The 112,067-nt window shown below is 70.5% G+C and carries 102 protein-coding genes and 15 pseudogenes (2 of these 117 running past the window's edge); 63 read left to right on the top strand and 54 right to left on the bottom strand.

Translation table 11 applies throughout. The features are described from left to right. From OHA11_RS06220 to OHA11_RS06235, 4 genes are all read right to left on the bottom strand, one after another. On the bottom strand, window positions 1-820 hold the 5' portion of the coding sequence (locus tag OHA11_RS06220; protein WP_266492787.1) for an ABC transporter ATP-binding protein. Its footprint begins 23 nt before the window's first position; the window shows 820 of its 843 coding nt (coding positions 1-820); the start codon lies at window positions 818-820; the stop codon falls past the left edge of the window. Further along, window positions 817-2,013 (bottom strand): peptidoglycan-binding domain-containing protein, encoded by a 1,197-nt coding sequence (locus OHA11_RS06225; RefSeq protein ID WP_266492790.1) that lies wholly within the window; start codon window positions 2,011-2,013, stop codon window positions 817-819. Before OHA11_RS06225 ends, OHA11_RS06220 begins: the two co-directional genes overlap by 4 nt. Further along, a complete protein-coding gene (locus OHA11_RS06230; RefSeq protein ID WP_266492792.1) occupies window positions 2,010-2,552 on the bottom strand; it encodes a hypothetical protein in 543 nt (180 codons plus the stop codon). Before OHA11_RS06230 ends, OHA11_RS06225 begins: the two co-directional genes overlap by 4 nt. A gap of 218 nt (window positions 2,553-2,770) precedes the next feature. Further along, entirely contained in the window at window positions 2,771-3,733 is a 963-nt protein-coding gene (locus OHA11_RS06235; RefSeq protein WP_266492794.1) for a helix-turn-helix transcriptional regulator, read from the bottom strand. A gap of 233 nt (window positions 3,734-3,966) precedes the next feature. Here OHA11_RS06235 and OHA11_RS06240 point away from each other — a divergent pair, with 233 nt between their 5' ends. Beyond that, on the top strand, window positions 3,967-4,890 hold the full coding sequence (locus OHA11_RS06240; RefSeq protein WP_266492796.1) for an alpha/beta hydrolase: 924 nt from the start codon (window positions 3,967-3,969) through the stop codon (window positions 4,888-4,890). Window positions 4,891-5,015: 125 nt separating this feature from the next. Here OHA11_RS06240 and OHA11_RS06245 read toward each other — a convergent pair whose 3' ends face one another. Further along, the gene (locus OHA11_RS06245; RefSeq protein WP_353962947.1) at window positions 5,016-5,642 is read right to left on the bottom strand and encodes a helix-turn-helix domain-containing protein; all 627 of its coding nucleotides are present in this window, start codon (window positions 5,640-5,642) and stop codon (window positions 5,016-5,018) included. On the opposite strand from OHA11_RS06245, the gene OHA11_RS48490 reads away from it, so the two are divergent. Together OHA11_RS48490 and OHA11_RS06250 are read left to right on the top strand one after the other, a co-directional pair. Next, the gene (locus OHA11_RS48490) at window positions 5,569-5,733 is read left to right on the top strand and encodes an alpha/beta hydrolase domain-containing protein (protein ID WP_353962948.1); all 165 of its coding nucleotides are present in this window, start codon (window positions 5,569-5,571) and stop codon (window positions 5,731-5,733) included. The two genes, OHA11_RS06245 and OHA11_RS48490, sit on opposite strands and share 74 nt — an antisense overlap. Next, window positions 5,730-6,101, top strand: coding sequence for an alpha/beta hydrolase domain-containing protein (locus OHA11_RS06250; RefSeq protein ID WP_323186757.1), 372 nt, complete (start codon window positions 5,730-5,732; stop codon window positions 6,099-6,101). The genes OHA11_RS48490 and OHA11_RS06250 overlap by 4 nt, the downstream gene beginning before the upstream one ends. A gap of 33 nt (window positions 6,102-6,134) precedes the next feature. On the opposite strand, the gene OHA11_RS06255 is transcribed toward OHA11_RS06250, so the two are convergent. The 6 genes from OHA11_RS06255 to benA all read right to left on the bottom strand — a co-directional run bounded on the left by OHA11_RS06255 (window position 6,135) and on the right by benA (window position 14,260). Beyond that, complete coding sequence (locus OHA11_RS06255) at window positions 6,135-8,951, bottom strand: LuxR family transcriptional regulator (RefSeq protein ID WP_266492798.1); 2,817 nt, start codon at window positions 8,949-8,951, stop codon at window positions 6,135-6,137. Beyond that, on the bottom strand, window positions 8,944-10,314 hold the full coding sequence (locus OHA11_RS06260) for an MFS transporter (RefSeq protein WP_266492799.1): 1,371 nt from the start codon (window positions 10,312-10,314) through the stop codon (window positions 8,944-8,946). Before OHA11_RS06260 ends, OHA11_RS06255 begins: the two co-directional genes overlap by 8 nt. A gap of 87 nt (window positions 10,315-10,401) precedes the next feature. Then, window positions 10,402-11,223 carry a 1,6-dihydroxycyclohexa-2,4-diene-1-carboxylate dehydrogenase gene (locus OHA11_RS06265; protein WP_266492801.1) on the bottom strand — a complete coding sequence of 274 codons (822 nt, stop codon included), beginning with the start codon at window positions 11,221-11,223 and terminating at the stop codon, window positions 10,402-10,404. After that, window positions 11,220-12,281, bottom strand: coding sequence for a benzoate 1,2-dioxygenase electron transfer component BenC (gene benC / locus OHA11_RS06270; RefSeq protein ID WP_266492803.1), 1,062 nt, complete (start codon window positions 12,279-12,281; stop codon window positions 11,220-11,222). The genes OHA11_RS06265 and benC overlap by 4 nt, the downstream gene beginning before the upstream one ends. Window positions 12,282-12,371: 90 nt before the next feature. After that, on the bottom strand, window positions 12,372-12,896 hold the full coding sequence (benB, locus tag OHA11_RS06275; protein WP_266492805.1) for a benzoate 1,2-dioxygenase small subunit: 525 nt from the start codon (window positions 12,894-12,896) through the stop codon (window positions 12,372-12,374). After that, on the bottom strand, window positions 12,893-14,260 hold the full coding sequence (gene benA, locus OHA11_RS06280) for a benzoate 1,2-dioxygenase large subunit (RefSeq protein WP_266492807.1): 1,368 nt from the start codon (window positions 14,258-14,260) through the stop codon (window positions 12,893-12,895). The genes benB and benA overlap by 4 nt, the downstream gene beginning before the upstream one ends. Window positions 14,261-14,499: 239 nt before the next feature. Between benA and OHA11_RS06285 the strand changes: the two genes are divergently transcribed. From OHA11_RS06285 to catC, 4 genes are read left to right on the top strand one after another with little or no spacing between them, the layout of a single operon-like run. After that, window positions 14,500-15,462 (top strand): LysR substrate-binding domain-containing protein, encoded by a 963-nt coding sequence (locus OHA11_RS06285; protein ID WP_266492809.1) that lies wholly within the window; start codon window positions 14,500-14,502, stop codon window positions 15,460-15,462. Then, a complete protein-coding gene (locus OHA11_RS06290; RefSeq protein WP_266492811.1) occupies window positions 15,459-16,562 on the top strand; it encodes a mandelate racemase/muconate lactonizing enzyme family protein in 1,104 nt (367 codons plus the stop codon). The genes OHA11_RS06285 and OHA11_RS06290 overlap by 4 nt, the downstream gene beginning before the upstream one ends. Before the next feature lie 24 nt (window positions 16,563-16,586). Further along, window positions 16,587-17,483: a catechol 1,2-dioxygenase gene (gene catA / locus OHA11_RS06295; RefSeq protein ID WP_266492813.1), complete on the top strand. Its 897-nt coding sequence runs from the start codon at window positions 16,587-16,589 to the stop codon at window positions 17,481-17,483. A gap of 6 nt (window positions 17,484-17,489) precedes the next feature. Beyond that, window positions 17,490-17,786 (top strand): muconolactone Delta-isomerase, encoded by a 297-nt coding sequence (catC, locus tag OHA11_RS06300; RefSeq protein ID WP_266492815.1) that lies wholly within the window; start codon window positions 17,490-17,492, stop codon window positions 17,784-17,786. 98 nt (window positions 17,787-17,884) lie between these two features. Here catC and OHA11_RS06305 read toward each other — a convergent pair whose 3' ends face one another. Further along, window positions 17,885-18,034, bottom strand: coding sequence for a hypothetical protein (locus OHA11_RS06305; protein ID WP_266492817.1), 150 nt, complete (start codon window positions 18,032-18,034; stop codon window positions 17,885-17,887). Here OHA11_RS06305 and OHA11_RS06310 point away from each other — a divergent pair. Beyond that, window positions 18,024-18,371, top strand: a complete 348-nt coding sequence (locus tag OHA11_RS06310; RefSeq protein WP_266492819.1) for a HEAT repeat domain-containing protein — start codon at window positions 18,024-18,026, stop codon at window positions 18,369-18,371. The two genes, OHA11_RS06305 and OHA11_RS06310, sit on opposite strands and share 11 nt — an antisense overlap. Window positions 18,372-18,490: 119 nt before the next feature. Here the strand turns inward: OHA11_RS06310 and OHA11_RS06315 are convergent, their stop codons facing one another. The 4 genes from OHA11_RS06315 to OHA11_RS06330 form a co-directional block, all read right to left on the bottom strand. Next, window positions 18,491-19,792, bottom strand: coding sequence for an MFS transporter (locus tag OHA11_RS06315; protein WP_266492820.1), 1,302 nt, complete (start codon window positions 19,790-19,792; stop codon window positions 18,491-18,493). Between the two features lie 122 nt (window positions 19,793-19,914). Beyond that, complete coding sequence (locus OHA11_RS06320) at window positions 19,915-20,751, bottom strand: SGNH/GDSL hydrolase family protein (protein ID WP_266492823.1); 837 nt, start codon at window positions 20,749-20,751, stop codon at window positions 19,915-19,917. Window positions 20,752-20,881: 130 nt separating this feature from the next. Beyond that, complete coding sequence (locus tag OHA11_RS06325) at window positions 20,882-22,276, bottom strand: FAD-binding oxidoreductase (RefSeq protein ID WP_266492825.1); 1,395 nt, start codon at window positions 22,274-22,276, stop codon at window positions 20,882-20,884. A gap of 675 nt (window positions 22,277-22,951) precedes the next feature. Next, window positions 22,952-23,620, bottom strand: coding sequence for a hemerythrin domain-containing protein (locus OHA11_RS06330; RefSeq protein ID WP_266492827.1), 669 nt, complete (start codon window positions 23,618-23,620; stop codon window positions 22,952-22,954). A gap of 453 nt (window positions 23,621-24,073) precedes the next feature. Between OHA11_RS06330 and OHA11_RS48495 the strand changes: the two genes are divergently transcribed. Then, window positions 24,074-24,430: a recombinase family protein gene (locus OHA11_RS48495; RefSeq protein WP_353962971.1), complete on the top strand. Its 357-nt coding sequence runs from the start codon at window positions 24,074-24,076 to the stop codon at window positions 24,428-24,430. A 130-nt stretch (window positions 24,431-24,560) separates the two neighbouring features. Then, a pseudogene (locus OHA11_RS06335) lies at window positions 24,561-25,267 on the top strand (IS256 family transposase); the annotation flags it as partial. Between the two features lie 79 nt (window positions 25,268-25,346). Here OHA11_RS06335 and OHA11_RS06340 read toward each other — a convergent pair. Further along, window positions 25,347-25,724 (bottom strand): VOC family protein, encoded by a 378-nt coding sequence (locus tag OHA11_RS06340; protein ID WP_266492829.1) that lies wholly within the window; start codon window positions 25,722-25,724, stop codon window positions 25,347-25,349. Then, window positions 25,721-26,500 (bottom strand): ArsR family transcriptional regulator, encoded by a 780-nt coding sequence (locus tag OHA11_RS06345; protein WP_266492832.1) that lies wholly within the window; start codon window positions 26,498-26,500, stop codon window positions 25,721-25,723. Before OHA11_RS06345 ends, OHA11_RS06340 begins: the two co-directional genes overlap by 4 nt. Window positions 26,501-26,582: 82 nt before the next feature. Between OHA11_RS06345 and OHA11_RS06350 the strand changes: the two genes are divergently transcribed. Further along, the gene (locus tag OHA11_RS06350) at window positions 26,583-27,854 is read left to right on the top strand and encodes an APC family permease (protein ID WP_266492834.1); all 1,272 of its coding nucleotides are present in this window, start codon (window positions 26,583-26,585) and stop codon (window positions 27,852-27,854) included. Window positions 27,855-27,929: 75 nt separating this feature from the next. On the opposite strand, the gene OHA11_RS06355 is transcribed toward OHA11_RS06350, so the two are convergent. Continuing rightward, window positions 27,930-28,328, bottom strand: a complete 399-nt coding sequence (locus OHA11_RS06355) for a DUF6223 family protein (protein ID WP_266492836.1) — start codon at window positions 28,326-28,328, stop codon at window positions 27,930-27,932. Between the two features lie 232 nt (window positions 28,329-28,560). Between OHA11_RS06355 and OHA11_RS06360 the strand changes: the two genes are divergently transcribed. The 4 genes and pseudogenes from OHA11_RS06360 (at window position 28,561) to OHA11_RS06375 (ending at window position 33,124) form a co-directional block, all read left to right on the top strand. Continuing rightward, a complete protein-coding gene (locus OHA11_RS06360) occupies window positions 28,561-29,688 on the top strand; it encodes a sensor histidine kinase (RefSeq protein WP_266492839.1) in 1,128 nt (375 codons plus the stop codon). Further along, complete coding sequence (locus OHA11_RS06365) at window positions 29,685-30,344, top strand: response regulator transcription factor (RefSeq protein WP_266492841.1); 660 nt, start codon at window positions 29,685-29,687, stop codon at window positions 30,342-30,344. Before OHA11_RS06360 ends, OHA11_RS06365 begins: the two co-directional genes overlap by 4 nt. 257 nt (window positions 30,345-30,601) lie before the next feature. Further along, a pseudogene (locus OHA11_RS06370) lies at window positions 30,602-30,787 on the top strand (integrase core domain-containing protein); the annotation flags it as partial. A gap of 111 nt (window positions 30,788-30,898) precedes the next feature. Next, window positions 30,899-33,124 (top strand): haloacid dehalogenase-like hydrolase, encoded by a 2,226-nt coding sequence (locus OHA11_RS06375; protein ID WP_266492843.1) that lies wholly within the window; start codon window positions 30,899-30,901, stop codon window positions 33,122-33,124. A gap of 107 nt (window positions 33,125-33,231) precedes the next feature. Here the strand turns inward: OHA11_RS06375 and OHA11_RS06380 are convergent, their stop codons facing one another. Together OHA11_RS06380 and OHA11_RS06385 are read right to left on the bottom strand one after the other, a co-directional pair. Next, a complete protein-coding gene (locus OHA11_RS06380; protein WP_266492846.1) occupies window positions 33,232-34,311 on the bottom strand; it encodes a Rieske 2Fe-2S domain-containing protein in 1,080 nt (359 codons plus the stop codon). Next, window positions 34,308-35,834, bottom strand: a complete 1,527-nt coding sequence (locus tag OHA11_RS06385) for an NAD(P)/FAD-dependent oxidoreductase (protein WP_266492848.1) — start codon at window positions 35,832-35,834, stop codon at window positions 34,308-34,310. Before OHA11_RS06385 ends, OHA11_RS06380 begins: the two co-directional genes overlap by 4 nt. 482 nt (window positions 35,835-36,316) lie before the next feature. On the opposite strand from OHA11_RS06385, the pseudogene OHA11_RS48290 reads away from it, so the two are divergent. The 6 genes and pseudogenes from OHA11_RS48290 to OHA11_RS06410 form a co-directional block, all read left to right on the top strand. Continuing rightward, window positions 36,317-36,613: pseudogene (locus tag OHA11_RS48290) on the top strand (urease subunit gamma); the annotation flags it as partial. 219 nt (window positions 36,614-36,832) lie between these two features. After that, window positions 36,833-37,093, top strand: a complete 261-nt coding sequence (locus OHA11_RS48295) for an urease subunit beta (RefSeq protein WP_323186758.1) — start codon at window positions 36,833-36,835, stop codon at window positions 37,091-37,093. Beyond that, window positions 37,090-39,078 carry an urease subunit alpha gene (ureC, locus tag OHA11_RS06395; protein ID WP_266492853.1) on the top strand — a complete coding sequence of 663 codons (1,989 nt, stop codon included), beginning with the start codon at window positions 37,090-37,092 and terminating at the stop codon, window positions 39,076-39,078. The genes OHA11_RS48295 and ureC overlap by 4 nt, the downstream gene beginning before the upstream one ends. Window positions 39,079-39,194: 116 nt before the next feature. After that, entirely contained in the window at window positions 39,195-39,869 is a 675-nt protein-coding gene (locus OHA11_RS06400) for an urease accessory protein UreF (protein ID WP_266492855.1), read from the top strand. A gap of 37 nt (window positions 39,870-39,906) precedes the next feature. Further along, window positions 39,907-40,596 carry an urease accessory protein UreG gene (ureG, locus tag OHA11_RS06405; protein ID WP_266492858.1) on the top strand — a complete coding sequence of 230 codons (690 nt, stop codon included), beginning with the start codon at window positions 39,907-39,909 and terminating at the stop codon, window positions 40,594-40,596. After that, window positions 40,593-41,447, top strand: a complete 855-nt coding sequence (locus tag OHA11_RS06410; RefSeq protein ID WP_266492860.1) for an urease accessory protein UreD — start codon at window positions 40,593-40,595, stop codon at window positions 41,445-41,447. Before ureG ends, OHA11_RS06410 begins: the two co-directional genes overlap by 4 nt. A gap of 529 nt (window positions 41,448-41,976) precedes the next feature. On the opposite strand, the pseudogene OHA11_RS06415 reads toward OHA11_RS06410, so the two are convergent. Together OHA11_RS06415 and OHA11_RS06420 are read right to left on the bottom strand one after the other, a co-directional pair. Further along, window positions 41,977-42,225, bottom strand: a pseudogene (locus OHA11_RS06415) (peptidoglycan-binding protein); the annotation flags it as partial. A gap of 334 nt (window positions 42,226-42,559) precedes the next feature. Then, window positions 42,560-42,898: a helix-turn-helix domain-containing protein gene (locus OHA11_RS06420; protein WP_266492862.1), complete on the bottom strand. Its 339-nt coding sequence runs from the start codon at window positions 42,896-42,898 to the stop codon at window positions 42,560-42,562. Between the two features lie 64 nt (window positions 42,899-42,962). Between OHA11_RS06420 and OHA11_RS06425 the strand changes: the two genes are divergently transcribed. Beyond that, complete coding sequence (locus OHA11_RS06425; protein WP_266492864.1) at window positions 42,963-43,805, top strand: SDR family oxidoreductase; 843 nt, start codon at window positions 42,963-42,965, stop codon at window positions 43,803-43,805. 198 nt (window positions 43,806-44,003) lie between these two features. On the opposite strand, the pseudogene OHA11_RS06430 reads toward OHA11_RS06425, so the two are convergent. Further along, window positions 44,004-44,252, bottom strand: a pseudogene (locus tag OHA11_RS06430) (transposase); the annotation flags it as partial. 440 nt (window positions 44,253-44,692) lie between these two features. Between OHA11_RS06430 and OHA11_RS06435 the strand changes: the two are divergent. The 7 genes and pseudogenes from OHA11_RS06435 to OHA11_RS48300 form a co-directional block, all read left to right on the top strand. Continuing rightward, complete coding sequence (locus tag OHA11_RS06435) at window positions 44,693-46,192, top strand: GMC family oxidoreductase (RefSeq protein WP_266492867.1); 1,500 nt, start codon at window positions 44,693-44,695, stop codon at window positions 46,190-46,192. Window positions 46,193-46,616: 424 nt separating this feature from the next. Beyond that, window positions 46,617-47,221 (top strand): annotated as a pseudogene (locus OHA11_RS06440) (transposase); the annotation flags it as partial. Window positions 47,222-47,592: 371 nt separating this feature from the next. After that, window positions 47,593-49,038 (top strand): aldehyde dehydrogenase, encoded by a 1,446-nt coding sequence (locus OHA11_RS06445; protein ID WP_266492869.1) that lies wholly within the window; start codon window positions 47,593-47,595, stop codon window positions 49,036-49,038. 905 nt (window positions 49,039-49,943) lie between these two features. After that, a complete protein-coding gene (locus tag OHA11_RS06450; RefSeq protein ID WP_266492871.1) occupies window positions 49,944-50,897 on the top strand; it encodes a helix-turn-helix domain-containing protein in 954 nt (317 codons plus the stop codon). 233 nt (window positions 50,898-51,130) lie between these two features. Continuing rightward, a pseudogene (locus tag OHA11_RS06455) lies at window positions 51,131-51,310 on the top strand (transposase); the annotation flags it as partial. An 80-nt stretch (window positions 51,311-51,390) separates the two neighbouring features. Beyond that, a pseudogene (locus OHA11_RS06460) lies at window positions 51,391-52,168 on the top strand (transposase family protein). Between the two features lie 70 nt (window positions 52,169-52,238). Then, a pseudogene (locus OHA11_RS48300) lies at window positions 52,239-52,496 on the top strand (IS5/IS1182 family transposase); the annotation flags it as partial. 336 nt (window positions 52,497-52,832) lie between these two features. Here OHA11_RS48300 and OHA11_RS06470 read toward each other — a convergent pair. The 4 genes from OHA11_RS06470 to OHA11_RS06485 form a co-directional block, all read right to left on the bottom strand. Then, window positions 52,833-53,048, bottom strand: a complete 216-nt coding sequence (locus tag OHA11_RS06470; RefSeq protein ID WP_266492875.1) for a hypothetical protein — start codon at window positions 53,046-53,048, stop codon at window positions 52,833-52,835. 189 nt (window positions 53,049-53,237) lie between these two features. Next, on the bottom strand, window positions 53,238-53,711 hold the full coding sequence (locus OHA11_RS06475) for a DsrE/DsrF/DrsH-like family protein (protein ID WP_266492876.1): 474 nt from the start codon (window positions 53,709-53,711) through the stop codon (window positions 53,238-53,240). Between the two features lie 51 nt (window positions 53,712-53,762). Further along, window positions 53,763-54,080 carry a TusE/DsrC/DsvC family sulfur relay protein gene (locus tag OHA11_RS06480; protein ID WP_266492879.1) on the bottom strand — a complete coding sequence of 106 codons (318 nt, stop codon included), beginning with the start codon at window positions 54,078-54,080 and terminating at the stop codon, window positions 53,763-53,765. Window positions 54,081-54,096: 16 nt separating this feature from the next. After that, window positions 54,097-55,338 carry an NAD(P)/FAD-dependent oxidoreductase gene (locus OHA11_RS06485; RefSeq protein WP_266492882.1) on the bottom strand — a complete coding sequence of 414 codons (1,242 nt, stop codon included), beginning with the start codon at window positions 55,336-55,338 and terminating at the stop codon, window positions 54,097-54,099. 383 nt (window positions 55,339-55,721) lie between these two features. Here OHA11_RS06485 and OHA11_RS06490 point away from each other — a divergent pair, with 383 nt between their 5' ends. The 5 genes from OHA11_RS06490 (at window position 55,722) to OHA11_RS06515 (ending at window position 60,753) form a co-directional block, all read left to right on the top strand. Next, entirely contained in the window at window positions 55,722-56,171 is a 450-nt protein-coding gene (locus tag OHA11_RS06490) for an OsmC family protein (RefSeq protein WP_266492883.1), read from the top strand. A gap of 258 nt (window positions 56,172-56,429) precedes the next feature. Then, window positions 56,430-57,095 (top strand): DUF4389 domain-containing protein, encoded by a 666-nt coding sequence (locus OHA11_RS06495; RefSeq protein WP_266492885.1) that lies wholly within the window; start codon window positions 56,430-56,432, stop codon window positions 57,093-57,095. 175 nt (window positions 57,096-57,270) lie between these two features. After that, on the top strand, window positions 57,271-58,197 hold the full coding sequence (locus tag OHA11_RS06500) for an ABC transporter ATP-binding protein (RefSeq protein WP_266492887.1): 927 nt from the start codon (window positions 57,271-57,273) through the stop codon (window positions 58,195-58,197). Beyond that, window positions 58,194-59,816 carry an ABC transporter permease gene (locus tag OHA11_RS06505; RefSeq protein ID WP_266492889.1) on the top strand — a complete coding sequence of 541 codons (1,623 nt, stop codon included), beginning with the start codon at window positions 58,194-58,196 and terminating at the stop codon, window positions 59,814-59,816. The genes OHA11_RS06500 and OHA11_RS06505 overlap by 4 nt, the downstream gene beginning before the upstream one ends. A gap of 529 nt (window positions 59,817-60,345) precedes the next feature. After that, entirely contained in the window at window positions 60,346-60,753 is a 408-nt protein-coding gene (locus tag OHA11_RS06515) for a hypothetical protein (RefSeq protein ID WP_266507003.1), read from the top strand. Between the two features lie 27 nt (window positions 60,754-60,780). Here OHA11_RS06515 and OHA11_RS06520 read toward each other — a convergent pair whose 3' ends face one another. Next, the gene (locus OHA11_RS06520; RefSeq protein WP_266492891.1) at window positions 60,781-61,992 is read right to left on the bottom strand and encodes an IS110 family transposase; all 1,212 of its coding nucleotides are present in this window, start codon (window positions 61,990-61,992) and stop codon (window positions 60,781-60,783) included. 622 nt (window positions 61,993-62,614) lie between these two features. Here OHA11_RS06520 and OHA11_RS06525 point away from each other — a divergent pair. From OHA11_RS06525 to OHA11_RS06550, 6 genes are all read left to right on the top strand, one after another. Continuing rightward, window positions 62,615-63,004, top strand: coding sequence for a zinc ribbon domain-containing protein YjdM (locus OHA11_RS06525; RefSeq protein ID WP_323186529.1), 390 nt, complete (start codon window positions 62,615-62,617; stop codon window positions 63,002-63,004). A gap of 183 nt (window positions 63,005-63,187) precedes the next feature. Then, a complete protein-coding gene (locus OHA11_RS06530) occupies window positions 63,188-63,529 on the top strand; it encodes a helix-turn-helix transcriptional regulator (protein ID WP_266492893.1) in 342 nt (113 codons plus the stop codon). Beyond that, entirely contained in the window at window positions 63,526-65,259 is a 1,734-nt protein-coding gene (locus OHA11_RS06535) for a SulP family inorganic anion transporter (protein ID WP_266492895.1), read from the top strand. The genes OHA11_RS06530 and OHA11_RS06535 overlap by 4 nt, the downstream gene beginning before the upstream one ends. Continuing rightward, window positions 65,256-65,696: a pyridoxamine 5'-phosphate oxidase family protein gene (locus OHA11_RS06540; protein WP_266492897.1), complete on the top strand. Its 441-nt coding sequence runs from the start codon at window positions 65,256-65,258 to the stop codon at window positions 65,694-65,696. The genes OHA11_RS06535 and OHA11_RS06540 overlap by 4 nt, the downstream gene beginning before the upstream one ends. Next, window positions 65,693-66,118, top strand: coding sequence for an ATP-binding protein (locus tag OHA11_RS06545; protein WP_266492899.1), 426 nt, complete (start codon window positions 65,693-65,695; stop codon window positions 66,116-66,118). Before OHA11_RS06540 ends, OHA11_RS06545 begins: the two co-directional genes overlap by 4 nt. Before the next feature lie 35 nt (window positions 66,119-66,153). Beyond that, window positions 66,154-66,570, top strand: coding sequence for an anti-sigma factor antagonist (locus OHA11_RS06550; protein ID WP_266492902.1), 417 nt, complete (start codon window positions 66,154-66,156; stop codon window positions 66,568-66,570). A 128-nt stretch (window positions 66,571-66,698) separates the two neighbouring features. Here the strand turns inward: OHA11_RS06550 and OHA11_RS06555 are convergent, their stop codons facing one another. Continuing rightward, window positions 66,699-66,884 (bottom strand): hypothetical protein, encoded by a 186-nt coding sequence (locus tag OHA11_RS06555; protein ID WP_266492904.1) that lies wholly within the window; start codon window positions 66,882-66,884, stop codon window positions 66,699-66,701. A gap of 215 nt (window positions 66,885-67,099) precedes the next feature. On the opposite strand from OHA11_RS06555, the gene OHA11_RS06560 reads away from it, so the two are divergent. Continuing rightward, on the top strand, window positions 67,100-67,450 hold the full coding sequence (locus OHA11_RS06560; protein ID WP_266492906.1) for a metalloregulator ArsR/SmtB family transcription factor: 351 nt from the start codon (window positions 67,100-67,102) through the stop codon (window positions 67,448-67,450). Window positions 67,451-68,043: 593 nt separating this feature from the next. On the opposite strand, the gene OHA11_RS06565 is transcribed toward OHA11_RS06560, so the two are convergent. The 7 genes and pseudogenes from OHA11_RS06565 to OHA11_RS06595 all read right to left on the bottom strand — a co-directional run bounded on the left by OHA11_RS06565 (window position 68,044) and on the right by OHA11_RS06595 (window position 75,326). Next, window positions 68,044-69,462 (bottom strand): NAD(P)(+) transhydrogenase (Re/Si-specific) subunit beta, encoded by a 1,419-nt coding sequence (locus tag OHA11_RS06565; protein ID WP_266492909.1) that lies wholly within the window; start codon window positions 69,460-69,462, stop codon window positions 68,044-68,046. A gap of 5 nt (window positions 69,463-69,467) precedes the next feature. Continuing rightward, entirely contained in the window at window positions 69,468-69,800 is a 333-nt protein-coding gene (locus OHA11_RS06570; RefSeq protein ID WP_266492911.1) for an NAD(P) transhydrogenase subunit alpha, read from the bottom strand. After that, window positions 69,797-70,912 (bottom strand): NAD(P) transhydrogenase subunit alpha, encoded by a 1,116-nt coding sequence (locus tag OHA11_RS06575; protein ID WP_266492914.1) that lies wholly within the window; start codon window positions 70,910-70,912, stop codon window positions 69,797-69,799. Before OHA11_RS06575 ends, OHA11_RS06570 begins: the two co-directional genes overlap by 4 nt. Before the next feature lie 48 nt (window positions 70,913-70,960). Next, complete coding sequence (locus tag OHA11_RS06580) at window positions 70,961-71,974, bottom strand: zinc-dependent alcohol dehydrogenase (protein ID WP_266507006.1); 1,014 nt, start codon at window positions 71,972-71,974, stop codon at window positions 70,961-70,963. 66 nt (window positions 71,975-72,040) lie between these two features. Beyond that, window positions 72,041-72,370, bottom strand: a pseudogene (locus OHA11_RS06585) (DUF779 domain-containing protein); the annotation flags it as partial. Window positions 72,371-72,411: 41 nt separating this feature from the next. Beyond that, window positions 72,412-73,935, bottom strand: coding sequence for an aldehyde dehydrogenase family protein (locus OHA11_RS06590; protein ID WP_323186760.1), 1,524 nt, complete (start codon window positions 73,933-73,935; stop codon window positions 72,412-72,414). A 38-nt stretch (window positions 73,936-73,973) separates the two neighbouring features. Next, a complete protein-coding gene (locus OHA11_RS06595; RefSeq protein ID WP_266492918.1) occupies window positions 73,974-75,326 on the bottom strand; it encodes a GAF domain-containing protein in 1,353 nt (450 codons plus the stop codon). Window positions 75,327-75,665: 339 nt separating this feature from the next. Between OHA11_RS06595 and OHA11_RS06600 the strand changes: the two are divergent. After that, window positions 75,666-76,013: pseudogene (locus tag OHA11_RS06600) on the top strand (universal stress protein); the annotation flags it as partial. Between the two features lie 284 nt (window positions 76,014-76,297). After that, window positions 76,298-76,567, top strand: coding sequence for a hypothetical protein (locus tag OHA11_RS06605; protein WP_266507874.1), 270 nt, complete (start codon window positions 76,298-76,300; stop codon window positions 76,565-76,567). A gap of 2 nt (window positions 76,568-76,569) precedes the next feature. Here OHA11_RS06605 and OHA11_RS06610 read toward each other — a convergent pair. Further along, window positions 76,570-76,863: pseudogene (locus tag OHA11_RS06610) on the bottom strand (multicopper oxidase domain-containing protein); the annotation flags it as partial. A gap of 320 nt (window positions 76,864-77,183) precedes the next feature. On the opposite strand from OHA11_RS06610, the gene OHA11_RS06615 reads away from it, so the two are divergent. Beyond that, window positions 77,184-77,612, top strand: a complete 429-nt coding sequence (locus tag OHA11_RS06615; protein ID WP_266492921.1) for a hypothetical protein — start codon at window positions 77,184-77,186, stop codon at window positions 77,610-77,612. 107 nt (window positions 77,613-77,719) lie between these two features. On the opposite strand, the pseudogene OHA11_RS06620 reads toward OHA11_RS06615, so the two are convergent. Beyond that, a pseudogene (locus tag OHA11_RS06620) lies at window positions 77,720-77,962 on the bottom strand (response regulator transcription factor); the annotation flags it as partial. Between the two features lie 443 nt (window positions 77,963-78,405). Between OHA11_RS06620 and OHA11_RS06625 the strand changes: the two are divergent. Beyond that, window positions 78,406-78,873, top strand: a complete 468-nt coding sequence (locus OHA11_RS06625; RefSeq protein WP_266492923.1) for an NAD(P)/FAD-dependent oxidoreductase — start codon at window positions 78,406-78,408, stop codon at window positions 78,871-78,873. 108 nt (window positions 78,874-78,981) lie between these two features. Here OHA11_RS06625 and OHA11_RS06630 read toward each other — a convergent pair whose 3' ends face one another. The 3 genes from OHA11_RS06630 to OHA11_RS06640 all read right to left on the bottom strand — a co-directional run bounded on the left by OHA11_RS06630 (window position 78,982) and on the right by OHA11_RS06640 (window position 81,253). After that, complete coding sequence (locus OHA11_RS06630; RefSeq protein WP_266492924.1) at window positions 78,982-79,248, bottom strand: SHOCT domain-containing protein; 267 nt, start codon at window positions 79,246-79,248, stop codon at window positions 78,982-78,984. Between the two features lie 185 nt (window positions 79,249-79,433). Then, window positions 79,434-80,336: a universal stress protein gene (locus OHA11_RS06635; protein ID WP_323186530.1), complete on the bottom strand. Its 903-nt coding sequence runs from the start codon at window positions 80,334-80,336 to the stop codon at window positions 79,434-79,436. Between the two features lie 14 nt (window positions 80,337-80,350). After that, window positions 80,351-81,253, bottom strand: coding sequence for a universal stress protein (locus OHA11_RS06640; RefSeq protein WP_266492926.1), 903 nt, complete (start codon window positions 81,251-81,253; stop codon window positions 80,351-80,353). 215 nt (window positions 81,254-81,468) lie between these two features. On the opposite strand from OHA11_RS06640, the gene OHA11_RS06645 reads away from it, so the two are divergent. Further along, window positions 81,469-82,308, top strand: a complete 840-nt coding sequence (locus OHA11_RS06645) for a universal stress protein (protein ID WP_266492927.1) — start codon at window positions 81,469-81,471, stop codon at window positions 82,306-82,308. A 7-nt stretch (window positions 82,309-82,315) separates the two neighbouring features. Here OHA11_RS06645 and OHA11_RS06650 read toward each other — a convergent pair. Further along, a pseudogene (locus OHA11_RS06650) lies at window positions 82,316-82,655 on the bottom strand (glycosyl hydrolase family 65 protein); the annotation flags it as partial. 340 nt (window positions 82,656-82,995) lie between these two features. Between OHA11_RS06650 and OHA11_RS06655 the strand changes: the two are divergent. The 11 genes from OHA11_RS06655 to hypE all read left to right on the top strand — a co-directional run bounded on the left by OHA11_RS06655 (window position 82,996) and on the right by hypE (window position 93,638). Further along, on the top strand, window positions 82,996-83,487 hold the full coding sequence (locus tag OHA11_RS06655; protein ID WP_266492928.1) for a hydrogenase maturation protease: 492 nt from the start codon (window positions 82,996-82,998) through the stop codon (window positions 83,485-83,487). Then, window positions 83,484-85,766 carry a carbamoyltransferase HypF gene (gene hypF, locus OHA11_RS06660; RefSeq protein ID WP_266492929.1) on the top strand — a complete coding sequence of 761 codons (2,283 nt, stop codon included), beginning with the start codon at window positions 83,484-83,486 and terminating at the stop codon, window positions 85,764-85,766. Before OHA11_RS06655 ends, hypF begins: the two co-directional genes overlap by 4 nt. Window positions 85,767-85,772: 6 nt before the next feature. After that, on the top strand, window positions 85,773-86,066 hold the full coding sequence (locus OHA11_RS06665; RefSeq protein ID WP_266492930.1) for a HypC/HybG/HupF family hydrogenase formation chaperone: 294 nt from the start codon (window positions 85,773-85,775) through the stop codon (window positions 86,064-86,066). 246 nt (window positions 86,067-86,312) lie between these two features. Next, entirely contained in the window at window positions 86,313-87,452 is a 1,140-nt protein-coding gene (locus OHA11_RS06670; protein WP_266492931.1) for a 4Fe-4S dicluster domain-containing protein, read from the top strand. Beyond that, window positions 87,449-87,913: a Crp/Fnr family transcriptional regulator gene (locus OHA11_RS06675; protein ID WP_266492933.1), complete on the top strand. Its 465-nt coding sequence runs from the start codon at window positions 87,449-87,451 to the stop codon at window positions 87,911-87,913. Before OHA11_RS06670 ends, OHA11_RS06675 begins: the two co-directional genes overlap by 4 nt. After that, window positions 87,910-88,716 (top strand): FAD/NAD(P)-binding protein, encoded by an 807-nt coding sequence (locus OHA11_RS06680; protein WP_266492935.1) that lies wholly within the window; start codon window positions 87,910-87,912, stop codon window positions 88,714-88,716. The genes OHA11_RS06675 and OHA11_RS06680 overlap by 4 nt, the downstream gene beginning before the upstream one ends. A gap of 1 nt (window position 88,717) precedes the next feature. Beyond that, a complete protein-coding gene (locus tag OHA11_RS06685) occupies window positions 88,718-89,524 on the top strand; it encodes an oxidoreductase (RefSeq protein WP_266492937.1) in 807 nt (268 codons plus the stop codon). After that, window positions 89,521-90,894, top strand: a complete 1,374-nt coding sequence (locus OHA11_RS06690; RefSeq protein ID WP_266492939.1) for a Ni/Fe hydrogenase subunit alpha — start codon at window positions 89,521-89,523, stop codon at window positions 90,892-90,894. The genes OHA11_RS06685 and OHA11_RS06690 overlap by 4 nt, the downstream gene beginning before the upstream one ends. After that, on the top strand, window positions 90,887-91,507 hold the full coding sequence (locus OHA11_RS06695; protein ID WP_266492941.1) for a CBS domain-containing protein: 621 nt from the start codon (window positions 90,887-90,889) through the stop codon (window positions 91,505-91,507). Before OHA11_RS06690 ends, OHA11_RS06695 begins: the two co-directional genes overlap by 8 nt. Continuing rightward, window positions 91,504-92,607, top strand: coding sequence for a hydrogenase formation protein HypD (gene hypD / locus OHA11_RS06700; protein WP_266492943.1), 1,104 nt, complete (start codon window positions 91,504-91,506; stop codon window positions 92,605-92,607). The genes OHA11_RS06695 and hypD overlap by 4 nt, the downstream gene beginning before the upstream one ends. After that, window positions 92,604-93,638 (top strand): hydrogenase expression/formation protein HypE, encoded by a 1,035-nt coding sequence (gene hypE / locus OHA11_RS06705; protein ID WP_266492945.1) that lies wholly within the window; start codon window positions 92,604-92,606, stop codon window positions 93,636-93,638. The genes hypD and hypE overlap by 4 nt, the downstream gene beginning before the upstream one ends. Before the next feature lie 6 nt (window positions 93,639-93,644). Here hypE and OHA11_RS06710 read toward each other — a convergent pair whose 3' ends face one another. Next, entirely contained in the window at window positions 93,645-93,794 is a 150-nt protein-coding gene (locus OHA11_RS06710; RefSeq protein WP_266507875.1) for a hypothetical protein, read from the bottom strand. Between the two features lie 377 nt (window positions 93,795-94,171). Between OHA11_RS06710 and OHA11_RS06715 the strand changes: the two genes are divergently transcribed. After that, on the top strand, window positions 94,172-95,155 hold the full coding sequence (locus OHA11_RS06715; protein WP_266492947.1) for a hypothetical protein: 984 nt from the start codon (window positions 94,172-94,174) through the stop codon (window positions 95,153-95,155). Window positions 95,156-95,696: 541 nt separating this feature from the next. Here the strand turns inward: OHA11_RS06715 and OHA11_RS06720 are convergent. The 7 genes and pseudogenes from OHA11_RS06720 to OHA11_RS06750 all read right to left on the bottom strand — a co-directional run bounded on the left by OHA11_RS06720 (window position 95,697) and on the right by OHA11_RS06750 (window position 102,766). Continuing rightward, window positions 95,697-96,215: a flavodoxin domain-containing protein gene (locus tag OHA11_RS06720; RefSeq protein WP_266492955.1), complete on the bottom strand. Its 519-nt coding sequence runs from the start codon at window positions 96,213-96,215 to the stop codon at window positions 95,697-95,699. A gap of 218 nt (window positions 96,216-96,433) precedes the next feature. Beyond that, on the bottom strand, window positions 96,434-97,162 hold the full coding sequence (locus tag OHA11_RS06725) for a CBS domain-containing protein (RefSeq protein WP_266492965.1): 729 nt from the start codon (window positions 97,160-97,162) through the stop codon (window positions 96,434-96,436). Window positions 97,163-97,190: 28 nt separating this feature from the next. Then, on the bottom strand, window positions 97,191-99,884 hold the full coding sequence (locus tag OHA11_RS06730) for a bifunctional GNAT family N-acetyltransferase/acetate--CoA ligase family protein (protein ID WP_266492966.1): 2,694 nt from the start codon (window positions 99,882-99,884) through the stop codon (window positions 97,191-97,193). 114 nt (window positions 99,885-99,998) lie between these two features. Continuing rightward, complete coding sequence (locus OHA11_RS06735) at window positions 99,999-100,367, bottom strand: STAS domain-containing protein (RefSeq protein WP_266492968.1); 369 nt, start codon at window positions 100,365-100,367, stop codon at window positions 99,999-100,001. A 423-nt stretch (window positions 100,368-100,790) separates the two neighbouring features. Then, window positions 100,791-101,030 (bottom strand): annotated as a pseudogene (locus tag OHA11_RS06740) (carbamate kinase); the annotation flags it as partial. A gap of 356 nt (window positions 101,031-101,386) precedes the next feature. Then, on the bottom strand, window positions 101,387-102,295 hold the full coding sequence (locus tag OHA11_RS06745; protein ID WP_266492970.1) for a universal stress protein: 909 nt from the start codon (window positions 102,293-102,295) through the stop codon (window positions 101,387-101,389). A 231-nt stretch (window positions 102,296-102,526) separates the two neighbouring features. Beyond that, entirely contained in the window at window positions 102,527-102,766 is a 240-nt protein-coding gene (locus OHA11_RS06750) for a hypothetical protein (RefSeq protein ID WP_323186531.1), read from the bottom strand. A gap of 153 nt (window positions 102,767-102,919) precedes the next feature. On the opposite strand from OHA11_RS06750, the gene OHA11_RS06755 reads away from it, so the two are divergent. From OHA11_RS06755 to OHA11_RS06770, 4 genes are all read left to right on the top strand, one after another. Then, a complete protein-coding gene (locus tag OHA11_RS06755; RefSeq protein ID WP_266492972.1) occupies window positions 102,920-103,384 on the top strand; it encodes a Crp/Fnr family transcriptional regulator in 465 nt (154 codons plus the stop codon). 41 nt (window positions 103,385-103,425) lie between these two features. After that, window positions 103,426-104,136 (top strand): CBS domain-containing protein, encoded by a 711-nt coding sequence (locus tag OHA11_RS06760; protein WP_266507010.1) that lies wholly within the window; start codon window positions 103,426-103,428, stop codon window positions 104,134-104,136. A 547-nt stretch (window positions 104,137-104,683) separates the two neighbouring features. Next, window positions 104,684-105,691 (top strand): universal stress protein, encoded by a 1,008-nt coding sequence (locus tag OHA11_RS06765; protein ID WP_323186532.1) that lies wholly within the window; start codon window positions 104,684-104,686, stop codon window positions 105,689-105,691. Window positions 105,692-105,947: 256 nt separating this feature from the next. Further along, window positions 105,948-106,205 (top strand): hypothetical protein, encoded by a 258-nt coding sequence (locus tag OHA11_RS06770; protein WP_266492975.1) that lies wholly within the window; start codon window positions 105,948-105,950, stop codon window positions 106,203-106,205. A gap of 31 nt (window positions 106,206-106,236) precedes the next feature. Here the strand turns inward: OHA11_RS06770 and OHA11_RS06775 are convergent, their stop codons facing one another. Then, window positions 106,237-107,229, bottom strand: a complete 993-nt coding sequence (locus OHA11_RS06775; protein ID WP_266492978.1) for a nitroreductase family protein — start codon at window positions 107,227-107,229, stop codon at window positions 106,237-106,239. 1,328 nt (window positions 107,230-108,557) lie between these two features. Then, on the bottom strand, window positions 108,558-108,998 hold the full coding sequence (locus tag OHA11_RS06780; RefSeq protein WP_266492979.1) for a pyridoxamine 5'-phosphate oxidase family protein: 441 nt from the start codon (window positions 108,996-108,998) through the stop codon (window positions 108,558-108,560). Between the two features lie 890 nt (window positions 108,999-109,888). Between OHA11_RS06780 and OHA11_RS06790 the strand changes: the two genes are divergently transcribed. Then, entirely contained in the window at window positions 109,889-111,463 is a 1,575-nt protein-coding gene (locus OHA11_RS06790; protein WP_266492981.1) for an oleate hydratase, read from the top strand. 128 nt (window positions 111,464-111,591) lie between these two features. Here the strand turns inward: OHA11_RS06790 and OHA11_RS06795 are convergent, their stop codons facing one another. After that, on the bottom strand, window positions 111,592-112,067 hold the end of the coding sequence (locus tag OHA11_RS06795; RefSeq protein WP_266492982.1) for a PAS domain S-box protein. Its footprint extends 682 nt past the window's final position; 476 of the gene's 1,158 nt are visible here — the last part of the coding sequence; the start codon falls outside the window, past its right edge — the gene reads right to left on this strand; its stop codon occupies window positions 111,592-111,594.

Consider the following 112,067-nt stretch of genomic DNA (forward strand, 5'->3'; position numbering starts at 1 on the left):
GGCCGCGGGTGCTGTCGCCCCTGACACCGCCGACACCACAGCCGACACTGATGCCACTTTCGACACTGGCGCCGCTTTCCAGGGGCGCTCCGGCGTCCGCGTCCCGTTCGTCGAAGGCGATCCGGCCGTCCTGGATGCCGACCCGGCGCGGGAAGGAGGCGGCGACATCGCGGTCGTGGGTGATGACGAGCACGGTGGTGCCTAGGGCGTTGAGACCACGCAGTACGTCGATGACGCCGGACCCGGAGGTGGTGTCGAGGGCGCCGGTCGGCTCGTCGGCCAACAGCAGCCCGGGACGGCCGACGACTGCGCGGGCGATGGCCACGCGTTGTTTCTCACCTCCGGAGAGCTGGTCGGGATGGTGGTCGAGGCGGTGTCCGAGGCCGACGTCTTCCAGTGCGGAGACCGCGCGCTCGCGCCGCTTGCGGGCGGTCTCCCCGGTGTAGAGAAGGCCGGTGGCGACGTTCTCGACGGTGGTCAGCCCGGGGAGCAGGAAGAACTGCTGGAAGACGAACCCGATACGGCGGGCGCGCAGCGCGGCTACCTGTTTGTCGGACAGGCTCGCGAGGTCATGCCCCTCCAGGGTGATGCGGCCGGAAGTGGGCCGGTCCAGTGTCCCGATCAGGGCGAGGAGCGTGGACTTGCCGGAGCCGGACGGGCCGACGACGGCGAGGAGTTCGCCCGGTGAGACGGTCAGATCGATGCCGTGGAGGATACGGAGCGGCGGGGTGCCGTCGTACTCCTTCACGACGTCGCGGAGGACCAGGGCGGGAGGTGGCGGTCCGGTGGGTTGTGGCGGTCCTGACGGGGGTGCGCTCATGACGGGATCACCACCTTGTCGCCTTCGCGGAGCGTCCCGGAATCCGAGTCCGAGGTGGACGCCGAGTCGGAGTCCGCGTCGGAGTCCGAGTCCGGGGTGACCTGTGCGCGGGCGCCGACGATCAGGCCGACTTTGACCCGGACCAGGGCCGGTTCCGGCCGCCCCGGGCGGGCGACCTGCACGCCGTAGCCGCCTTCGGGACGGGCGAGCAGGGCTGTCACCGGGACGACCAGCGCGTCTTCGGCCTTCTCGTCGGGCACGGTGACGGTGATCGTGGGCCGGGCCTGATCGAGTGCCGCCTCGGCCTTCTTCTGATCGGTGAGGGAAATGGTGGCGGTGGCCTGGTCCTTACCGACGTCACCGCCACTGTCACCGCCGTTACCACCACCGCTGTCTCCGCCGCCGGCGCCGTCGCCCCCACCGGAACCGCGGCTGATCTCCTTGACCTTGCCCTTCGTCTCGCCGCCCGAGTCGAACCGGACCGTGACCCCGCGGCCGGGCATGAGCTGAGCGATCTGGTCGTCGTCGAGCCGCACGGTCGCGAACAGATCCGGCTTGGCGACCTTGAGCACGGGGGAGTCCGAGCCCGCGACCGCGGTGCCGCCGACTTTGGCGGTGACCTCCTCCACGCGTACGACCCGATCCGACAGCACGACGACGCGGCCGAGTTCGACCTTGCCGGTCTGCTTCAGGCCGAGCGCCTTCTGCCAGCTTTTGACGGCAGCCGCCGTATTGTCCGTGAACTCCTCGTCGACCGTCAGGTTGGTGGCACTCGCGTAGCCGAGGTCGGTCAGGTTGCGCTCCAGCTGCTGGACATCGGGCCCCTTGACACCGGTGGTGATGTCGCGCCAGAAAGGGCGGGACCCGGCGAACAGCACGACCGGCTCGGCATCGAGCTCGTACAGCATGCCTCCCGCCGTGATCCGGTCGCCGGGCCGTGGCAGCTTGGTGAACGTCCCCCGGCCCTGTCCGACGATCTCGGTGGCCGGGCCGTGGCCGACCTTGCCGGTCAGCTCCAGACCGGAGGACAACGTGGTGCGCTGCACCGTGGTGGTGGCCAGCGTTTCGTCACCGCGCTCGCGGCCTTCCCCGTCGTCCTGGGAACGCCAGGGCTGCCGGGCCGCGGCCACTCCCCCCGCGGCGAGGGCGGTGACGACGGCGACCGCCAGCACCGTGCGCCGGGTACGGGTCACTGTGCGTCCACGGGCTTCTCGGCGGCGAACTTGACGGCGGGGTAGTCCTTGCCGCAGATCCCGAACGCCTTGTTCCACGCCGCCTGGTCCACGTTCTCCGGCGTCACGAGAGTGTCCGGCTGGTCCGGTGCGGGATCGGCCATGTCCGAGATCCCGTTCTTGCGCAGGCACTTGGCCAGCCCACGAGCCTGCTCGATGCTCTTGGAGTCCGGCTTGTCGGCACCGAGTTGCTGCATACCGGGCACCTTGGCGTTGCAGTCCTTGACGGCCTTGGCCACCTGCTCCGCCTCGGCCTCCTGGCCCGGCCTTTCCCCGGGCATGACGATCTGGCCCTCCTTGGTCATCTTCACCTGGGTCTGGCCGGCGTCGTGCATGCACTTGAGCCACTTCTCGCGAGTGGCGGCGCCGTCGTCCTTGCTCTGCACCGGGGTCTTCTCGGTCGGCTGCTGCGAACAGGCGGCCGTCAGGGACAGAGTCGCCACGGTGGTGAGCAGGGCGCCGATGACTCGTACGCCTCGTGAGGTGGGCTTGATACGCATGGTTGTCCTGTCCTCTCTCGATGTTCCGGTTTCCGTAGGGAAGTTCTACGGAGTGCCTGGTGAGCTGCCGGTGACATCTCGCTAACCGCGGCTTAACCAGGGCCCGTTGGCCCGAGGAGGAGGAAGAGGAACAGGAGGAGAAAGTAGGAGAGACAGGAGGCGGAGAAGGTCGGTCGACGCTTGTGGCCCGACCTGGCGCGGGCCGCTTGGGTGTCCGCCTAGCGGGGGCCGCCAAGGTCAGTTGCGCGGTCGTCCCGTCGGTCGGCGGACCACTGCAGGAGGAAGTGCAGGGCCTTCTGGGACTGCGAGTCGGGTTCCGCGGTGTAGGCGACCAGGAGTTGGTCCGGGTGGGTGTCGACGGAGAACTGCTGGACGTCCAGGGTGAGGGTGCCGGCGACGGGATGGCGGTAGGTCTTGGTGAGCTGCCGCGGCCCGCGCACCTGATGGCTGGCCCACCAGGTGCGGAAGTCCGGGTCACGGACGCTCAGTTCGCCGACCAAGGCGGTCAGCGCGGGGTCGTCGGGGGTGCGGCCGGCCTCCATACGCAGGACTGCGACACACTCACGGGCGACGCGCGGCCAGTCCGCGTACAGGGCGCGGAAGGCGTCGTCGAGGAAGGTCAGTCGGATCAAGTTACGCTCGGCCAACGGCAGTTCACCGAAGTCGGTCAGCAGGGCGGCGGCCCCTCGGTTCCAGGCCAGCACCTCCATGCCACGGCGCAGCACCATGGCGGGTACGTCGTGCATGGTGTCCAGCAGTTGCCGCAGCCGCGGGGCGACCTCCGGCCGACCGGGCTGCCGGGTGGGAGCGGCCGGTGCGGCGGGAGCGACATCGGCGAGGGTGAACAGGTAGGCGCGCTCGTCCGGGGCCAGCCGCAGCGCGTCCGCGAGCGCGTCGAGGATCGGACGGGAGACCCTGCGGGTCCGCCCCTGCTCCAGCCGGACGACGTAGTCGATGCTCACATGCGCCAGCTGGGCAAGCTCTTCCCGGCGCAGACCTGGAACGCGGCGCAGCCGACCGTCGTCCGGCACGCCTGCCTCATGCGGGTCGAGAGCAGCGCGGCGGGAGCGCAGAAATGCGCCCAGCTCGTTGCCGCCACGGCCACCGCTGCCACTACCGCCGCCACTGGCGCTACCGCTGCCTCTACCGCTGGCGCTGAATGCGTTCCCCGGGTGGTCCATGGCGCCAGTGTCCGTCACAGCACGGCCACGTGCCTGGTACTGGCTTGCACAGCCACGTGCCTGGTACTGGCTTGCACAGCCACGTGCCTGGTACTGGCTTGCACAGGCAGAGCTGTCCCTGGTCCCGCGTCGCGACGGTCACGACTGTTGAGGCGTGACCGGAAGCGGCAAGACGGTCACCTGAGCTCGTCCGACGTACGAGCCTGCCCCTCCTGTACGACTGGAGCACCACCGTGAGGACCAACGTCACCTTCCCCAGCGCCGGCCTGAAGATCGCCGGGCACCTCTACACGCCGGACACCGAAGCGGCCGGCCCGCGTCCGGCCATCGTCGTCAGCCACCCCGCGAGCGGCGTCAAGGAACAGACCGCGGGACTGTACGCACAGCGCCTGGCCGACCAGGGCTTCATCACCCTGGCATTCGACGCCGCCCACCAGGGCGAGAGCGAGGGCGAGCCGCGCGGCCTGGAGGACCCCGCCCATCGGGTCGAGGACATCAAGGCCGCCGTCTCCCACCTCACCACCCGCGACGAGGTCGACACCGACCGCATCGGGGCGCTGGGCGTCTGCGCCTCCGGTGGCTACGTCCTCACGGCGGCGGCGAGCGACCACCGCATCAAGGCCATCGGCACCGTCAGCGCCGTCGACATCGGCCGCCAGTTCCGCTGCGGCGCCGACGGCACCCAGGACCCCGCCGTCATCCAGGGCATGCTCGACGCCGCCGCTGCGGCGCGGACCGCCGAGGCCCGCGGCGAGGGCGTCCAGGTCTTCCCGATCTTCCCCGACACACCCGAGCAGGCCCGCGCCCTGGGGGGCCGGCACGCCGTCGAGGGGTTCGAGTACTACCGCACCGACCGGGGCAGGCACCCCCGCTCGGCCCAGTCCTTCACCTGGTCGAGCGTCGACCGCCTGGCATCCTTCGACGCGTTCCGCTTCGTCGATCTGATCGCGCCGCGCCCACTGCTCCTGATCGTCGGCCGCGAGGCGGTGACCTCATGGATGAGCGTGGAGGCGTTCCAGAACGCTCACGGCCCGAAGGAACTGCACTGGATCGACGGCGCCGACCACGTCGGCCTCTACGACAAGGAGCAGTACGTCGACCCCGCGGTCGCGAGGCTGACCGACTTCTTCGGGGCTCACCTCACCGAAACCGAGTAGCCGAGCAGCCGAGCAGCCGAGCAGAAGACGGTCGGCACGGCCGCACTCGGCGGGCGGGACCCGGGTCCCGGCCAAGCCCCGGGCGAGAGCCGGATCCCGGCTACACCCCGGGACGGGAACCCCGGCTACACCCCGGGACGTGAGTCCGTCGCCGGGCGGTGAACCATCGGCTTCTGGCCGAGAGCCGCGGAAGTCTCCGGATCGAGAAGCTGGGCCATCACGTGCAGTGCCTGAGCGAGGCTCTCGCCGAGAGACGGGCCGGTCGGGTCGTCTGGCCGCAGGGCCCAGTCCTCCACGGTGATACCCAGCGCGGTATTGAGCATGCCCGCCTCCAGGCGGACCGCGAGGTCGCGCTCGGACCGGCCGGTGCCCTCGGCGATCACACCGGCGAACACGGCGTCGGCGTCGAAGTGCGTCTCCAGCCAGACGGCGCGCAGTCCGGGCTCGTCGCGGCCCAGCCGTACGAGATCGCGGAGGGCTGCCACGTGCTGCGCGGCCAGCAGGCCGGGATCGTCGGCGTTCGCGAACGTCTGGGCGAGCGAGCCGCCTCTCCTCCAATGGGCCCGCAGACGCTCGGTGATCAGGTCCATGCCGGCCGTGAGCAGGGGGCGTGCGCACTCTTCCTTCGAGCGGAAGTAGCGCCACAGGGTCCGCGTGGACACTCCGGCGGCCGAGGCGATGTCCTCCGCGGTGGTCGCCGCCACGCCCTGGGTGACGAAGAGCCGGACCGCCTCGTCCGCGCCGTACACCACCCGGATCGTCGTGAACCGGCCCGCCGATCCGGCCCGCTTCAACGGGACCGTCGTCGTCACTACGTCCTGGACACCGCGCAGTTCGCGCTGAACCGCTGGGCGACCACGGGTGTCCCGCCGGCGAAGGCGCCCCGCCTCACCGTGGACACCTCGGGCTCCGCACCGGCGCTCGTCCTCGACGCCCACGGCAACGTCGAGGGCGGTGTCCGCACGCCATCGGTCGACGCTCCGGTCGCCACGCTGTCCGGCCTGAGTCAGTCAGGGGCGTCGTTCTGCTTCCTGTTCGGCACGACCACGCCCTTCTCCGCCGAGAAGCTGGCGGCGCTGTATCCCACCCACGCCACGTTCGTCGCGAAGTGGTCGGCCGTCACCGCGCGGGGTGTCGCCACGGGGTTCATCCGCCCGGCCGACGCGGCCGAACTGGTCAGAGCGGCCGGCCAGTCCGGCATCGGCGGCTGACGCTCCTTCTGCCGGCACCACCGACACCTCCGATCACTCGGGCGGCGGCAACTCCCTGAAGCTCACGGCCAGTTCACTGCGTGAGCGGATGCCCAGCTTGGAATAGACGTGTGTCAGGTGGTACTGCACGGTCTTGACGGAGATGAACAGCTCCAGTGCCGTCTGCTGGTTGGTCGCCCCGGAGGCGACCAACCGGGCCACGGCCTGTTCCTGCGGGGTCAGCTTGGCCATGCCGGGGACGAGCCGGGTGCCGTGCAGACCGCCGGCCTGCAACTCCCGCTCGCAGCGCGCCACGTACGTGTGGGCGCCGAGGGTGGCATAGGCGTCGCGGGCGTTCTTGAGAATGGTGTCGGCCTCGCGGCGTTTGCCGGCGCGGCGCAGGGTCTGGCCGTAGGCGAAGTTGACCCGGGCGCGGTCGTACGGGAGGGGCAGGTGTTCGAGGTGGGCCAGGGCCTGCTCGAACTCCTTGCGGGCGGTGTCGATGTCGCCGCGGGCGGCGGTGAGCCGGCCACGGGCGAGGCCGAGTCGGGCTTGGGCGGAGCGGCGGCCTCGGCGGGCGGCCAGGTCCTCGTGCGGGGTGAGGAAGGCATCGGCGTCGTCGAGACGGCCCGTCAGCACCAGGGCGTTGGCGTAGACGTCGGGCCAGGGCCAGAAGCCCGGTTCGTCGACCGACTCGCGGGCGGTGAGCTGGGCCAGCGGGGAGAGTGCCTCGACGACGCGGTCGTAGTCGCCGCGTGCCTCGGCCACCTGGGCTCGGGCGAGACAGGACGGGACGAGCATGACCTCGTAGTGGTGGAAGTCGGCGGCCGCCTCGCCCACGTGCTGGTCCGCCGCCTCCCAGTCGCCCCGCAAGGCGTGGATCTGGGCGCCGGTCCAGTGCACCAGCGGGCGCACCAGCTCGATACGGACCTCCGCGAGCCGGGCCGCGGCCCGCTGCACGGTCTCCAGGGCGTCCGGCCAGGCGCCGAGCGCGAACTGGGTGCGGGCCAGCCAGCCCTGCGCCCACAGGGAGATTCGGGTGGAGCCCATGCGGTAGCCCGTGGGGACGGCCGCTTCGAGTCTGCGGCGCGCCGCTTCCGGGGCGTCCAGAGCGAGGTCCACCCAGCCGCGGCCGAGCTGGACGCGCTGCGGCTGGGCACCGCCGGGCAGCTTGGCCGCGGCTGCCTCGTACGCGGCCAAAGCCTCATCGGAGTGCCCCATCGCGGCAAGCCCGAGGCCGAGTACGGCCTCCGACTCGATGGCCGAGGGGTCGTCCGGATCCGCCAGTTCGATGGCCCGGCGGGCCCAGGCGACCAGATCGCGCCCGTCCCAGCGGCCCAGGGCGTGCAACACGCGACGCTGGCAGATCCTGGCCAGCAGCTCCGGCTGGTGCGTCGGGTCGCGGCGCTCCCAGGCGTCGGCCAGGAAGGTCTCGGCCTCGGCGGGGCGGCCGCGCATGATGGCCAGATAGCCGAGGACGACGTCGCGCAGGGTACTGGCCGGGAAGCTCTCCAGCTCCGCGGCGAACGCCGCGGCCTGCGGCACGTCCCCGGCACCGATCATGGCGTCGACGGCGCGCAGCAGCCGGTCCTCGCGCGCCGCGCGGGCGGCGGTCAGCCGGCCGGCGCGCACCAGGGTGTCGGCGACGGCCGACCACTCCCCGGCCGAGGCGCGCTCGGCGGCGTACCGGTCGAGTTCGTCGGCGAGTGTCTCGTCGGCCGCCGTGGTGGCGGCCACCCGATGGGTCAGTTGTCGGCCGCGGTCCTGCGTGATCTCCGCCGCCCGGCGGTGCAGTGCGGCACGCCGGGTCAGATCGAGGCCGGTACGGACGGCCGCGCGGACCAGGGGGTGCGCGAATGTCAGCTGAGTGCGCCCGGGCTCGATGGTGGCGGTCAGCAGGCCCGCCGCCCGGGCCTCGTCGACGGCGGGCAACGGGTCGTCGACACCGGTGAGTTCGGCGAGTTCGGCGGCTTCGGCGAGGGAGGTGTCGTCTCCGAGGACGGAGCACGCCTCGACCAGCCGCCGGGCGCTCTCACCGCACTGGGCGAGCCGGTGACGGACGGCCGCGGCGTACCGGGCGGGCGCGGGCAGTTCGGGCCGCCAGTCCTGCCAGGTGTCCGCGGGCAGTTCGCGCAGCAGTTGTGCGACGTACCGGGGACTGCCTCGCGTCTGACGGCACAGGTGCCGGGCCACGGACAGGTTCAGCGCGAGGCCGTGATCCTCGTGGGCGAGCGTCCTGACGTCCTGGGGCGTCAGCGGTCCGAGCCGGACGACGTGGTCCTGGCAGCCGTCCAGGAACTCCAGGGTCCGCAGGACCGGCAGCGGCAGCGGCAGGCCGGCGTGGGCGGGCCGCATGTCGCACAGCTCGTACGGTTCGTCCCGCGCGACCAGGACGACGAGTACCTTCTCGTCCGACATCCTGCGCACCGCGGAGCGGATCGCGCGCAGGCTCTCCACGTCGGCCCAGTGGGCGTCGTCGACCACCACGATCACCGGTTCGCGCTCCTGCCGGGCCGCCCACTGGCGCAGGAACAGACGACTGGTCTCCAGCACGGCCTGCGGCGATCGCGGGTCGGGCAGTCCCGGGTCGGTTCCCAGGGCGCGTACGAGTTGTTCCGCGATCCCCAGGGGCAGATCCGCTTCCCAGGGCACCCCGGCGCCACGCAGTACGCGCGTCGGGGTCCGGCCGGTGTCCGCCCGGTGCCGGCGGAGGACGTGTTCGACGAGCGCCGTCTTTCCGATGCCCGCCGGGCCCTCGACGAGGACGAGCAGGGGCCGGCCGGAGCGGGACGCACTGACCGCGCGGGTCAGCGAGGCAACCTCGCCGACCCGCCCGATCAGGCTGCGCCGCAGCTCAGGACGGTCATTCATGTGCCAGCACGCTAGCACCGCCGCCGGACAGGGGCTCGGTCGCGGAGGAGGCTCGGGCGGGGACCCGCTCGGCGGCCCGGCGTGGCACGAAACAAGTCACGAGGGTGCCGAGGACGGCGACACCCGCGAAGACGAGAAAGGCGTTCGCGGGAGGCAGCCCTGCGCCCACGAGAGCCCCGCCGACCACGGGACCGCCGATGCCGCCGAGCCGGCCGAATCCGGCGCACCAGGCGACACCGGCGGCGCGGGACACCGTGTCGTAGTAGTGGGACACCAGGCCGTAGATCAGGACCTGGGTACCGATCGTTCCCACGCCGGCGACGGCGACGAGGGCCAGCAGGACGGGGAAGGGCATCCCGAGCGTGAGCAGGGCCAGGGCGGCGGCGGCCAGCACGAAGGTCGTGGCGATCACCCGCTGTGGGCCGTACCGGTCGGCGACCCGCGAGGCCAGCAGGCCGCCGACGATGGCACCGCCGTTGAGCGTGAGCAGGAAGACGAGGGAGTACGACTTGCCGTAGCCGCTCTGCCCCATGATCACGGGCAGCCAGGTGTTCAGGGCATAGGTGAGCAGCAGGGCGGAGCCGCTCATCAGGCCGAGGAGCAGGGTGGGCAGGGCGTAGCGACGGGTGGCGAGTGCGGCGAAGCCCACCTTGGCCCGCTCCCCCGTACGGCTCGGTGTCACCTCGGGCAGGGGAACGCCCGTACGGTCCGAGACCTGACGGGCCCGCACGGTGTGTCCGCGGGCGAGCAGCCACTTCGGCGACTCCGGCAGGCGCAGCAGGGCGACCGGCAGCAGGAGCACGAGCGGTGCGGCGCCGAAGAGGAACAGCGCGCGCCAGCCGTCACCGTCGGAGGACAGCAGCGCGAGCAGCGCGGCGAGGACACCACCGGCCGGTACGCCGCTGTAGACGATCGCGTTGTAGAGGTTGCGGCGGTGGGGCGGGGCGAACTCGGCGACCAGGGCTCCGGCCGTGACCACGAGGGCGCCGACCCCGATGCCCGTGAGGAAGCGCAGGGCGCCGAAGGTGGTGAGGTCGGTGGCGAAGGCGCTCAGCCCCATGGCGACCGAGAACCAGACGATGGCCACCAGCGTGACGCGCCGCCGCCCGATGTGGTCTCCGACGGCGCCGGCGATCAGAGCGCCGACCATGACGCCCATCAGCGCGTAGGAGCCGAGGGCACCGGCCTGACCGGGGGTGAGGTGGCCGATCTGGCTCGGGTCGCGCAGGAAGACGGGGACGACGGCGCCGTAGACCACCAGGTCGTAGCCGTCGAAGACGAGGGTGACGGCGGCGATGGCGACGATCCAGCGCAGGGTGGAACGCTGGCGTGCGTCGTTGGTTCTGTGCTGCTGTCTGTTCATGGTGATGACCCCATGTTCGTGTTCGTGTGAGCGGGGAGGAGGGGGACTGCGTGGGGCGCGTGGGGTATGTGGGGTACGTGGGCCGAGTCAGCCGAGGTCGCCGCCGGCGACCGGCAGGACCGTGCCGGTGATGTAGGACGCCTCGTCGGAGGCCAGGAAGGCGATCGCCGCGGCCTGGTCGTCCACCGAGCCGTACCGCTTCAGCAGGGTGGAGTCGACGGTCTGGTCGACGACCTGCTGGGACCAGGCTCGTTCCCGCTCGGTGCGGGGCGCGGGCCCGCGGGGCACCCGGCGGGGCGGGGCTTCGGTGCCGCCGGTCGCGGTGGCGACGAAGCGGATGCCGTACGGGGCGGCCTCCATGGCGAGGGAGGCGGTGAGGGCGTTGATGCCTCCCTTGGCCGCCGAGTAGGGGATGCGGTTGATGCCGCGCGTGGCGATGGACGAGACGTTGACGACGACGCCGGAGCGTTGCTCGATGAGGTGGGGCAGGACGGCGCGGGTGGTCCAGAGGGTGGGGAAGAGGGAGCGCTGGATCTCGGCCTGGATCTCGTCCGGGGCGTAGTGCTCGTAGGGCTTGGCCCAGATGGTGCCGCCGACGTTGTTGACGAGCACGTCTATTCGGCCGCCGAGCAGTTCCAGGGCTCCGGCGATGGCCGAGTGCGCGCCCTCGTAGGTCTCCAGGTCGGCGAGGACGGCGTGGGCGGCGTGGGCGGCGTGGACTGCGGAGCCGTCGGCGGCATTGAGGCCGTCGGCGGCGTCGCGGACCGTCTCCGAGCGGTCCACCAGGACGACGTCGGCCGCCTCCGCCGCCAGTCGTCGCGCGACCGCGAGGCCGATGCCCTGGGCCGCGCCCGTGACGACGGCCGTCCTTCCGGCGAACCGGTCCGCATGGACGCTGGGCCCGCTCACGCCGCCTCCGCCGACTCCGCCGTCTCCGCCGTCTCTCGCGGGGCGGCCGGTGTGAACTTCTCGTAGTGGAAGTTCGCCGGGCTGACGCCGAGGGAGCTGATGTGGCCGCGGACCGCCTCGACCATGGCCGGCGGACCGCACAGGTAGACGTCCGCGTCGCCGTCGTGCAAGGTTCCCGCGTCCATCAGTCCGGTCACGAATCCCTTGTTGCGGGCGGTACTTGCCGGGTCGGCCACGCAGTGGTCGAAGCTGAAACCGGGGATGGCGTCCACGTACGACTCCAGGGTGTCCAGGTGGACGAGGTCCTGGTCGGTGGTGACGCCGTACAGCAGGCGGACCGGGTGGACGGGCGGCTTCCGGGCGAGGTCCTCCAGCATCGACAGCAGCGGTGCGAGGCCCGTGCCGCCCGCCAACAGCAGTGCGGGGCGGGCGAGTTCGCGCAGGTAGAAGCTGCCCACCGGGCCGGTGAACCCGACGCGGTCGCCGACCCGGGCGCCCTCGGTGAGATAGCCGGACATCGCACCGCCGGCCACGATCCGCACCAGGAAGGACGCCTGGCGCCGGCCGGGGCCGGAGCTGAAGGAGTACGAGCGGGTCTGGTCGGTGCCGGGGACGGCGATGTTGACGTACTGGCCGGGCAGGAAGTCCAGCGCGTCGCGGTCGTCGACGTCGAGCACGAACTCGACAGTGGTCGCGGAGTGGCGCTCGATGGTGACGACCGTGGCGGTGTGCGTGGCCGCGGCGGTCTTCGCGGCGGCGGAGGAGGACGGGATGCGCAGTACGAGGTCGCTGTGCGGGGTCATCTGGCAGGGCAGGCAGTAGCCGCTCGCCGCCTCGTCCCCGGTCAGCGCCTCGTCGATGTAGTCCCCGCCGTCGTAACGGCCGGACTCGCACAGCGACTTGCAGGTTCCGCAGGCGCCGTCGCGGCAGTCGAGGGGGATGTTGATCCGGGCCTTGTACGAGGCTTCGGCGACCGTCTCGTCCGGGCGGCACTCGACGAAGCGGGTGATGCCGTCCTCGAAGTTCAGGGCGACCTGGAAGGACATGCTGGTGCTCATTTCGGAGGTGTGAGAGACGCCGGAGGTGCCTGTCGTGACGCCGGTGCCAGAGGTGACACTCGTGTCGGGGTGCCAGAGGTGTCAGAGGTGTCAGACGTGGTAGATGTCGACGACGTGGTGCACGTAGTCGTTCTTGAGGACCACCTTCTTGCGGGTGATCAGCGGCTCGGGCGTCGAGACGTCGAGCGTGTAGTACGACGTGCCGAAGTACGTGTCCACGGTCTGGTACCGGTAGTAGAGGGTGAACCAGTTGAAGCGCACGTCCACCAAGTCGCCGTCCCGGCCGGTGATTTCGACGTTGGTGATGTTGTGGCCGGTGCGCGGCTCGGGCAGGCTCGTCGCGCTGGAGCGGTCGGTGCGGATGCGGAAGACGCGGTCCTCCAGGCCCGCCCGGCTCGGGTAGTAGACCAGCGAGATCTCGCGCTGCGGGTCCCTGGTGAGCTGGTCGTCGTCGGCCCAGGCCGGCATCCAGAACTCGGTGTCCGGGTGGTAGCACTCCAGCCACTTCTCGAACTCGCGGTCGTCGAGGTGGCGGGCCTCGCGGTAGAGGAACTGGCGGATGTCTTCGAGCGTGATCTCCGCGGTCACCGTGGTCGCCGTGGTCGCCGTGGTCACTTGGCCACCTCCAGGGCGTTGCTGTCCGCTTTTAGGGCCTTGCGGAGCGTGTCGAGCCAGTAGCCGTGCTGGATCGGGTAGAGGCCCTCGTCCTCGGTGCGGACACCACTGGCGATCGGGTTGATGCCGATCTTCTTGGCGTCCTCGTCCGGGCCGTCGATCTGGTGCACGGCGCCGCGGCTGAGGTCGTTCCAGGGCATGGACCCAGCCTGGTACGTCTTCTGGCAGGAGCGGAACTCCTCCAAGTCGTCCGGGGTGGCCATACCGGTGGCGTTGAAGAAGTCCTCGTACTGCCGGATGCGCCGGGCGCGGTCCTCGGCCGGCTCGCCCTTGGGGGCGATGCAGTAGATGGTGACCTCGGTCCTGTCGACGGAGATGGGCCTGAAGTGCCGTATCTGCGAGCTGAACTGATCCATCAGGTAGACGTTCGGGTACAGGCACAGATTCCGTGAGACGCCGATCATCCAGTCGGCCTTCTCCGCGCCGAACTCGGCGGCCAGCTCGTCGCGCTTCTCGAACAGCGGCCGGTTGGCCGGGTCGAGCCACTTGGTCCACAGCAGCAGATGGCCGTGGTCGAAGGAGTAGAAGCCGCCCTTCTGCTTGGACCAGCCGCCCGCGTCCATGGTCTTGGTGTCGTTCTTCGACTCGCCGGACGTACGGCGGGCCTGGGTGGCCGCGTAGTTCCAGTGGGTGGCAGAGACGTGGTAGCCGTCGGCGCCGTTCTCCGCCTGGAGCTTCCAGTTGCCGTCGTAGTGGTACGTCGACGAGCCGCGCAGCACCTCCAGGCCCTCCGGGGACTGGTCGACGACCATGTCGATCACGACGGCCGCGTCGCCCAGGTGCTCGGTGAGCGGCTTGACCTCGGGGTTCAGGCTGCCGAACAGGAAACCGCGATAGCTCTCGAAGCGGGCGACCCGTTTCAGATCGTGCGAGCCGTCGGTGTTGAACCGCTCCGGGTAGCCGGCCTCCCGCGGGTCCTTCACCTTCAGCAGCCTGCCGCTGTTGTTGAACGTCCAGCCGTGGAACGGACAGGTGAAGGTGGTCCGGTTGTCGGTCTTCCTGCGGCACAGCATCGCGCCGCGGTGGCTGCACGCGTTGACCAGACAGTGCAGCTCACCCTGCTTGTCACGGGAGATGACGACGGGCTGGCGGCCGATGTACGTCGTGAAGTAGTCCCCGGCCTCCGGGAGCTGGCTCTCGTGGGCGAGGTAGACCCAGTTCCCCTCGAAGATGTGCCGCATCTCCAGCTCGAAGAGCTCCTCGTCGGTGAAGACGCTCCGCCGGACGCGGTACACCCCGCTGTCCGGGTCCTCCACGAGAGCGTCCTTGAGGATGGTCCGCGCGCGGCTGAAGTCCTCGGCCATGGTCCCGTCCCTTCCGCCTCAGCAGGGCCGCCTGACCGGCGGGCCTCATTGCCGTTGCTTTTCAGCACCATGACAGTGCGGTGAAGAGTCGGCCCCAGACATTTCCCCAGGGTTGACCCAGGGGGGTATTAATATCCTGAGCGTCTCAATAGGCTCCAATCAAGTATTTGTGTCGTATGGGGCCCTCTGCCTACGCTGAGGATCATTCGAGGGCCCCGAAACGGGAAAGGGGCAGCCCGATGGAGCTCAGGCACCTGCGGTATTTCCTGGCCGTCGCCGACACGCGTCATTTCGGAAAGGCCGCGGAACACCTGCACATGGCCCAGCCCCCGCTCTCCCAGGCGATCCGACGTCTGGAGACGGAACTGGGCGTGGACCTGTTCAGCCGCACCACCCGGCAGGTCTCGCTGACCGGCGCCGGCGAGGTGTTCCGCACCGACGTGGAGCGCATCCTCACCGCCGTGGACGACGCGGTGGCCCGGGTGGGGCGCTTCACCTCCGGGGTGGAGGGCGTGCTCCGGCTCGGCCTGACCGGCTCGGCCTCGTACCGCCAACTGCCCGCACTCGCACGGCTACTGAAACGCGAAATGCCGCACGTCATGATGGAGGTGCACACCGAAATGCTCACGCCGGCCCAGGAACTGGGACTGATCGAGCGGCGCCTCGACGTCGGTGTGCTGCGCCCGCCGATCCGCCAGGAGGGCATCGCCCACCGCTCGCTCGCCGAAGAACAGCTCGTCGTGGCCGTCCCCGCGGAGCACTGGCTCGCCGCGGCGGACGTCGTCCGGATCGAGCAACTGCGGCACGAGGACTTCATCATGTACGGCGCCACGCTCGGCTCGGTCGTCAACGACGCCGTCGTCCGCAGTTGCCTGGCCTCCGACTTCTATCCGCACCGCGCCTACGAGGTCACCGAGACATCCGCCGCCCTGGCCCTGGTCGCCGCGGGCCTCGGTATCGCCGTCCTGCCGGACTCCATTCGCTCGGCACCGCGCGAGGGCGTGCTGTGCAAGGACATCGAGGACGCGCTCTCCGTTCCCCTCGCCCTGGCCTGGCGGTCCGACGACGCATCACCCCTGCTGCGGAATCTCCTGAAGGTGCTGGAACGGAACAACGTCTTTCTCGAAGAGCCCGCAGAGCCCGCAGAGCACTCAGAACCTGAAGGACTTGAAAAGCCTGAGAAACCTGAAGGAGCGGCATGAAGATCGTCAGGGTCGAGGCAATACCCTTCGCCATTCCTTACGCGAAACCCCTGAAATTCGCGAGTGGTGAGGTGCATACCGCCGACCACGTTCTGGTGCGGGTGCACACGGACGAGGGCCTGACGGGCACCGCCGAGGCGCCGCCCCGCCCGTACACGTACGGCGAGACCCAGGAGTCGATCATCGCGGTGATCGAGAAGATCTTCACGCCGCAGATCCTGGGCCTGACCGCCCTGGAGCGGGAAGCGGTCCACGAACGACTGGACCGGACCGTGGGCAACCCGACCGCGAAGGCCGCCATCGACATGGCGCTGTGGGACGTCCTCGGGCAGGTGGCAGGGCTGCCCGTCTCCGGACTGCTCGGCGGCTACACGGACCGCATGCGGGTCAGCCACATGGTCGGCTTCGCGCCGGCCGAGCACATGGTGGCCGAGGCGGAACGCGTCCGGGACACCTACGGCATCACCACGTTCAAGGTGAAGGTCGGGCGGCGGCCGTACCGCGCCGATGTCGCCGCGTGCCGGGCACTGCGCGAGGCACTCGGCCCGGACGCCGACCTGTACATCGACGGGAACCGCGGCTGGAGTGCCTCCGAGTCCGCGCGGGCGCTACGGGAGATGGCCGACCTCGACCTGACGTTCGCCGAGGAACTCTGCCCCGCCGACGACGTGTTGGGCAGGCGCTGGCTGGTCGCCCAGAGCCCGGTTCCCTTCATCGCGGACGAGAGCGCCACCCGGCCCGCCGAGGTCACCCGCGAACTCCTCGGCGGATCCGCGACCGCGATCAGCGTCAAGACCGCCCGCACCGGCTTCACCGCCTCCCAGCGCGTGCTGCACGAGTGCGAGGGCCTGGGCGTCGAGGTGGTGATGGGCAATCAGATCGACGGCCAGATCGGCACGTTGTGCTCGGTCGCCTTCGGTGCCGCCCACCGCTCCGCCTCACAACACCCCGGCGAACTGTCCAACTTCCTCGACATGACCGACGACCTCCTCACCGAGCCGCTGACCATCGAGTCCGGCACCCTGCGCATCCGCGAAGGCGCCGGACTCGGCATCGACATCGACCCCGACAAGCTGGCCCGCTACCGCCAGGACCGCTGACACACACCCAGGGACGGGAAGACCATGACCGACATCATCACGGAGCAGGCCACCGCGGCGGCGTCCGGAGCCACCGCCACCGAGCAGTTCCGCAACAAGCAGCGGACGGAGACGGCCGACGCCGACACCAAGCGCGTCGACACACTGGTCTCCGAACTCCTCGCCGCCGCCCGCTACATCATCCGACGCCACAAGGTGACGTACGCCGAGTACGACGCCCTCAAGTCCTGGCTGATCCAGGTCGGCGAGGACGGCGAGTGGCCGCTCTTCCTCGACGTATGGCTGGAGAACGCCGTGGAGGAGGTCGCGAGTGAGAACCGCGACGGCAGCAAGGGCACCATCGAGGGCCCGTACTACGTCCCCGACGCCCCGATCCTGCCCGCCGAGGCGACCCTGCCGATGCGTGACTCCGAGGAGGGCACCCCGCTGCTTCTCCAGGGGCAGGTGAAAGGCGTGGACGGCACTCCTCTGCCCGGTGCCACGGTGGACATCTGGCACGCGGACAACGACGGCTACTACTCCCAGTTCGCGCCCGGCCTGCCCGACTGGAACCTGCGCGGCACGGTCATCGCCGACGACCAGGGCCACTTCAAGATCCACACCATCGAGCCCGCCCCGTACCAGATCCCGACCGACGGCTCCTGCGGCCGGCTCATCGCCGCCGCGGGCTGGCACGCGTGGCGCCCCGCGCACCTCCACCTGAAGGTGTCGGCACCGGGCCACCAACTCATCACCACCCAGCTGTACTTCCAGGGCGGCAGCTACGTGAAGGACGACATCGCCTCGGCCGTAAAGCCCGAACTGATCCTGGCCCCGACCCCTGTCGCGGCCGACACCGACACCGACACCGACACGGGCACGGGCACGGACGCCGGCACCGGCAACGAAGTCACGTACGACTTCATCCTCGACAAGGCGTGATGCGCGGTGCTGTTCGCGGTACGGATGGACGTCGAGATCCCGCGTGACCTCGCCCCCGAGGTCCGCGCGGATCTGGTGACACGCGAGAAGGCGTACTGCCAGGAGCTGCAGAAGTCGGGTGAGTGGGTGCACATCTGGCGGTGCGTCGGGCAGTACGCCAACATCAGCGTCTTCGACGTCGCCGACAACGAGGCACTGCACCGGATCCTCTGGGACCTCCCCCTCTTCCCCTACATGAAGGTCGACGTGACACCACTGGCCCGGCACCCGTCCGACCTGGCCGCCGACGAGGTCGTGGCGTGACGGACAAGGCGGTCACCCGAGCGGAGCGAATGACACGGCTCAGCACCCGCCGCACGGTCGGCCACGGGATCCCCACCCCGTGGCCGACCGTCCTCCGGTCAGGCCGAGTCCACGCCCAAGGTCGTCGCCGCCGCGTAGCCGTCGGAGACTCTGTCCCCGAGCTCCGTTGACATCAGCAGGCTGGAGGAGGCACCGCCGCCGTCGTAGATCGAGTCGTCGTAGATCGAGTCCTTGGAGATGCGACTCACCACGCCGTTCTCGTCGGTGAGTTGGCGGCCGCGCAGAGACGAGAATCCGGCCGTCCGTGAGGGCTGCTGCCGCCTTCTCGACCACCTGGTCGACACCGAGTCGATGGGCGAACTCCTCGCCATGGCCGACGACCCGGACGCCCGCGTCAGGATCGCCGCATTCCACGCTCTGGCCTGTGACCGGTGCAAGGGCGACACCTGCGCACCGGGCCCGGACCGAGTCCTCGAACACTCGCTGCACCATCTGGCCTCAGACCCCGACCGCACGTCCGGGCCATGGCTGCCGAACTCGTCGGCAAGTTCGCCCACACCGAACCACGCGCTCTCGCCGCCTTGAAGACGTCCCACGCCAACGACCCGAGCCCCGCGGTACGGAAGAAGGCGGGCTGGTTCACACCCGGCGGGACCATCTACGAACGGACTCTTCCGCCCGCGCCCCGACAAGCGGGACAGCGTTTAGCCGCGAGTGATCGGTGCGCTCCAGAGGCTTGTCTCGTGTTCTCGTCCGACTTCGGGAAGCCGGAAGCACGCGAGGGCGCCGAGCAGGCCGGCAGCACCCAGGAAGAGGAACAGCGCGGTGTAGCCCCCGAGTGCCAGCAGCGCGGGGCCCATGAACGGGACCAGTGACTCGGGCAGCCTGCTGGCGACGTTGAAGATCGCGAGATCCTTGGCCGCGTCGTCCTTGTTGGGCAGGACGCGCACAGACAGGGCGAAGTCGACGGACAGGAACGTCCCCGTGCTGAGGCCCATGCCCGCCACAGCCAGGTAGACCACGGCCATGTCGGAGGTCCACGCCATCATGGCGAGGCTGACAGCGGCTGTCACCCCGGCGAAGACCACGAACGGCTTCTGCCGCCGGACCAGATCGGACAAGTAGCCGGCAGCCAGCGTGGACACGATGACGCAGGCGATCGAGAGGACAACGAGCCGGAGGGTGACACCGGTGAGTTCCTCCTTGCTGATGTCGAAGCGCTCCATGAGGTAGAAGGCACTGAACGCGACGGAGGCGTAGGCGCATCCGATCAGAAGGCGGACGAGCCACGCCCATCCGAACGCCGGGTGCTTACGGGGATCGAGCCAGAACGTCAGGGCCATGGTCCGCAGGTTCAGTGGCGGCTTCGGCGCGCTGGTGGGCGTCTCGCGCAGCAGCAGGAAGGCGAGGACGCCGGCCAGGACCGCGACCAGCGCTATCGCCCCCCACTGGCCGGCTCGGCCGCCCGGGGCGGCGTGGGCCAGGGCCACACCCAGCAGCGGCCCGAGCGCGGTGGCCAGGCCGACCAGCCCGGACACCCCTCCCGTACGTCCCTCATCGACCTGGTCGGCGATGACCGCGCTGTGCGCGGCGCCCTGCAGGTTGGCGACCACCGCCACCCCGCACCACAGGAGCACGACCTGCCAGACCTCGGTCGTGGCGGGCATGATGGCCAGCGCGAGCGCGGTGAGCAGCGTGCCGGTCAGGATCCAGGGGCGACGGCGGCCGAGACGGGTGCGGGTGCGGTCCGAGATCCGGCCGGCGATCGGGCTGAACACGATCGCGATCAGAGCACCCGCGCCGACCACGATCCCGAACGCGGTCGTCGCCCCTTCGCCTGCGATCGCGTCGAGGTGAAGGGCGAGCAGCAGTTGGACGGGGGTGGCCAGCGCGACGAAGACGCCGAACTGGGACAGCATGACGGCCGGGACGAACCGGCGCAGCGGCGTCTTCACGTCGTCGCGCGGTGCGTCGACCGGCGGTGGGGCGAGGGAGTCCGTTGGCATGGCACGTCCTTGCTCGGGGATCGCGGCGGAGTGTGTCCGCTCGGCGTTCGGAGATGTCCGGGGCTGGTGCGGGTTGCTTCTCTGCGGCGGCCGCTCGGGCCGACCCGCCCGTTTCAGAGCCTTCAGCGGTGGTGTGTGACGCGGCGAAGGGCGCGCTGCACCGCGGTGGCCATGGCCTGCCGGCCCTGGGCGTTGGGGTGGGAGCCCGCGGCCGGAGCCGCCACGACGAGCGGTTCGATCCAGCGCTCTCCGGTGGGCTTGCACATGTCGTGCCCGATCGTCGGGGTGTAGGTGTCGACGTAACGGACACCGCTCGCCCGGGCCTGGCTCGCGAGCATTGCGTTGAGCCTTTTCCCGGTGTCTCGCAGGTAGGCGAAGTCACCGGCCGCGAGTGGCACCGGGGAGCTGGTGCAGCCGACACCGTCGTCCGGGAACAGATCGGGGTAGCCGACCACCAGGACCTTGGCCCGAGGAGCCCGCTGACGGATGCTGTCCAGCGCCTCGGCGATGCTGGGTGCGATCTCGTTGACGCGCTGCGCCAACCGGTCGGTGCCGGTGTTCGTGAAGAACGTCTGGCACGGGTTGCCCGTCGGGTCGCTGGACGTCAGCCGGGCGCAGGTGGCCAGGTTGCTGGAGAACCCGAGGTCGTTGCCGCCGATGGTCAGGGTGACGACGTCCGTGCCGGCGTCGAGCGCGTCCAGTTGCGGCGGCTTCGTGCCCTGAGGTCCGGTCAGGGCCGCCGTCGTCGCGCCGCCGCAACTGACGTCGGTCAGCTGCCAGTTCTTCACGGTGGCGAGGAGCGAGGGATAGTTCTGGTCGGACCGCGCGCAGGTGGTGTCGACCTGGGTGGGGATGCCGGGGCCGGACGCATATGAATCGCCCAGCGCGACGTAGTCCACGGTGCGCGGGGCGGGCGCCACCGCACTCGCCGATACGGCCGGCACGGTGGACAGAGCCATGGCGCAACAGACCACCACGGCACCTTTCAGGAGTCCACGTCGCCTGGAGGGTCTCTTCCGGGGCTGCTTGCTCACGTTCAGCTGCTTTCCTTGCCTTCTTCGCAGTCCTGTTCCGGAGTGATGCGGGGTCCTATTCCGGAGTGATGTTGTGGTTGTTCGCCCGGAAGAGGTTGTGGGGGTCGTAGAACTGCTTGAGCGTCCGCAGCCGTTGGAGGTCCGCGGCGGTGAACACGTCCTCGGCCCGGTCGTCGCGGCCGGCGAAGTTGGTGTAGACGTAGCCCGTGGACCAGGGGGTCAGATTCCGGAGCATGTCGTCCAGTACCGCCATCCCCGCGTTGACCACTTCCGGCGGCCCGGCCGTCACGCCCCACACGCTGAAGACGGCCTCGCGTACGGCGACGGGAGCCGCCTCGCCCGGTCGCCTCGCCAGGGCGCCGCCGAGGTGGCGGATCTCCAGAGCCGTGACCGGGCTGCCCGCGGCCCGGCGGGCGTCCCGCACGATCACGTCGATCGCCTCGGCCGGCAGGTCGGTCACCGTGATGCCCTGCTCCTCGTACGGGAAGCGATCCGTCGGATCCGTGTGCACGGCGGCGAACTCCACGTAGGGATGGCGGCCTACCGTGTCCACGACCGCCGATCCGATGTCCCGGAACGGAAGGATGAGCTTCTCGGCCTCGTCGTCGGAGCCGAGGTGGGTGACCCGGACGTGCGCGAAGGACTTGCCGCGCATGGGCTCGGGTACCTCCGGCACCGGCGGGAAGTTCAGCACCGCCAGGGAGCACGTGAGCGCGTCCGGAGCGTCCCGCACCACCTCGAAGTAAGCGCGGATCACGGCCTCGATGTCCTCGGCGGGGTAGTAGAGTCCACCGCCGTAGAAGGAGGTCACCGGGAAGAGGCCGATCTCCAGTTCGGTGACGACGCCGAAGTTGCTGCGTCCGCCGCGCAACCCCCAGAACAGCTCCGGTTCGCACTCCGCCGACACCCGGCGCAGCGCGCCGTCCGCGGTGACCACCTCGATCGAGTTGACATGGTCGGCGGCCCAGCCGTAGGTCCGGCCCAGGAACGGGCTCTGACCGCCACCGAGAGTGAAACCGACCACCCCCACATCCGGTGCGGACCCGTGCAGCGGTGCCAGCCCCGCAGCCTGAGCGGGCTCCACGACATCCTTCCAGCGTGCACCCGCACCCACGCGGGCCACAGCACGTTCGGCATCGATCTCGACCGTACTCAGCGCGCCGGTGGTGATGAGCAGGAAGCCCTCCGTCACGGGGAACGGCTGGTGACCGGTGGCCATGACGCCGACCGGCATGCCGTGGGCGGTGGCGAAACCGACCGCGGCCTGTACGTCGGCGGTGGTGGCGGCCGCCACCACCAGCCAGGGCCGGTGCTGCGAACGCAGGTTGAACGCGGCGACCGCTTCGGCGTAGCCCGCGTCGTCCGGAGCGAACACGGATCCCCCGATCCGCTTCGCCAGCTCGGCGATGTCGTCAGCTTCGAGGCAGCTCCGCCTCAGGTACTCGGTCATGCTGCTATGCCTTCTTTCTGGACCTTTTTCTGGTCCTTGCGGCCCGGCCGCTGCTCGCGCACCAACCGGACGGTCACTTCTTGACGAGCGATCAGACGACGACGGACGGCGCCCGCCCCTCGACGGCGTCACATCGCCCCTTCACCGCGACACCTCGCGACACCTCGCGACGCGGCCGTGGAACCGGTCGGGCTCGCTTTCCGCCCGCGCCGTTTCCGAGGCGGTGGGCGCGAGGGGGGACAGCGGCAGGGCACACTTGATCGCCACGGATCCGACGCTTCGGGTCAGTGGTCTCCATTCGGGACGTTCAGCAGGAACCGGCCGGTACGGAAGGGCTGTTGGAGAGCCACGCGTCCATCCCCGGCCGCGCATCGCACCGGCAGCGGAGGGGGCGACGGCACGACCACCGCCACGCCGACAGCGGATCGCCATGCGGTCGAGGGGCGCCGCAGGACGGTCCCGAACGCTGCTGATGCTGAATACCGCCCAACCGCCCGTGACACGGCCTGTGCGTCGTCGGCCCCGGCCCTGGCCCTGGCCCCGGCCCTGGCCCTGGCCTCAAACCGGACGGCGTCAAGTCGTCCCCCGGTCCCCGGACGATCCGATGACCGCCGTGGCTTTCCTCGTCCGCACGCCAGGCCGGGATCAGATCAAGCGCCGGTCGACACAGGCTGGTCAGCCGGCTGACGCTCCGTGCAGCTGAGCCTGCAAACGGGCGTACGAGCGCCGTCCGGACAGGCGCCACAGAACAACCGCGATCTTCGGCACCTTGCTGAGGAACATTCGTTGCTCCTCAGGAGTCGCCGCCGCCATCAACGAGCTGAAAGCGCGCAGGTGATATTTCCTGTCCAGCTTCGCCGCGCTGAGCTGCCCGAGCTCCTCCCACTCGGCAACCGTCAGATAGTCGGCGGCCAAGGGCAGGATGACCTTCTCCTCCTCGTCCATGTGCTCGTTCAACAGCGATCGCAACTCGGCGAGCTGTGTCGCCACCTGCTCGCAGAGGGTGCGCCGGGGATTGGCGGCCAGCTCATCCAGCGCGCCCGTCACCTGTCTGATCAGGTCTTCGAGACGGTGGTGCTGTATCTCCATGCGTTCGACTGCCTCGGCGTGTTCCGCCGTCCGCGTCCCCAGGAGGGGCCAGAGGAATTCGTCCTCGCTGCGGTGGTGGGCTTCCACGCAACTGAGCATGAACCGTACCGAGTCGACGACCAGCGCGGCCCGTGCGGTGTCGCCGGGCGCCAGACCGCGTACCAAATCCGGAGACTCAGCAAACAAGTGGCGAAAATGCCGGTGCACCACGACCATGTCGTGGACATCCGGTTTCGAGCTGACTACCCCAGTCATGGTCGCGCAGTCCTTGTGTTCGATGGATGATCGCCGGGAGCCATGGCCCGGCGATGACAACGGTGGAAGCTTCACGAGGCGGTACGACCGCAGCCTGACCAGTTCGCAAGACAGGCAACAAGGCGTGTGTCGTACCCAGCACTCGTCGTCGGCGGGCGCTTCCAGAAACCGATACCCGGCCGATCACCATCGTGAGCGCTGCCGATCAACGCGACCTGAATCGCCCCTCGACAACTTGTCGACGGATTCTCGATCGCGCCTTCGCCATCGACGGTTCCGCTGCTCGGAGCCCTGGCGCCGACCGCATCGGCCACCTCTTCACGACTGGGCGGTCGTCCAACTGCGTCCGATCCGTGATGCCGCGCGACGCCCCGCCAATACCGAAGGCCGAATGCCGCCCGGCGGACTGTCCACCGCACAGGATTCGAGGCACGAAAGGAAGCAGCATCAGCGATCTCCTTCGCTTTCGCCGACCGATCCTCGACCGAGGACCAACAAGATCCCGAGACCTCCCCTCGCTACACCGGCTACCAGGTCTGGAACCGGCAGCGTAAGGAAGAGCTGCAGATCGACGTGGACGATGTCGCACTCGGGCACCGGACCCAGCAGACCTGGAACAAGAAGGGTGCATGGATCCACTCCGACAACCAGAGCCACACCCCGCTGGTCAGCGCGGCGGTATTCACTCAGGTCCAGGACGAGACGGCCACCCCGTGGTCCTCACTCGGACCGCGAGGTCACGTACACCAAGCATCCGTACGCGGCGAAGGGAGGTTGCGTCCATGGAGATGGTGTACGGGTTCGACCTGATCCGGGGGTTTGCTCCGGCTTCAGAGTGATGCCCGCATAGACGAACGGCCACCGGCTGATCTTCGAAGTGTCGAAGCCTCGAAGGAGATCAGCACGATGACCGCACCAGACAGTGTGCCCCTGCACGCGCACTGTCGAACTGGCCATCCCCAAGCTCAGGTCGGGCAGCTACTTCCCGCACTGACTCCTGGAACGACGCCGTCGGGCCGAACAGACCCTCATCTCGGTGGTCGCCACCGCCTACCTGCTCGGGGTGAATACGCGCCGGGTCGAAAAGCTCGCCGCGTCCCTCGGTGTCACGCAGCTGTCGAAATCCCAGTCAGCGCGATGGCAAAACATCTGGACGAGCAGGTGGCCGCATTCCGCAACCGGCCGCTGGACCAAGGGCCTCACGCGTTCGTCCGGGTCGACGCGCTGACCCTGAAGGTCCGGGAAGGGGGCCGCATCATCAACGTCCACGCACTGATCGCGGTCGGCGTCAACGCCGACGGCCACCGCGAGATCCTCGGCATCGACGTGGCCACCGCCGAGGACGGCGCCGGCTGGCTCACCTTCCTGCGCTCCCTCATCGCCGGCGGCCTGTCCGGCGTCCAACTCGTCATCTCCGACGCCCGCATCGGCCTCGTGAACGCGATCGGCGCGGTCCTGCCCGGCGCGTCATGGCAGCGATGTCGCACCCACTACGCCCGAAATCTACTGAGCCAGGTCCCCAAGTCCGCCCAGCCCTGGGTCGCGACCCTGCTGCGGACCGTGTTCGAACAGCCCGACACCGACGCTGTCCAGGCCCAGATGCGCCACGTCCTGGACGCCCTGGAGGCCAAGTTCCCCAAGGCCGCAGCCCAATTGCGACCGCACCGGCCAGCCCGTCTTGCGCTCACTGACTGCTTACGATCACTGACCCCTTGGAATTGATCATCTAGCGGGCGGGTTCGAACAGTTCGATGAGGTTGCCGGCGGGGTCGGTGAGCAGGATCTGACGCCCGCCGGGGCCTGAGACCACATCGCTGAGGAAGGTCAGTCCGGCGCCACGCAGCCGGTCGATCTCGGTGTCGAGGTCGTCGACGGTCAGGTGGATGCGGTTGCCCCCGACGCCGAGGTCGCTGGGGGTGGCGCGGGCGCCGGAGCTGGCCGGGCCGGACAGCAGCAGCCGCAGCGGCCCGCGGGTCACGTCGGCGAAGGCGGGGGCGGGGTGGCTGCGGAGGGTGAAGCCCAGGTGGGTGGTGTAGAAGTCGATGGCCGCCTGGACGTCGTCGACGAGGTAGCGGACGCTGGCGAACTGGTCGGGCGCGGTCACGGCTGAACCTCCTGTGGCGTGAGGGTGAGCAGCGGCAGCAGGTAGCGGATGCGGGTGTCGATCTCTGCTGCCGTGCGGACGAATGCGGGGTGGCCGACCGGGCCGGGGCTGGTGGCCGCGGCGGGGTCGGGGATGCTCCAGTGGACCAGCCGTGGCTGGTCGCCGAAGTCGTGGCGGACCTCGCGGACCTTGTCGCACAGGCTGATCACGTAGTCGAACCGGCGGCCGAGCAGGGTGTCCAGGTGTCGTGGACGCTGCCCCGAGATGTCGATGCCGTGCTGCTCACGCAGGACCTGCACGGCGTCGGAATGGATGCGGGGTTTGGGATGGCTGCCGGCGCTGGCCACCTCGACCTGACCGTCGGTGCGGTGGCGCAGCAGCGCCTCGGCGATCGGGGAGCGGGCACTGTTGCCGGTGCAGGCGAACAGGACGGCGGGCCGCCTCTCCGGTCGCGGCAAGGGCGGCGGCGGGGCGGGGGCAAAACCCAGCGCCGGGTGCAGCGCGCTACCGGCCTGGGCGAGCGCGTGGACGCATCGCTCCAGGTCCAGGTGGTAGTAGCTGTCGCGGGCGTCGAAGCTGCTGCGACGGGCGGTGACCAGCCCGCCGCCGCGCAGCAGCCGCAGATGGTAGGAGACCAGGTTCTGTGGCTGACCGACCCGCTCCACCAGTTCACGAACCCGGTAGTCACTCGCGGCCAGTTCCGTCAGCAGCTTCCACCGCAGCGGGTGGGCGGCCAGCTGCACGAACGCCGGGGCGGCAGGGGACGAGGGCCTCATGAAGCCAGAATACATCAAACTAGATTGATGTACCTTGCTGTCGGGAGTCCCGACGCTCAATGCCGGAAGACGGAGGCACGTCATGAGTCAGCCCGCCGAAACCGCGTCACCTCAGCTCCAGCGGCGGCTCGGCATCGGCGACGCCGTCCTCATCGGACTGGGTTCGATGATCGGCGCGGGCATCTTCGCGGCGCTCGCCCCGGCCGCCCGCGCGGCCGGCTCCGGGCTGCTGGTCGCCCTGGCGGTGGCCGCGGTGGTGGCGTACTGCAACGCCACCTCCTCCGCCCGGCTGGCCGCCCGCTATCCGGCTTCGGGCGGCACCTACGTCTTTGGCCGCGAACGCCTCGGCGACTTCTGGGGCTACCTGGCCGGCTGGGCCTTCGTGATCGGCAAGACCGCCTCCTGCGCGGCGATGGCGCTGACCGTCGGCTCGTACGCGTGGCCCGATCACGCCCACGCGGTGGCCGTCGCTGCGGTGGTGGCGCTGACCGCTGTGAACTATGCCGGGGTCCAGAAGTCCGCGTGGCTGACCCGGGTTGTCGTCGCCGTCGTGCTGGCGGTGCTTACGGCGGTCGTGGTCGCGAGCCTCACCTCGTCGGCGGCGGACGCCGTCCGGCTGGATGTCGGCTCCGACGCCACCGTCACCGGCGTGCTGCAGGCAGCGGGCCTGCTGTTTTTCGCCTTCGCCGGGTACGCCCGCATCGCCACCCTCGGCGAGGAAGTCCGCGATCCCGCGCGCACCATTCCCCGCGCCATCCCGCTTGCCCTCGGCCTGACCCTGGTCGTGTACGCGGCCGTGGCCCTCGCCGTCCTGATGGTGCTCGGCCCCCAGGGGCTGGGCGAGGCGGCCGCGCCGCTGTCGGATGCGGTGCGTGCCGCGGGGGCGGACTGGCTGGCGCCTGTCGTGCGGGTCGGGGCGGCCGTCGCCGCGCTCGGCTCATTGCTCGCGCTGATCCTGGGTGTCTCCCGCACCACCCTGGCCATGGCCCGTGACCGGCACCTGCCCCACGTCCTGGCCGCCGTTCATCCGCGCTTCCAGGTGCCGCACCGCGCTGAACTGCTGGTGGGCGCCGTGGTCGTGGTGCTCGCCGCCACCGCCGATGTACGTGGCGCGATCGGCTTCTCCTCCTTCGGCGTCCTGGTCTACTACGCCGTCGCCAACGCCTCCGCCTGGACGCTCAGGCCGGACGAGAACCGTCCGCCGCGCCTCGTCCCCGCGGTCGGCCTGGCCGGCTGCCTGGTGCTGGCCTTCACCCTGCCCGCCGACTCCGTCGCATGGGGGACCATGGTCCTGGCCGTCGGCATCGCCGCCTACGGCATACGCCGGGCCATCAGCGCCCGCCGGGCGTCCTGAGCCGCTCACCTGCACGAGCGGGTGTCGCTCCGAACTCACATGTCCGGGCGAACCGTCGACGTAGGTCCGGCGGTCTTATGGGGTGGACCCGAACTCCCGCTCGTGTCCGACGCGGTCGGCACTCCGCTCGGTGTGCCGGGAGCGGGCGAGAGCGCGCCGGCCGAGGGCCATGGCGATCAGTCCCAAGGGGATGGCCGCGATGGCTCCCACCATCCCGTTGCCGGTGCCCGGGCCGCCGCTGGAGGTGGCCAGGTGCAGGGCCGCGAGGGCCGTGCCGACCAGGCCCACCGCCATGGCCGACATGGCGCCGGTGCGCGCGTTGCCGGTGCTGCTACGGCCGGCCATGCGGGCCAGAGCCAGCCAGCCGATGGCCACGCCGATCAGCCCCACCCCGAGGGCCAAGTTGGCCCCGGTCCGCCCGTCGCCGATGACTCCGCCCTCGGCGGCCACCGTCAGGACATCTGTTGCGCTCATGCCGCTCTCCTCCTTCGTGCGTGGCGAATTCCGTGGTTTCCGTTGTGCCTTGAGCGTGCCTGCCGGCAGCCCTGCTGGTCGTCCGGCGGGTGAAGTCCTTTCGCACTGCCATCGACATGGCAGTTGACTGCCGCGCATGCGGCAGGCGGCGGGCGTGTACCGCGGGTGCGGTAGCCGACCGCTCGTCCGCGGGCGGGACTCGCCCGCAACGGCGTCCGGCTAGGGTGCGCGCATGGACACAGGGCGTTTTCGTGTCCCGGCCGGTGCCATGGACTGGGCGATTGCCATCAGCGTGGCGGCACTGCTGCTGGGAACCGGGCTGTCGGGGCAGCACCCGGCCGGGGAACGCGAGTTGCTCGGCGCCGTGCTGCTGGCGGCGGGAGGTCTGACGCTGGTCGCGCGTCGTAGGGCTCCAATTGCCGTGCTGGCTGTCACCGGCCTGTGCGCGGTGGGGTATGAAGCGGCGGGTTTTGAGGTGCTCGCTGTCTCGTACCTGGTTGCGGTGTACGGCGCCGTACGGGCCGGGCACCGTGCCCTGACGGTGGCGGTATCCGTGTCTTTGCTCGTCGTTCTCCCTCTCACGGCGCTGGTCTTCCGAGACGGGCCGGCGCGCGAGGCATTCGCGCAGGCCCGGAACGTGCTGGAAATCGCCTGGCTGATTGCCGCCTTTGCCGCCGGTGAGGCGTTGCGGCAGGCCGAGCGACGGGCGGACCAAGCCGAGCGCACCCGGGAGGAAACCGCTCGGCGCCGCGCGGATGAGGAGCGGCTGCACATCGCACGGGAGCTGCACGATTCCCTCACCCACCAGATTTCGATCATCAAGGTGCAGTCCGAGGTCGCCGTCCACGTAGCCCGCAGGCGCGGCGAGCAGGTGCCCGAGACGCTGCTGGCGATCCAGACGGCCGGACGGGAGGCAACCCGGGAGCTGCGCGCGACTTTGGAGGCCCTGCGCGACGACGACACGACCCCGCCGCAGAGCCTTGAGCACGTACCGGAACTGGTGGAGCGCGCCCGTTCGATGGGCCTGGACGCGACGCTGAAGATCGAAGGGCAGCGGCACGTCGTGCCGGCCGCGGTGGGCCGGACCGCCTACCGCATTGTCCAGGAGGCGCTGACCAACACGGCCCGGCACGCCTGTGCCACCACCGCGACGGTCCGGATCGAATACCGTCCCGACGCCCTTGCCGTCCAGGTGGACGACGACGGCAAGGCCACCCCCGATGACGCCCCGACCCCGGGCCTCGGGCTGCTCGGCATGCGCGAACGCATCACGGCCCTGGGGGGCCGTCTGCGCGCGCAGCCTCGCACCGAGCACGGCTTCACCGTCCAGGCCGAACTCCCAGTGGAACGAGCATCATGATCCGTGTCCTGCTGGTCGACGACCAGCCGCTCATCCGCAGCGGCTTCCGCGCACTGCTCGACCTCGAAGACGACCTCAAGGTGGTGGCCGAAGCCGCCGACGGTGAAGAGGGTCTGGTGCTGGTCAAGGAGCATCTGCCCGACGTCGCGCTCATCGACATCCAGATGCCGGTCATGGACGGCATCGAGGCGACCCGGCGCATCGCCGCGGACCCGGCCTTGGCGGACGTGCACGTCGTCATCCTGACCAACTACGGCATGGACGAGTACGTCTTCGAAGCACTGCGCGCCGGCGCCGCCGGATTCCTGGTCAAGGACATCGTGCCGGAGGACCTCCTGCACGCCGTACGGGTAGCCGCCCGCGGCGACGCTCTGCTCGCCCCGTCCATCACCCGCAAGCTGATCCACCGGTACGTCGCCCAGCTGCCCCCCGCCTCCAGTGCCGCGCTGGAGGAGCTGACCGGCCGCGAACGCGAAGCGGTCGCCCTGGCCGCACAGGGCCTGTCCAACGACCAGATCGCCGACCACATGGTGATCAGCCCGATGACCGCGAAGACCCACATCAACCGGGCCATGACCAAACTCCATGCCCGCGACCGGGCCCAACTCGTGGTTCTCGCCTACGAATCCGGCCTGGCCGCCCCGCGCAACGGCTGACAGCCGGCAGTGATTGCCGACTTCGCGGTGGACGTCCGACCATGCCCCGACCACATCACCGCCACGGTGCTCGCCGCCTTCACGCCCCCGGCAAACCAGTACCCGAGACCCACCCCCTGCGGGGAGCGCCCGTAACCCGCACCGAAGGAACCACGACCACCTCCGAAAAGTCGATGGTCGGTTCGCCCGTACCGTGATCTCCCCGGGGTACGGCGGTCAGGCAGTGAAGAGCGGCGTCTCCTGCGGGGTGAGGTTGAACCGAGTTGATCAAACCCCAGCGTGCCTGGAAGTCGCTCTCCCCGGTCGAGTTGGCCACCGCCGAGTGGGTCGACTGGTACAACCACCGGCGCCTCCACGGTGAGATAGGCCACGTTCCGCCCGTCGAGTACGAGGCCAATCACTACATGGAATCCACGAAACCCCAGGTCACAACCACAATCTGAGATCTCTACCGAACCCGGGGCGGTTCAGGGGCGAGTGGTGCTGTGTCTTCGATCGGGTGACAGGGCTGGGAATCCCCGTCGATGCGGTGGCGTGCCCGCGAGGCTCGGAGGATGCGTATCGCGGTGCTGGATGTGGACGGGACTCTGATCGCCGGCACGCTGGCCGGTCGGTTGCCGATGATGCTGGCCGAGGCTGGGCTTGTTCCCCGGGACCGCCTGGAACGGCTGCGCCAGGCCCAGTCGGCATCGGATGGCGAGGACCCTGCGGCGGCGGCGCGGATGAACGAGCTGTTCGCCGCGATGCTGACCGATGTGCCGTCCCGGTCGGTGTCCGCGGTGATGGCCCGGCTGTGGCAACGGCAACGCGAGCGGCTGTTCGCCTCAACCCGGCCGCTGGCCGCGGCGTTGCAGGACGCCGGCTATGTGCCCCTGCTGATCTCGGGTGGCCCGCAGGAGATGGTGGCTTACCTTGCCTGTGAGCTGGGCGTGGCCCTGTTTCGCGGCACGCAGTTCGAGGCGGCTGACGGGCTGTTCACCGGCCGGGTCGCCTCAGCGGTCGCTGACGGGAAGGACAGGGCTGCGCAGGACCTGGCGGGCACCGGACACATCGACTGGCCGGACTCGCTGGCCGTGGGCAACTCCCTGGGTGACGTCTCGTCGCTGAGCCGGGTCGGCCACCCCGTGGCGTTCGAGCCCTCCCCCGCGCTCAGGGCGCTGGCCCGCCGGCACTCATGGCCCGTGTGTGACCGCACCAGCCTGCTCACTCACCTGCGCGACCAGGCCGCTCTGCCCGTCTCCCCACCAGCCCCTGCCCGCGAGGTGCCGCCGGCCCGCCACGCAGCGCCCGTGACATCGGTGGGCAGTGCGATCCGTCGGCTGACCGAGCGGCTGCTGGCCCAGGTGGGCAACCAGGGAGCCGTCACGGGCGAGTGCCGCAGCCGGGTCACCGAGTCGGCCCTGATGCTGACCCTGCTGCGCCGCGCGAATGCCCTGCCCGGGATGCAGAGCCGGCTGCACGCCTACCTCTCGCGCAGCCGTACAGCCGCAGGCGCCTTCGATGCGGCGGTCATCGACGCCACCCTGCACGGCACCCCGCCGACGGACCGGCACCGGCTCATCGAGCAGACCTTCTCCGGCGCCGCCCAGCACTCCTCCGACCGCAAGAAGCTCGCCCTGGAGGCGATCCTCGCCGTCGTGGGCCCCGAGCCCTTCCACGTCGACGCCCCCTCCCACGCGTTCGAGCACCACAACGAGGCCACCTGGACCCGCCTGCGGCAAATGGCCCTCCACCACCTGCACGTGCCGGACCCCGTCGCCCCGGAACTGACCGCACGCCTGCTGCGGCTGACCGAACGCGGCCAGGACCGCGGAGTCATCGAGGGCAACGTGTTCGCGCACCTGTTCGCACTGCTGTCGCTGCACCGGACGATGCCCGGCCACCAGGTCATCCACGACGGCATCACGGCCCTGGCCGAAGCCGTCCGCGACGACGGCGGCATGCCGTTCATCACCAGCGAGGAGATCTTCTCCACCGCCACCGCGGGCCTCGCGCTGGCGCGCGCCGGCGCCAAAGGGCAGGTGCTGCTCGCGATGGGCGACTACCTCGCAGCCCAGCAGGCCGGCAACGGCGGCTGGGCCTACGCCCAGGACGTCGTACAGACCGACACGGACACCACCACCCACGTCCTGTCCTTCCTGCACGCCATCGGCCCCGAGCGCTACCGGGCACACATCGCCCTCGCCCGGCAGTTCCTGGCGGCGCACCTGGGCGAGGACGGCGGGATGCCGACCTATCTACCCGGCCAGCCCTCCGAGCCGACCATGACCGCCAACGCCCTCATCGCCCTGCGCCCCTACCACTTCACCCACGCCCCCCTGCTGGAGGGGGCAACCCGCTACCTCCTCAACGCGCAGAAACCCGACGGCACCTTCGAACGCAGCTGGAGCCTGAGCGAAGCCAACGCCATGCTCCGCGCCCTGACCGCCCTCACGCTCGCCCACCGCCACAACCCCTCAAGCCATCAAGGACATCTGGGTCCGGCCATCGACTCCATCCACCAGCGCCTGCTCGTCACCGCCAACCCCGACGGCGGCTGGGGCCAGACCCCCGGGGAGGCCAGCGACGCGATGAGCACCGCCTACACCCTCACCGCGCTCGCCCCCACGCACCGCACCCACCCCACCGTCCGCAGCGGCCTGCACTACCTTCTGGGCGAACAGAACCCCGACGGCGGATACACCTCACCCTCCGACCAAGCCGCCCCCCGCCCTCTGCGCTACGCCATCCCCGTCCTCACCGACATCTTCGTCCTCCTCGCCCTCACCCACTACGCGTGAACAACCACCCGATCGGGCTTGAATCTCACCTTGCCCGGAGGCGCTCGCGAGAGCAGTGGCGGGGCCAGGCGGTGGGTCCGGGCTGATACTCGTGGGCTGCCCAGCCGTCACGTGTTCCCGGAGGCGAGTTCCTCCGTGGATCCCTCCATGGCCGGGGGAAGATTGCGCCGGTAGAAGCGCCGGTATGCGCGGAGGGTGGGCCCGTCCGCGACGGACCAGAGGTCCTTGGCCACTGGGCGCATCCAGCGCAGGATCTCGAAGTCGGCACGGTGATTTCGCCTGACCAGGCGCCACAGGAAGGCCGCCCAGAGACGGTTGGCCGGCCAGAGCAGCCAGTCGGGTCCGAGTTTGCGGACGATCAGGCTCCACGTCGCGATCGTGACACCGGGCCGCACGGGACTCACAGCCGCGACGAAGGCCATCCGGGGCGGCTTTCCGTCCGGCTGCGGGCCCGGCTGAGGAGTGGCCACCGCGGTTGTCGGGCTCGCCATCTCGACCAGTACGTACGGACGGAAGTGGTGGATACGGGTGCCGTCCTCCTCGGCGGGCTGGATCCGGAAGGAGAAGTGACGTCCTTCGTCCCGCAGTTGGACGGAGGTCATCGTTCGCCCCGGACTGTGCGTGTAGGGCCAGTGCGAGACGTCGGTCACGTGTTCACCGATCGGGAGGAGATCCGCGTGACAGACGAGCACCTCACCGGCCAGGCAGAGGTGGCGACGGCGGTCCTCGGCGAAGCTCAGCCCGCTCATGGGCTCCGGGGCCGGTGACCCGTGCCAGAACCAGATGATGCCTCCCTGCTCGGTCACGGGGACGCTGTGCTGCACGGCCCGGGAGGGGATACGGTCCGCGCCGGGGATCTTCCGGCACGCTCCCTCCGTATCGAACTCCCAGGCGTGGAAGCCGCAGACCAGCCTCTCCTCGCGCACCCGGCCGCACCGGCTGAGGTCGGCGCCCATGTGGCAGCACTGGCTGTCGATCATCCCGACCTGCCCGCCGCGTGTGCGGAACAGCGCGTACCGCCGGGCCATGTAGGTGACGGGGACCACCTGGCCAGGGCGAAGATGCCGGCTGAACCGGGCGAAGTACCAGCCGGTGGGACAGAGCTCCTGCTGCCCACCGCCTGCCAGGAGACTCAGATGGTCAAGTTCCCGGTCGTACGGCTGTGGCCTGGGGTGCCGCCTGGTCATGCGGTGATTCCTTCCTCATCCGCCGGGAAGCTGTGTTCCGCAGTTGCCCGGGGTGCGGGCACGGGGGCAGGGGTGGATGGTGCGCGGCAGGTGTAGGCAGCGGCATCGAAGCGGTTCAGTGAGCGGGTGAGCCGGCCGGTGGACCAGGGCCAGCAGAAGGTGTTCCGCCCGCTGGAGTGGAAGTAGTAGCTGGAGCAGCCGCCCGCGTTGTACACGGTGGTCCGCAGTGCGTCCTGCACCGCGGTGTTGTAGGCGGCCTGGACAGCCGGTCTGACGTCCATGGAGGCGTGGCCTTCGCGGCGCAGGTGCCTCAGAGCGGCGCCCAGGTAGGCGAGTTGGGCTTCGAGCACGCTGATGGCGGAGGTGGAGCCGGAAAGGAGGTTGGGGCCCAGGAGGAGAAAGAGGTTGGGGAACCCACTGACGCTGGTGCCGAGGTATGCCTGAGGGCCGTCCCCGGCCCAGGTCTCGTGCAATGTCCGGCCTGCCGTGCCGTGCACGCTGCGGGCCAGCGGCAGCTCACCGACGCGGAAGCCGGTGGCGGTGATCACCACGTCGGCCTCGATCGCGGTGCCGTCGGCACCGATGAGGTGCCGGCCGCGTACGCAGGACAGAGCGGTGGGGTGGAGGTGGACATGGGGCTGGGCCAGGGCCGGGTAGAACGTGCTCGACGTCAACAGACGCTTGCAGCCCAGGCGGTGGCCGGGCATCAGCGCCCGGCGCAGCTCCGGGTCACGAACCGTGAGTCTCAGATGGGCCCGGGCCGCAGTCTCGAGAGGACCTGCCAGCCGTGGGTGGCGGAGCAGGTAGCCGATGCCCTCTTGCAGGCCGTACTGACCGGCCCGCAGGGTGCGCCGTACGCCTGGAACACGGCCTAAAGACCAGTTGATGGCCAGGGGAACCGGCAGGTCGGGCTTGGGCAGCAGCCACTGTGCGGTGCGCTGGAAGAGGTGTACGGCCGCCGCCCGGTCCTGGATGGCCGGGACGACCTGGACGGCGGAGGCGCCACTGCCGACGACGGCCACGCGCCGGCCGGTGAGGTCCACAGCGTGGTCCCACTCAGCGGTGTGGAACACCGGCCCTGGGAACTCGTCCAAACCCGGCGCATCGAGCCGCCGTGGCTCATGCCACGGCCCGGTGGCCAGGACCAGAACCCTCGCGCGGTACTCGCCGTCGGTGGTCTGCACAAGCCAGCGCCCCGCGGCCTGGTCCCACCGGGCCCCTAGGACACGGACACCGCACCGCAGCACTTCACCGACCCCGTACCGGTCCGCGGTCGTCCGCAGGTAGTCGTGGATCTCCGGCTGACCGGCGAAGGTTCTGCTCCACCGCGGGTTGGGGGTGAAGGAGTAGGAGTACAGGGAGGACGGGACATCGCAGGCGCACCCCGGGTAGGTGTTCTCCCGCCAGGTACCCCCGAGTTGCGACGCCTTCTCCAGCACCACAAGGTCACGCCAGCCCTCCTGGCGCAGCCGGATGGCGGCACCGATGCCGGAGAACCCGGCGCCGACCACCACCACCTGCACATCCCCGCCCCCTCGCGGCCGGGCATCACATGCAGGCTCAGGCAGAAACGACACAGTCCCCCCCATGGTGTCGAAACCCGCGAGGCCCTCCCCGGGGCCCGGCGGCAGGCCCAGTGTGGGGGAATCCGGAAGGACGCCGTCAGGGCGTGAACCCGGCGCGCGAGCGGAGTGGTGAGCGACGCGGAGGGCGCGCGACGAGGAAACGCTCCGGTCCAGGACGCGTTCACATGCGCTTACCCGCGGAAGGGGCCCAACGCCCCTGATTCGTCCACGGTTTCGAACCCGGGCTTCTCCTGTCCGGTGGGGTCAAAACGGCGTACTCCGCGAATTCATCAGATGGTGTGGATCAGCCGCCGTGCGGCCGTCTCGCCGTTCTTCCGCGCTGATGATCGGAGAGCGGCCGTCGCCTTCCGGGGGAACGCTGTCCGTGACGTTGGCATGCCCGGTCGCACGCACCATCCGACCAACAGAGACGAGTCATCGTGCATTTGACTCCGCATGAGCAGGAGCGCTTACTGATCCACGTGGCGGCCGACGTGGCGGGAAAGCGCCGCGAACGGGGGCTGCTTCTGAACTACCCCGAGACGATGGCCCTGCTATCCGTTCACGTCTTCGAGGCGGCGCGCGACGGTAAGACCGTCAGCGACATCATGGACTCGGGCCGACGGGTGCTCACCCGTGACGACGTGATGGACGGCGTCCCGGAGATGATCAAGAACGTCCAGGTGGAGGCGACCTTCCCGGACGGCACCAAGCTGGTCACGATCCACGACCCCATTCCGGAGGCCACTCAGGAGCCCGAGGTCTACCCGGGCAAGATCGAGCACCCCCTGCCGGCGCGCAGGCCGCAGTGCCCGGTCGACTGCGACGACACCGCCTCGTCCACCTGTTGCGATGCCTGCGAGGACGCCGCGTCCTGGCACCAGGCAATCGCGTTCAACAAGCACCTGCAGGACGACAAGAAGACGATCAAGGTCAGGAACACGTCCGACCGTCCCATCCAGGTCGGCTCCCACTACCACTTCGCCGAGGTCAACCCCGGCCTCAAGGCGGTCGTGAACCCCGCCGGCACGCCCGTGACCTATGACGAGCTGTGGACGTGCGCCGAGGCGAAGGGGCGACGGCTCAACATCGCCGCGGGCACGTCCGTGCGGTTCGAACCAGGAGACGAGTGCTGCGTTGAGCTGGTGAAGATCGAAGGCGACGCCAAGAGCGACACCCGCAAGATTCAGGGACTGCGCAAGGGGATCGTCCGATGAGCAGCCAGCCCGGGAAGACGGACCGGCAGAGGCCGAGCAACCTGCTGAAGAGGGCGGACTACACCGCTCTGTACGGGCCCACCACCAAGGATCGTGTCCGCCTTGCCGACACCGATCTCACGGTTGAGATCGAAGCCGACTGGAGTGGCGGACCGGAATACAGCGGCAACGAGATGATCTTCGGCGGCGGGAAGGTGATCCGCGAGTCGATGGGCATGTCCCACATCCCGAGGGACGGGGGCGGCAACACGGATCGCCTTCCCATGGACACGGTCATCACCGGGGCGCTGATCCTCGACTGGTGGGGTGTGGTCAAGGCCGACGTCGGCATCAGGGACGGCAAGGTTCACGCCATCGGCAAGGCGTACAACCCCGAGACGATGGACCCGATCGCGGTCTTCCAGGAGCCCGCACGTGAAAAGGGGAGCGAGCCGCTACCGGTGACGGCGACGAACTTCGCGGTCGGCCCGAGCACCGAGGTCATCTCCGGCAACGGCCGGATCCTCACCGCGGGCGGTGTGGACACCCACGTTCACTTCATCTGCCCCGAGGAGATCCACGAGGCCCTGGCCTCGGGCGTGACCACTCTCATCGGCGGCGGCACCGGCCCAGCAGAAGGCAGCACGGCCACCACCGTGACCCCGGGCGAGTGGCACATCACCCGCGTCTTCGAAGCCCTGGACGACTACCCGGTCAACATCGGTCTGCTCGGCAAGGGCAGCACGATGAACGAAACCGCTCTGAACGAGCAGGTGGACGCCGGAGTCATCGGCTTCAAGATTCACGAAGACTGGGGCGCCACCCCTGCGGTGATCGACAAGGCGCTGGCCGTCTGCGAGAACCGCAAGGTCCAGCTCGCCTTGCACGCCGACTCGCTCAACGAGTCCGGTTTCCTGGAGGACACCAAGAAGGCCATCAACAAGCGTTCCATCCACATCTTCCATGTCGAGGGCGCCGGAGGGGGCCACGCCCCGGACATGATCGAGCTGGTCAAGGAGCCGAACGTCCTGCCCGCCTCGACCAACCCCACCCGGCCCTTCACGGTGAACACCGTCAAGGAGCACGTCGACATGATGGTTGTGTGCCACCACCTCAACCCGGACATTCCGGCGGACATGGCCTTCGCGGATTCCCGTATCCGCCCGTCCACCATGGCGGCGGAGGACCTCCTCCACGACATGGGCGCCATCTCGATGATGTCCTCGGACGCCCAGGCAATGGGCCGCATCGGCGAGATGATCATGCGGACCTGGCAGACCGCGCATGTCATGAAGTGCCGCTATGGCCCGCTGCCCGAAGACCTGCAGAGCGCTAAAGTCCGAACGATCAAGGATGACAAAAAGGACCACTCCTACAACGAGGACGGGCTGCAGCCCAACGACAACCACCGGGCGCGCCGGTACGTCGCCAAATACACGGTCAACCCGGCGATCACCCACGGCATCGACGCGTACGTCGGTTCCGTGGAGACCGAGAAGCTTGCCGATCTTGTGCTGTGGGAGCCGAAGTTCTTCGGCGTCAGGACGCACATGGTCCTCAAGGGCGGCCAGCTCGCCTACGCGCAGGTCGGCGACGCCAATGCCTCGATCACGACGCCGCAGCCGTACCTGCCGCGGGCGGTCTGGGGCTCCACCGGCCGTGCTCCGGGGAGCAACTCGGTGAACTTCGCCGCCCCGGGCGTGGCGGAGAAGTTGAACACCCGCTTCGTCTTCCGGGCCAGCGGCAACGCGGCCACGGAGGCGCAGACGGAGGGGCTCGGGCTCAGCAAGAAGTTCGTCGAGATCGCGGACACCCGGAACGTCAGGAAGACCGACATGAAGCTGAACGACACGGTGCCCAAGAGCCTCGAGGTCGACCACAACAGCTTCGAGGTCACCATCGGCGGTGCCACAACGAGCGATGCCCGCACCGAACTCAACGGTGCGACCGTACCGCGCTCCTACGTCACCGAAGTCCCCCTGGCGCAGCGGTACTTCCTCTTCTGATCCGACGCCTGTCCGGCCGTCGGCGCCGCCGCTTCGGCCGGGTCCCGGGCGGGCCTGGTGTGCCCGCCCGGGATACCGCGCCCCCATCCGACCCTGTGAAAGGCAGCCGCTCGCACATGAGCCGCGCAGCCCTGCTCCTTCTGACCGATGGCCGCTTTCCCGCCGGCGGGCACGCCCACTCCGGCGGCGTCGAGGCCGCCGTCGCCCACGGAGCCGTACACGACACCCACAGCCTGGAGGCGTTCTGCCGCGGGCGCCTGCACACCACCGGTCTGACGACGGCCGGGCTCGCCGCCGCAGCCGCCGGCGGATACGACCCGCTGCTGCTCGACGACGCCGCCGACGCGCGCACCCCCGCCCCCGCACTGCGTGCCGTCGCCCGCAGGCTCGGCCGGCAGATGATGCGCGCCGCCCGTGCCACCTTTCCGTCCGCCGAACTCGAAAACCTGGCCGCCGCGCGTCCCCAGGGCGCCCACCAGCCCATCGTCCTGGGCCTCGCCGCCCACGCCGCCGGACTCGCCCCGCTGGACGCCGCCTATGCCGCCGCGTACGAGAACATCGGCGGCCCGGCCACCGCAGCGGTGCGCCTGCTGAGCCTCGACCCGCTCGACGCCTCGGGGCTACTGGCCCGCCTCGCCCCCGAAATCGACGACGTCGCACAAGCCGCGGCCGACGCCGCGAACCGTGCCACGACCGAGGGCCTCGATGCCCTGCCGTCGGCCTCCTCACCCCTGCTGGACATCACCGGGGAGCAGCACGCCGCCTGGTCCGTCCGGCTCTTCACCTCCTGACCGCCACTGAACGCCCGGATTCCCAAACGGAGTTGCCATGCACCTCGACCACTCTCTGCCTCACCAGCACGCCTCCAGCGCTTCGGCGACCCGGCCCGACGGCAGCCGCCGCGCCCTGCGCCTCGGCCTGGGCGGCCCCGTCGGCTCCGGCAAGACCGCGGCCGTCGCCGCGCTCTGCCGCACGCTGCGCGACCGCTGGTGCATCGCCGCTGTCACCAACGACATCTACACCCGCGAGGACGCCGAGTACCTGCTGCGCGAAGCCGTCCTGCCGCCCGAGCGCATCACCGCCGTCGAGACCGGCGCCTGCCCGCACACCGCGATCCGCGACGACATCTCAGCAAACCTGGAAGCCGTCGAACACCTGGAAGCAACCCTCCACCCCCTCGACCTCGTGCTCGTCGAGTCCGGTGGTGACAACCTGACCGCCACCTTCTCCAAGGGCCTCGTCGACGTGCAGATCTTCGTCATCGACGTCGCCAGCGGCGACGACATCCCCCGCAAGGGCGGCCCCGGCATCACCACCGCCGACCTCCTGATCGTCAACAAGACCGACCTCGCCCCGCACGTCGGCGCCGACCTGGACACCATGGCCATCGACGCGAAACGACAGCGCGGCGACCTGCCCGTCATCTTCACCAATCTCACCTCCGACGACGGCGTCCGCGAAGTCGCCGACTGGGTCACCGGCCACCTCACCCAGTGGCACGCCGGGGCAACCGTATGAGCCCCTCCACCAAACTCACCGCCATCTGCGCCACGTCCGACCTCGACATTCCCCCAGCCGGCGACCAGGAGCCCGCCGGACACCCCGACGGCGTGCATGCCACCGCCCGCATCCGCGCCGCGCACAACGGACGCGTCACCACCCTCCCGCAGTTGCGCAGCGACGGCCCCTTCCACCTGCGGCGCCTGCGCACCCAGGGCAGTGCCGCCGCGGTGGGGATCATCGGCGCGATGAGCGCCCCGCTCGGTGGCGACCGGCTCACCCTCGACATCACCGCCGAGGACCGGGCCGAGCTGGAAGTCACCACGGCCGCCGCCACACTCGCCCTGCGCGGTCCCACCACCGACGCGGCCACCTACGACGTGCGCATCACCGCCGGAGAACACGCCCATCTGCGCTGGCTACCACAGCCCCTGATCAGCGCCGCCGACAGCAACCTGCGGCAGACGTACACCATCGAACTCGCCGCCACCTCACGGCTGACCCTGCGAGAAGAGCAACTCCTGGGCCGGGCCGACGAGGAACCAGGCCACCTCGTCAGCCGGATCCTGGTCCACCGTGCCGGGCGCCCGCTACTCGACCAGCACACGGCCTACGGAGCCCCAGAACCCGGCTGGGACGGCCCGGCCGTCCTCAACGGACACCGCGCCGTCGGGCAACTCCTGATCGTGGACCCACGCCTCGACCACCGACAAGACCCCATAGTGCTCGGCGACGGCACCAAGAACGGGTGCGCCGTCCTCGCACCACTGGCCGGCGGGCCCGCACTACTCGCCACCGCCATCGCACCCAGCGCGTCAACTCTGCGGAAACTGCTCGACGAGGCACACGCACACGCCCTCGACCGCTAGCGCGGATGGGCTGCCAACCGGGCGGGCGACGGGACCCAGCGTCGGACCAGTCGCTACTGAGGTTTGAGATGAGCGGCTGCCCGCCGGATCGTCGGTCACGGCGGCGGACACGTGAATGCTGCTGTCTGGATCGAAGAAACTCGGGCAGCCGGTCCCGGGCGATGCGCCTACTGCCCTGACCAATGGTCCGCTGGTAAGCGGACCAGCGGCAGTAACTGCTTGTGACCGCCGGACGAATCGAGGAAACTTCCGCAGCGCCCCACCGGCCACAGGCAGTGGGCCCTTGTCGAGGGTGTCCGCGATCGGGGGGCCATCCCCGCGGGTGCGGGGATGGTCCCGTCTCGCCGAGCTTGCCCTGACCTAGGAGGCTCTGCTCCCCGCACCCGCGGGGTGGCCCGTCCATTCGCCAGAAGTGCGGAATGTGGGCGTCCTGCTCCCCGCTCCCGCCGGGATGATCCCGGCTCAATAACCCGCCTCCGGAGAGGGCGAAGTCCCCGCCGTCACCGCGGGGTGTTCGCCACTCCGGGCCGGGGTGGCCGCCGGCGTCGGAGCCGGTCCACTTCTGGGCGCGCTGGAAGTCAGCGACGTTGAGGCGGTCCGCCTCGCCCCAATCGCGGGACGGGCCGACGCGGTAGTGCTTCCCGAGGCCCTTGCTCACAAGCTGCTGCCCAAGCGCGAGAATCGACCCGTTCGACTTGCCGGGACCGAAGACGCTGCGGCCGGGGAACGCCGGCGCCCCCGGCTTGGGCATCGCCCCTGTGGTGGGCCACTTCGGCATCGGGCCCGGGTCGGTGTGCAAAATCACCCGCCCTGACGCCCTGACGCCCTGATGCCACCACCGAATCCTTGACTTCGCGGCATTGGTCCAGAAGCTGCCGGTGACGTGCGCGAGTCAATCGCACGACGCGGCGGGCGAGTTGAAGCGGGTGGGTTCGGGCGCGTGCAACAACAACAGGGCCTCCGGGAACCGCTCGGAATGGGGTCGCACCCCCGAGCCACCAAGAGGCCCTGCCTTCGTGCGCGTACCGCCGGAAGATCACCCGACCAGGAACTCCGCTCGATCCACACGTTCCCAGATCGGTTCGGATACGGCTTCTCAACTAGACGCATACCTAGCAGGCGGTGACGTCGGCCCCGGGATCCGGCACCGTCATGGCCCAGGTCCCCATGGCCTCCAAGACGTCGCGCAGCCCTGTGCCGAGAGGGGTGAGCGCATACTCGACGCGCGGCGGGATCTCCGCGTAGGTCGTGCGGGTCACGATGCCGTGCCGCTCGAACTGGCGCAGTCGGCTGGTCAGGGTGTGCGGACTGATGCCGGGCAGGGCCTCGCGCAGCTCGGTGAAGCGGTGGGGGCCGTTCAACAGTTCGCGCACGATCAGGGTGGCCCACGGACCGTTGAGCAGGGCGAGGAACCGGGCGACACCGCACTCGGGCAGAAAGGAGTCCGTCACATTTTTGACTGTACCCCATTAGTGCAGTTGATGTAACTGATGCATCGCATGCACTAATGAAGCCATGACCTACGTGATTCACGGCGCCACCGGCGCCCAGGGCGCCCCCGTCGTCGCCGCTCTCGCCGCCGCGGGCAAGCCCGTAACCGCTCTCACCCGCAACCCGGACGCCGTCGTGGACGGCGCACGCGTGGTGGCCGCCGACTACTCCTCCACGGAGGAACTGACCGAGGCATACCGCGGCGCAAACGGGGTGTTCGTCCACCTGCCGATGGTCTCCGAAGAGGACCGCCAGACCTATGCGCGCAACATCATCGCCGCCGTCCGCGCAGCCCGCCCGGCCCGCGTGGTGCTCTCCACCAGCGGTGCCCCGACCGACCCCGACACCGGCGGCGCGGCCGCCATGCTGGCCAGCGGCCTGGCGGACAGCGGGGTGTCCCACGCGGTGATCGCACCCACGTTCTACCTGGAAAACCTCCTCATGCCGTTCGTCGTCGACACGGTCCGCGAGCGGGGCGTCCTGCCCTACCCGATCCGCGCGGACTTCCCCGTCTCCTGGGCATCACACCTGGACATAGCCGATGCCGCCGTCGCCCTGTTCGACCGATCGGACGTCACCGGCGTGGTCTCCGTCGGCCAGTATCCGGCGATCACCGGACCGGACCTGGCGAAAGCGTTCGGCGCCCGCTTCGGCCAGAACGTGGACTTCGAGCCGATCGCCCCCGAGCAGTTCCGCACTTCCATCGCACCGCTGATCGGCGAGGGCCCCGCCGCCGACGTCGCCGGACTCTACACAGCCATGAGCACGCTTCCCGACCGCTCGATCGCACCGGAGAACTCCGCCCAGAAGTTGCTGGACATCACCCCCCGGACCACGAGCCAGTGGCTGGCCGACATCGGCCTCTGACCGCAATCACTGCCGACTCGTCCGAACTCGGCAAGCAGGACTTGACAGACCGCCGCACCTCGTGGGCGGCCTGCCAAGTCCTCAAGAACCGCCGACCGCCCGCACCTTGGGCCCGCACGCCCCACTTCCCCACGCTGAACTTGACAGGGAATGCTCCCGCTCGGCGACGAGCCGTCTCAAGTCGTCGCCGGTCGGGGTGTCCGGGCGGAGCCAGTTGCTGACATCCACGGCCAGTACGATCCGCCCGTCGGCCGCCCTCGGCAGCGGCAGACCGGCCGGCGTGCGGCGCAACCGCGTCGACTCCAACCGGCCCGTCCGCGCACAGGATCGCGTCGGTGAGCTCGAAGAGCGCATCGGCGCGGCGGTACAGGCAGTCGCAGAAGTCGACCCGAAAGTGGACAACACTCCCAATGCCTCGCCTGCGGGCGCGTCGACGGGGAAACTCATGGGCAGCGGCCGTTCTTTCATGCTTCGTTACTCGACATCTCGAAGCGTGAAGAACGGCCGCGTCACGTGCCGCCGGTTCCCGGGGATCTCAGCAGGCCGAGCGACCTGCGACGTTAGACGCCAAGCTCAGGGACGTCGCCCCGCACGACCTCGGCCCATGGCCCGCCAGGACCTCGTCGTCCGTGAGAAGAAGTACTGGCAGAGGCGCCGACTCAGTGCGGCTTCTGGTGCACGGAGTGGTGATTTCCCGTGCACGGAACAGGGCCCGCCGTGAGGGGCGGCTTGGGCACACTGCCAGCAGTCCGGACGTTCACTCCCCGTTGCGGGCACGTGAAGTGGTGGTGCGCCTAGCCGTCCGGACGCCTGCCACGGGGGTGCGACCGTCGCCTCCGCCATGTCGGCGCTGCACGCCGACATGGCCACCAGTCACCGGAGAAACCATGACCTCAGATTTCCTAGTCCTCGGTGCGGGCACCGCCGGATCCGTGATCACCCGTCGTCTCCTCGACGCCGGCGCGACGGTCACGCTCGTCGAAGCGGGTGGCGACGAAACCAATCCAGCCCTGCACGACCTGTCACGCGTGGGTGAGCTGTGGCAAGGCCCGGAAGACTGGAGGTACGTCAGCGCTCCCCAGCCCCACGCGCTCAACCGCCGCCTGAGCCTCCCGCGCGGCAAGGTCGTAGGGGGTTCCAACCAGCTCAACGGCACCATCTGGGTCCGGGGTTCGGCCTGGGACTACGACTCGTGGGCGGCCGCGGGCAACACCGGCTGGGACTGGGCGTCTGTCGAACCGCTGTTCAAGCGGATCGAGCGGGACCTCACGACCGGCGAGGGCCTGCTCGACCTGGTACAGCCTGAGCTGTCGCCGATCCAGCAGTCAATCATCGACGCCGCCCTTGCCTGGGGACTGCCCTACAACAGCGACTACAATGACGGCACGCTCGACGGCGTGTCCCGGATGAGGCTCAATCTCCGTGACGGCAAGCGGCAGTCGACCTGGGCGGCGTACATGCGTCCCGTGCTGGATCATCCCCGCCTCGTCCTGCACACTGACACAATCGTCGACTCCCTGGTGGTCGAGAGCGGCCGGGTGACCGGCGTCCGGGTCATGGACCGGGGCGGCGAGCACCGGGTGCTGTCCGCTGGCCAGGTCGTCCTGAGTGCCGGCGCGCTCGCCTCGCCCGCCGTACTGTTGCGCTCCGGTATCGGACCGGCGGCGGAGCTGGAAACGCTCGGCATCAAGGTAGTCGCGGACGTGCCTGGGGTCGGCAAGAACCTCCAAGACCATTTCCTCGTGCCGGTCGTCTTCGGTGCCCGCAAGCCCATCGATCCGCCGCGCCCCTTCGAGCCGGTGACCCAGACCCATTGGTTCTGGAAAACTGATCCGTCACTTCCGGTCCCGGACACCCAGCCAATCAACTTCAGCATCCCCTTCTACTACGACGCAGGCATGACCGGCCCGGAGGCCGGGTTCACCCTGCACGCCGGGCTCATCCGGCCCGAAAGCCGGGGCACACTTTCCTTGAGCAGCCGCGACCCGCTCGCCGAACCGGTCATCGACCTCGGCTTGTTCACCGCCCAACGTGATTTGGCCACCCTCGTGGCCTCCGTACGGCAGTGCCGTGAGGTGGGGCGCCAGAATGCTCTGGCGGACGACTGGGGCGCCTACGAGGTCCTCCCCGGACCGCAGACCGATGACACCGACGAAGCGCTGGCCCGCTGGGTACGCCGGGCGGTCAACACTTACCACCACCAGGCCGGCACCTGCCGCATGGGCGTGGACGACGAGGCGGTGGTCACCCCGGACCTGCGATGTGTCGCGGTGGAGGCCCTCATGATCGCGGACGCGTCCGTCATGCCGTCCGTCACCACGGGCAACACCAACGCGCCCACGGCAATGATTGCCGAGAAGGCGGCGGAAATGATCACCAACGGCTGACCACCGTGGCGTGAAGCGCCGCCCGGCCGTCAGCGCCACCTTCCACAAGTCCTTCCCGCAACACGTCCCGCGGCTGGGGCCCGCGGCAGAGAGACCTGTGAGTCCCAAGGCACGTCTCCGGCGCCTGTACAGGCACCCAATCGTGCACCAGCGTGACCAACTCGGCGTCGGTGAGCTGCGGGGCGAACCCCACGGCCGGCCGCTGCCATGGCGCGAGATGACGGAGACGCCTGCACAGAGTGCGATCGCGAGGGTGTCCAACTCTGTCTTCACACACTGACATTGGACGCCCTCGTCCCATGGGCGCAGCCGATCCCTTGGAATCGTTCATATAGGGGATCACTGAAAATGTTGGGGTTGTGGCCCCGGCCCGGTTGGGCCGGGGCCAGTCTTGTAGGCATGCAGGGGGAATGGGCGGGGGGAGATGGCCGGGCCGGATGTGTGGGAGACGTGCCGGGAGTTGATCCCGGCCGGGAGCGTGTTCGCGTTCCTGGCCGAACACAGGGAGGCCCTGTTCCCGCCGTCGATGTTCGCCGACAGGTATCCCTCGTCCAACGGTCGTCCGAGTCTGCCGCCGCAGGTGCTGGCCGCGACGGTGGTTCTACAGAGTCTGCAGGGGCTGTCGGACTTCGAGACGGTCCAGGAACTGCGGTGTGATCTGCGGTGGAAAGCGCCTGCGGGCTTGGCCTGTACGACACGGCTTTCGATCCGTCGCTGCTGACGTACTTCCGGCGACGTCTGCGCCACTCGACCGATCCGACGCGGATCTTCACCAAGGTCAAGGAGGTCGCGGCCGCCACCGGCATTTCGAAGGGCAGGCAGCGCAGGGCGCTGGACTCCACCGTCCTCGATGACGCGGAGGCCACCCAGGACACCGTCACTCAGATCATCTCCGCCGTCCGCCGGGTGATCCGCGAGGTGCCCCGAGCCCTGGAGGTGGCCGCTGAGCACTGCCACGCGCACGACTACACCGACCCGGGCAAGCCGAAGATCGCCTGGAATGACGAGCAGGGGCGCGCCGCGCTGGTCGGTGTCCACCGTCGATCCCGACGCCCGGCACATCCACCGGAGCGAGGCAGGCGAAGCGGGTTGTCTGGGCGACCAGCTGGCCCACCTCAGGAGGTCGCGTGCTACCCAGTCTCCTCGCCCGTGACGGGCAACGGATCGTCAGCGGCTCTGAATTGGACATTAGCGGCCGGAATGGAGTGCACAAGGCAGCGGGTGCACGACTGATCGCCATTGCGTGCACGCGCCGCACGGGCGGTGCGTGAGTGTCCGACTCTGTGCATTCCCTGGCGACTGTCCGTGCACCCAACGGCGCACCGAGCGGTTCCGGGCACGTCAAAGTCTCCCTGGCCCGTCCCAGTTCTGTCGGGTACCAGATCGCAAGGAGATCGTTGATGAGCTATCGCCACGAGCACTTCTACATCGGTGGAACGTGGGTGCGGCCCTCCACCGAGCGCCTCATCACCCCGATCAACCCGAGCACTGAGGAGCCGCTGGTCTCCGTTCCGGAGGCGGTGGAGGAAGACGTCGACGCGGCGGTTCGCGCGGCGCGTGCGGCGTTCGACGCACCCGGCGGATGGGCGACCTGGGAACCCGGGCGCCGGGCCGAGGTGGTGGAACGCTTCGCTGCGGAGCTGGACGCGCGGGCGGAAGCCATTGCCACAGCCGTCAGCAGCCAGAACGGCATGCCCATTGCCGTCGCCCGGCAGTTGGAGGTGGGTTACCCCAGCTCGGTGCTGCGCTACTACGCCGACCTGGCCCGCACCACTGAGTTCACCAAAACCCGTGCCGGACTGCTCGGCGGTTCCGTGGAGGTCCGCAATGTGCCGGTGGGCGTTGTCGGGGCCATCGTGCCGTGGAACTACCCGCAGGCGCTGTCGGTGTTCAAGATCGCTCCTGCGATGGCCACCGGCTGCACGGTGGTCCTCAAGCCCTCCCCTGAGGCGGTGCTCGACTCGTTCGTGATGGCGGAGGCCGCGGAAGCCGCAGGCGTGCCCGCGGGTGTGCTCAACATCGTGCCCGGCGGCCGGGATGCAGGCGCGCATCTGGTGTCCCACCCCGGCGTCGACAAGGTCGCCTTCACCGGTTCGACCCCGGCCGGCCGGGCCATTGCCGAGGTGTGCGGGCGGCTGCTGCGACCGGTGACGCTCGAACTGGGCGGGAAGTCGGCCGGCATCGTGCTCGACGACGCCGTCCTTGAGCCAGCCGTTATCGGCGAGGACCTGGTCCGGGCGACGTTCACCAACAATGGACAGACCTGTTTCCTCAGCACCCGCATCCTGGCGCCCCGCAGCCGCTACACGGAGGTGGTGGACCTCGTCACGGAACTCGCCCGTTCGCTGCCCGTTGGTGACGCACTCGATGAGCGGACTCTCGTCGGCCCTCTGGTCACCGCGCAGCAGCGGGAGCGGGTGGCGGGCTACATCGCGAAGGGTCGCGCCGAGGGCGCCAGGGTGACCACTGGCGGCGGCCGACCGGTCGGTCTGGAACGGGGCTGGTTCATGGAACCCACTGTCTTCGCCGACGTCGACAACCGTTCCGTCCTCGCGCAGGAGGAGATCTTCGGCCCGGTGCTGTGTGTGCTGCCGTACAACGATGTCGACGACGCGGTCAGCATGGCCAACGACTCGGACTTCGGGCTCGGCGGCACGGTGTGGACCGCGGATCCGGAGCGTGGAGCTGCGGTCGCCCGCCGGGTGCGCACCGGCACGATCGGCGTGAACCGCTACCTGCCCGACCCGGTGGCGCCCTTCGGCGGGGTCAAGGCCAGCGGCCTGGGACGCGAACTCGGCCCCGAGGGTATGCAGGCGTACCTGCAACCGCAGTCGCTGTACCGCTGATCCATACGCGGACACGCTCGGACCATCCCATGGTCGGAGTCCCTTCATGTCGGGGTCGTATATCCCCGTAGGGACCGCACACGTCTCCCTGCCGCCACCCAAGGTGTGGAGTCGGCAGAACCTCAGCGCAGGTAGAGGCAGCCGCCGTTGGCATCCCAGCACGTGGCAGAGACGGTGTCCCGTGCTCTGCGGAGAGTGGACAGCCACGTCCGCAATGGACTCGGGACGCCCCAGCCAGCCGACCGGGATCATGGCCTCGGTCTGCGCCGGGTTCTCCGGGACCCAACTACGGTCTGCCGGCCCACCGGAGGTCCTGTAGAACGCGCCGTTGAGGTTGGTGTCGACCAGAGCGGAGAAGCGCTCCGGCGTGATGTCCTCATGGCTTCGATCTCGAAGTGTCCAGCGTCTACACCAGGACGCAAGAAGCCGGGAGAAAGCGGTGGTACGAAGCCGGGATCGATGCGGTGGAGTTGCGCAGTGCCAGCCCGGGTTGCAGACAAGGACTCCCCTGGGACAACTGACAGAGCTGGGCACATGGCGCCTGGGCGCTGCCAGGAGGGCTGGACGAGCGAACGGTGTTCCGGGCGGGCGCGGAGAGGGGTGTGCCGCACCCTGCGAGAACAGCCGGGCCGTCGGCTGCGATGCCTGGATTCACAGGGCGAGGACTCGGCCACCTTGATGTGGAGTACTGTGCGCGTAGCACGCCCCCGAGGTGGAACGGCGTGCACCCTTCCCACCATTGCATGCATGGCACCGGCCACAAGGCTCCTGCGGCCTCCCTGTCTCCGCGGGCCTTTACGCAACGTGGCCCCCCGGTGAAACATTCAGGCACACGGCGGCGGCGTTGGGCGGGCTACCAGTGACAGAAGAACATCTCGCAGGTGGAGTGCAGTATGGGTTCATTTGTGACCACCGAGACCGTCGTCGGCGCGGAAAGATTCGATCACTGGGCACACGAGATGTCCAGGATCTTCGCCGGCCTCGACAGCCGCCCTCTCGCCCGCGTCCCATTCCACGGGAAGGCCACCAGCGACGCAGTCGGGCGACTCCAGCTTGCCTCGATCGACGCAGGGCCACTGACGGTCCGGCGTACCAGGAGCCTGACGGCGCAGCGCGAAGAGGACCACTACAAGGTGGCCCTGCAGGTCGCCGGCACCTGCGTGGTCGAACAGGACGGCGTCCGCGAGTCATTGGCCCCTGGGGACATCACCATCTGTGACACCTCGCGTCCGTACACATTCACCTACGAAACCGACTTCCGCACCGTCCTGATGATGCTGCCGCGCCCGATGCTGCCGGTGCGTGCGGAGGCAATGCAAAGCATCACCGCGCGGCGGCTCAGCACGGACAGAGGCACGGGGGCGGTCGTGGGGCCGTTCCTGCGGTCTCTCGGCGCGCAGAGCCATACCTGTTCGGAGGCTGCCATCCTGAGCCTCATGGACGGCGCGGTCTCGCTGGTCACGGCCCTGGTGTCGGAGACGCTCGCCGGGGCGGCGCCAACAGCTCCGCAAAAGGCAATGATGCTGCGCATCCGCAGGTACATCGAGAACCGGCTGTCGAACCCGGATCTCACGCCGGACTCGATCGCCCAGGCGCACGCCATCTCGCGCCGTTATCTGTTCAAGCTGTTCGCCGCCGAGGACTTGACGGTCGCCGGCTGGATCCGGGCCCGCCGTCTGGAGCACTGTGCCCGTGAGCTGGCCAGCCCAGCGTCGGCGGAGCAGCCAATCAGTATCGTCGCCGCTCGGTGGGGCCTGCTCGACTGCCGCCACTTCAGCCGGGTATTCAAAACCGCTTACGGTGAGACGCCTCGTGACTTCCGCCGTCGTGCGCTGGCCGACGCCGCTGACCGCTCGTGAGCTTGACTCCGAAGCTCAGAAGCCGTATCTCAACCGATCATGGAACGTGTGGTTCGAACAGGCTTCCCACCTGGGTGATCTTCCCGTTGTACGCGCATGAAGACAGGGCCTCTCGGTAGCTCGGGGATGCGAATCTGACCGAGCAGTGCCGGGAGGCCCTGGTGTCCTTGTTGTGCGTGTCCGAGCCGGTCCAGTTCAACTCGGCTGCTCCACCATGTGATCGCCTCGCGCATGTGTACGGCAACGCGGCCGACCATCCCGATCGGGTGCGCCGGTATCCGTCGGACATGACGGTCGAGGAGTGGGCGGCCGTGCGGCCGTTGCTGCCGGTGCCGGCCTGGATGAATGGGCGGGGTGGACGCCCCGAGGGCTACTGCCACCGCCAACTGCTGGACGCGATCCGCTACCTGGTCGCGGGCGGGATCTCCCGGACGAGTGAAGCCCTGGTAGGCGGGTTCACGACCAAGATCACCAGTGCCACCAGAGGCTTCACGTGCTTGTCTACCCGTCCGGACTGGACCTGTCCAGCGCACATCTTCGCTTCCTCACCGCTCGTATCCGCGAACGCCGCCGTGCGGTCGGCAGCCGCTGGCGCCGGTTGAGCCCCGGCCGACAGACCCTGCTCGCCCTCGCCCACCTGCGCAACGGGCATCCCTACGCCCAGCTCGCAGCCGGGTTCGCCATCGGCAGGACCACGGCCTACCGGTACATCACCGAAGCCGTCGACCTCTTGGCCGCCCGGCACCCACGCTCGAACAAGCCGTCCGAGAGGCGTCGAGGAAGGCGTTCGTCCTGCTCGACGGCACTCTCCTGCCCATCGACCGGATCGCCGCCGACCGGCCGTTCTACTCGGGCAAACACAAGAAGCACGGCATGAATGTCCAGGTCCTCGCCGACCCGGCCGGACGTCTCCTGTGGGCCTCACCCGCCCTGCCCGGAGCCGTCCATGACATCCGCTCCGCACGCGAACACGGCATCCTCGACGCCCTCGTCTCAGCAGACATCGACCGCTGGGCGGACAAGGGCAATCAGGGCGCCGGACCGGCTGTCAGCGTGCCGTACCGAGGCCGCTGGGAGACCCTGTCTGAGGGGCAGCAGGCCGTGAACCGCTCGCAGGCCAAGATCCGAGCCCTGGTCGAACCCGCTATCGCCACCCTCAAGACCTGGCGGCTCCTGCGCAACTCCGGTGCAGCACCACCCGCACCCGCATCACAAGCCTCGTCCAAGCCGTCCTCACCCTCCACCTCACGTGCTCAAACAAGGCTCACTGAAGAACTGATCTGGCCGCGATGAACGCGTGCGCCGCTCACTCAATTGACGGATCTTCGGATCCGAGGAACTGGCCTCCTGCTCGCGGTCCTGGTCACCGCAGTCGGCGTCCAGGACTCCGTGGCCGGCGCCCGCCTTCTCAACCGGGTCACCGCCGACCACCCCACGATCCGCAAGACCTGAGGGGACGGCGGCTACCGCAAGCGCTGTGTCGAGCACGCCGCTGCCCTCGGCATCGACATGGAGATCACCGCCAGCAAGCCCGGGACCAGGGGATTTAACCCGATACCGAAACGCTGGGCGGTGGAGCGGACCTACGGCTGGTTGATGTCGTCATCCGCCGCCGCACCTGACGCTCTGCCCAGTCCCTGGCTCAGCGCGGAAGACCCGCGCCATCCGGCGGGTCTGCGGCGCCGGGCCCACACTGACCAGGTCCCGCCGTAACCGGCGAGGTCTCTCGGCACGGTCGTCATACCGGCCACGCTGGCGCAGCCGTTTCGCTCGACTCGGCTGAGGGCCGCCGGGGGCTGGGGACGGTGACCGGCAGACCGAGGCGAGCCGCTTGTCCATCTCCAGCCGGAACGTTCCGGATGTCTCCATCCCGCCGGTGCACGGGCTCGCCCGGTGCGCGGGCACCGGGCGAGCCCGCTCGCTCGGTCCGCGGGCTCAGTTGTCGAAGACGATGTCCTCGATGTCGTGGGTCCAGCGGACCTTGCTGTCGTTGACCTCGATGATGAGGTCGAGGCCGGTGCTGGTGTGCCCGGTGGAAAGGATGGTTTGTCCCTGGGTGGTCGGCTTCGTCGTGAGCCGACGGAGTCTGCGTCGCCGGGCCGCATGAGGAACTGCCAGAGCTAAGGGAGCCGCGGGCCAGGCCCGCGCCAAGAGCCTGCTCGAAATCGGCCGGGCCCGCGCTGCCTCCTATGCCGCCACGGACGCCGCGAGTGGGGAGAAGGGTGGGTGTAGTCGTGGTGGTGGCGTTTCTGCGAGGCAGGAACGCACAGGCGATGCCGTCGTCCGGCCCCTGGTCCTCGTCCAGCACGCGTTGTACACCGGGTGCCAGGCCGCTGCCGATCACGTGTAGACGATCTGGCCGCCTGCCGCGTACTCATAGAACTCGCCGACAGTGATGATGTCCTGGACCTGATCGATGAGGTCGCCCTTGTCCAGTTCAAAGAGGTCCACGGACGCCTTGCAGGCGTAGATGCCGGCTCCGGTATCGGCGATCATCTCGATGAACTCGGGGATGGGCGGGATGTCGAGCTTCTCCATCTTCCGTTCCATGTACCGGGTGATCAGGTCGGGTACGCCCGGGAGACCTCCGAGGAGGGTGGGCAGGTGGAGTCCGGGGTTCCCGACGGTGGCCAGCTTGATGTGGCCGTACTGCTTCTTGGTGACGGCGTCGAGGCCGAAGAAGGTGAAGAACAGGTCGGCCTCGATGCCTTCGGCGCGGGCGCCGTTGGCCATGATGAGAGCCGGGTAGATCCCTTCCAGGGACCCCTTGGAGACGATGATCGAGACCTTCTCGATCGTGCCGGTGTCGGCCATGGCAGGCAGTCCTTCGGTTGTGCCCATATACGGGCGGGTCGGACGAGGACGTCAGATGCAGCCGCGGGGCTTGGGGATTCCCGCGATCTTCGCGGCGGTCTTCGCCGGGCCCTGGGGGAAGAGCTGGTACAGCTCCTTCACGCTCACGCCGGACGCCTTGCCCAAGATCCGGACGGTGGGGCCGGTGCCCTTGGCGGCGTGCTCGGCACGCATGAACTTGATGACCTGCCAGTGGCGGTCGGTCAGCGTCTCGATGCCCAGCTCGCGGGCGATGCCCGCGGCCATGGGCTCGGTCCACTGGCCGGGGTCGGCGAAGAAGCCTTCGTCGTCGACGGTCACGGACGTGGCGTCGTAGGTGGCGCTGGACATGGCGGTTCTCCTTGGCTCAGGTGTGGATGTGGTTCTTGCCGTGCTCGGGCATCGCCGAGCCGATGCCGGGCAGCTCCCGGCCGGGCAGCAGGCTGTGCCAGTACAGCCACTCGAAGGCGAGCTTGCCGAGGTGGTTGGCGTGCGACTCCTTGAGCAGCGGCAGGCCGACGGCGGCCGGGAAGTGGCCGGGCAGCGGCTCGGTGTCGTAGTTGAAGTCGATGAGCAGGGCCTTGTGGAAGCCGGTCTCGATGAAGCAGTTGGTGTGTCCGTCGTACGACGCGTCCAGCGGCTGCCCGGCGAGGAAGCGTCCGATGTTGTGCGCCAGCACCTCGCCCTCGAAGTGCGCCACCGAGCCGGCCTTGGAGGCGGACAGGCCCGCCGCGTCGCCGATGGCGAACACGTTGGGGCGGTCGGGGTGCTGGAGGGTGTGCTGATCGACGCGGACGAAGCCGAGCTCGTCGCCCAGGCCCGGGGACCGGCCGACGTACTCGGCGCCGCCGTGCAGCGGAACGACGACAGCCAGGTCGAACGGCACCTCGCGCTCGTCGTACGAGATCAGTCGCCCGCCGGGGCCGTCGACCTCACCGAGCGTGAACTCGGTGACCAGCTCGATCCGCTTCTCCTCCAGCAGGCCGCTCAGCGCCTTGGAAGCGACCGGCTTGGTGAAGGCGCCGTCCAACGGGGTGACGTAGGTCAGCTCGACCCGGTCGCGGATCCCGGTCCGCTGGAAGTACCAGTCAGTGAGGAAGGCGAACTCGAGAGGCGCGACGGGGCACTTGATCGGCAGGTCCGCCACGTTGACCACCACCCGGCCGCCGTCGAAGTGCTCCAGTGCGTGGTGCAGGCCGACGGCGCCGGGCAGGTCGTAGAAGGTGAAGACCTTCTCTCCCCAGCCGGGCCCGGTGAGCCCTTCGGTCTCCTCTGGCAGCAGCGTGGCTCCTGTCGCCACCACGAGGACGTCGTAGTCCAGCGAGCCACCCCCGACGAGGTGCACCTTCTCCGCGTCCAGGTCCACCCGGTCGATCTCCGCCCGCTGGTATGCGATCCCGTCGTGCAACTGCCTCGGCCGGGACCGGACGAGAGCGTGCGGCTGGGCGAGGCCGAAGGGCACGAACAGCAGCCCGGGCTGGTAGACATGGTCGTCGTTCTGGTCGACGACCATGATCCGGCACTCGCTCTCGCCGTACAGACGCCGCAGCCGATTGGCCGTGAGCGTGCCGGCGGTACCGCTTCCCAGAATCAGAATGCGTCTGTTCATGGCTCCACTGTCGGGAGTGGGTTGACGTGTGGTCAGGGGCCGTTGGTCCCTTGCCGGTTACCCATGGGGGTATACCTTCGGCCGGGAGGCGGACCGCCAAGGCGCCGGTCCCGACGCGCAGCATCCGACCGCCCGGGAGTGGCAGTCCGGCGGGTTCGGCAGTCGTGGGTTGCCGTTCGAGGTGCGGCCGTGAGAGCACGCTCTCCCTCGCCGTATGAGCATCTCCGCCCGGCATTCAAATACCCGGGAGGGTATCTCGGTCCAGGTTCGTCGGCCTGGGGCCGAACGGCCCCCTTCCCACTCCCGTCGGCCTCTCCCGCTGTCGCCCGGCCCGCGCTCCACTGGAGATCAACAGCAGTGGACACTGACGAGGAGGCGCGGTCATGACCCGGACAGGAACGGAGACCACCACCGCACGGCTGCCGGAAGCGGACGGGCACCGGCTCGAGGTCACCCATGTCGACGGCGACGTGTACGCCGTCTCGGTACGGGGACATCGGCTCCTGGTCGATCAGCCCAAGGATGTGGGCGGCGAGGACATCGCGCCCACCCCCACCGAGCTGTTCGCCGCGTCCTTGGCCACCTGCGTCGCCTTCTACGCAGGCCGTTATCTCCAGCGCCACGGCCAGGACCGCGCCGGGCTGCGGGTACGTACCGAGTTCGCAATGGCCACGGACCGTCCGGCCCGCGTTGCGGCCGTCCAGGTCACGGTCACCCCGCCGCCCGGACTGTCCGAGCAGCGCCGCGCGGCCCTGCTCGCCGTCGCCTCGCACTGCACCGTCCACAACACGCTCCACCAGCCGCCCGAGATCGGTATCGCACTGGAGTCATGAGTACGCCACTGGCACCACCCGCATCGCCGCACCCGGAGTGCATCCGTCGGGGGCTGATCGGCAACGACGAGGCGCTGGACGGGCGGACGGCACACGCCGGATCCTCTACGCCGCTGAAAACCGGCTGCTGGGTGCAGCAGGGACCGATGGCCTCCGGGAGGGACCCACACGGCCCTCCTGGCGGTACCTGGTCAGCGGCCACGCTGGTAGGAGGCCCAACCCGGCGGGCACCCGCCGGGGTCGAAGGAGTTGATCGCCATGACAACCCTGGCGGGAATACCGGACCGTCCGGTCCGGGTGAACGCGGTGCTCGACGCTCCGCTGTCCCGGTTGCTGTGGCTGGTGAAGTGGATCCTGGCCGTCCCGCACTATGTGGTGCTGTTCTTCCTCTGGATCGCGTTCACCGTGGTCAGCGTGATCGCGTTCTTCAGCATCCTGTTCACCGAGCGCTATCCACGCACCTTGTTCGACCTCAATCTCGGCGTGCTGCGCTGGAGCTGGCGGGTCGCCTACTACTCGTACGGCGCCCTGGGCACCGACCGGTACCCGCCGTTCAGCCTGGGTGAGGAGCCCGACTACCCGGCCCGGCTGGACATCGCCTACCCCGAACACCTCTCCCGCGGCCTGGTGCTGGTGAAGTGGTGGCTGCTGGCCATCCCGCACTACATCGTCGTCGGTTTCTTCCTCGGCGGCTGGCACCTCGGCTGGTGGGGCGGCGGCCTCGTCGCCGTGCTGGTGGTGATCGCCGCCGTGACCCTGGCCTTCACCCAGAAGTACCCGAAGAGCCTGTTCGACCTGATCCTGGGCCTCAACCGGTGGGTGCTGCGGGTCGCCGCCTACGCCGCCCTGATGACGGACACGTATCCGCCGTTCCGGCTCGACATGGGCGGCACCGAACCGGACGGACCGGAGGTGCTGTCGTGACCGCCCTTCTCTACTGAACCCCAGCCCCCCCAGGTCATGCGGTACTGCCGACGTCCTCCACCAGGGACGCGGCATCGTCGGAATCGTACGTCTGCAGAGCGCGCGGCGACCGCGAGTGGCCGGCCGTCCGCCGTTCCCGGTCCGACGTGCGGCACATGTGATGAGGTGAAGGAACGTGTCCACAGCGATTGCAGTGTCCGGCCTGATCAAGGAGTTCGGCCCGACTCGGGCCCTCGACCGCCTCGACCTCACCGTCGGCACGGGCGAAGTGCACGGCTTCCTGGGGCCGAACGGCGCCGGGAAGACGACCACCATCCGGATCCTGCTGGGGCTGCTGCGCCGAGACGACGGGGCAGTGAGCGTACTGGGCGGAGATCCGTGGGCGGACGCCGTGGCCCTGCACCGCCGGCTGGCGTATGTGCCCGGCGAGGTCAATCTGTGGCCCAACCTCACCGGCGGTGAGGTGATCGACCTGCTGGGCGCCCTGCGTGGCGGCCTGGATCCGGCGCGCCGCGCCGCTCTGCTGGAACGCTTCCAACTCGATCCGACCAAGCAGTGCCGCGCCTACTCCAAGGGCAACCGGCAGAAGGTGGCCCTGGTTGCGGCCTTCGCATCCGATGTGGAGCTCTACCTCCTGGACGAACCGAGTTCGGGTCTCGATCCGCTGATGGAGGCGGTCTTCCAGGATGTCGTCCAGGAAGTGCGGGAGGCGGGGCACACAGTACTGCTGTCCAGCCACATCCTCGCCGAGGTCGAGGCGTTGTGCGACCGGGTCACCATCATCCGGGCCGGCCGGACCGCCGAGTCGGGGACCTTTGACGAACTGCGCCACCTCTCCCGTACGACCGTGGTGGTCGAAACCGGCAAACCGATCAGCGCGCTGGACGGGCTGGCCGGGGTGCACGACGTGAACGCCGACCACACCCGTGCCCGGTTCAGCGTCGACCCCGGCGAGCTCAACCAAGTCCTGCGGAACCTGGTGGAGTTCGACGTACGGTCCTTGACCAGCTCCCCACCCACGCTCGAAGAACTCTTCCTCCGCCACTACGGAAACGATGCCGCCGCCGGTGCCGGGACACTGGGTTCGGGAGGTGCGCGATGAGGGCCCTGACCGGCACGGCCACGCTCACCCGGCTCGCACTCCGGCGCGACCGGGTCGGCCTCTCCGCCTGGATACTCGGGCTGTCCGCCCTGATGGCCGGTCTCACGGCCATGACCGTCAGCGCCCTCCCGACGGAAGCGGACGTGATCCACGAGACCGAGTTCATGGCGGGCAACCCGGCCATGCGCATGTTCGGCCTCGCCTCCGGGGCCAGTGTGGGCGGCTACGCGATGATCCGGAACTATCTCACCCTGGCGGTCCTGGCCGCGCTGATGAGCGTGTTCGCGATGGTGCGGCACACCAGGCAGAGTGAGGCGACCGGCCGCGCCGAGCTGGTCGGCGCGGCCGTCGTGGGGCGCTACAGCACTCTGGCCGCGGCGGTCGTCGTCACGATCGGCGCGAACTTCGTGCTGGCGGCGCTGTTGGCCATGGCGATGCTCGTGAACGGCCAGCCTGCGTCCGGCTCGCTCACCGCCGGCGCCGCGGTGGGCGCCGTGGGCATCGTGTTCGCGGGCGTCGCCGCGGTCACCGCCCAGATGTCGTCGAGCTCGCGGGGAGCGAACGGGCTCGCGGCGGCGGTGCTGGGAGTCGCCTTTCTGCTCAGTGGCGCAGGGAACATGCTCGGCAGTGTCGATGGCGGCGGTCTGCGGGTGGTCAGTGCCTGGCCGGCCTGGCTGTCACCGATCGGCTGGGGCCAGCAGATGCGTCCGTTCGGCGGCGACCACTGGTGGCTTCTCGGCCTGTTCGCCGCCTTCTTCTTCGTCCTGCTGGGCACGGCCGGCCTGCTCGCCACCCGGCGGGACATCGGCAGAGGCCTGCTCGCGGAGCGACGGGGGCCCGCCACCGCCGCCCCAGGCCTTCTCGGACCGCTCGGTCTGGCCCGGCGCCTGCAACGTGGCCCGTTCCTCGGATGGGCGGTCGGCATGCTCGCCTTCGGCGTGGCCTGGGGTGCCATCAGCGACGCGACCCAGGACATGCAGGGCGCCGCGCTCGACTGGTACACACGGATGGGCGGCACGGACCAGGTTGTCGACGCCTATTTCACCTCGATCATGGCAATGGCCGGTATGGGTATCGCCGTCTTCACCGTGCAGATGCTCCTGCGGATGCGCGCCGAGGAGTCCGATGGTCCGTTGGAAGCCGTCCTCGCCGCCGCGGTGAGCAGGCCGCGGTGGGCGATGAGCTATGTGCTGAACACCTGGCTCGGGGCGGTCGCGCTCCTCCTGCTCTTCGCGGTGGGCATGGGTCTGGCCGCCGGACAGGTACTGGGCGACACCCCCGCTCAGCTGCGTGCACTGACCGGAGCGGCGCTGGTGCAACTGCCCGGTTCCATGGTCATCGGCGGCGCCGTGATAGCGGCCACCGGACTGCTGCCGCGCTGGGCCGCCCCGGTCTCCTGGACAGTGCTGCTGGGATCCGTACTGCTCGGTCCGTTGTTCGGCCCGAGCCTGGATCTGCCGCAATGGGCGCAGAACCTCTCGCCGTTCACCCCCATCCCCAAGGCACCGGCGGCCGACGTCACCGCGACTCCCGTCGCGGCTCTGGTCGCGGTTTCCGTGATCCTCGCCGTGGTGGGCACGGTGTCGCTCCGCCGCCGCGACCTCACCCTGCCGGCCTGACCCCGGGCCTGCGGCGACCGACCCCGCTCCCGGCATCCCTCGGTGGCCGGCTCGTTCCACCGAGGGTGGAGGGCCGCTCGGCCGATGCCGGGCGGCAGATCGGCGTCGCCTCCGCGCTGGGCCGCGGCCGTGGTCTCCAGGGCGTCGGCGAGCCTGATGAGGAGGCCGATGCCCGGCGCGGCGGTGGGCTGTTCCTCCAGATACTGGATGTATCCGGGTGCGGTGCCCGTCCGTTCGGCCGATTCCCTCAGAGAGAAGACGTCGTACGCCTTCCTCCATCCGCTCCAGCGGGAACGTGTGGGTGACCAGGGACGACGCCGGCAGCCGACGGGCGGCCTCGCGGCGTCAGGTGCGTGCTCTCGGTGCGCCGGGCGTAGACCCAAGTACGTCCAGTGCGAAGGCATGTGCCCGGCACTCCCCCAGCCTCCGGCGGGGGGGTGCCTCTATGTTCTTCGTCAAGCGTGTGGGCAGCTTCGGCTTGGGGTCCGTTCTTCTTCGTGGGGCATGAGACTGTCTGGTCGTGCCAGAGATGATGAGTGGGTTGGAGGCGGCCTTGGCTGAGTCGTCGTCTCCTTCGTGGACGCAACGTGTTCGTGCCGGGCGCGACCTTGCTTCCTTCGCTGATGTTTCTGAGGCTGCGGAAGCGCTGGTGGGGCTGCTGCTGGACGTCGAGGACACGGCGGTGATCCGACAGACGGCAGAGGCCCTGGCCCGGGTGGGGACGGTGGCCGCCGTAAGGCTCATCGCTCTCGCGGTTGCCGAGGCTGACGACAACCAGGCTGACTGGCTGCAGACCGGGGTGCATGACGCGCTCGTGGGACCGGACGGTGTGCCGGACGTCGCAGCGGCCTGCGCGAACCTCGCCCGGGACCAGGAGGACGCTGTCCGACGGGCTGCCGCAGATATCTCGGCGTGGACAGACGACACAAGGCGTTGACCTGAATCGACCTGCCTGTGGGCTGGTTCATGCAGCTGTCGCTTGGGGAAGGCGGGGTTCGTAGAAGGTGCCGTCGCGGAGCATGGCGAACAGAACGCTGATGCGTTGGCGGGCGAGGCGGAGGATGGCCTGGGTGTGGGTCTTTCCGCGGGCCCGGCACTTGTCGTAGTAGGTGCGGGAGGCGGGATCGGCGTTCATGCAGGCAAAGGCGGACAGGAACATGGCGCGTTTGAGCTGGCGGTTGCCGCCTCGGGGTGCGTGTTCGCCATGGATCGAGGTGCCCGACGACTTCGTGGTCGGGGCGAGTCCGGCGTAGGAGGCCAGGTGGGCGGCGCTCGGGAAGCTGGTGCCGTCGCCGACGGTGACCAGCAGGACGGCGGCGGTCCTGACGCCGACGCCGGGCATCGACGTCAGGACCGGGGAAAGAGGGTGGGCCTCCAGCAGGGCGTTGATCTGGGCTTCCAGGGCCCGGCGCTGTTCGTGGACAGCGGCGAGAGAGCGGGCCAGGGAGGGCACGACGATGTCGAGGGTGCCGGTGCCCGGGACCACGACGGTCTGCTCGTCCAACGCCTCGAAGACATCGTCGATCAGCCGCTGGGCCATGCGCGGGGCCTTGGGCCGGATGAGCTCGACGAGCCTGCGGCGGCCGGCTTTGCGCAGTGCGGCCGGGGAGCCGTAGCGCTCCAGCAGCCAGGTGACGGCCTGGTGGTCGAGGCGGGGGCCCAGAACGCGTTCCAGCGACGGGTGGAACTGGGTGAGCAGGCCGCGTATCCGGTTGGACGTGCGGGTGGCCTCAGCGGCGAGGTCCTGGTCGAAGCCCACGAGGACCGTGAGTTCGGCGGTGATCTCGTCGGTGAGCTCCAGCGAGCGCAGGGTGTGCGGCATGGTGCGGGCCGCATCCGCGATCACCGCGGCGTCCTTCGCGTCGGTCTTGGCCTCACCCGGGTACAGGTCGGCGATCCGCCGCATGGCCAGGCCGGGCAGGTAGGCGACCTCGCAGCCGGCGTCCCGGGCCACGGTCAGGGGGAGAGCCCCGATCGAGGCGGGCTGGTCCACGATCACCAGCACGGTGCCGAACTTCGCGGTCAGCTTGTCGAAGACGGCCCGTAGTTTCGGCTCGCTGTTGGGCAGCTGCTTGTCGAGGACCTTCTTCCCGGCTGGCGTGAGCCCATGGCCGTGATGGGCGCTCTTGCCGACGTCCAGGCCGAGGAATACGCCCACGTCTTGGGTGTCGAACATCGCGCCCTTCCAGGGAAGTTGAACGTGCCGGCCTCGGCAGTGGTGTCGTACGCGCGCATCCACGTTATGCAGACCTGCCGCCCGCGAACTGCCCGGCATTGCGCCGGACCGGGCGGTGGCCGGACCTCTCATCAGCGTCTCCGACGGCACCTCCCGGGCCCGGTGACACCACCCCCCAGGTCATCCGTTCGACAGGGGGACACAGTCATGCCGGGCCCGGAGGCCAGCGGCCCTCTTGCAGGACCGCGGAAAACATAACGGGGACCCAGAGCACGCACCTGACGCCGCATGGCCCGCCCTCCGGGCGGACGGCGGGAGTTCGACGACAGGACCAAGGAGCGGTGCCGCGTAGGGGGCGCAGTGCCAACGCCTGGCGGGATGTGCGACCGCCCACAGCTCCACCCGCGAGATCGTCGAGCCAAGCAGATCAGGCACAGCTCGACTACCGCAGCACGGGCGCCACGGCGCTTGGCGGCGCGGACGCTCTCGTGATCGACGAGGGCCCCGTCTCGCGTAGGCACTCCTGTCGGCTGACCTGCCGGTTCACGCCGTACCGAGGGCGGCCACCCACGGCCCTTCTCGTCCTGTCGGGACGGAGGCCGAGGCCGGATACGCTGACGGGGTGATCGAGAATCTTCCTCCCTGTCCGAAGTGCTCGTGTGAGTACACCTACGAGATGAACGCCCTTGTGGTGTGCCCGGAGTGCGGCCATGAATGGGTGCCCGCCGAGGGCGGCGCGGAGGGTGGAGACACCGCAGGGGCGCTGGGGGTCCCCCCGGCCGAAGGCTGGGCGAGGGTCGTCAAAGACTCCGTCGGCAATGAGCTGCGGGATGGCGACTCCGTGGTCGTCGTCAAGGCGCTCAAGGTCAAGGGGAGCCCGTCGGGCATCAAGGCCGGGACCAAGGTGCGCAGCATCCGGCTGGTCGACGGAGTCGACGGCCACGACATCGACTGCAGGATCGACGGTTTCGGAGCGATGCAGCTCAAGTCCAGCGTGGTCAAGAAGGCCTGATCCACGACTCGCTCAGTCCCGCCGTCCCGTCCGTGGTGGGGTGTTCAGGGCCGCAATCCAATGCTGAATTGCAAAATTTCGCAATTGGTTAGATGCTATGTTGACTGTGTCTGCAGGTAGTCGCAGGCACAGCCTTTATGTGTCTGCCCCGGGGTGGGGCGCTGTCGGGGAAGCCGAGGGGTTGTGTCCGTTCCGCTGTACCAAGCCAAGGCCGAGTTCTTCCGGATGCTGGGGCATCCCGTTCGGATACGGGTGCTGGAGCTGCTGCGAGACGGCCCGATGCCGGTACGCGATCTGCTGGCCGCGATCGAGGTCGAGCCCTCCAGCCTGTCGCAGCAGCTGGCAGTGTTGCGCCGCTCCGGCATCGTCACCTCCAAGCGCGAGGGCTCGACGGTCGTGTACGCGCTCGCCAGCGGGGACGTCGCGGATCTCATGCGCGCCGCGCGCCGGATCCTGACCGAGCTGCTGGCCGGGCGGAACGAGCTGCTGGCCGAGCTGCGGGACGCCGAGGTGGCCCCGCGATGAGGATCTCGTTCGGCCGGGTCGGGGCCCGGCTCACCGCGCTGCTGCCCGGCCGCGCCGATCTGGCGGAGATGCGCCGTGACCCGCGCCGTGACCTGCTGGCCGGCCTCACCGTCGCGGTCGTCGCGCTGCCGCTCGCGCTCGGATTCGGCGTCTCCTCCGGCCTTGGCGCCGAGGCCGGGCTGGCGACCGCGGTCGTCGCCGGTGCGCTGGCCGCGGTGTTCGGCGGTTCGAATCTGCAGGTGTCCGGGCCGACGGGCGCGATGACGGTGGTGCTGATGCCGATCGTCGTGGCGCACGGGCCGTCCGGGGTGCTGGCCGTGGGGCTGGTGGCGGGCCTGATGCTCGTCGCGCTCGCCCTGCTCAGGGCCGGGAAGTACATGCAGTACGTGCCCGCGCCCGTCGTCGAAGGCTTCACGCTCGGCATCGCCTGTGTGATCGGTCTGCAGCAGATCCCGAACGCCCTGGGGGTGCCCAAGCCGACGGGCGATCGCGTCCTCGTGGTGACCTGGCGTGCCCTGGAGGAGTTCGCGAAGAACCCGAACTGGACTGCCGTCGCCTTCGCCCTGGCGGTCGCGGCCGTCATGCTGATCGGCGCTCGCTTTCGGCCCACGATCCCCTTCTCCATCCTCGCAGTGATCGCAGCGACCCTCGTGGCCCAGGCGGCCGACCTGGACGCGGCGAAGCCGATCGGCGACCTGCCGTCCGGACTGCCGGCACCGTCCCTCTCCTTCCTGGATCCGGGCGCGCTCGGCTCCCTGCTCGCCCCTGCCATCGCGGTGGCGGCGCTGGCAGCCCTGGAGTCACTGCTGTCGGCCTCCGTCGCCGACGGCATGACGGTCGGGCAGAAGCACGACCCGGACCGTGAGCTGTTCGGGCAAGGGCTGGCCAACATCGCGGCCCCACTGTTCGGCGGCGTGCCCGCGACCGGCGCGATTGCCCGCACTGCGGTCAACGTCCGTACTGGTGCCGGATCCCGGCTGGCGTCCCTCACCCACGCCGCGATCCTCGCGACGATCGTCTTCGCGGCCGCGCCCCTGGTCTCCAGGATCCCGCTGGCTGCGCTGGCGGGCGTGCTTCTGGCCACGGCGATCCGCATGGTGGAGGTCGGCTCGCTGCGCGCGATGGCGAAGGCCACCCGCTCGGACGCGCTGATCCTCGTCCTGACTGCCGTCGCAACCCTGGCCCTGGACCTGGTGTACGCCGTGATCATCGGCCTGGTCGTGGCGGGTGCCCTCGCACTGCGCGCGGTCGCAAAGCAGGCCCGCCTGGACCAGGTCCCCCTCGACCGCGGCGACCACAGCGCCGAGGAGCACGCGCTGCTCGCCGAGCACATCGTCGCCTACCGCATCGACGGTCCGCTGTTCTTCGCCGCCGCCCACCGCTTCCTCCTCGAACTGGCCGAGGTCGCCGACGTACGCGTGGTCATCCTGCGCATGTCCCGCGTGACCACCATCGACGCCACCGGCGCCCTCGTCCTGAAGGACGTGGTGGAGAAGCTCAACCGGCGCGGCATCGTCGTCATGACCTCCGGGATCCGCCCCGGCCAACGCCAGGTCCTGGATTCCGTCGGCGCGTTGGAACTGTTGCGGCTCGAAGGCCGCGAGTACGCCACCACACCCGAGGCGATCCAGGGCGCGCGTGCCTACCTGGAGTGCGCCGGTGTCATGACCTCGCTCCCTGCCCAGACGTCCCGGCCCCTCAGCGAGGAAACAGAGGAAACCGTCGGATGAGCACTCCGCCCGCATCGCTGCGCATGGTCGAGGTCTCCGGTGCCGAGGCCCTGTGGCTGGAGGGCAGTTCGCTGGGGCGGCTGGTGTACACGCAGCGGGACCAGACCGTCGTCCGGCCCGGTCGGCACACGTGGGAGTTCGGGCGGCTGGTGGTGCGCACGCCCGCGCCGGTCGCCGCGGTCCCGGCGACGACGACGTATCACGTGGACGAGATCCGTGCGGTGGGTGGCACCGGCCGGACCGTCACCCTCTCCGGACCGGTCGATGTGATCACCGATCCCGACGAGACCGCCCTCCCCCATTGCCTCAAGGGCATGGGAGGTGCCCCCATCCAGCGCACTCTCGCCGGCTGGACGCACGGCCCGCACGACACACTGCTGCGCCTGCGCCCCAAGACCGTGACCGGAATCCGCCTCGCCCGTGCGGAGGCGCGATGAGCACCCGGCTCGAAGCCCTGCCCTACCGGCATGTGCTCACGCTGCCCGCGATGCCGTCCGCGGTCCGGACAGCCCGCGAGACCGCCGAGCAGGCCCTGGCCGAGTGGGGCATAAGCCCGCGCCACCCGACAGTCGGCCCGGCTCTGCTGATCCTCAGCGAGCTGGTCACCAACAGCGTCCGGCACGCTGCGGTGCTCTCCCCGCAGGTGACCGTCATCTACGCGGCGGGGCAGGACTGTCTGGCCTTCGCCGTGCACGACCGCCACCCCTACCAGCCCGCGCTGTACGCGTCGGTCACCGACACCGGGACGGGCGGCCTGGCCACCGTCATGGAGCTCACCCTCGGCCTGGGCGGCACCGCGGTCGTCCGGGCCGACGCCGACGGCAAGGGCAAGAGCATCTGGATCACCTTCCCTCTCTGACCAAACAGGCCGACCGCGCAAGGAAGTCGACGACCATGACCATCGAGTGGCGCTACACGGTCGAACAGGACCTCGGCATCCTGTCCGTCTCCGGATACCTGGGCTCGGACGCCGTTCGCCGCTTCGCCGGTGCCGTCGGCTGGGTCGTGGGACGCGGGACCGGCCCGGTCGTCGTCGACCTGACCGAACTGCGCGGCTGGTCGGCCGAGGGACAGCTGGCGATCACCGAGGCCACACGCCGCCTCGCCGCAGCCGGCCGCAGCCCGGAACTGGCCGCGATCCCCGCCGACGGCTCCCTCGTCCCCGACGGGGACTGCCCGCACATCCCCGTGCACGCCGACCTGACCGACGCGCTCGCCTCACGCAGCGCACGGAAGGGCGAGCCGCCGGAGGGCCGCAACGAGTGGCGGACGACAGGGTGGCCGAGGACTGGAGACGACGCCGGCGAGTGAGCCCGGCGGGTTTGACCGGCGGCGAAGGCCCCGTCGCCGTCCCGTCTCGAAGCGGATCCCGCCGCCGGACTGGACGGCCCAGTCACCCATGCCCCACCCCCTGCGCGAATCCGTGCGCCGAGTGCGGGTTAGCTCTGGCCGTCGTTCGACGTGGGCTTGCTGGTCCGACCGCCGAAGGACAGCTTCAGCATGCGGGCCTCGCCGCACCGTGGGCACTGGCCGTCCGGGCCGACGGCGGTGGGCCGGCACTTGAGGCGGCATGAGGGGCACTTGAACCAGGCGACGGTCGCGCCACGCAGCGGAATGATTCTCACGCAAGCCTCCCCGGCATCACGTATGGAGTTGCTAATCTTAGCAATTGTTGATGTCGTAACCACTGGATTCGGGTGGTTCGATTCTCGTGCGTGGATTCGGCGTGGCCGCTGCCGCAGGCGAGGATGGACCCCATGTGTTTGACGAGTGAGTGGATGCGATGCGCCGAGGACCGGCCAATACGGCCGTACTGCTCCGCCGGGGAGGAGACGGCACGATGAGCACGCCGCTGTACCAACTGAAGGCCGAGTTCTTCAAGACGATCGGCCACCCGGCGCGCATCCGGGTCCTGGAGCTGCTGAGCGTGCGCGAGCACGCGGTGGCGGAGATGCTGCCCGAGGTGGGGATCGAGCCGGCCCACCTGTCGCAGCAGCTCGCGGTGCTGCGCCGGGCGAACCTGGTGGTGACCCGCAAGGAGGGCTCGACCGTGTACTACTCGCTGACCAGTCCGCACATCGCTGAGTTGCTCAGGGTCGCCCGCACCATCCTTTCCGGAGTGCTCGCCGGGCAGGCCGAGCTGCTCGCCGATCTGCAGGCCGCCCAGACGCAGGCGAAACCGCCGTCGTGACGACATGGCGCCGCACCCGGCGACGGCACATGCTCTATCGCGACGGCGCGACGCGGTGGAAGCGAAGGTGGGCGCCGCAGCGCAACAGGCCGCCGAGCGGGCGCTGGCCTCCGTGCTCCGACCGAGGCGGGAGAAGTACCCCACGGTGGAGGTCCGGGAGCTAGGGGGTGTGCGGCGCGCCAGCTGCTGCACTCCACGCAGGACGCCGGCCTGCTGGTTGTCGGCCTGCTGGTCGTCGGCCGCAGGACCCGTCCGTCCAGGCTCGGCACGCACACCAGGCCGATCGCACACGCGGTGATGGACCACGTCCGCTGCCCGGTCGCGGTCGTCCCACACGAGTGAATCACCGGTCCCGGCCCACCGGAACGAGTCGGGAACCCGTCGCACCCACGTGCTGTTCGTGGCCCGGCGCTGCATATCGTGCGAGGACTGCTTCGAGTGCGACAACTGCTTCGGTGTCTGCCCCGACAACGCGGTCACCAAGTAGATCGGCAGGGTGCCGTGCGCAAGTCGGACACGACTGAACCGGACATTGCCTGAGCCCTCGCGCCATACGCGAGGGCCCAAGCAGTCGTGCGGCCAGCAGGTGCCCGTCAGCCGACGAACTCCCCCACCGCCGCCTTGAGTTCACTCAGTCCCTTCTTCGCGTCGGTGAAGAACATCCCGGTCTTCGGATCGGTGTAGAGCTCGTTGTCCATGCCCGCGTAGCCGTGGCCCATCGAGCGCTTGATGACGACAACGCTCTTGGCTTTGTCGACGTCGAGGATCGGCATACCGGAGATCGCGTTGCCGGGGTGGCGGGCGATCGGGTTGGTGACGTCGTTGGCGCCGATGACGAGGGCGACGTCGGCCTGCGGGAACTCGGGGTTGACGTCGTCCATCTCCTTCAGCTGGGTGTAGGGGACGTTGGCTTCCGCCAGGAGCACGTTCATGTGTCCGGGCATGCGGCCGGCGACCGGGTGGACCGCGTAGCTGACGTCGACTCCGTGATCGGTGAGCAGCTGGGCCAGGGCGCCGAGTTCGTGCTGGGCCTGGGCTGCGGCCAGACCGTATCCCGGCACGAAGATGACCTTGCTCGCGTACGCCAGCTGAATCGCCACGTCGTCCGCGGAGACCGGGCGCACCTGGGCGGCCGCGCCGCCCACCCCTCCCGCCGGGGCAGCCGTATCACCGGTACCGAAGCCTCCGATGACGATGTTGGCGATGGAGCGGTTCATGGCGTCGGCCATCAGCTTGGTGAGGATGCCGCCCGAGGCGCTGACGAGCATGCCCGCGATGATGAGCGCGGTCTCTTCGAGCACGAAACCGGCCATCGCGACCGCGGAACCCGTGAAGGCATTCAGCAGGGCGATGACCACGGGCATGTCCGCGCCACCGATCGGCAGCACCATCGTCACACCGAAGAGCAGCGCCACGACGACGAGTCCGTACAGCGCGACCTGGCTGTCGGGCGCCAGCACCAGCCAAACCGTGCCGGCGACGAAGGAGGCCGGCAGGAGGACGTTCAGCAGCCGCGCCCCTGGGAACACCACCGGAGCGCCGGACACGACGCCCTGCAGCTTGCCTGCCGCGATCAGCGATCCGGAGAAGGTGACCGCGCCGATGACGATGTCCAGCGCGCCCGGCAGCGAGACCCGGGCCCCGAGAGCGGCCGGAGGGTCGGCCTGAACGAGCTCGCCCAGCGCGATGAGCGCGGCCGCGCCACCGCCGACGGCGTTGAAGAGGCTGACCAGTTGCGGCATCGCGGTCATCCGGACCTCGCGTGCGGCCCAGAGGCCGAGCGCCGCGCCGAGGACGCCTCCCGCGATCAGTACCAGCCAGCCGGTCCGGCTGATCCGGTCCTGGTCCGTCACCAGCCACACGGTGGCGGCGATCGCCAGGGCCATGGCTCCGGCGGAGAGGGTGTTGCCGCGGCGGGCCGTGCGCGGGTGGTTCATCAGGTGCAGGCCCATCACGAAGCAGGCGGCCGCGGCCAGGAAGATGTAGTGGACGGCGTTGGAGACGGTGTCCATGGCGCTCACACCTCCGCTTTCTCGTGTGCGCCGGTGGTGGGCTTCGCGGCGGCCGGCCTGGCCTTGAACATCTCCAGCATCCGGTCCGTGACGACGTACCCGCCGACCACGTTCATCGCGCCGAACACCATCGCCACGAAGGCCAGGACGTAGCCGAGCCAGGTGTGCGACTCGGCCGCGATCAGCATCGCGCCGATGACGACGATGCCGTGCACGGAGTTGGAGCCGGACATCAGCGGGGTGTGCAGGGTCGCCGGGACCTTGCTGATGACCTCGATGCCGACCAGGACGCTCAGCACGAAGACGGTGATCGCGGTGAGGAGATCGAGGTCGTTCATGATGACGCTCCTCCAGTGAGTGCGGCCGTGATCTCGTCGGCCGGGTCGAGGACGAGTTCGCCGTCGCGCACGAGGTGGCGCAGCAGCGCGACGAGGTTGCGGGCGTACGCCGTGGAGGCGGCGGTCGCCATGGCGGAGGGAAGGCGTCCGGCGCCGATGAGGGTGACTCCGTTGTCGAGGACGGTGGTCTTGTCGGGCTCGGTGCCCGCTACGTTGCCGCCGAGTTCGCTCGCCGCCAGGTCGACGACGACCGAGCCGGGCTTCATCCGCTCGGCAACGGCCGCGGACACCAGCAACGGAGGCTTGCGTCCCGGCACTTGAGCCGTGGTGATCACGATGTCGGAGCGCGCGATGTGCGCGTCGAGCGCCTCCCGCTGGGCCCGCTGTTCCTGTTCGGTCAACTCCCGTGCGTAGCCGCCCTGTCCGGTGCCCGGTTCCCCGTTGGGAGGGCTCTGGATGTCGAGGAACCGGGCGCCGAGCGACTTCACCTCCCCTCGTGACTCGGGGCGTACGTCGTACGCCGAGACGACGGCGCCGAGGCGGCGGGCGGTGGCGATCGCCTGCAGCCCGGCCACTCCGGCACCGAGGACCAGGACCTGCGCCGGGCGCATGGTGCCCGCCGCCGTGGTCAGCATCGGGAAGAACCGGTCGTACGAGTCCGCGGCCAGCAGTGCCGCCTTGTAGCCGGCGACACTGGCCTGGGACGTCAGCGCGTCCATGGACTGGGCGCGGCTGAGGGTGCGCGGCAGCAGGTCGAGGCTCAGCGTGCGGACCCCGCGTCCGGTCAGTTCCTCGGCCAGGGCGGGGTGGCGCAGTGGTTCGAGCAGGCCGATCAGGGTCTGCCCGGCGCGCAGGGCCTGAGCCGTCTCCGCATCGGGCGGGCCCACGCACAGAACGGCGTCCGCTCGCGCGTACAGCTCGTCCGCGGGTACGGCAGTCGCGCCGGCATCGGTGTACTCGGCATCGGTGAACCAGGCCCCGGAGCCGGCACCGGTCTCGATCAGGACGTCAAGTCCGGCCCGGTGCAGGAGGGTGACGGCCTCGGGGACGAGGGCGACACGGCGTTCGCCGGGTGCCCGCTCCCGTACGGCACCGATGGTGAGGGTTCCCATGATCTGCTGCCTCTCCCTGTGACCCGGTGGTGCCGGGCCACAGAACTCTCAGAACTCGAAGACGAGCCGCGCTTCGGCTCGTCCGCCGAGAACCTCGTCGAAGGAGTCGTTGACCTGGTCCAGTCGCCGCGGTTCGGCGATGACCTGGGTGCGTCCGGCGGCGTGCAGTGCGAACACCTCGGCCAGGTCCTGACGGGTGCCGACGATGGAGCCGATGACAGAGATCCCGCTGAGCACGGTCTCGAAGATCGGTACGTTGATCGCCGCGTTGTCGGCGGGCAGCCCGACCATGACCAGGCGTCCACCGCGGTTGAGCGACTTGTACGCTTGCTCGAACGCCTTGGGCGAGGCAGCCAGCACGACGGCCACGTCCGCGCCGCCGGCCTTCTTGATCTCCTCGACCGGGTCGTGGGTCCGGGCGTTGACGATCTGGTCGGCGCCGAGCCGGTGTGCCAGGCCCAGCTTGTCCGGTTCGATGTCGACCGCGGTGACGAAGCCGCCGACGAGCCGCGCGTACTGGACGGCCAGGTGGCCGAGGCCGCCGACGCCGAAGACGGCGACCCGCTCGGCCGGCACCACGCGCGCGACCTTGATCGCCTTGTAGGTGGTGACGCCCGCGCAGGTCAGCGGCGCCGCGTCGAACGACGACACACCGTCGGGGACCCGGACGACCGCGCCCGCGTCGGCGACGGCGTACTCGGCGTAGCAGCCGTCCACGGAGTAGCCGGAGTTGACCTGGCTCTCGCAGAGGGTTTCCCAGCCGGAGACGCAGTAGCGGCAGGTGCCGCAGGACGAGCCGAGCCAGGGGATCGCCACCCGCTTGCCCAGCAGGTCTGTGCTGACGCCCTCGCCGACGGCCTGTACGGGGCCGACGCCCTCGTGGCCGGGGATGAACGGCGGCTGCGGCTTGACCGGCCAGTCGCCGTGCGCGGCGTGGATGTCGGTGTGGCAGAGCCCGGAGGCCTCCATCTTGACGAGCACCTGGCCGGGGCCGGGCTCGGGGACGGGAAGGTCCTGGAGCTCCAGGGGCTTCCCGAGGTCGGTGACGACTGCTGCCTTCATGATCTGCTCCTCGAATGCGCTCTGAGCCGGAAATCGGCTCTCTGCCGGGTCCTCGATCCGGGTGACGAAACGCAGCCCGTCCCCTGCTGCGAGGGAGAAGCCGCCCGGTGTGCCCTCTTCGACGTCCAGGACGAGGCGCGGGCGGCCGAGCGCCTCGTACAGGTCGGCGTCGATGTGGAAGGTGGCGCCGTCCAGGACGCCGAGCAGCATGTCGCCCTCGCCGAGGGCGAATTCGCCGCCCGGGAAGCACATGGGGTCACTTCCGTCGCAGCAGCCGCCGGACTGGACGAACATCACCGACCGACCGTGGGCGGCGCGCAGGGCCTGGATGGCCCGGTGCGCCGCCCGGGTGGCGGTGACGCGCCCGGCGTTGCCGTTCGCTAGCGTCGCAGGCATGTCGGTGCACCCCTTCGGATCCGCTGGAATCGCTGGTACGGCTAGAACAGCCCGAGCGGCTTGGTGCCGTAGCTGACCAGGAGGTTCTTGGTCTGGCTGTAGTGGTCGAGCACCATCTTGTGGTTCTCGCGGCCGATGCCGGAGACCTTGTAGCCACCGAACGCGGCCCCCGCGGGGTACTGGTGGTAGCAGTTCGTCCAGACGCGGCCGGCCTTGATGGCGCGGCCCATCCGGTAGTTGCGGTTGCCGTCACGACTCCACACACCGGCCCCGAGGCCGTACAGCGTGTCGTTGGCGATCTCGAGTGCCTCGGCCTCGTCCTTGAAGGTGGTGACCGCGAGGACCGGTCCGAAGATCTCCTCCTGGAAGACCCGCATCCTGTTGTGGCCCTTGAGGACGGTCGGCTCGTAGAAGTAGCCGTCCGCGAACTCACCGCCGAGGGCGGAACGGTGGCCGCCCGCGAGCAGTTCGGCGCCCTCCTTGAGGCCGATCTCGACGTACGACGCGATCTTCTCGACCTGCTGCTTCGAGACCTGGGGGCCGATCATGGTCGCGGTGTCGAGCGGGTCGCCCTGCTTGATGGCGCGGATCCGCTCCAGGCAGCGGGCCATGAACTCCTCGTAGATGTCCTCCTGGATGAGTGCGCGCGAGGGTGCGGTGCAGACCTCGCCCTTGTTGAACGCGTACAGGACGAGTCCCTCGACGGCCTTGTCCAGGAAGTCGTCGTCCTCGGCAGCCACGTCGTTGAAGAAGATGTTCGGCGACTTGCCGCCCAGCTCCAGGGTGACCGGGATGATGTTCTGCGCCGCGTACTGCATGATCAGCCGGCCGGTGGTGGTCTCGCCGGTGAAGGCGACCTTGGCGATGCGCTTGTTGGTGGCCAGCGCCTTGCCGATCTCGGCGCCGGGGCCGTTGACGACATTGAGGACACCCGGTGGCAGGATGTCGCCGATGACCTCCATCAGCTTCAGGATCGACCACGGGGTCGGCGACGCCGGCTTGATCACCGTGGCGTTGCCCGCGGCGAGCGCCGGAGCCAGCTTCCACGCGGCCATCAGCAGCGGGAAGTTGAACGGGATGATCTGCCCGACCACACCCAGCGGCTCGTGGAAGTGGTAGGCGATGGTCTCCTTGTCGATCTCGGTGATCGAGCTCTCCTCGGCGCGGATCGCGGCCGCGAAGTAGCGGAAGTGGTCGGCGGCGAGGGGGATGTCGGCGGCGAGGGTCTCGCGAACCGGCTTGCCGTTCTCCCAGCTCTCGGCGACGGCGAGTTCCTCGCGGTGGGCGTCGATGGCGTCGGCGACCTTGTTCAGCACTGCGGCCCGCTCTGTGGTGGACGCCTCGCCCCACTTGTCCTTCGCCGAGTGGGCGGCGTCCAGGGCGAGTTCGATGTCCTCGGGCCCCGACTTCGGGACCTGGCAGATCGGCTTGGCGGTGGCGGGGCACAGGTTGGGCGCGTACTCACCCGTGGTGGGTGCCTGCCACTTGCCGCCGATGAAGTTCTCGTACCGGGGCGCGACGTCCACAGGACTGCCGGGCTTGCCCGGAGGGTCGTACCGCATGATCGTCACCTTTCACGAGGGTTGTGGTGATACTCAGCACGCTAGGTACCGGAACGCTGCAACACCGCTGCATGCCGTCCGACCTGCGGCAGTCGAGGCAGAAGAGACGATTCGGTGTCCAGTGCGCGGGCCCGCGCCGCCGCGGCGGCGCGCTGCGGCGAACCGCCCGGGAGCGCGCGGGCAAGGGCCTGCCACGCGGGGGCGTCGTCGGCTCCCGAAGCCGCGTCCACCCAGCGGCGCAGCAGCCGGGCGTCGCCGCTCCCGAGCACGGCACCGCGCAACTGCTGTTCCAGGGCCCGCCGTTGCTCCACGACGACCGGTGCCTCGGAGCGCGGCAGCAGCGGACCGGGGTAGCCGGCCAGCGCCTCGCCCACCCGTCCCTCGGCGAGCAGCGCGGTCAGGTCCGCGAAGTCGGTCCGCACCGGGCTCAGCAGAGCGTACGGCCGTGACCCGAGCAAGGCGGGGCCGAGCACCGTGCGCAACCGGGTCAGCTCGGCCCGCAGCGTCGAAGGGGACAGCTCCCGCTCCGACAGGTCCACCGCGAGCCGGTCACCGGTCACGCCGCGGCCCTCCAGGGCGAGCGCGACCACGATCTCGCTGTGCCGCGGGCTCAGTCGTTGCACTCTCCCGTCACACTCCAGCAGTGCGCTGTCCCGGCCCAGCGCCAGCAGCTGTACGGCGCCGTCCCGTCCCGGGCTGGGCGCGTCCTGCGTACGCACCACGCGCCCGTCGGGACCGAGCAGTACCGCCGGCGCGGTCAGCTTGCGGGCGAGTTCTGCTTCGGCCGCCAGCGCGGCACCCCGTACCGCGGCCAGAGCGGGGGGCGTGGCGATGGTGCCGCCGCCGGAGAGGTCGACGACACCGAGCACCCGGCCGGTGCCCGGGTCACGTATCGGGGCCGCGGCACACGACCAGCCGTGCGCGGCGGCACTGTAGTGCTCGCCGGCCACGATCTGGACGGGCTGCCCCAATTCCAGTACAAGTCCTGGGGCGTTGGTCCCGGCCTGCGCCTCGGACCACACGGCGCCCTCGGCGAAGTGCATCCGCTCGGCGCGCTCCACAGCCGCGGTGTCGCCCTCGACCCACAGCAGAGTTCCGTCGGTGTCACCGACCGCGAAGACGTGACCGTCGTCCGCGGCACCGGCTCCCAACAGCTCCCGGAACAAGGGGAGCACAGCGACCAGCGGATGGGCGCGCCGGTACGCCGCCAGCTGTTCGGCCGTCCCGCGCAGCGGCGGCAGACGGCTGCCGTCGGGCCGTACGCCGCACGCCGCGCAGCGCCGCCACGAGTCGGCCACCAGGCGCCGCACTCCCTCCGGCGTTCCGAGCGAGGTCATGAACCGCTCGTGCGCGGAGCGCAGAGCGGATGCCGAGGTGGCGGTGGAAGCATCCATACGACCAGCACCTCCCAGGTACCTTCCTCCGGTCCGGTCGCACCAGCCTCACCCGCGGTCCGGGGAAGGGGGCAGGGGCCGAACGGCCCCTGTGCCAGGGACGCTCGGGCCTGTGGCCATGGCGCACGGCCGCCCCATCGAGCGCCGGTGCGGTGCGGGCGCAGATGCGGCGGACACATCGCGCAGGACCAGGGTGTGAGCACCGACGCCGGTGTCACGGCCGACGTGCACCGGGCCGAGCGCTCCGAGTCGCGACGTCCTGTCGTGAGGCTCAGGGTGAGGGTCGGCGCAATCGCCCGCGGCCCGCTGGTCCCGTCTCGGACACGGAGGTCTCTTCCCGTGATTCGCCCTGTCACCGTCGGTCTGAACGGTTCCACCGAGAATCTGGCCGCCGCCGACTGGGCCGCCCGTGCGGCACAGTGCCGCGCCCCGCCGCTGCATCTGGTGCATGCCTGGACCTGGCTACCGCACGACGTGCCCGTCGCATCGGACCTGGACAGGCAGAAGCGCTGGACTCTGCGCATTCTGCAGGAGGCCGAGGAGGAGCTGCGCGGGCGGCATCCGGAACTGACGGTCAGCACCGAGCAGTTGTCCGGCACCGCGGCCGAGGTGCTGCTGGGCCAGGCGGAGAAGGCCCAGATGCTGGTGCTGGGCTCCAGCGGTCACAGCAGCGTCGCCGGGTTCCTGCTCGGCTGCGTCGGCCAACACGTGCTCGCCCGGGCACAGAGTCCAGTGGTCATGGTGCGGGCGAACGCGCGCTCGGCTGCCAAGCACGACGGCGGGGAGGTCGTGGTCGGACTCCAGGACCTGGGCGACCCGGCCGGGCGCTGCTGGAGTTCGTCTTCGACGCGGCCGCCGGCCGCAGGACCGCGCTGCGCGCCGTGCACGCGGCGTTCGCCTCCGTCTACGGCGGTCTGCGGCGCGGCGGCAAGCTGGTCATGGTCGCCTTGCCCGCAGGCGGCACTATCAGCGTGCCGATCTTCGACACCGTCCTGAACGGCACATCCGTCATCGGTTCCATCGTCGGCACCCGCCAGGACCTGGACGAGGTGTTCCAGCTGCACGATGTGCGGTGGTGTGCGCCGCCGCACCGACTGGAGACAGGCGAGACGGAGACAGTGATGGCGGCGTCCGCAGAGGGGGCGTGCGCGCCCGTCCTGTCCCTTCCTGCCCGCCTCTTGCCTGGGTTCACGGCGGCGGCCGGCTGGCACGCATGCACGCCGCGTGCCAGCCGGCTGTGAGGTCATGCCTGGTAGGCGACGTTCGTCATCATCCCGGCCTCGCCGTGGTAGGCGTTGTGGCAGTGCAGCATCCACTGGCCGGGGTTGTCGGCGTCGAAGAAGACGGACAGTTTCTTCTTGGGAAGCACCATGGCGGTGTCCTTGCGTGGGCCGGAGTCGCCGAGTTGGCAGGTGTGGCCGTGCAAGTGCATCGGGTGCCACATGGTGGTGTCGTTGGCGAAGTCGAGCCGGACCCGCTGGCCCTCCTCGATCAGGATCGGGTTGGCGTCCGGGTTGGCCATGTCGAACGGTTTGCCGGTCCGTTGCTCAAGACCATGTGGCCAGGCTACGAAAGCCCTCTGACGGGACGGCAGTTTCAGGTGGTGCAGCGTCTCGATGCAGCTGCACGCCCGACCCCAGCGGATGAGCGCTTTGGCCACTCGCTGTCGCAGTGGCACTGCCAAGGCTGCTGCTTCAGATGAAAGCGAGTCCGCGAGCCCGCCCCACCAGCGGGGCCGGCCGTGATCACGACGGGACCCACGGCCCGTCCGCCGGGGCCGATCGGCCCTGGGGCCACGGCCACCTTCGGCGAAAGGCTGGAGCCGACACAAGACCAGAACAAGAAGGAGTGGTCGGCATGACTGGCAGGGACGCTGGAACCCGCGATACCGCCACCGTTGTCCAGGTACGGGCCGAAGGCGAGGTCTGTGAGGAGGCCCTCGCGTACGCCCGTTCCAAGATCGACGCTGTCGTGAACCGGCCGGGGCTGCCGGCGGTCACCGGCGAGGTGAGGATCACCAAGGCGCCGGCCCATCACGCCGAGCACCCGTGGTCGGCTGTGGCCGACCTCCGGGTGGGCCGCACCACCGTGGTCGTTCACGCGCAGGAGGCCACCAGCCAGGAAGTCACCGACCGGCTGCAGGACCGGCTGCGCCGTCAGGTGGAACGAGCGATCCACGAGGGCAGCGCCGCCCGCCGGCAGGCCACCCCGCCCTGGCGCGGCGGGCAACCGGCCGAAGCACCTGCGAGCCGCGACGCGGGACAGCGGGACACCCGCTCGGCGTGAGCCGCACGGGCAAGGATCCGCGCCAGGCCCCAAGGAGCCCGAGTCAACGGCCGCTTCACGACGTAGAACATGGTCAAGCCTCGGCCGCGTCGGACGGCGTAGGCGAGGGCCTCGGCCCGGGTCGAGAGCCCGAGTTTGCCGAGGATGCTGCCGACGTGGTGTTCCACCGTGCGCTTGCTGATGTGAAGCCGCTGGGCGATCTGCTCGTTCGACAGCCCCTCGGCGACCAGCCGCAGCACCTCCGACTCCCGTTTGGCGAGGGTGCCGCCGCGCCGGGACCAGGCGCGGCCCGGACTGCCGAGGTTGCGCAGCAGGCTCGCCGCAGCGTCGGCGTCCGGGACCGCGGCCAGGTGTTCGAAACACTGTCAGCGCGGCACGTGCCTCCGCACGGGCCACCTCCGGTTCGGTGGAGGCCACCGTGCGGGCTATCGCCAGCCGGGTCCTGGCCTCCTCCAGCAGGCTCTCGGCCCGCTCCATCCAGCCGTTCGACGCGGCGAGGTAGCCGTGCACGGCGACGTCGCGGAACGCGAGGTCGCCTCCGGCGACGCGGGCCGGCAGTCGGGTCTCACCACGCGCCCGGAATCCGGTGAACGCCCGCTCGTACAGATCGATCGCAGCCCCGTAGTCGCCCAGCCAGGTGCGCCGGCGCGGCGACCGCCATGCTGCTGGCCCGCTCGGGCCATCGGGTGCTTGTCGTCGACCGGGCGGGTTTTCCGAGCGACACCATGTCGACCCACTGGATGCACGAGCCCGCCGTCGCGAAGCTGCGCGACGGGGGGCTGCTGACGCAATCGTGGCCTCGGACTGCCCGTCGATCGACCGGATGCGGTTCGACGTCGGGGAGTTCGCGCTCGATGCTCCGCTGGTGCCGTTCGACGGCGTGCCCAGCCTGGCACCCCGACGGACCGTGCTCGACACGGTCCTCGTCGAAGCCGCGCGGGCGTCGGGCGCCGAAGTGCGCGAGGGGTTCCTCGTCCATGAGCTCGTCCGTGACGAGGACGGGCGGGTGACCGGGATCCGCGGCGGGCCCGGTTCGGCGACCGTGGAGCAGGCCCGGATGGAGATCGGCGCTGACGGTCAGCACTCGCTCGTCGCCCGCAGCGTGGACGCCCCGGCGTACCAGGAGAGGCCGCCGGTGTCGTGCGGGTACTACGCCTACTGGAGCGGCCTGCCCACCTCGGGTGTCGAGGCGCACACCCGACGCGGGCGTCTGGCGCCGGTATGTCGCCACGTCGGTCATGCCGTACGGACGCAGGCCTGACCCGGCTCAGTACCGGTGGTCGCACCCGCGGCGGGATCCGGTCGCGTTCTTGGCGACAGCCGCCCCGTGCCCCTGAGCCACGCATCATGACGCGCCGATCGGCCGCGGTCACTGTTTGGTGAGGCTCGGGCCGTCCGCGCGCAGCACGGCCAGGCGGCGCCGGTATTCCTCCTCGTCGATCTCCCCCCGCGCGAACCGCTGGGCGAGCAGTTGCTCGGGCGACGGCGCGGCCGGTGTGTGCGTGTGCTCGGGGGTGCGGTTCAGAGTTTCTGGGGCGCGGTTCAGGGTGCGGAAGAGCAGGACGGCGACGGTGATGAACAGGGCCCAGAGCAGGACCGTACTGATCGACATCGCGAACCAGTCCCATCCACTCATGTCGTGGCGGTTCCAGTACATTGCGGGTCACTTCCTCGGTGCGCGGACACGGGTCGCCGATACACCTGGTCGTGGTGTGTCACGCCGGTCTCTTCTTTCATGTTCCCGCTGCTCGGATCGTCCCGGCAGATGCCGAGCGGCCTCCCGGCATGGGCCGTTCGGCACGCACGAGGCGGCCTGCCGCGTCAGTCGTGCGGGACCACGGCGACCGGGCAGCTCACGTGGTGGATCAGCGCGTGGGCCACCGGGCCGGTGTGGGACCCGACCGCGGCGCGGCGCCTGCGGCGGCCCACCACCAGCAGGCCCGCCCCGCCGGCGGCCTTCACGATCACATGGGCCGCGCGCCCCTCGGGCATCGTCTCGCGTACGAAGACGCCGGAAAACTTCTGGCGCCAGGGTTCGAGCAGCGCCGTGAACTCCCGTTCCGCGTCCTGCCTGACTCGTGCGCGCTCCTCGGCGTACGGGATGCCGTGCCGGAGCGGGACGTGCCAGGCATGCACAGCGCGCAGCGGCGCACCGCGCAACTCCGCGGCCCGGAACGCGCATTCCAGCAAGGCATCGCACGAACCGCCGACGTCGACGGCGACCGCGACGTCGCGGCAGGGCGTACGGGCCGACGGCTTCCCGTCCCGGTCCGGCAGATGCTCGTTCTCCGCGCTGTTCCCGGCGCGTACGAGCACGACGGGCCGCCCGGCGTGGGCCACGGTCGCCATCGCGACGGACCCGGAGAGGAAGCCGCCGACACCGCTGAGGCCCTGGCTGCCGATCACCAGCAGTTCGGCGTTCTCCACCTCGGCGAGCAGGGCCGGGCCCGGTGGCTTCCGGATCTGTTCGGCGGCGATGGACAGCTGCGGGTAGCGCTCGTTCAGCCGGTCGCCCGCGCCGCGCAACATCCGCCGCGCCCAGTACTGCGGGGCTTTCAGTTCCGGCAGGGTCGCCTCCGTCCCCTCGTCGGGCAGCCCCTCCCAGGCGTGCACCAGACGCAGCGGCAGTCCTCGCCGCAGGGCTTCCCTCGCGGCCCAGTCGGCCGCCGCGAGACTCTCGCGCGAACCGTCCAGCCCGGCCACGACTGGCCTGATCACGTCCATCACTCCCTCCGTCGTCACTCGTGGGGTACGACGGCCACGGGGCAGCCGACGTGATGGATGACGGCATGCGTGACGGGACCGGTGCGCGGCCCCACCGGCCGCTCGGCCAGCCGGTGACCGACGACGAGCAGACCCGCTCCGGAGGCGGCCCGGATCAGCGTGGTCGAAGCCTTGCCCTCCGACACCGACTCCACGACCTCGACGTCGGGGTACTTGTCGCGCCACAGTTGAAGCACGGCGGACAGGAAGCCCTGCCACTCCTGCGCCCGCTGCGAATCACCCGCCATGCCCACCTCACCCGGGCCCAGGCTGAGCGGAGAGGGCGCCTGCCAGGCATGGACGACCCGCAGCCGTGCCCGGCGCAGCCGTGCCGCCTCGAAGCCGAACTCGATCACCTCGTCGCACAGGTCGCCGAGGTCGAGGCCCAGCACCACGTCCCGGTATCCGGTCCTGGTGGAGGCGCTCCCGTCGTCCGCGGGCAGATGCTCGTCCTCGGCCTCCTCTCCCGCCCGGACGAGGACGACGGGACGCGTGGCCCTCGCCACCACGCCCAAGGCGACGGAGCCCACCAGGAATCCGGTGAAGCCACTCAGTCCGCGCGAGCCGAGCACCAGCAAGTCGGCCTGCTCGGCCGCATGCAGCAGGGCCGCCGTCGCGGGACCCTCGACCTGCTCGTCGTGCGGGCGCATGCCGGGGCAGGCACGGCGGACGCGCTCCTCGGCCCGACGCAGGACCCGTCGGGCCAGATGCCGCTGCACGGCGTTCGCGGACTCTCCGTCCACCTCGCGGGGGTGCCAGTTCCAAGCGTGCATCAGCCGCAGCGGTCGGTCGCGGCGCTCGGCCTCGCGGGCGGCCCACTCGGCTGCGGCCAGGCTCTCGGCGGATCCATCGACTCCGGCGATCACGGACGCAAACATGACGCACCTCCAACGCTCGGTCTGCTCCTCATGGCCAGCGTCACGCCACAGCGGCCCGGCGAGGAGGGGCCGCCAGGTCCTCCCCCGGGACCAACCGGCCCATGCTCAGTTGCAGTTCACTGAACCACGGTGGGAGGGAAGGGCGTCTCCTGCGCGCTCGGGGGCCGGCGTGCTCGCGAGGCGACGGGGGCAACGTCCTCGGGAGGCGAACCGTCATGGAGCGAGTGATCGTCGCTGGAGTCGACCGATCGGCACGCAGTCGCATCGCGGCCGACTGGGCCGCGCACGAGGCCCTGCTGCGCGGGCTGCCACTGCGGGTGGTCCATGTGACGCCGTTGGCCGGACTGGACGCGCCACAACTGTGGCCGTACCGTCCGGAGGTCGTGGCGGCCCGTGTCGTGGCCGAACTCGCGGCCCGGCACCCGACGTTGGACATCGATGACGTGCGGCTCGCCGGGACGGCCGCGTCGGCGCTGTGCTCGCAGAGCAGGGACGCGGAGATGGTCGTGCTCGGTCTGCGCGGTGAGGGCGGTTTCGCCGGGCTGTCCCTGGGGTCGACGGCTCTGGCCGTCGCCGGGGCCTCCGACTGCCCGGTGGTCCTCGTACCGACCGGGCTCGCCCGCGAGGGCCCGGTTCGGCGACCGGACAAGGTGACGCTCGCTGTCGACGCCCGCGACCCGGCTGACGGAGCCATCGACTTCGCGCTGGACACCGCACGCCTGCGCCTTGTGCGGCTGCACGCGCTGCACGCCGGGGCGCCTCCCACCGCGCAGCCCGGTCGGGTCTCCCGTGCACCGTCGGCGCCGGAGTTCGCTGCCCGCTTGGACCACGAAGTGGCGCTCCTGTCCGACGTGTTGCGCCCGTGGCATGAGAAGTACCCGTACGTACAAGTCCTCGAGGACGTTGTCCTCTTCGACCCGGCCACGGCCTTGATCCGGACCTCGGGCAATGCCGAGCTGATGGTGCTGGGGCGGGGACTCGGCAGCGGGCTGGGCCCGGTCGCGTACGACGTCGCGCGGCACACCCGTTGCCCGCTCGCCGTGGTCCCGGCGTGACCGGTCGGTCCGGAAGCACCGGTCGGCACGTCGCCCCCGGCCGCACGGAGACGGCACGGCCAGGCAGCCGAACGTCGATGGGCAACCGGTCCGACGAGGGCACCGCGATCTCCGGACTCCGTTGCTCCATTCGCAGCCGCACTCCCCAGGGCCCCTGGTAGCGAAGGGCGAACCCGTAGGAGGACAGCTCCGGCAGAGGAAACGGGTCCAGCCACAAGGCACCCTGGCGCGTTTCCGGTCCGGTCGGTCCGCGCTGGACGAAGTCGAGAGTGCCGGCCATGGCGCCCAGGTGGGTCCCCCTCTCCCGTCGTCCCACCCTGAAGGTCGGCGATGTCGCCCTGGAGAGCGGCTCCTTGGATGCCACGGTCGTCCAAGGAGCCGCTCTCCACACGCCCGTACGCCACCGGCCGGATCACGGTCTTCCGCCGCCCCTGCGTGGAGCCGGGCCGGGAGGCGAGCCGCAACAACGCGTGCACACGGGTCGTGCGTCCAAGCGGGCACATCGCCATCGGCATGCACGGCCAGTCGGCAACGCTGCAAGCAGCCAGTGGCTCACGAGGCACGCCGGTCCAGTCGGCAGACACCGCGCGGTATCCGTCGGCGTCCGGGTCCCGGGGACGATCGGCCCCCGCGTATGGGTCGTTCGGCCCCTGTGGAGCCGGATCAAGGCAGCGCACCGTGAGAGACATGAGAGCGCGCACGCGGATCGCCGTCGTCGGCGTCGGCAACGAGTTCCGGCGCGACGACGGCGTGGGCTGGGCCGTGGTCGCCCGGCTGCGCGAGCGGGCCGACGAGCGGCCGCTGCCGCCGGACACCGTGCTCGCCGCCTGCGACGGCGACCCCGGCCGGCTGATCGGACTGTGGGAGGGCGCCTCGCTGGCCGTGGTCGTGGACGCCGCCCACGCCCACCCGGGGACTCCCGGGCGCGTGCACCGCCTCGAACTCGACGGCGGGCACCTCGCCGGTCCGCCGTCCACCAGCTCGCACGGGCTGGGCCTCGGCGAGGCGGTCGAACTCGCCAGGGTGCTGGGGCTCATGCCGGACCGCCTCGTCGTGTACGCCGTGGAAGGCGCCGACGGTTCGTTCGGCACCGGGCTCTCCCCCGCCGTCGCCGACGCCGTGGATCCGCTCGCCGACGCCGTCGAGGACGAGATCGTGGCAGCCAGGGGGCAGACATGACCGTGCGGCACTTCCACGTTGAGGGAATCGTCCAGGGCGTCGGCTTCCGCCCGTTCGTGTACCGGACCGCGGCCGAGCTCGGCCTGGACGGCTGGGTGGCCAACGTCAACGGCCACGTCGAGGGCGAGGTCGCCGGCCCGCCCCGCGCGCTGGAGGAGTTCGCGGCTCGACTGCGGGACGACGCGCCGGCCCTCGCCCGAGTGCGCCGGGTACTGCTGACGGAGAACCCGCGGCAGCGGGCGTACGACCCCGGTTTCCACGTGCGCCGCAGCGCATCCGGTCACGCCGGCCCCCGCGAGATCCCGCCCGACGCGGCGATCTGCGCCGCCTGCCTGCGCGAACTGCGCGACCCCCGCGACCGGCGCTACCGCTACCCGTTCATCAACTGCACCGACTGCGGACCGCGCGCCACGATCATCGAGGACCTTCCCTACGACCGGGACCGCACGACGATGCGCCGCTTCCCGCTGTGCGCGCAGTGCGCGGCGGAGTACGGCGATCCCGCCGACCGGCGCTTCCACGCCGAACCCGTCGCCTGCCGCGCCTGCGGGCCAAGCCTGGCCTGGGAGGAGCTGCGCGGCGAGGAGGCACTGCGGGCGGCGGTCAAGGCCGTCGAGGCGGGCGGGATCGTGGCGCTGAAGGGGCTCGGCGGCTATCAGCTGGTGTGCGACGCGGGCGATCCACGGGCCGTGGCCGAGCTGCGGCGGCGCAAGCACCGCCCGGCGAAACCGTTCGCCGTGATGGTCCCGGACGTGGAGTCGGCCGCCCGGCTTGCCCGGATCGGCGCCGCGGAGCGCCAGGCATTGAGGTCTCCGGAGCGCCCCGTGGTGCTGCTGGCCCGTCGACGGTGGCGCGGTACTCCTCCGCTGGCGCGAGAGGTGCATCCCGGCCTGAGCCTCGTCGGCCTGTTCCTGCCCACCACCGGCCTGCACCACCTCCTCCTCGACGAACTCGCCCGGCCCCTTGTGGTCACCAGCGGCAACCTCACCGACGAGCCCATCGCCATCGACGACGCCGAGGCCCGCCATGCCCTGGCCGGTGTCGCGGACGGCTTCCTCACGCACGACCGGCCGATCCGGTCCCGCTACGACGACTCCGTGGTGCAGTTCACCGGCCGCACCCGGGTCACCGTCCGCCGGGCCCGCGGCCTCGCCCCCGCGCCGCTGCCGCTCGACGTGCGGGGGCCGGTCGCCGGGGTCGGCGCGCAGCTGAAGCACACGTTCACGCTGGCCGCCGACGGCCGCGCCCACCTCGGCCCGCACACCGGCGACCTGGCCGACCTGGCGACCTTCGAGGCGTTCCAGGCGTCGTACGACCACCACAAGCACCTCACCGGCATCGAACCGCGGGTCCTCGCCCATGATCTGCACCCCGGCTACCTGTCCACGCAGTGGGCGCTGACGCAGCCGCTGCGCCGTATCGCCGTGCAGCACCATCACGCGCACGTGGCCGCCTGCGCTGCCGAGCACGGCGTACGGGGACCGTTCCTCGGCATCGCCTACGACGGGCTCGGGCTGGGCGACGACGGCACACTGTGGGGCGGCGAGATACTCGTCGCCGATCTGAGCGGCTACCGCCGCGTGGGGAGGTTCGCGACCGCGCCCCTGCCCGGCGGCGACGCGGCGGTACGCCATCCTTCCCGTACGGCGCTCGGCCATCTGCTCGGCGGCGAGACGCTGGGCTCCCCGCGCCCGTACCCGTGGCTCACCCGGGCCTTCACCGACCGGCTGGACCCCGCCGAGGTCGCCGCCGTACACGCCATGATCGCCCGGGACGTCAACTGCCCACGCGCGTCCAGCGCCGGACGGCTCTTCGACACCGTCGCCGCGCTGCTCGGCCTCGCCGACCGGGTCAGCTACGAGGGCGAGGCCGCCGTCCTGCTCGAAGCGGCGGCGGGCAGCGAGCACGCCGTACCGCTCCCCCACCGGATCGTGCGGGTGCAGGGCCTGTGGGTGTACGACCCCGCACCGACCCTGGCCGGTCTGCTGGAGCGGCAGCTCGGCGCGGAGCCGGTGGCCCGGCTGGCCGCGGCCTTCCATCTCACGCTCGCGATCGTCACGGCGGACCTCGCCGCGCGGGCCGTGGCCGAGGGCGCGCCGCGCACGGTGTGCCTGGGCGGCGGCTGTTTCGTCAACCGCAGGCTGCTCACCGAGGTGAAACGCCGGCTGCGCGCCCAGGGGCTGCGGGTGCTGGTCGGCGGTCAGGTCCCGGTCGGGGACGGCGGCATCAGCTACGGCCAGGCGGCGGTCGCCGCCGCCCGGCTCGCCGAGGAGGAGTGAACCTCTATGTGTCTGGGAATCCCAGGCCGGGTCCTGGAGATCCACGACGACGCCGGCCTGCGCATGGCCACCGTCGACTTCGGCGGCGTACGGCGCGAGGCCTGCCTCAGCTGCACGCCCGAGGCGGACGTCGGCTCGTACGTCATCGTGCACGTCGGCTTCGCGATCACGCTGGTCGACGAGGCGGAGGCCCACCGGACGCTCGACGTACTGCGGGCGATGGCGGACGCGGTCGAGAGCGAGCTGGGCGAGCCACTGCCTCGGCGCTCCGCCGGGAGGGCCGAAAAGGGGCCGTCTTGAGACTTCGGGCCGTATGTGGCTGGGCGCACGCACGATGGGGGTCCCCCTGAGCGAAGCCGAGAGTGGGGGAGGAGCCGCACATCGACACAGCCCCGCGCCCCTTGCGGGGCACGCCACAGTGCGCCCGCCCCCGGGGAGACCCGGTCGGCCCGTCAAGAGGGCTGTTCGGCCCCTGCCATGCGCACCGCCGGAGTCGGAAGCTGACGGTGGAGGAGAACGAAGCCGCCTTGGACAAGGAGGACCGTTATGACCGCCACCGCAGCCCCGGCCGTGCTCGACCGGGACGGGCTGGACGCCCTCGTCGCGGCTCTGGTGGCGCGGGGACGAACCGTCGTCGGGCCGACCGTGCGCGACGGGGCGATCGTGCTGGCCGAACTGACATCGGCGGCCGAACTCCCCTACGGCTGGGGTGTCGAACTGGACGCCGGACGCTACCGGCTGGTCCCCCGCGAGGACGGTGCCGCCTTCGCGCACAGCGCGGGCCCGCAGTCCTGGAAGTCCTACCTGCACCCGGCGCGGGAGCGCCTCTGGAGCGCCGACCGCACACCCGAGGGCGGCGTGTCCTTCACCGCGCACGAGCCCGAGGCGCCCTCGTACGCCTTCCTCGGCGTCCGGCCCTGCGACCTGCGGGCCATCGCGATCCAGGACCGCGTCCTGACCGGCGGGCGGTACGAGGACACCGGCTATGGGAAGCGTCGGTCCAAGGCGCTGCTGATCGCCGCCGAATGCACCGAGCCCGGTGCGACCTGCTTCTGTGTCTCCACCGGCGGCGGGCCCGCGGCGGACCCCGGCTACGACCTCGCGCTGACCGAGGTGGTGGACGAGAACGGGCACCGCTTCGTCGTCCGCGTCGGCAGCGAGGAGGGCGCCGAACTGCTGGACCAGGTACCCCACCGCCTCGGTGACACGGTCACGGAAGACACCGCCCGCGCCTCGGTGGACGCCGCCCGTAACCGCATGGGACGGGCGCTCCCCCCGGTCAGCCTGCGCGCGCTGCTTGGCGCGAGCCTGGAGGCCGAGCGCTGGGACGACGTCGCCGCCCGTTGTCTGACCTGCGGCAACTGCACGATGGTGTGCCCCACCTGTTTCTGCACGACCACCGAGGAGGTCACCGACCTCACCGGTGACCACACCGAGCGCTGGGAGCGCTGGGACTCCTGCTTCGACCTGGACTTCTCGTATCTGCACGAGGGCCCGGTCCGCCCGTCGGGGCGTGCCCGCTACCGGCAGTGGCTCACCCACAAACTGTCCACCTGGCACGACCAGTTCGGCAGCTCCGGGTGTGTCGGCTGCGGGCGGTGCATCGCCTGGTGCCCGGCCGGCATCGACATCACGGAGGAAGTCGCCGCGCTGCACGCCGAATTCGAGACGGAGACGGAGCGATGACCCCCTCGATCACCCTGAGCCTGACGCACGCTCTTCCGCCCGAGTACCGGGACCGGCTCCTGCGCGTCGGCCGCGAGGTCGAATTCCGCCAGGACGCCCGGCTCTTCGAGGAGGGTGCGCGCGCCGACCGTTTCTGGATCGTCCGCGACGGCACGGTCGCCCTCGACATGCACGTCCCCGGCCATCGCACGCCCGTGATCGAGACCGTCGGCAAGGGTGATCTCGTGGGCTGGTCCTGGCTGTTCGAGCCGTATGTGTGGCAGCTGGGCGCCGTGGCGATGACCCCGGTGCGGGCGTACGAGTTCGACGCCGTCGCCGTCCGCCTGATGTGCGACGACAATGCCGAGTTCGGCAGGGCGATCGGACGCTGGGTCGGCCGCGTGCTGTCCCATCGGCTGAACGCCGCCCGCGCCCGGCTGGTCGACCTGTACGGCGCCTCCACGAGCGGCGGTGCGCGATGAGCGCTGTTCCGGTCCCCTACGTCGTGGTCGATCGCCATCGGGAGACCGCGGAGTCGGTCACGCTGCGGCTCGAACCGGTCGCCGACGCGCTGGAGCGCTTCGCGCCGGGGCAGTTCGCGATGGTGCACTGCTTCGGCCGCGGCGAGATCCCTCTGTCGGTGAGTTCGGTCCAGTCCACGGGCGGCCTCGCCCACACCATCCGCAGCGTGGGCGCGGTCTCCGACGGTCTGTGCGCGGCCAGGGTCGGTGACGTCCTCGGCCTGCGCGGCCCGTACGGCACGAGCTGGGGGTTCGAGCAGGCCCGCGGGCACGACGTGCTGGTGGTGGCCGGCGGCATCGGGCACGCCCCGCTCAGGCCGCTGATCCTGAGCGTGCTGGCCGAACCGGAGGCGTACGGCCGGCTCAGCGTGCTCATCGGGGCGCGCACTCCGGACGAGCTGGTCGGCCGGACGGAGACGGAGAGCTGGCCGACGGCGTACACCGGGGTGACGGTCGACTGGCCCGACACGGCCTGGCGCGGGGATGTCGGCGTGGTCACCCAGCTCCTCGGCCGGGCTCCCTTCGAGCCGGCCGACACCTGGGCCTTCGTCTGCGGCCCCGAGCCGATGATCCGCGCCACCGCCCGAGAGCTCGCTCAGCGTGGTGTGCGCAAGGAGCGGATACGGGTCTCGCTGGAGCGGAACATGCGCTGCGCGACCGGACACTGCGGGCACTGCCAGCTCGGTCCGCTGCTGGTGTGCCGGGACGGGCCGGTCGTCGGCTGGGACCAGGCCGAACCCCTGCTGTCCGTAAGGGAGTTGTGAGATGAGCACACCCACGCTCGCCGTGTTCAAACTGGCTTCCTGCGACGGCTGCCAGCTCACCCTGCTCGACTGCGAGGACGAACTCCTGGCGCTGGCGGGCAAGGTGGAGATCGCGCACTTCCTGGAGGCGACCAGCGCGGTGGCGCCCGGCCCGTACGACCTGTCCCTGGTCGAGGGCTCGGTCACCACGCCCGGGGACGCCGAACGGGTCCGCTCCATCCGCGCCGCATCCCGCCACCTGGTGACGATCGGCGCGTGCGCGACAGCCGGCGGCATCCAGGCCCTCAGGAACTTCGCGGACGTCAACGAGTACCGGCGCACGGTCTACGCCCACCCCGAGTACATCTCCACGCTCGCCACCTCCACGCCCGTATCCGCCCACGTGGACGTCGACTTCGAGCTGCGCGGCTGCCCGATCGACCGGCGCCAGCTCCTCGAAGTGATCACCGCGTTCCTCGCCGGCCGCAAGCCCGACATCCCGAACCACAGCGTCTGCTTCGAGTGCAAGCGGCGCGGCACCGTCTGCGTCACCGTCGCCCACGGCACCCCCTGCCTGGGCCCGGTCACACACGCCGGGTGCGGGGCGCTGTGCCCGGCGTACCAGCGTGGCTGCTTCGGCTGCTTCGGCCCGTCCGGTTCGGTGAACCTGCCCGCGCTGATCCCGCTGCTGCGCAACGGAGGTGCATCGCGTAGCGATTCCGGCAAGGGCGGTGGTGGGAGACGGGCGGGCGGCCTCGACGAGGACGCCGTGATGCGGTTCCTGCACACCTTCAACGCCGCCGCATTCGACAAGGAGTTGAGGAAGTGACCCACCGTGGATCCCGTGTACTGCACGTCGGCTCGCTCTCCCGGGTCGAGGGCGAGGGCGCGCTGCGCCTGCACGTCCACGACGGCACGGTCACCGAGGCGCGGCTGGAGATCTACGAGCCGCCGCGCTTCTTCGAGGCGTTCCTGCGCGGCCGCGCCTACACCGAGCCGCCGGACATCACGGCCCGGGTCTGCGGGATCTGCCCGGTGGCGTACCAGATGAGCGCGTGCGCGGCGATCGAGGACGCCTGCGGGGTGACCGTCGATCCGGTGATCCGTGATCTGCGCCGACTGCTGTACTGCGGCGAGTGGATCGAGAGCCATGCCCTGCACATCTACCTCCTGCACGCACCGGACTTCCTGGGCCGCACGAGCGCGATCGACCTGGCGCGCACGCACCGGGCCGAGGTCGAACGGGGGCTCAGGCTGAAGAAGGCGGGCAACGCCCTCATGGAACTGCTCGGCGGACGGGCCGTGCACCCGGTCAACGTGCGCCTCGGCGGCTTCCACAGGGCGCCGACCCGCAATGAACTGCGGCCGCTCGCCGAGGAGTTGAAGCGGGCACTCGACGACGCATGGGAGACCGTGCGCTGGGTGGCCGGCCTCGACTTCCCCGACGCCCACACCGATGCCGATCTCCTCGCGCTGGCCGCCCCGGACACGTACGCCATCGAGAGCGGCACCACCGCTTTCCTGCGGGCCGACGGCACCACCGGCTCCTTCCCGCTGCGGGACTTCACCGATCGCGTCACCGAGACGCACGTGGCACACTCCACCGCGCTGCACTCGCGGCTCGACGGGCGGCTGCACCTCACCGGCCCGCTCGCCCGGTTCGCGGTCGGCGGGCACCTGCTGTCGCCGGTGGCGCTGCAGGCGGCGGTCGAGGCGGGGCTGGGCGATCCGCGCGAGGGTGCCGTGTGCCGCAATCCGTACCGGTCCATCCTGGTGCGGGCGGTGGAGACCGTGTACGCCGTCGACGAGGCGCTGCGGATCACCGAGGCGTACGAGCCTCCCGCGCGCCCGTACACGGAGGTGCCACCGGTCGCGGGCGTCGGGCACGGTGCGACCGAGGCGCCTCGCGGGCTGCTCTACCACCGCTACGAAATCGACGCCGACGGCATCGTCACCAGCGCGTCGCTGGTGCCGCCCACCGCGCAGAACCAGGGCGCGATCGAGGACGACCTGCGGCGCCTTGCCCAGCGGGCCATCAGCGAACACGACCCGGACGACGCCGAGTTGACGGCCCTGTGCGAGCGGGCGATCCGCAACCACGACCCGTGCATCTCGTGCTCCACCCATTTCCTCGACCTGACGGTCGTCCGCACCTCGGGCGACACCCCGAGAGACTTCTCAGGAGGCTGCGATGCCTGAATCTCCGTACACCGTGAGCGCTGTGATGACGCACACCGTCGTCGCCGTGGGCAGCGAGGCGCCCTTCAAGGAGATCGTCGAGCTGCTCGACCAGTGGAAGGTCAGCGCCCTGCCGGTGCTGGCGGGCGAGGGCCGGGTCGTCGGGGTGGTCTCCGAGGCGGATCTGCTGCCCAAGGAGGAGTTCCGGGACACCGACGAGGGCGAGCTCGCTGCGCGGGCCAAGGCGGGCGGTGTGACGGCGGGTGAGCTGATGAGCACGCCGGCCGTGACCGTGCACGCGGACGCCTCGCTCGCCGAGGCCGCCCGCATCATGGCCCGCCGGCACGTCAAGCGGCTGCCCGTCGTGGACGGGGTGGGCCTCCTGCAGGGCGTGGTCAGCCGCGGCGACCTGCTCAAGGTGTTCCTCCGCTCCGACGAGGAGATCGCGGAGGAGATCCGGCACTCCGTCCTGAACCGGCTTCCGGTCACCACCACCCTGACGGTGTCGGTGGCCGAGGGTGTGGTCACGCTGGGCGGATCCATGCCCGACCGCACGCTCATCCCCGTGGTGGCCCGGGCGGTGCGGGCCGTGGAGGGGGTCGTCGACATCCAACTGGATCTGACGCACCGATGAAGTACCTCGACGAGTACCGCGATCCCGTCCTCGCCCGGCGGCTGCTGGACGAGCTGCGGCAGACCGCCACCCGTCCCTGGCGGATCATGGAGGTGTGCGGCGGCCAGACCCACACCCTCGTCCGCCAGGGCATCGACGAGCTGCTGCCCGCCGGGATGCGGATGATCCACGGCCCGGGCTGCCCGGTCTGTGTGACTCCGCTGGAGACCCTGGACCGGACTATGGCCATCGCTGCCCGCCCCGGTGTGATCCTCACCAGCTTCGGCGACATGCTGCGCGTGCCCGGCACGGACACCGATCTGCTGTCCCTGCGGGCGCGAGGCGCGGACGTGCGCGTGGTGTACGCCCCGATGGACGCCGTACGTCTGGCCGCCGAGCATCCGGACCGCGAGGTGGTCTTCCTCGCCGTCGGCTTCGAGACGACCGCGCCCGCCAACGCGATGGCGGTGCTGCACGCGGCCCGCCTCGGGCTGACGAACTTCTCGATGCTGGTGAGTCATGTTCTGGTGCCGCCCGCGATGACCGCGCTGCTGGACGATCCGGACTGCGAGGTGCAGGCCTTCCTGGCGGCCGGGCATGTGTGCGCGGTCATGGGCTGGCGCGAATACGAGCCGATCGCCGCCCGCCACCGGGTGCCGATCGTGGTCACCGGGTTCGAGCCGCTGGACCTGCTGGAGGGCATCCTGATGGCCGTACGGCAGCTGGAGTCCGGCCGGTTCGAAGTGGAGAACCAGTACGTGCGGGCCGTGCGCCGGGTCGGCAACCCCGCCGCCCAGGACACCGTCCGCGCGGTCTTCCGGGTCACCGACCGGGCGTGGCGCGGCATCGGTCCGCTGCCCGACAGCGGGCTCGAACTGGCGGAGGAATACCGGCGGTTCGACGCGGCACGCCGCTTCGACGTGGGGGGGCTGTGCCCCGTCGAGGACGCCGAGTGCATCGCGGGCGCCATTCTCACCGGGGCGAAGCTGCCCACCGACTGCGCCGCCTACGGCACCCGTTGCACGCCCCGCCATCCCCTGGGCGCGCCCATGGTGTCGTCCGAGGGCACCTGTGCCGCCTTCCACGCGGCTGGACGCACTCCCACGAGGAGCACGGCATGACCATCGAATGCCCCACCCCGAAGCATGAAGAAGAGGTCGTGCTCCTTGGCCACGGCGCCGGCGGCCGCCTCACCGCGGAGCTGCTCGACCAGCTGATCCTGCCCGCCGTCCATGGCGGTACGGGCCCGCTGGAGGACGCCGCGCTGCTGCCCGGCCACCCCGGCCTGGTGATGAGCACCGACAACTTCGTCGTCAGCCCGCTGTTCTTCCCGGGCGGCGACATCGGCTCCCTGGCCGTCCACGGCACGGTCAACGATCTCGCGATGCGGGGTGCGTGGCCGCTCGCACTGTCCGTCTCCCTGATCGTCGAGGAGGGGCTGCCGCTCTCCGAACTCCGGTCCGTCATGACCTCGTTGGGGAAGGCGGCCCAGGACGTCGGCGTGCCCGTGGTCACCGGGGACACCAAGGTCGTGGGCCGCGGCGCGGCCGACCGGCTCTTCATCAACACCACCGGCGTGGGGCAGAGGCACGAACTGCTCTGCCCGTCCGCCGCGTTGGCCCACCCGGGGGACGCGGTACTGCTCTCCGGGCCGATCGGACTGCACGGCACGACCGTGCTCAGCACCCGGGAGGGCCTCGGCTTCGAGAGCGACATCGCCTCGGACACCCGGCCGCTGCACCGGCTGGTGCGGGCCCTGGTGCCGTTCGGCGCCGACGTCCATGTGCTGCGCGATCCGACCCGGGGCGGGCTCGCCGCCGCTCTCAACGAGATCGCCCGCGACTCGTCCGTCGCCGTCGAGATCGAGGAGAGCGCCGTCCGCGTACCCGAGGCGGTCGCCTCCGCCTGCGACCTGCTTGGCCTGGACCCGCTGGTCGTCGCCAACGAGGGCTGTCTGGTCGCCTTCGTCGACGCCGCCTCGGCCGAGGGCGCGCTGACCGCGATGCGATCGGTGGCCGAGGGCGCGGCGGCGGTGCGGATCGGCGAGGTGCTGCCGGACGGGCCGCAGGGACGTGTGACGCTGCGGACCCTGGTCGGCGCGCGGCGCATCGTGGACATGCCGCTCGGGGAGCAACTGCCCCGTATCTGCTGACCGTCGTCACCGCCGGGCCTCGACCGGGCCGTTCAGGAGCACTTCACGGGGCGCGCGGCGCGGTGTCGACCAGGTGCACGCCGGACGGCCGAGGCGCAGCACGATCTGTGGGTACCGGCCGGCGGTGAGCCCCGTGCGCACCTGCGTGCGCAGCACGGGCAGTTCGAGGGGCTGGGTGTGGGCGGCGGGCCACGGCGCCGTGGCCCGCCGCGCACAGCAGGACGCGCTGGAGCGCCTGCCCCGCCGGCAGCCAGTCCGGGCGGCTGTCGTACGAGGTGGACAGTACGGCGACAGTCCCCGTACCGGCCTCGCGCCTGCACGGGGCGACGGTGAACCGGCGAGCGCGGCCGAGGTAGTCGCGGCCGGCGAGCAGAACGGCTCCAACTGTCCGGACCGAGTTGAAGGCGGGCCGTACGGCCCTCGCCGGGGGACGTCCGGCCCCTGCTCGCGCAGGTGGCGTAGGCGGACCGTTGAGATGCACACCGGAAACAGCGGGCCCAACCGGGCAGCGACGGCGAACGGCGGTACCTGCCATGTACGCAACGCACACACCTGTCGATCATGCGGCCAACTACTTGGTGCGAGCGGGCATCACCGCTCCCTCGCTGTTCAACACCCAACCGTGGCAGTTCGTCGCCCGGGAGGCGGAACTCGACCTGTACGCGGATCCCGCGCGCCTGCTCCCGCTCACCGACCCGGACGCGCGGGAGATGGTCATCAGTTGCGGCGCGGCCCTCTTCAACGTGCGGCTCGCGATGCGGCACCTGGGCTTCCTGCCCGTCGTACGCCCCTTCCCCGACCCGTGGAACCCCGCCCACCTCGCACGCGTCAGCTGGGGATCGTACGTGCCGCCGGGCAGCGACGAGGAGCTGATGTTCCGCTCCGTACGGCAGCGGCACACGCACCGCGGACCTTTCCATTCCTCGCTTCTCGCGCAACCGTTGATCCACGAGCTGCGCGATCACGCCGACGCCGAGGGAGCCGAGCTGCACACCGTGGGCTCCCGGAGCGAGCGGACTCACCTCGCGGACCTGGTCCGTACCGCCGAACGCGCGCAGCGGTCCCATCCCGGACACGTCGCCGAACTGGCCTCCTGGACGCGTGCGTCCCACGGCAGTCGCCCGGACGGCGTGCCTCTGGAGGTGTGCCCCTACCACCCGGACTGCACCGCTCTCCCGGACCGCGACTACCTCGGCATCGCCCGCACCATGCCGTCCCCGCCGGCGGTGTGGCCCACCAGGACCGGCCTGGTCGCCCTGATCACCACGCAGCAGGACTCCCGTCAGGACTGGCTGCGCGCCGGGCAGGCCCTCCAGCGCGTCCTGCTGTGGGCCACCGTCCACGGCGTCGCGGCCGCCTTCCACACTCAGCCCCTGGAACTGCCGCGCCTGCGCGCGGAAGTGCGGGCGGCCATACCCAGCGGCCAGTTCCCCCAGATGATCCTGCGCCTCGGCCACGCCGCGGGGGGCCGCCCGCTCCCCCGACGGTCCGCCGCATCCGTGCTCTCGGCGGGGTGAGGCGATGCTCACCGGTCCGGCGACATCGTGCAGATGGCAGGCCCTGCCGATCCGCCGCGCCCGGCCGGTGAGCATCGCCCCAGTCGACCCGAGGCCGGGTTGGGTGGCCCCACGGTCGGTGGCTACGAGATGATCCGGAGCTACCCGGCTCTGGCGCCGGCGGCGCAATCCGCTGCGGCGTCGCTCCGACGTGGCCGAGGCGTGGGTGGTTCTCGCCACTGGTGTGCTGTCGGCCACCGGTGGCTCTGGCGGTCGGTGCTGCCGTCCTCGGGCTCAACTCGGAGAGTGCCGCGGCTCGTCGGGTCGTGGTGTGTTCAGGACTCCGGGCCGCGGCGGGCGGCAGCGTCGCACCAGACGTCCACGTCCATGGCCTTTCTCGCAGAGCGCAGCTCAGTGCTACGGACGACGGTCATTGCCGCAGGCCCTCACCTGCAGCCCCGGGCTGCCATCCCCGCTCGTGCCCCGCTCCGAGCGGGGGCCGGAGGAGGCTCCGGCGCAGCGCCCCTCTCGACGGGGCCCCCGAGCGGTCGGCCGGGTGGGGTCAGTGGTGTTCCATCGTGGAACCGGTGAGTTCGGCGGCTATGCCGTGCGCCCACGCCCCGGTCTGTGCGCGGTCGCGGAAGTCACCTCCCTTGCCCTGCTTGATGAGTTGACGGGCTATGAAGCCCTGGGCACCCTCGGTGAGTCGGCCGCCGAAGGTGGCATGGCCACGGGCGTCCAGCCGGTTGACGAGACGGGCCACGCCGGGGGCCGGCGGAATGTCACGCTCGCTTGCCGACGGGTCGAGCGGTCCGCTGCTGAACAGCCAGACCGGAAGTCGGCCGAGATCCTCGCGGTGGCGGCGGGCGAATCGGGTCGCGTCGCGCTGCCAGCGTCCGGCGTACAGCCCGCCGCCGATGAGGACGGCGTCGTAGGGGGTGAGGTCCTTCACCTCGGCCGCGGGCCGGACGTCTGCGTCGACGTGCCGTTCGCGCAGGGCTTGCGCGATCCACTCGGCGATCTCGGCCGTGGAGCCGTTCTTCGTGCCGTAGGCGATCAGCACTCGGGGGGTGGTGGTCATCACCGTTCACCTCGTTTTCTTCGATCTCTTCGATTTATTCGAATGCGGCGATCCGCGTCCGCGCCTCGTGAGTCCGTTGCCGGGCGGCGTGGCACCACCAGGGCGGTGGTCACCATCGCCGCGCCCGCCGACATCACGAGCGCCATGAGCGTGCAGTCCCAGCCGTTGGCGCCGTGGTCGTACCAGCTCACAACGTCCGCCTCTCCTTGATGCCGGTGTCAGGGCCTGCGCAGCCAGCCCTCGCCGACGCCGTGCACGGCCGGCTCGTCCGGCCGCTGGTGCGTGTCGTCGTACCGGTGGGTGAGGTGGTCGACGACGGCCACTACGCCATCCACCTGGCCGCTCATGCTCACGGCGATCGGCACCTCGCTGGCGCGCTCGAGTTGGCCGTCCAGGGTGACAACCCCTTCGGTGACGGTCACACCGATCGCCTGCGGAGCCAGCCATAGTGCGCGTACCAGTACCTCGTCGACGATCTCGGCGCGGATGTCCTCGTCCGGGCGCAGGAACACCTGGAGCAGATCGTGCCGAGTGACGATGCCGACCAGCCGGCCCTCCTCGTCCAGCACCGGGAGCCGCTCGACGCGGTGCTCGGCCATGGTGCGGGCGGCTCCAGCGATGGAGGCGTCGACGGGTACGGTGATCGCCGGGCTGCTCATCAGCTGTCCCGCTGTGCGGGCCCGGGCCTTGGTGTCAGCCCTGCGGGCGGCGCGGGTCAGCCGCGGACGCCACCTGAGGCGCTCGTGTCCGGGCTCCGCCTGTTGCGCCTGCCGGAGCATCAGATCGGTCTCGGAGATCACGCCGATGACCTTCTCGTCGTCGTCCACCACGGGCAGTCCGCTGATGCGGTGCTCCGCCAACAGCGCCGCGATCTCCTTGAACGGAGGCGTCGCCGACACCCGTACGACATCGCTCGTCATCACTGTGCCAACCTTGCGGTGCTTCATCATTGTCTCCTTCTTCGGAGCCTGCTGCTCAGCGCAACCGGCGCAGATACGGGTCGTGCGGGCTGCGCGGCAGCAGACGGATCCGTACATCGAGTGCGGTGGCCCCATCCGGGCGGGCCACAACCGGGTTCAGGTCGGCCTCGGCGAGCTGCGGCAGATCGCAGGCGAGGCGCGACAGACGGAGCAACAGCTGCTCCAGGCCGGCCACATCGACGGCGCCGCTGCCACGGTGGCCGAACAGCAGCGGGGCACAGCGCGGCGCGGTGATCAGGTCTTTTACATCGCGGTCGGTGAGCGGGGCCAGCCGGGCCGCGTGGTCGGCGAGCACCTCGGTCGCCGTGCCGCCGAGACCGAACAGCACCAGCGGCCCGAACACCTCGTCCTGCACCACACCGGCGACCAGTTCGGTGCCCCGGCCGGCCATCGGCTGCACGAGCACCCCGGTCATCACCTCGCCGAAGCGGGAGACGAGATCGCGGTGCGCGGCCCGCACCTGCTCCTCCCCTTCGAGGTCGAGGAGCACGGCGCCCTGGTCGGTCTTGTGCACCAGGCCCGGCCAGTACGCCTTGAGCACGACCCGCCCCCGAGGCCCCGCGAGGCGGGCGGCGGCGTCCACGGCGGCCTGCTCGTCCTCGGCCCAGGCCCAGGGCAGCTGCGGGATGTGGTAGCGGTCGAGCAGTTCGGCGCAGCCGCGCGGGTCGAGCCAGCCGCCGTCGGGGTTCGCCATGAGGAAGGCGTCCACCTGGGCGCGGGCGCCCACGGTGTCAAGGTCGGACAGTTCCGGGACGGTGCCGGGCGGCCGGGCGAGCCAGCGGCTCCGGGCGGCGGCGTGGGCCAGGGCCCGGGCTGCGGCCTGCGGATCGGCGTACGCGGGCAGGGCGCCGTCCCTGGTGTGCAGCAGCCGTACGGACTCGGCCTGGTCGAGCAGGACCACGGCGACCGGGCGCGTCCAGTGGGCGGGAACCGGCCCGGTGAGCGCGCGAACCGGATCGTCCCCGGTCGCCGCCATCAGTGCGGTCGGCACGAGCGCCACCAGAACAGCGTCGACGGCGCCGTGCGCGGCCAGCCGGTCCACGCAGGCGCGCAGCGCCTTGCCGTTCACGGCGGCGGTGGCGTCGATCGGATTGGTGACGCTCGCTCCCGCCGGCAGCAGGTCGTGGAGTTCGCCGACGAGGTCGGCGGGCAGTTCGGGCACGGTCAGCCCGGCATCGGTGCACGCGTCCGCGGCCAGTACGCCCGCCCCGCCCGCGTTCGAGACCACGGCCACCCGCGAGCCGGTCGGCAGCGGCTGGGAGTGCAACAGGGCGGCGGTTTCGAGGAGTTCGCCGATACTCCGGGTGGCGATGACGCCGGCCTGTGTGAACAGCGCCTGCCGGGTCACGGTCGGGGTCGCGGCCGCGGCGGTGTGCGAGGCCGCGGCCCGCCGTCCGGCGTCGGAACGGCCCGCGTCCACCGTCAGCACCGGCATGCGCCGGGCGACCCGGCGGGCGGTACGGGAGAAGGCGCGCGGGCTGCCGAAGGACTCCAGGTGCAGCAGGGCCAGATCGGTCGTTCCGTCGCTCTCCCACCACTGGAGCAGGTCGTTGCCGCTGACGTCGTACTTGTCGCCCAGCGAAACGAAGCTGGACACCCCGATGCCGAGCCGGGTCAGGCCGCCGAGGAGCGCGATGCCGACGCCGCCGGACTGGACGGCGACCCCGGCGGTGCCGGGCAGCGGCCGGTGCGCGGCGAAGGTCGCGTCGAGGCGTACCGCTTCCTCTGTGGCGGCGATGCCCAGGCAGTTCGGGCCAACCAGCCGCATCCCGTAGCGGCGTGCGGCCGCCAGCAGCGCCGCGGCCTGATCGGCGTCGAGCCCGGCGGTCAGTACTACCAGGGCCCGTACCCCGGTCTTGCCGCACTCCTCGGCCACCTGGGGCACCGCGTGTGCCGGCACCGCGAGCACCGCCAGTTCGGGCGGCTGGGGCAGGGAGGCAACCGCGGGGTAGCAGGGGGTGCGCTCGACGGTGTCCGCGTGCGGGTTGACCGCCATCAGGCGGCCGGTGAACTCCGCGCGCCGGATGTTCCTGAGCACGGCCCGCCCCACCGAGCCCGGCTTGGTGCCCGCCCCGACCACGGCGATGGAGCGGGGGCGCAGCAGCGGCCGCAGGCTCGCGGTGTCGGCGACGCGGCCCCGCTCGTCGACGGCCGCCAGGTAGCGCTCGCCCTGGTCCAGCCGGACGAGACTGTAGATCTCATCGTGGTCCCGGCGGCGCTCGGTGTGCAGGCCGAGGTCGGTGAAGACCCTCATCATCTCGTGGTTGTCGGCGAGTGTCGCGGCGGTGAACGCGGTGAGGCCCGCCGTGCGTGCGGTGGTCACGAGGTGTTCGAGGAGCAGGGTGCCCACGCCGCGGTGGTGGAGACCGTCGGCCACCGCCACGCCGATCTCGGCCGCGGCCGGGTCGGCGCTGGTCCGGTACTCCGCGACTCCCACCACTCGGTCTTCGAGCAGCGCGACGAGCCCGTGATATCCGGGCTCCGGACCGGCGCAGAGCCGATCGGCGGCCTGTCGGCCGGCGAGACGGCTCGCCCCGAAGAACCGCAGCCGCTGGTTCTCCGCCGACATGCTGTCGTACAGCCGCAGCACCTGAAGGTGGTCGTCCGGCCGCGCGGACCGGATCTCCACCGTGCTCCCGTCGGCCAGAAGCGCGTGGGTCTCCCGCGTGGGGCGTGCGGTTTGCGTCATGACGCCTTCCTCTCCCTGAGGTCCGCTTCCACGGTCCAGCGCCGCGGGGCCGAGCCACAGGGCCTGTCCGGTGCCCGGAGCGGGGCCGTTCGGCCCCAATTCGGGGCGTTCCGGTCAGCGAGTGCCGACGGGAGACGTGACGTCGGGGAGAGCGGGGAGCACGTCGAACACGTCGGTCAGCCGGACGGCGCGCAGCATGCGCAGAACGCGCGGACTGCTCACCACGAGCCGGACCCGGCCGCCGCACCGCACGGCACGGTTACGGGCCCTGCACAGGGCGGACAGTCCGATGCAGTCGATGAAGATCACGCGGCGGAGATCCACCACCAGCTCGGGGTAAGGGACGCAGGTCAGCACGTCGAGGCGGGACGAGACGACCGGCGCGGTCAGGACGTCGATCTCGCCGAGCAGCTCCACGACCGTGGTCCGGCCGACCAGGCGTTCACGCAGGCAGCTCGGTGGGTGGATCGGGGTCTCGTTCATGGCTACAGCCAACCGGGACGGCCGTGGCGTGCAGTAGGGCCACTCGGCCCCATGCCCGGACGCCGAGCGGCCCACGTTTGTTCCAACTCGGGCGTCAGGCACAGTCGTACAGCGGGGATGAGGTTCTTGTGGTTCCTGTGGTGGACAGTATCGTCCAGTTCGGTCACGGCCCGACGAAGACCGCCACATGACATGAGGGTTCGCATTCCGAGCAGGCCGGACCGGTCGGCCCTCATCCTGTGCCGGCTGTCACCGTTGTGGTCATCGCCGGATGTCCTCTCCCTGTCCGCGTGCGTGCGTCTCGCACTGCAGATACTTGTCTTCCGCCGTGCTTGCGGGCAGTGCCGGACAGGGCCTGCGAACGGTGCCGTCCGTCCCCGGGCCATGGGGTCGTTCGGCCTACCGGCCCCGGCCTGACGGACTTCAGCCGAGGGACAGGTCGGGGCGGACGAGCGTCCCCGACCGCCCGTGGACGATCTCGTGCGCCGCGTCGAGGGCACCGATCGCGGCCAGGCCGCCGGTGCGTTCGACGAACCGGGCGGCGGCCTCGGTCTTGGGTCCCATCGAGCCGTCGGGGAAGCGGCCACGGCGCAGGGTGTCCGGGGTGGCGTCCATGACGGGATGCTGGTTGGGGGTGCCGTAGCCGGTGTAGACGGTCGGCACGTGACGAGCTCGTGTTCGAGGGCGAGGGCGGCAATGGCGGTGGCCACGCGGTCGATGTTCGCCTGTTGCACGGCCGCGTCGGGGTGATCGCCCCGACGCAGTAGAGCGTTGCCGCCGAGGGCGATGACGATGCCCACGGTTCAGTCCTCCAGGGGGGCGACCAGTACGGCCTTGATGGTGTGCAACCGGTTCTCCGCCTGATCGAAGACGGTGTAGGTGGGCGGGGGAATGACCTCGTTGGTGACCACCGGGCCGTCGAGGCCGTAGGTGTCGACCGGTTCCCGGTCCAGACGGGTGCGGTGGTCGTGAGCGCCGACAGGTGGCGGGAGGCCGACGGAGGCGCCTTGGGAGTCGGTTCAGGCGTGCGGCACCACGGCGACGGGGCAGCCGACATGGTGCAGCGCCGCGTGTGTCACGGGGCCAATGTGCGTGCCAAGGTGACCGTCCCGTGTGCGGCGCCCCACGACGACGAGGGAAGCTCCGGACGACGCGCGCACCAGTGCGGTGGCCGCTCTCCCTTCGGAGACGGTCTCGGTCACGGAGATCCCGGGAAACTTCTCGCACCACGGACGTAGCGTCGCGATGACGGCGCGTTCCTGTGCCGCGAGCAGCTCCGGCCCGGACCCTGTGACCGCATGAAGGCCGGCGCCGTCGGCCGACGAAACTCTGAAGGCGTGGATCACCTGGAGTGCGGCGCCGTAGCGGCGTGCGGCCTCGAAGGCGAACTCGATCAGCTCGTCGCAGGGGCGTCGGGTGTCCAGCCCGAGGACGACATCGCGGTACGGGGTCTCGGGGATCTCCTCCGGCGAGACACCGTCAGGTGCCGGAAGGTGTTCGTCGGCGGCGGTCTCGCCCGCGCGGACGAGCACGACGGGGCGCGGCGACCTGGCGACGACCCGCTGGGATACCGAGCCGACCAGGAACCCCGTGACACCGCTGAGCCCGCGGGAGCCGAGCACCGTCAGCTCCGACTCCTCGGCGGCCGTGAGCAGGGCGTCGACAGCGGAGCCGGACACCAGCCGGTCGACGATCCGCAGCCCGGGGTGCGCGGCACGGACGCTGCCGACCGCTCGGTCCATGGCCTGCTGGGCCCAATCGCCCTCGCTCGTGCCTGCCGGTACGGAGGCGGCCGGGCGGGGGTGCCACTGCCACGCGTGCACCAGCCTCAACGAGGCTCCGCGACGCAGGGCTTCCCGGGCCGCCCAGTGCGCGGCCGCAATACTCTCGGTGGAACCGTCAACTCCCGCGGTGACCTGCTGAAGCATGCTGTCTGCCTCCTCCGTCCGAGCCTGTTTTGCTCGTCCGGTTCGAGCGTTGTGCAGCAACAGCCTTGTGCGCAGGGGCCGTACAGGCCCTTCATGGACCCGTTCGGCCCAACTCCGGCCCCGCTGAGGGCTCGCGCGTGCCGGCAACCACTTCGCCAAGGAGGCTCGGAGGTCCGGCACGACGCCACCATGGATTCCGGGCGCGACAGCTACGCTCCGCACTTCTGCGGCTCAGTGCCGGACCAGGGTCCGAACGGGTCGACGGGACGCCTCGGTCATCCGCGTGGCCGCGGGCCGGCGACGGATGTGGCGCCGCTGTACCCGTAGCGCCAGCGCGTCGAGCGCGGCGCTGAGCACGAAGGTGACCGTCATAGAGATCATCAGGAGGACGGCGAACAGCCTCCAGAACTCCGGGGTCAGTGACGTACCCACGATGAACACCCCCTTCAGCGGGTTGTCTCCCGACTTCATCGAACCGCAGGGCCCGGTCCGGCGCAGGGGGCCCAAGGGCTCTCACGAGGTACCGGGCGGCGCGGCCATGGGGCCGGGTGGCCCATGGCCCAGGAAGAGGCACCGGACCACGCTGGACATGGCAGGTTCGTACGCCCTGATCGGAGGCACCTCATGAACGCTCCCGCCACGGCCAGCATGCTGCGGGCACTGCCCGCCGAGCACCGGCAGCGGCTGATGCGCTTCGCCCGGGAGGTGTCCTTCCCTCAGGGCACCCGCCTCTTCGAGGAGGGGGGCCGCGCCGACCGGTTCTGGATCATCCGTACCGGCACCGTGGCCCTCGACATGCACGTGCCCGGCCGCCAAGCGGCCGTCATCGAGACCCTCGGCCACAACGAACTCATCGGCTGGTCCTGGCTGTTCGCCCCGCACACCTGGCACCTGGGTGCCGAGGCGACCAGCCCGGTGCGCGCCTACGAGTTCGACGCCACCACGATCCGGGCGATGTGCAAGGACGACCCCGCGCTCGGCTCGAGCGTCGCCCAGTGGGTTGGTGACGTCCTCGCCCACCGCCTGCGCTCGGCCCGCACCCGGCTGTTGGACCTGTACGCCCCGTACGGCAGCGGCGGCCTCCTGTGACCGCGCCGACCACCCGAAAGCGGCATGGACATGGAGGCATGATGCACGGCAGCCCGCACATCGTGAGCGACGTAATGAGTGAGACCGTCGCTGCCATCGGCCGTGAGGCCTCCTTCAAAGAGATCGTGCGGATGATGCAGGAGTGGAAGGTCAGCGCCCTGCCTGTCCTGGAGGGCGAGGGCCGCGTCGTCGGGGTCGTCTCCGAGGCCGACCTGCTGCCCAAGGAGGAGTTCCGCGACAGCGACCCCGACCGGCACACCCAACTGCGGCGCCTGTCCGACCTGGCAAAGGCCGGCGCGGTGAGGGCCGGGGAGCTGATGACCTCTCCGGCCCTCACCGTCCACACAAACGCGACGCTCGCACAGGCGGCGCGGACCATGGCACGCGCCAGGGTCAAACGACTGCCCGTCGTGGACGAGTTGGGCATGCTGCAGGGCATAGTCAGCCGCGCCGACCTGCTCAAGGTGTTCCTGCGCGAGGACGAGGAGATCGCGGAGGAGGTACGCCGGGAGGTGGTGTCGTACCTCTTCCCCGTGCCGACATCAGCCGTTCGCCTGGCGGTGCGGGACGGAGTCGTGAGGCTCAGCGGCCGCATCCGGGACACGTCCCTGGTCCCCGTGGCCGCGCGTCTGGTCCGGGCCGTCGAGGGCGTCGTGGACGTGGAGTTCGACCTCGCCGAGCACGGCGGTTCCTCCGAGTCGGCCACTGCCCCGTCAGGTCACAACGAGAGCGAGAACGCGTCGCCGTCGTGACCCACCGCGAGTGAACGAGCCTCAGGAGACCGCCTCCAGAGACAAAGAGACAACCAGAGCCACGGCGGGAAAACAGCCGAACCCCAGCCGGCACGCGTGACGCGCACCTGCGGCCCGCCCGCTCACACCCAGATGGTGCTCCGCCTCGGATACGGGCCGGAAGGACCGTCTTCCCCACGCAGGACAGCGGAACAGGCACTGGCCCAGAAACCACTGTCAGCCGCCCGCTGAGCGCGTCGGCACACACCGCACCCCAGTCGGCGCAACCGGCAGTCCCGCCCGCGCCCACCGCGACCACAGTCGAACGGCCTCGGTGACTCGGCGCGCTCTGCGTGCCGACTGCGGCCCGCCTCACCAAGGCAGTTCGCCACGGAAGCGATACTTCGAGTGGCCCTGCACCGGGACCCGCAGAGAGCACGCCGAGTCGGGAGGCCGAGGATGCGCCGAGACTCGTCCCGCCCCTGGCAGCAGCCGGCCGCCTGCGGTCGGAGCGGACCTCGATCGACCGGCTGTCCGGGTCCAGGCCGAACCGCCAGGGCTGCGTGTTGTGGATCGACGGCGCGGCCACCGCCGCGGACATCAGGGCCTGAACGGCCGTAGCGCCGATTCCCCGAATCTGCATGACGGCTCCTCCGCACGGTTCACCCCCGTACAGGTCCTCGCCCTGCCCCGTACCGTGACCGTCGGGCTGGACGGCTCGCCCGAAAGCCTGGCCGCAGCGGAGCGGGCTGCGCGCGAAGCGGAACTGCGGGGCCTCGCCCTGCGCTTGGTGCACACCTGGGACTGGCAGCCGTACGCCCAGCCGGTGCCCGACGACGCGGCGCACCGGCACGGGGGCGTCCGCGTCCTGCGCGAGGCGACCGAGCGGCTGCACGACCGGCACCCGGATTTGGAGATCACGTCGGAGCAGGTCCCGCAGCCGCCCGTGACCGCGCTCCTGGCGGCGGCGGACGACGTCGACCCGCTGGTCATCGGCTCCCGGGGCCTGAGCAGCGTCACCGGCTTCCTGGTCGGCTCGGTGGGGCTCGGCCTCGTTGCGCAGACCGAGCGGCCTGCCGTCTTCGTACGCTCCGGGGCGCGCGCCGAGGACGAGCACCAGCCGGACGCGGACGGCCGTCCCTCGGCCGCCATGCCCTTCCGGGACGTCGTGCTAGGGCCCTATCACAAGCACCCTGACAACGCGGACATCGCGTTCGGGGCCTCGGCCCGTCAGGCGGCGAGGCTGCGCGTGGTGCACGGCGCGAGCCTGCCGCCCTACTTCGCCTACGGGCTCGCCGCGGATCCGGCGCTGGGCGGCGAACTGGTCCGCCAGGAGGAGAGCGCCGTCGAGGCGGTCCTGGCTCCGTGGCGCGAGAAGTTCCCCGGCGTGGAGGTCGTCGAACAGGCCGCAGGCAGGAACGCCGGCGGGCACCTGGTGGACGCCGCGGCCGACACATCGCTGGTCGTTGTCGGCCGACGCATCCGCCGCACCCCGCTCGGCCCCCGCATCAGGCCCGTCACCCACGCCGTGCTGCATCTCGCCACGGCGCCGGTCGCGGTCGTCCCGCACCACTGACCGAGGAACCAGGTGATCGGACGAGGCGGCACCGCGCCCGGGGCCCGCGCAGGCTCCGGGCGTTTCGCGTCCCCGGTCCACTCCGGTCCGGCAGCGCAGCCCGTCCCCACCTGCGCGCCCTGACCCGATCAAGTGGCGAAAGGGACGGTCGGCCCGCGCGGTGACCCGAGTGGGCCCTGTACCGGAAGACTGGCCGGGGACAGGCTGACACCGACCGCCCGTACCGGGTGGAGCCGCTCCTCGTAGGGCCGATGCCATGGTTGCCGTAGCCGCTTTGCTCTGTCTGCTGATTCTCGCCGACGCGTTGTACGACACGGCCCGCCTGCTGACACCGGCCGAGAACAGGCGGCCGCCGCGGCGTCGGCTCCGGGACCGCCGCACCGCGCTCGAGGCCGCCGAGCGGCGGCTTGTGGAACAGCGGTTGCACGGCCGGATCGACCCGGCCACGTACCAGGCGAGGATGTGCTTCCTGGCCGACGGGCGGCGCGCACCCCGAGCCAGGCGTCACGACTGACGCCGGGACACCTGGCCTCCGCATGCCCTGGTTATCCCACCTCGAGGACGTCCCTAACGGGGCGGCGGGGCGTGGCGGGGCCCCGTGGGCCGTATCCGAGGCGCAGCACCATCTGCACGTGGCCCTTGCCCGCCACCGGGTCTCGGACCAGCGGGCGCAGGTCGGAGGTCTCCAGCGGATGCGAGGTCAGTGAGGTGGCCAAGTCGGCCAGGGTGGCTGCCAGCAGGACACGCTCCAGCGCCTGGCCGGCGCACAGCCAGTCAGCGGGTGTGTCGCCGGGGGTGCTGAGCAGCGCCAGGTGGGGGGTGTGCTCGAAGGTGGTGGCGCCGCGGTCGGCCACCGGCCGGCGCCCGGCGAAATCCCGTTGCGGAGCCTTGCCGTCGCGGCGGCGCGGCCCGAAGGCGTACTCGGGGACGCCGTCCACAGCGGTGTCCGCCTCCGCGCCGAGCCGGGTCCAGCGGTCGAGATCCGCCCTGCGGTCAGGATCCAAGGCGTCCCGGCTCTCTGCGTCATACACCAGATCGAGCACGGTCTCGGCATGCCAGGGACCTGCGAAGAGCAGCCCGGCTCCCTCCCGTGTCGCGGCCTCCCTCAGGTTGGCCTGCATCTCCTCGGATATGTCCTTGTCTGCGAAGGGATGGCGGCTGGTATGCCGCTGCCGGATCGCCGGGTGCAGCCGCGCCAGGTCGTCGTCGCGCGACCGCCCGGCCGGGTCGGCCAGTTGGACGGCGGCGAACAGCAGCGGGTCGCCCGGCTCGGGCAGTAGCCGGGCCTCCGGGATCAGGCCCGCGTGCGCGGCGGCGACGCGCAGGTTGAACAGCGCGGCCCCGCAGCCGATGTGCAGCGCCCGGTTGCCGGGATCGGACCGGGGCATGGCCCGCTCGGGATCGCCGCGCACCAGAAGCAGCCGCTCGGCGGCGACGAAGCGGAAACGCCAGGGCTGCGCGTTGTGCATGGACGGGGCCGCCGTGGCGGCGGCGACCAGCGCGGTCACCGTCTTCTGATCGAGCTGTCGCATGGGCATCGCACCCTCCTCACACGCCCGCCACTCACCACCGTAGTGCGATTACCCGGTATCCACGTGACCTGGACAGGTGCACCGTCCGGTACGGCCGTGCCGGCGGTCGCACCCGGCGGGATCCCGGTCGGTTCGGGCCCGGCGAGCCGATTCCAGTGTCCGTCCCAAGACGCCCTGCAGCCTCACGGAGTCCCGCACCGTGCGGATGGCCGACTTTCGTGCCGGAGTCGGGCTCTCTCTGGCGCACGCTTCGCCAGGTGGACGGGATCGTCGGCGCGGGGCGGACGGGCCGTGTTCGTCCGTGGACGCCGGGATGAGTGCTTCGGCACGCCGGCTCGGGCCGAAGGTCTCAAAGATCATGCCCCGCCACCAGAACATCGCTTCGGTTTCCACCGCGAACAGTCGGCTGTGCGCTCCCGGCGTCTTCTCGCCGGACCAAGCACCGTCACCGACCGGAGCGGCACGGGACGCCCCTACCTGCACGCCCCAGAGCGACAGCTGACGGAACGCCATGCGCAAGGGCCTCACTGTCCCGCAAGACGGTCCAATCGCCTCTCTTGCCCCTGCCGCCACGGAGTGATGCTGGAGTCAGGCGCGGACGTCGACTTCCGCAACCTGAGGGGTTCCCCCGTCCCCCACCGGAACGGCGCCCGCGCCAGGGGGACGGCCTCGTGCAGGGCCACGGTCGTACGTGGGTCGTCGACTGCGTGCCCGTGCGGGCCTGTCCCCCGGTAGGTCCTCGGCCCGGTCCGAAGCCTGGGGAAGGGCAGGTGGAGGTTCCGGGCCGGGGGCGGCGGGTCCCGGTCCCTGCGGGCGATGAGCGCGGGGGCCGACCGCCGACGAGCCTGCTCCATCGGCTTCTGCCCGCGCCCTCGCACCTGGCGGCGTGCTGTTGAGCATGCTGCTGGTGCCTAGGTGTTCTGTCCTTGGAGGTTGTGGACTGTGACAGGGTTCACGGCTGATCTATCTTGAAATGGGTGAGGGCCTTCTGATGGATCTCCGCGGCGTCTGGCACGCACTCCCCCCAGAGGGGGGACCCCCAGCCGCGTGGCCGAAACGCCCACGTGGCTCCTCCCCCACTCTCGGCTTCGCTCGAGCGGGGGGACCCCCATGAGCGGGGGACCCCCATCGAGGTCGCTCCGGCGCCTTGCGATCGCACGCACCAGACGCCGCTCCTTCCTCCACGGAGATCCATCAGAAGGGCCCTAGCTGTCCGTGGGGCGCAGCCCGGCCAGGACCCGAGGTCGACGGCCTCCTCGGCCCAGCCCATGCGACCGCTGCGGTCGCCCAGGTAGTCGGCGCAGCAGGGACCGACGAGAGCGGAGACGGCGGACTCACAGCGTGAGGTCCACCCCGTACAGCGTGTGGCCCCCGACGAGCTCGCGCCCGGTCACCAGCTCCGGACGGATGCGAATTGAGACCTCCTCGGGCGAGGGCACCCAGGAGCTCGGGCCGACCCGGGCCAGCCGCTTCTGCTCGCCGGGGTCGGTCACGACCGTGGCCCGGCCGGTGACGACGACGCTCCAGCCGGCGTTCCTCGCTGCGTCGACCTCGTCCGCCTCGAAGGCGACCACCACTCCGTCTACCGCGCGCGCCAGCTCCGAGGCGGCCGAGGTGCGCAGCAGCACCGTGCCGTCGCCGTCGAGACAGAAATTGACGGGCAGCACCGCGGGCAGGGCGTGCCGTGTGTGCACAATGCGACCGACCGGCGCCTTCGCCAGTAGACGGAGGCACTCCTGCGGGTCGAGTTCACGGAATCCGTCGTTGGGGTACATGGGTCAGTCCGTCTTTCGCCGGGTACCGCGGTGTGCGGTTTCAGACCATCCTCAGCCGAAGGACAGCACGGGGTGAGAGGCCATCGGTCCTGGCCGTGCCGGAAACCAGCCCCCAGTCCCACCGGGATCCCGCGCCGGACGGCAAACAACCCGATACGCACCCACAGGTCACAGCGACTGTTCCTTGAGCCCACGTGCGGGTTCAGGGTTGTTGCCCCCAGGTCCGGCCGCAGGGCCGATCGGCCCTTCCCTCGTCTCGCCCTGGTGTCTCAGACCATGTCCGACATCGACACCAGGTCCGCGCCTGACCACACAGAACGCACCACCGGTGAAGCAACCGTCGTGGAGCTGTGCGGCGAGATCGCCATCTTCACCGCGCCGTCCCTCGCGGCCCGGCTGGGAGGCCCTGACCGCCGGCCCGCGCCCCGATCTGGCGCTGGACCTGCGCTCGATGGCCTTCATCGACTGCAGCGGTCTGTGAGTTCTGTGCCGGGTTCGCAACCGAGTCGTGGCCCAGCACGGCCGGTTGCGTCTGGTCACCGGCAGTCACGGCTTCCGGCTCGTCCTTCGTTCCGTGGGCCTGGCAGGTGTCTTCGAGCTGCACCCCGGTATGGACGCGACCCTGGCCCGTACGCCCGGAACCGGCGACGTCCCCGCCGCGTGGGCTGATACCAGGGCCGGTGGGCCAGCGAATCGGTCCACTGCCCGGGCCGCTGTGCCGTCCGTGTCTGTGCGCGTGTACGGCGAGTGGCTGCCTCTGAGTCCGGGCGGACCGTGGTCAAGTCCGGTCGGACCATGAGGCGGTGACCATCGGCCCAGTGACGGCGGTCGCGGCGCAAGGAACCGTGGGTGACGCGGTTCCCGATCGACGGGCGAGGACAAGGAGTTGTGTGATGGCGAAGGCGTATCTGGTGGGCAGCGGCATCGCGGCGCTGTCCGCGGCCACGTTCCTGATCCGCGACGGCGGGTTCAAGGGTTCGGACATCCACCTCTTCGAAGGGCAGCGGAACGTCGGCGGCAGCCTGGACGCGGGCGGTACTGCGGACGCGGGCTACACCATGCGCGGCGGGCGGATGTTCGAGGCCGAGTTCCGCTGCACCTACGACCTCCTGGCCGACATCCCCACCCTCGACGACCCCTCGGTGTCCGTGACGCAGGAAATCCTGGCCGGACACGAGGAGTTCGCCTGGGACGACATCGCACGCCTCGTCGACGGCGACGGGAAGATCGTCGACACCCGCTCGATGGGGTTCTCCGAACACGACCGCCTGGCCCTGGTGCGCTGCCTGGCGGCCCCCGAGGGACACCTGGACGGCAGGCGGATCACGGACTGCTTCGGCGAGCACTTCTTCACCACGAACTTCTGGTTCATGTGGTGCACCACGTTCGCTTTCCAGCCCTGGCACAGCGCGATCGAGTTCCGGCGTTACCTGAGGCGCTTCATCCACCTCTTCCCCGAGTTCTCGTCCATGTCGAGCATCTACCGGACCCGTTACAACCAGTACGACTCCATCGTGCGGCCGCTGACCGCCTGGCTCCGGGAGCGCGGCGTCACCGTCCACACCGGCTGCCACGTCACCGACCTCGGCCTCGCGCCCGGGCACCGGAGCACCACAGTCGAAACCATCCATCTCTCCCGGGGCGGCCGCGACGAGAAGATCGCCGTGTCCCCCGAGGACCTGGTCCTGGTCACCAACGGCTCCATGACCGACGCCTCCAGCCTCGGCTCGCACACCGCCGCGCCGCCGCCGGCTCCCCATCGCTCGGACGCCTGGCTGCTGTGGCATCGGTTGGCGCGGGGACGCGAGGACTTCGGTAACCCGGACGCCTTCGACAAGCACGTCAAGGAGTCCCGCTGGGAGTCGTTCACCGTCACCACCAAGGACCCTGCCTTCCTCGACGCGCTGGAGAAGTTGAGTGGCCGCGAGACCGGCCGGGGCGGGCTGATGACGTTCACCGACTCCAACTGGCTGCTCACCATCGTCGCCAACCGCCAGCCGGTCTACCGCGACCAGCCCGATGGCGTTTCGGTCTGGTGGGGTTACGGCCTCTTCCCCGGCCGCGCGGGCAACCACACGCCCAAACCTATGACGATGTGCTCCGGCCGGGAGATCCTCGAAGAGGTCCTCCACCATCTGCGCCTCGACGAGGAGGTCGCGGCCCGCGTCCTGGCCACCTCCACCGTCGTGCCCTGCCTGATGCCGTACATCACCAGCCAGTTCCTGGCCCGCCGCCGCGACGACCGGCCCAAGGTCGTTCCCGAGGGGTCGGTCAACCTCGCCTTCATCGGCCAGTTCGCCGATGTGCCCGACGATGTCGTCTTCACCGTCGAGTACTCCATACGCACCGCCTGGACAGCCGTGGCCCAACTCCTCAGCCTCGACAAACGACCGCCTGCCGTCTACAAGGGCCACCACGACCCCCACGTCCTGGCCGCCGCCCTGGAAACCATGCACCGCCGGTGACCTCGTGGGGCGATCGATGACCAGCCCGCTGCGCCAGCTCGTCAAGGTCAGGGTTGGCGCGGCGCGCATCGTGTGTGTCGGGCCGTCCGCTGAGGGCCGGGCGGGGTCAGCCGCTGCGGGCCGCGTCCTCAGTGGTGAGGGGGGATGCGCCAGCGCAGTCGGGTGCCGCCCTCGGGGCGGTCGGCCACCTCGAACGTGCCGCCGAGCTTCTCCGCGCGGCGGCGCAGGTTGGTCAGGCCGCTGCTTCGGGTGGGCCGGCCCAGACCGCGGCCGTTGTCGGTGACGTCCAGGAGCAGTTCGTCTCCGGCATGGACGGCGACCCAGGCGGCGGTGGCGTGGGCATGGCGGGCGACGTTGGACAGGGCTTCACGCAGCACGGCGAGCAGGTTCGCGGCGATTTCGTCGGGCAGGGCGGCGTCGACAGGGCCGTCGAACTCGACCGAGGGGGCGAAGCCGAGCCGGTCCTGTGCGGTGGAGGTCTCGTCGAGGACCTGGGTGCGGAGGCTGGCCGCCTTCTGGGTGGGCTGGTTGAGGTTGAAGATGGTGCCGCGCAACTCCCGGATGGTGGCGTCGAGTTCACCGATGACCGTGTGGATGCGCGTCG

This window comes from Streptomyces sp. NBC_00878 (genome assembly GCF_026341515.1).
Taxonomy (GTDB): Bacteria; Actinomycetota; Actinomycetes; order Streptomycetales; family Streptomycetaceae; genus Streptomyces.

Excerpts from the sequence above, each read along its gene's own strand:
- OHA11_RS06230 (WP_266492792.1), bottom strand. The coding sequence starts at position 2,552 with ATGCGTATCAAGCCCACCTCACGAGGCGTACGAGTCATCGGCGCCCTG.
- OHA11_RS06235 (WP_266492794.1), bottom strand. The coding sequence starts at position 3,733 with ATGGACCACCCGGGGAACGCATTCAGCGCCAGCGGTAGAGGCAGCGGT.
- OHA11_RS48490 (WP_353962948.1), top strand. The coding sequence starts at position 5,569 with ATGTCCTCCGCGGTGGTCGCCGCCACGCCCTGGGTGACGAAGAGCCGG.
- OHA11_RS06255 (WP_266492798.1), bottom strand. The coding sequence starts at position 8,951 with ATGAATGACCGTCCTGAGCTGCGGCGCAGCCTGATCGGGCGGGTCGGC.
- OHA11_RS06260 (WP_266492799.1), bottom strand. The coding sequence starts at position 10,314 with ATGAACAGACAGCAGCACAGAACCAACGACGCACGCCAGCGTTCCACC.
- benC (WP_266492803.1), bottom strand. The coding sequence starts at position 12,281 with ATGAGCACCAGCATGTCCTTCCAGGTCGCCCTGAACTTCGAGGACGGC.
- benA (WP_266492807.1), bottom strand. The coding sequence starts at position 14,260 with ATGGCCGAGGACTTCAGCCGCGCGCGGACCATCCTCAAGGACGCTCTC.
- OHA11_RS06285 (WP_266492809.1), top strand. The coding sequence starts at position 14,500 with ATGGAGCTCAGGCACCTGCGGTATTTCCTGGCCGTCGCCGACACGCGT.
- OHA11_RS06290 (WP_266492811.1), top strand. The coding sequence starts at position 15,459 with ATGAAGATCGTCAGGGTCGAGGCAATACCCTTCGCCATTCCTTACGCG.
- catA (WP_266492813.1), top strand. The coding sequence starts at position 16,587 with ATGACCGACATCATCACGGAGCAGGCCACCGCGGCGGCGTCCGGAGCC.
- OHA11_RS06310 (WP_266492819.1), top strand. The coding sequence starts at position 18,024 with ATGCGACTCACCACGCCGTTCTCGTCGGTGAGTTGGCGGCCGCGCAGA.
- OHA11_RS06315 (WP_266492820.1), bottom strand. The coding sequence starts at position 19,792 with ATGCCAACGGACTCCCTCGCCCCACCGCCGGTCGACGCACCGCGCGAC.
- OHA11_RS06320 (WP_266492823.1), bottom strand. The coding sequence starts at position 20,751 with ATGGCTCTGTCCACCGTGCCGGCCGTATCGGCGAGTGCGGTGGCGCCC.
- OHA11_RS06325 (WP_266492825.1), bottom strand. The coding sequence starts at position 22,276 with ATGACCGAGTACCTGAGGCGGAGCTGCCTCGAAGCTGACGACATCGCC.
- OHA11_RS06330 (WP_266492827.1), bottom strand. The coding sequence starts at position 23,620 with ATGACTGGGGTAGTCAGCTCGAAACCGGATGTCCACGACATGGTCGTG.
- OHA11_RS06345 (WP_266492832.1), bottom strand. The coding sequence starts at position 26,500 with ATGAGGCCCTCGTCCCCTGCCGCCCCGGCGTTCGTGCAGCTGGCCGCC.
- OHA11_RS06350 (WP_266492834.1), top strand. The coding sequence starts at position 26,583 with ATGAGTCAGCCCGCCGAAACCGCGTCACCTCAGCTCCAGCGGCGGCTC.
- OHA11_RS06355 (WP_266492836.1), bottom strand. The coding sequence starts at position 28,328 with ATGAGCGCAACAGATGTCCTGACGGTGGCCGCCGAGGGCGGAGTCATC.
- OHA11_RS06360 (WP_266492839.1), top strand. The coding sequence starts at position 28,561 with ATGGACACAGGGCGTTTTCGTGTCCCGGCCGGTGCCATGGACTGGGCG.
- OHA11_RS06365 (WP_266492841.1), top strand. The coding sequence starts at position 29,685 with ATGATCCGTGTCCTGCTGGTCGACGACCAGCCGCTCATCCGCAGCGGC.
- OHA11_RS06375 (WP_266492843.1), top strand. The coding sequence starts at position 30,899 with ATGCGTATCGCGGTGCTGGATGTGGACGGGACTCTGATCGCCGGCACG.
- OHA11_RS06380 (WP_266492846.1), bottom strand. The coding sequence starts at position 34,311 with ATGACCAGGCGGCACCCCAGGCCACAGCCGTACGACCGGGAACTTGAC.
- ureC (WP_266492853.1), top strand. The coding sequence starts at position 37,090 with ATGAGCAGCCAGCCCGGGAAGACGGACCGGCAGAGGCCGAGCAACCTG.
- OHA11_RS06400 (WP_266492855.1), top strand. The coding sequence starts at position 39,195 with ATGAGCCGCGCAGCCCTGCTCCTTCTGACCGATGGCCGCTTTCCCGCC.
- ureG (WP_266492858.1), top strand. The coding sequence starts at position 39,907 with ATGCACCTCGACCACTCTCTGCCTCACCAGCACGCCTCCAGCGCTTCG.
- OHA11_RS06410 (WP_266492860.1), top strand. The coding sequence starts at position 40,593 with ATGAGCCCCTCCACCAAACTCACCGCCATCTGCGCCACGTCCGACCTC.
- OHA11_RS06425 (WP_266492864.1), top strand. The coding sequence starts at position 42,963 with ATGACCTACGTGATTCACGGCGCCACCGGCGCCCAGGGCGCCCCCGTC.
- OHA11_RS06435 (WP_266492867.1), top strand. The coding sequence starts at position 44,693 with ATGACCTCAGATTTCCTAGTCCTCGGTGCGGGCACCGCCGGATCCGTG.
- OHA11_RS06445 (WP_266492869.1), top strand. The coding sequence starts at position 47,593 with ATGAGCTATCGCCACGAGCACTTCTACATCGGTGGAACGTGGGTGCGG.
- OHA11_RS06475 (WP_266492876.1), bottom strand. The coding sequence starts at position 53,711 with ATGGCCGACACCGGCACGATCGAGAAGGTCTCGATCATCGTCTCCAAG.
- OHA11_RS06480 (WP_266492879.1), bottom strand. The coding sequence starts at position 54,080 with ATGTCCAGCGCCACCTACGACGCCACGTCCGTGACCGTCGACGACGAA.
- OHA11_RS06485 (WP_266492882.1), bottom strand. The coding sequence starts at position 55,338 with ATGAACAGACGCATTCTGATTCTGGGAAGCGGTACCGCCGGCACGCTC.
- OHA11_RS06490 (WP_266492883.1), top strand. The coding sequence starts at position 55,722 with ATGACCCGGACAGGAACGGAGACCACCACCGCACGGCTGCCGGAAGCG.
- OHA11_RS06495 (WP_266492885.1), top strand. The coding sequence starts at position 56,430 with ATGACAACCCTGGCGGGAATACCGGACCGTCCGGTCCGGGTGAACGCG.
- OHA11_RS06505 (WP_266492889.1), top strand. The coding sequence starts at position 58,194 with ATGAGGGCCCTGACCGGCACGGCCACGCTCACCCGGCTCGCACTCCGG.
- OHA11_RS06515 (WP_266507003.1), top strand. The coding sequence starts at position 60,346 with ATGATGAGTGGGTTGGAGGCGGCCTTGGCTGAGTCGTCGTCTCCTTCG.
- OHA11_RS06520 (WP_266492891.1), bottom strand. The coding sequence starts at position 61,992 with ATGTTCGACACCCAAGACGTGGGCGTATTCCTCGGCCTGGACGTCGGC.
- OHA11_RS06535 (WP_266492895.1), top strand. The coding sequence starts at position 63,526 with ATGAGGATCTCGTTCGGCCGGGTCGGGGCCCGGCTCACCGCGCTGCTG.
- OHA11_RS06540 (WP_266492897.1), top strand. The coding sequence starts at position 65,256 with ATGAGCACTCCGCCCGCATCGCTGCGCATGGTCGAGGTCTCCGGTGCC.
- OHA11_RS06545 (WP_266492899.1), top strand. The coding sequence starts at position 65,693 with ATGAGCACCCGGCTCGAAGCCCTGCCCTACCGGCATGTGCTCACGCTG.
- OHA11_RS06550 (WP_266492902.1), top strand. The coding sequence starts at position 66,154 with ATGACCATCGAGTGGCGCTACACGGTCGAACAGGACCTCGGCATCCTG.
- OHA11_RS06560 (WP_266492906.1), top strand. The coding sequence starts at position 67,100 with ATGAGCACGCCGCTGTACCAACTGAAGGCCGAGTTCTTCAAGACGATC.
- OHA11_RS06565 (WP_266492909.1), bottom strand. The coding sequence starts at position 69,462 with ATGGACACCGTCTCCAACGCCGTCCACTACATCTTCCTGGCCGCGGCC.
- OHA11_RS06570 (WP_266492911.1), bottom strand. The coding sequence starts at position 69,800 with ATGAACGACCTCGATCTCCTCACCGCGATCACCGTCTTCGTGCTGAGC.
- OHA11_RS06575 (WP_266492914.1), bottom strand. The coding sequence starts at position 70,912 with ATGGGAACCCTCACCATCGGTGCCGTACGGGAGCGGGCACCCGGCGAA.
- OHA11_RS06580 (WP_266507006.1), bottom strand. The coding sequence starts at position 71,974 with ATGAAGGCAGCAGTCGTCACCGACCTCGGGAAGCCCCTGGAGCTCCAG.
- OHA11_RS06595 (WP_266492918.1), bottom strand. The coding sequence starts at position 75,326 with ATGGATGCTTCCACCGCCACCTCGGCATCCGCTCTGCGCTCCGCGCAC.
- OHA11_RS06615 (WP_266492921.1), top strand. The coding sequence starts at position 77,184 with ATGACTGGCAGGGACGCTGGAACCCGCGATACCGCCACCGTTGTCCAG.
- OHA11_RS06630 (WP_266492924.1), bottom strand. The coding sequence starts at position 79,248 with ATGAGTGGATGGGACTGGTTCGCGATGTCGATCAGTACGGTCCTGCTC.
- OHA11_RS06635 (WP_323186530.1), bottom strand. The coding sequence starts at position 80,336 with ATGGACGTGATCAGGCCAGTCGTGGCCGGGCTGGACGGTTCGCGCGAG.
- OHA11_RS06640 (WP_266492926.1), bottom strand. The coding sequence starts at position 81,253 with ATGTTTGCGTCCGTGATCGCCGGAGTCGATGGATCCGCCGAGAGCCTG.
- OHA11_RS06645 (WP_266492927.1), top strand. The coding sequence starts at position 81,469 with ATGGAGCGAGTGATCGTCGCTGGAGTCGACCGATCGGCACGCAGTCGC.
- OHA11_RS06655 (WP_266492928.1), top strand. The coding sequence starts at position 82,996 with ATGAGAGCGCGCACGCGGATCGCCGTCGTCGGCGTCGGCAACGAGTTC.
- hypF (WP_266492929.1), top strand. The coding sequence starts at position 83,484 with ATGACCGTGCGGCACTTCCACGTTGAGGGAATCGTCCAGGGCGTCGGC.
- OHA11_RS06665 (WP_266492930.1), top strand. The coding sequence starts at position 85,773 with ATGTGTCTGGGAATCCCAGGCCGGGTCCTGGAGATCCACGACGACGCC.
- OHA11_RS06670 (WP_266492931.1), top strand. The coding sequence starts at position 86,313 with ATGACCGCCACCGCAGCCCCGGCCGTGCTCGACCGGGACGGGCTGGAC.
- OHA11_RS06675 (WP_266492933.1), top strand. The coding sequence starts at position 87,449 with ATGACCCCCTCGATCACCCTGAGCCTGACGCACGCTCTTCCGCCCGAG.
- OHA11_RS06680 (WP_266492935.1), top strand. The coding sequence starts at position 87,910 with ATGAGCGCTGTTCCGGTCCCCTACGTCGTGGTCGATCGCCATCGGGAG.
- OHA11_RS06685 (WP_266492937.1), top strand. The coding sequence starts at position 88,718 with ATGAGCACACCCACGCTCGCCGTGTTCAAACTGGCTTCCTGCGACGGC.
- OHA11_RS06695 (WP_266492941.1), top strand. The coding sequence starts at position 90,887 with ATGCCTGAATCTCCGTACACCGTGAGCGCTGTGATGACGCACACCGTC.
- hypD (WP_266492943.1), top strand. The coding sequence starts at position 91,504 with ATGAAGTACCTCGACGAGTACCGCGATCCCGTCCTCGCCCGGCGGCTG.
- hypE (WP_266492945.1), top strand. The coding sequence starts at position 92,604 with ATGACCATCGAATGCCCCACCCCGAAGCATGAAGAAGAGGTCGTGCTC.
- OHA11_RS06715 (WP_266492947.1), top strand. The coding sequence starts at position 94,172 with ATGTACGCAACGCACACACCTGTCGATCATGCGGCCAACTACTTGGTG.
- OHA11_RS06720 (WP_266492955.1), bottom strand. The coding sequence starts at position 96,215 with ATGACCACCACCCCCCGAGTGCTGATCGCCTACGGCACGAAGAACGGC.
- OHA11_RS06725 (WP_266492965.1), bottom strand. The coding sequence starts at position 97,162 with ATGAAGCACCGCAAGGTTGGCACAGTGATGACGAGCGATGTCGTACGG.
- OHA11_RS06730 (WP_266492966.1), bottom strand. The coding sequence starts at position 99,884 with ATGACGCAAACCGCACGCCCCACGCGGGAGACCCACGCGCTTCTGGCC.
- OHA11_RS06735 (WP_266492968.1), bottom strand. The coding sequence starts at position 100,367 with ATGAACGAGACCCCGATCCACCCACCGAGCTGCCTGCGTGAACGCCTG.
- OHA11_RS06745 (WP_266492970.1), bottom strand. The coding sequence starts at position 102,295 with ATGCTTCAGCAGGTCACCGCGGGAGTTGACGGTTCCACCGAGAGTATT.
- OHA11_RS06750 (WP_323186531.1), bottom strand. The coding sequence starts at position 102,766 with ATGAAGTCGGGAGACAACCCGCTGAAGGGGGTGTTCATCGTGGGTACG.
- OHA11_RS06755 (WP_266492972.1), top strand. The coding sequence starts at position 102,920 with ATGAACGCTCCCGCCACGGCCAGCATGCTGCGGGCACTGCCCGCCGAG.
- OHA11_RS06760 (WP_266507010.1), top strand. The coding sequence starts at position 103,426 with ATGCACGGCAGCCCGCACATCGTGAGCGACGTAATGAGTGAGACCGTC.
- OHA11_RS06770 (WP_266492975.1), top strand. The coding sequence starts at position 105,948 with ATGGTTGCCGTAGCCGCTTTGCTCTGTCTGCTGATTCTCGCCGACGCG.
- OHA11_RS06775 (WP_266492978.1), bottom strand. The coding sequence starts at position 107,229 with ATGCCCATGCGACAGCTCGATCAGAAGACGGTGACCGCGCTGGTCGCC.
- OHA11_RS06780 (WP_266492979.1), bottom strand. The coding sequence starts at position 108,998 with ATGTACCCCAACGACGGATTCCGTGAACTCGACCCGCAGGAGTGCCTC.